The 115,343-nt window shown below is 71.0% G+C and carries 95 protein-coding genes and 2 pseudogenes (1 of these 97 running past the window's edge); 50 read left to right on the top strand and 47 right to left on the bottom strand.

The genetic code is table 11. The features are described from left to right. From EXU48_RS22465 to EXU48_RS22445, 5 genes are all read right to left on the bottom strand, one after another. On the bottom strand, positions 1-30 hold the 5' end (the start) of the coding sequence (locus EXU48_RS22465; RefSeq protein WP_207947867.1) for a sterol carrier family protein. Its footprint begins 330 nt before the window's first position; the window shows 30 of its 360 coding nt (coding positions 1-30); the start codon lies at positions 28-30; its stop codon lies off the left edge, out of view. Positions 31-264: 234 nt separating this feature from the next. Next, positions 265-5,139 carry an ExeM/NucH family extracellular endonuclease gene (locus EXU48_RS22460; RefSeq protein ID WP_133109928.1) on the bottom strand — a complete coding sequence of 1,625 codons (4,875 nt, stop codon included), beginning with the start codon at positions 5,137-5,139 and terminating at the stop codon, positions 265-267. A gap of 151 nt (positions 5,140-5,290) precedes the next feature. Beyond that, positions 5,291-6,337 carry a ribosome small subunit-dependent GTPase A gene (gene rsgA / locus EXU48_RS22455; RefSeq protein ID WP_235857214.1) on the bottom strand — a complete coding sequence of 349 codons (1,047 nt, stop codon included), beginning with the start codon at positions 6,335-6,337 and terminating at the stop codon, positions 5,291-5,293. A gap of 73 nt (positions 6,338-6,410) precedes the next feature. Continuing rightward, positions 6,411-7,817 (bottom strand): NAD-dependent malic enzyme, encoded by a 1,407-nt coding sequence (locus EXU48_RS22450; RefSeq protein ID WP_133109927.1) that lies wholly within the window; start codon positions 7,815-7,817, stop codon positions 6,411-6,413. Positions 7,818-8,085: 268 nt separating this feature from the next. Further along, positions 8,086-9,120 carry a LacI family DNA-binding transcriptional regulator gene (locus tag EXU48_RS22445; protein WP_133109926.1) on the bottom strand — a complete coding sequence of 345 codons (1,035 nt, stop codon included), beginning with the start codon at positions 9,118-9,120 and terminating at the stop codon, positions 8,086-8,088. Positions 9,121-9,332: 212 nt separating this feature from the next. Between EXU48_RS22445 and EXU48_RS22440 the strand changes: the two genes are divergently transcribed. The 6 genes from EXU48_RS22440 (at position 9,333) to EXU48_RS22415 (ending at position 18,308) form a co-directional block, all read left to right on the top strand. Continuing rightward, positions 9,333-11,744 (top strand): beta-xylosidase/alpha-l-arabinosidase, encoded by a 2,412-nt coding sequence (locus tag EXU48_RS22440; RefSeq protein WP_133109925.1) that lies wholly within the window; start codon positions 9,333-9,335, stop codon positions 11,742-11,744. Further along, positions 11,741-12,778, top strand: a complete 1,038-nt coding sequence (locus tag EXU48_RS22435) for an ABC transporter permease (RefSeq protein WP_407938769.1) — start codon at positions 11,741-11,743, stop codon at positions 12,776-12,778. Before EXU48_RS22440 ends, EXU48_RS22435 begins: the two co-directional genes overlap by 4 nt. Beyond that, the gene (locus tag EXU48_RS22430; RefSeq protein ID WP_133109924.1) at positions 12,772-13,698 is read left to right on the top strand and encodes a carbohydrate ABC transporter permease; all 927 of its coding nucleotides are present in this window, start codon (positions 12,772-12,774) and stop codon (positions 13,696-13,698) included. The genes EXU48_RS22435 and EXU48_RS22430 overlap by 7 nt, the downstream gene beginning before the upstream one ends. Positions 13,699-13,771: 73 nt before the next feature. Beyond that, a complete protein-coding gene (locus EXU48_RS22425) occupies positions 13,772-15,445 on the top strand; it encodes an ABC transporter substrate-binding protein (RefSeq protein WP_133109923.1) in 1,674 nt (557 codons plus the stop codon). A gap of 147 nt (positions 15,446-15,592) precedes the next feature. Further along, positions 15,593-16,279, top strand: a complete 687-nt coding sequence (locus EXU48_RS22420; RefSeq protein ID WP_165962950.1) for a DUF624 domain-containing protein — start codon at positions 15,593-15,595, stop codon at positions 16,277-16,279. Next, entirely contained in the window at positions 16,272-18,308 is a 2,037-nt protein-coding gene (locus tag EXU48_RS22415) for a beta-galactosidase (protein ID WP_133109921.1), read from the top strand. Before EXU48_RS22420 ends, EXU48_RS22415 begins: the two co-directional genes overlap by 8 nt. Before the next feature lie 10 nt (positions 18,309-18,318). Here the strand turns inward: EXU48_RS22415 and corA are convergent, their stop codons facing one another. Beyond that, positions 18,319-19,317: a magnesium/cobalt transporter CorA gene (corA, locus tag EXU48_RS22410; protein ID WP_133109920.1), complete on the bottom strand. Its 999-nt coding sequence runs from the start codon at positions 19,315-19,317 to the stop codon at positions 18,319-18,321. A gap of 102 nt (positions 19,318-19,419) precedes the next feature. Between corA and EXU48_RS22405 the strand changes: the two genes are divergently transcribed. After that, positions 19,420-20,841, top strand: coding sequence for an MFS transporter (locus EXU48_RS22405; RefSeq protein ID WP_133109919.1), 1,422 nt, complete (start codon positions 19,420-19,422; stop codon positions 20,839-20,841). 179 nt (positions 20,842-21,020) lie between these two features. Here the strand turns inward: EXU48_RS22405 and EXU48_RS25215 are convergent. Beyond that, positions 21,021-21,272, bottom strand: a pseudogene (locus EXU48_RS25215) (helix-turn-helix domain-containing protein); the annotation flags it as partial. 66 nt (positions 21,273-21,338) lie between these two features. Here EXU48_RS25215 and map point away from each other — a divergent pair. The 8 genes from map to EXU48_RS22360 all read left to right on the top strand — a co-directional run bounded on the left by map (position 21,339) and on the right by EXU48_RS22360 (position 29,692). Next, a complete protein-coding gene (gene map, locus EXU48_RS22395) occupies positions 21,339-22,130 on the top strand; it encodes a type I methionyl aminopeptidase (RefSeq protein WP_133109918.1) in 792 nt (263 codons plus the stop codon). 103 nt (positions 22,131-22,233) lie between these two features. Further along, positions 22,234-22,893: a Type 1 glutamine amidotransferase-like domain-containing protein gene (locus tag EXU48_RS22390; protein ID WP_133109917.1), complete on the top strand. Its 660-nt coding sequence runs from the start codon at positions 22,234-22,236 to the stop codon at positions 22,891-22,893. Positions 22,894-22,968: 75 nt separating this feature from the next. Then, positions 22,969-24,153, top strand: a complete 1,185-nt coding sequence (locus EXU48_RS22385; RefSeq protein WP_133109916.1) for an ROK family protein — start codon at positions 22,969-22,971, stop codon at positions 24,151-24,153. Beyond that, positions 24,150-25,178, top strand: coding sequence for a Gfo/Idh/MocA family protein (locus tag EXU48_RS22380; RefSeq protein WP_235857213.1), 1,029 nt, complete (start codon positions 24,150-24,152; stop codon positions 25,176-25,178). The genes EXU48_RS22385 and EXU48_RS22380 overlap by 4 nt, the downstream gene beginning before the upstream one ends. After that, on the top strand, positions 25,175-26,194 hold the full coding sequence (locus EXU48_RS22375; RefSeq protein WP_133109915.1) for a Gfo/Idh/MocA family protein: 1,020 nt from the start codon (positions 25,175-25,177) through the stop codon (positions 26,192-26,194). The genes EXU48_RS22380 and EXU48_RS22375 overlap by 4 nt, the downstream gene beginning before the upstream one ends. A gap of 221 nt (positions 26,195-26,415) precedes the next feature. Then, entirely contained in the window at positions 26,416-27,336 is a 921-nt protein-coding gene (locus EXU48_RS22370; RefSeq protein WP_235857212.1) for a carbohydrate ABC transporter permease, read from the top strand. Next, positions 27,333-28,250 (top strand): carbohydrate ABC transporter permease, encoded by a 918-nt coding sequence (locus EXU48_RS22365; RefSeq protein WP_235857211.1) that lies wholly within the window; start codon positions 27,333-27,335, stop codon positions 28,248-28,250. The genes EXU48_RS22370 and EXU48_RS22365 overlap by 4 nt, the downstream gene beginning before the upstream one ends. 59 nt (positions 28,251-28,309) lie before the next feature. Beyond that, the gene (locus EXU48_RS22360) at positions 28,310-29,692 is read left to right on the top strand and encodes an extracellular solute-binding protein (RefSeq protein ID WP_133109913.1); all 1,383 of its coding nucleotides are present in this window, start codon (positions 28,310-28,312) and stop codon (positions 29,690-29,692) included. Here EXU48_RS22360 and EXU48_RS22355 read toward each other — a convergent pair. The 5 genes from EXU48_RS22355 to EXU48_RS22335 all read right to left on the bottom strand — a co-directional run bounded on the left by EXU48_RS22355 (position 29,689) and on the right by EXU48_RS22335 (position 34,378). Then, positions 29,689-30,552: a glycerophosphodiester phosphodiesterase gene (locus tag EXU48_RS22355; RefSeq protein WP_165962949.1), complete on the bottom strand. Its 864-nt coding sequence runs from the start codon at positions 30,550-30,552 to the stop codon at positions 29,689-29,691. The genes EXU48_RS22360 and EXU48_RS22355 overlap by 4 nt on opposite strands. Positions 30,553-30,715: 163 nt before the next feature. Next, on the bottom strand, positions 30,716-31,732 hold the full coding sequence (locus tag EXU48_RS22350; protein ID WP_133109911.1) for a BadF/BadG/BcrA/BcrD ATPase family protein: 1,017 nt from the start codon (positions 31,730-31,732) through the stop codon (positions 30,716-30,718). Beyond that, positions 31,729-32,451, bottom strand: coding sequence for a copper homeostasis protein CutC (locus tag EXU48_RS22345; protein ID WP_235857210.1), 723 nt, complete (start codon positions 32,449-32,451; stop codon positions 31,729-31,731). The genes EXU48_RS22350 and EXU48_RS22345 overlap by 4 nt, the downstream gene beginning before the upstream one ends. Positions 32,452-32,456: 5 nt before the next feature. Beyond that, positions 32,457-33,794 carry an NADP-specific glutamate dehydrogenase gene (gene gdhA / locus EXU48_RS22340; protein ID WP_133109910.1) on the bottom strand — a complete coding sequence of 446 codons (1,338 nt, stop codon included), beginning with the start codon at positions 33,792-33,794 and terminating at the stop codon, positions 32,457-32,459. Positions 33,795-33,952: 158 nt separating this feature from the next. Continuing rightward, on the bottom strand, positions 33,953-34,378 hold the full coding sequence (locus tag EXU48_RS22335) for a hypothetical protein (RefSeq protein ID WP_235857209.1): 426 nt from the start codon (positions 34,376-34,378) through the stop codon (positions 33,953-33,955). A gap of 201 nt (positions 34,379-34,579) precedes the next feature. On the opposite strand from EXU48_RS22335, the gene EXU48_RS22330 reads away from it, so the two are divergent. Genes EXU48_RS22330 through EXU48_RS22315 form a run of 4 tightly spaced genes read left to right on the top strand, consistent with a single transcriptional unit; the run spans position 34,580 to position 40,555 of the window. Then, complete coding sequence (locus tag EXU48_RS22330; protein WP_133109909.1) at positions 34,580-38,572, top strand: golvesin C-terminal-like domain-containing protein; 3,993 nt, start codon at positions 34,580-34,582, stop codon at positions 38,570-38,572. Between the two features lie 27 nt (positions 38,573-38,599). After that, on the top strand, positions 38,600-39,142 hold the full coding sequence (locus EXU48_RS22325) for a tetratricopeptide repeat protein (RefSeq protein ID WP_133109908.1): 543 nt from the start codon (positions 38,600-38,602) through the stop codon (positions 39,140-39,142). Positions 39,143-39,180: 38 nt separating this feature from the next. Continuing rightward, positions 39,181-39,564: a VOC family protein gene (locus tag EXU48_RS22320; protein WP_133109907.1), complete on the top strand. Its 384-nt coding sequence runs from the start codon at positions 39,181-39,183 to the stop codon at positions 39,562-39,564. Positions 39,565-39,580: 16 nt separating this feature from the next. Further along, positions 39,581-40,555, top strand: a complete 975-nt coding sequence (locus EXU48_RS22315; RefSeq protein ID WP_133109906.1) for an ATP-grasp domain-containing protein — start codon at positions 39,581-39,583, stop codon at positions 40,553-40,555. On the opposite strand, the gene EXU48_RS22310 is transcribed toward EXU48_RS22315, so the two are convergent. Further along, positions 40,513-42,717, bottom strand: coding sequence for an MMPL family transporter (locus tag EXU48_RS22310; protein WP_133109905.1), 2,205 nt, complete (start codon positions 42,715-42,717; stop codon positions 40,513-40,515). The two genes, EXU48_RS22315 and EXU48_RS22310, sit on opposite strands and share 43 nt — an antisense overlap. Positions 42,718-42,802: 85 nt before the next feature. Here EXU48_RS22310 and EXU48_RS22305 point away from each other — a divergent pair, with 85 nt between their 5' ends. Then, entirely contained in the window at positions 42,803-43,372 is a 570-nt protein-coding gene (locus tag EXU48_RS22305) for a MarR family winged helix-turn-helix transcriptional regulator (RefSeq protein WP_235857208.1), read from the top strand. An 18-nt stretch (positions 43,373-43,390) separates the two neighbouring features. On the opposite strand, the gene EXU48_RS22300 is transcribed toward EXU48_RS22305, so the two are convergent. After that, complete coding sequence (locus tag EXU48_RS22300) at positions 43,391-43,840, bottom strand: pyrimidine dimer DNA glycosylase/endonuclease V (protein ID WP_133109904.1); 450 nt, start codon at positions 43,838-43,840, stop codon at positions 43,391-43,393. A gap of 4 nt (positions 43,841-43,844) precedes the next feature. Then, a complete protein-coding gene (locus tag EXU48_RS22295) occupies positions 43,845-44,684 on the bottom strand; it encodes a tryptophan-rich sensory protein (protein WP_235857207.1) in 840 nt (279 codons plus the stop codon). A gap of 326 nt (positions 44,685-45,010) precedes the next feature. Between EXU48_RS22295 and EXU48_RS22290 the strand changes: the two genes are divergently transcribed. Further along, positions 45,011-45,514: an FBP domain-containing protein gene (locus EXU48_RS22290; RefSeq protein WP_133109903.1), complete on the top strand. Its 504-nt coding sequence runs from the start codon at positions 45,011-45,013 to the stop codon at positions 45,512-45,514. Between the two features lie 5 nt (positions 45,515-45,519). Here the strand turns inward: EXU48_RS22290 and EXU48_RS22285 are convergent, their stop codons facing one another. The 4 genes from EXU48_RS22285 to EXU48_RS22270 all read right to left on the bottom strand — a co-directional run bounded on the left by EXU48_RS22285 (position 45,520) and on the right by EXU48_RS22270 (position 51,582). Further along, complete coding sequence (locus EXU48_RS22285) at positions 45,520-47,952, bottom strand: polysaccharide lyase family 8 super-sandwich domain-containing protein (RefSeq protein ID WP_133109902.1); 2,433 nt, start codon at positions 47,950-47,952, stop codon at positions 45,520-45,522. A 130-nt stretch (positions 47,953-48,082) separates the two neighbouring features. Beyond that, entirely contained in the window at positions 48,083-50,425 is a 2,343-nt protein-coding gene (purL, locus tag EXU48_RS22280; RefSeq protein WP_235857206.1) for a phosphoribosylformylglycinamidine synthase subunit PurL, read from the bottom strand. A gap of 40 nt (positions 50,426-50,465) precedes the next feature. Then, the gene (locus EXU48_RS22275) at positions 50,466-51,287 is read right to left on the bottom strand and encodes an HAD-IIA family hydrolase (protein ID WP_235857205.1); all 822 of its coding nucleotides are present in this window, start codon (positions 51,285-51,287) and stop codon (positions 50,466-50,468) included. 85 nt (positions 51,288-51,372) lie between these two features. Next, complete coding sequence (locus EXU48_RS22270; protein WP_133109901.1) at positions 51,373-51,582, bottom strand: hypothetical protein; 210 nt, start codon at positions 51,580-51,582, stop codon at positions 51,373-51,375. 151 nt (positions 51,583-51,733) lie between these two features. Between EXU48_RS22270 and EXU48_RS22265 the strand changes: the two genes are divergently transcribed. Genes EXU48_RS22265 through EXU48_RS22245 form a run of 5 tightly spaced genes read left to right on the top strand, consistent with a single transcriptional unit; the run spans position 51,734 to position 54,078 of the window. Further along, complete coding sequence (locus EXU48_RS22265; RefSeq protein WP_133109900.1) at positions 51,734-52,243, top strand: universal stress protein; 510 nt, start codon at positions 51,734-51,736, stop codon at positions 52,241-52,243. Next, on the top strand, positions 52,240-52,677 hold the full coding sequence (locus EXU48_RS22260) for a fluoride efflux transporter FluC (RefSeq protein WP_133109899.1): 438 nt from the start codon (positions 52,240-52,242) through the stop codon (positions 52,675-52,677). Before EXU48_RS22265 ends, EXU48_RS22260 begins: the two co-directional genes overlap by 4 nt. After that, positions 52,674-53,060: a fluoride efflux transporter FluC gene (locus EXU48_RS22255; protein WP_235857204.1), complete on the top strand. Its 387-nt coding sequence runs from the start codon at positions 52,674-52,676 to the stop codon at positions 53,058-53,060. The genes EXU48_RS22260 and EXU48_RS22255 overlap by 4 nt, the downstream gene beginning before the upstream one ends. A gap of 7 nt (positions 53,061-53,067) precedes the next feature. Then, a complete protein-coding gene (locus EXU48_RS22250) occupies positions 53,068-53,514 on the top strand; it encodes a spore germination protein GerW family protein (RefSeq protein WP_133109898.1) in 447 nt (148 codons plus the stop codon). 6 nt (positions 53,515-53,520) lie between these two features. Continuing rightward, entirely contained in the window at positions 53,521-54,078 is a 558-nt protein-coding gene (locus tag EXU48_RS22245; protein WP_133109897.1) for a pyridoxamine 5'-phosphate oxidase family protein, read from the top strand. 34 nt (positions 54,079-54,112) lie between these two features. On the opposite strand, the gene EXU48_RS22240 is transcribed toward EXU48_RS22245, so the two are convergent. The 8 genes from EXU48_RS22240 to EXU48_RS22205 form a co-directional block, all read right to left on the bottom strand. Further along, a complete protein-coding gene (locus EXU48_RS22240; protein WP_133109896.1) occupies positions 54,113-55,600 on the bottom strand; it encodes a gluconokinase in 1,488 nt (495 codons plus the stop codon). Positions 55,601-55,635: 35 nt separating this feature from the next. Next, positions 55,636-56,646: a GDSL-type esterase/lipase family protein gene (locus tag EXU48_RS22235; protein ID WP_133109895.1), complete on the bottom strand. Its 1,011-nt coding sequence runs from the start codon at positions 56,644-56,646 to the stop codon at positions 55,636-55,638. Between the two features lie 20 nt (positions 56,647-56,666). After that, positions 56,667-57,533, bottom strand: a complete 867-nt coding sequence (locus tag EXU48_RS22230) for an aminoglycoside phosphotransferase family protein (protein ID WP_133109894.1) — start codon at positions 57,531-57,533, stop codon at positions 56,667-56,669. Beyond that, a complete protein-coding gene (locus tag EXU48_RS22225) occupies positions 57,526-58,716 on the bottom strand; it encodes an aminotransferase class I/II-fold pyridoxal phosphate-dependent enzyme (RefSeq protein ID WP_133109893.1) in 1,191 nt (396 codons plus the stop codon). Before EXU48_RS22225 ends, EXU48_RS22230 begins: the two co-directional genes overlap by 8 nt. A gap of 310 nt (positions 58,717-59,026) precedes the next feature. Continuing rightward, positions 59,027-60,082 (bottom strand): Rv2578c family radical SAM protein, encoded by a 1,056-nt coding sequence (locus EXU48_RS22220; protein WP_133109892.1) that lies wholly within the window; start codon positions 60,080-60,082, stop codon positions 59,027-59,029. Positions 60,083-60,134: 52 nt separating this feature from the next. Further along, positions 60,135-60,965 carry an alpha/beta fold hydrolase gene (locus tag EXU48_RS22215; RefSeq protein ID WP_235857216.1) on the bottom strand — a complete coding sequence of 277 codons (831 nt, stop codon included), beginning with the start codon at positions 60,963-60,965 and terminating at the stop codon, positions 60,135-60,137. A 26-nt stretch (positions 60,966-60,991) separates the two neighbouring features. Further along, positions 60,992-61,288 carry a cupin domain-containing protein gene (locus EXU48_RS22210; RefSeq protein ID WP_133109890.1) on the bottom strand — a complete coding sequence of 99 codons (297 nt, stop codon included), beginning with the start codon at positions 61,286-61,288 and terminating at the stop codon, positions 60,992-60,994. A gap of 29 nt (positions 61,289-61,317) precedes the next feature. Further along, positions 61,318-62,247: a helix-turn-helix transcriptional regulator gene (locus EXU48_RS22205; RefSeq protein WP_133109889.1), complete on the bottom strand. Its 930-nt coding sequence runs from the start codon at positions 62,245-62,247 to the stop codon at positions 61,318-61,320. A gap of 174 nt (positions 62,248-62,421) precedes the next feature. Between EXU48_RS22205 and EXU48_RS22200 the strand changes: the two genes are divergently transcribed. The 4 genes from EXU48_RS22200 (at position 62,422) to EXU48_RS22190 (ending at position 65,497) form a co-directional block, all read left to right on the top strand. Beyond that, positions 62,422-63,459 (top strand): zinc-binding dehydrogenase, encoded by a 1,038-nt coding sequence (locus EXU48_RS22200; protein ID WP_207947865.1) that lies wholly within the window; start codon positions 62,422-62,424, stop codon positions 63,457-63,459. Continuing rightward, positions 63,456-64,190: a carboxymuconolactone decarboxylase family protein gene (locus EXU48_RS22195; protein WP_133109888.1), complete on the top strand. Its 735-nt coding sequence runs from the start codon at positions 63,456-63,458 to the stop codon at positions 64,188-64,190. The genes EXU48_RS22200 and EXU48_RS22195 overlap by 4 nt, the downstream gene beginning before the upstream one ends. A 121-nt stretch (positions 64,191-64,311) precedes the next feature. Next, positions 64,312-64,488, top strand: coding sequence for a hypothetical protein (locus EXU48_RS24655; RefSeq protein ID WP_165962948.1), 177 nt, complete (start codon positions 64,312-64,314; stop codon positions 64,486-64,488). A gap of 22 nt (positions 64,489-64,510) precedes the next feature. Further along, a complete protein-coding gene (locus tag EXU48_RS22190) occupies positions 64,511-65,497 on the top strand; it encodes an aldo/keto reductase (RefSeq protein WP_133109887.1) in 987 nt (328 codons plus the stop codon). An 18-nt stretch (positions 65,498-65,515) separates the two neighbouring features. Here EXU48_RS22190 and EXU48_RS22185 read toward each other — a convergent pair whose 3' ends face one another. Together EXU48_RS22185 and EXU48_RS22180 are read right to left on the bottom strand one after the other, a co-directional pair. After that, complete coding sequence (locus EXU48_RS22185; protein ID WP_133109886.1) at positions 65,516-66,544, bottom strand: LLM class flavin-dependent oxidoreductase; 1,029 nt, start codon at positions 66,542-66,544, stop codon at positions 65,516-65,518. 49 nt (positions 66,545-66,593) lie between these two features. Beyond that, on the bottom strand, positions 66,594-67,451 hold the full coding sequence (locus EXU48_RS22180) for a siderophore-interacting protein (RefSeq protein WP_133109885.1): 858 nt from the start codon (positions 67,449-67,451) through the stop codon (positions 66,594-66,596). Between the two features lie 81 nt (positions 67,452-67,532). Here EXU48_RS22180 and EXU48_RS22175 point away from each other — a divergent pair, with 81 nt between their 5' ends. Continuing rightward, positions 67,533-68,375: an MBL fold metallo-hydrolase gene (locus EXU48_RS22175; RefSeq protein WP_133109884.1), complete on the top strand. Its 843-nt coding sequence runs from the start codon at positions 67,533-67,535 to the stop codon at positions 68,373-68,375. A 148-nt stretch (positions 68,376-68,523) separates the two neighbouring features. Here the strand turns inward: EXU48_RS22175 and EXU48_RS22170 are convergent, their stop codons facing one another. Next, positions 68,524-70,611, bottom strand: a complete 2,088-nt coding sequence (locus EXU48_RS22170) for an acyl-CoA dehydrogenase family protein (RefSeq protein ID WP_133109883.1) — start codon at positions 70,609-70,611, stop codon at positions 68,524-68,526. Then, positions 70,608-71,309 (bottom strand): TetR/AcrR family transcriptional regulator, encoded by a 702-nt coding sequence (locus tag EXU48_RS22165; RefSeq protein WP_133109882.1) that lies wholly within the window; start codon positions 71,307-71,309, stop codon positions 70,608-70,610. Before EXU48_RS22165 ends, EXU48_RS22170 begins: the two co-directional genes overlap by 4 nt. A 125-nt stretch (positions 71,310-71,434) precedes the next feature. On the opposite strand from EXU48_RS22165, the gene EXU48_RS22160 reads away from it, so the two are divergent. From EXU48_RS22160 to EXU48_RS22135, 6 genes are all read left to right on the top strand, one after another. Next, positions 71,435-72,760 (top strand): acetyl-CoA C-acetyltransferase, encoded by a 1,326-nt coding sequence (locus tag EXU48_RS22160; protein WP_133109881.1) that lies wholly within the window; start codon positions 71,435-71,437, stop codon positions 72,758-72,760. Then, entirely contained in the window at positions 72,757-74,103 is a 1,347-nt protein-coding gene (locus EXU48_RS22155) for a 3-oxoacyl-ACP reductase (protein ID WP_133109880.1), read from the top strand. The genes EXU48_RS22160 and EXU48_RS22155 overlap by 4 nt, the downstream gene beginning before the upstream one ends. After that, positions 74,100-75,023, top strand: a complete 924-nt coding sequence (locus EXU48_RS22150; RefSeq protein WP_235857203.1) for a MaoC/PaaZ C-terminal domain-containing protein — start codon at positions 74,100-74,102, stop codon at positions 75,021-75,023. The genes EXU48_RS22155 and EXU48_RS22150 overlap by 4 nt, the downstream gene beginning before the upstream one ends. A 159-nt stretch (positions 75,024-75,182) precedes the next feature. Then, on the top strand, positions 75,183-76,496 hold the full coding sequence (locus tag EXU48_RS22145; RefSeq protein WP_133109879.1) for an ABC transporter substrate-binding protein: 1,314 nt from the start codon (positions 75,183-75,185) through the stop codon (positions 76,494-76,496). 3 nt (positions 76,497-76,499) lie between these two features. Beyond that, positions 76,500-77,456 carry a carbohydrate ABC transporter permease gene (locus EXU48_RS22140; RefSeq protein WP_133109878.1) on the top strand — a complete coding sequence of 319 codons (957 nt, stop codon included), beginning with the start codon at positions 76,500-76,502 and terminating at the stop codon, positions 77,454-77,456. Positions 77,457-77,466: 10 nt separating this feature from the next. Next, the gene (locus EXU48_RS22135; RefSeq protein WP_407938770.1) at positions 77,467-78,318 is read left to right on the top strand and encodes a carbohydrate ABC transporter permease; all 852 of its coding nucleotides are present in this window, start codon (positions 77,467-77,469) and stop codon (positions 78,316-78,318) included. A gap of 7 nt (positions 78,319-78,325) precedes the next feature. Here the strand turns inward: EXU48_RS22135 and EXU48_RS22130 are convergent, their stop codons facing one another. Beyond that, a complete protein-coding gene (locus tag EXU48_RS22130; RefSeq protein ID WP_133109876.1) occupies positions 78,326-79,138 on the bottom strand; it encodes a sugar phosphate isomerase/epimerase family protein in 813 nt (270 codons plus the stop codon). A gap of 87 nt (positions 79,139-79,225) precedes the next feature. Here EXU48_RS22130 and EXU48_RS22125 point away from each other — a divergent pair, with 87 nt between their 5' ends. After that, complete coding sequence (locus EXU48_RS22125; protein WP_133109875.1) at positions 79,226-79,822, top strand: HEAT repeat domain-containing protein; 597 nt, start codon at positions 79,226-79,228, stop codon at positions 79,820-79,822. A gap of 2 nt (positions 79,823-79,824) precedes the next feature. Here EXU48_RS22125 and EXU48_RS22120 read toward each other — a convergent pair whose 3' ends face one another. Beyond that, positions 79,825-80,823, bottom strand: a complete 999-nt coding sequence (locus EXU48_RS22120) for a LacI family DNA-binding transcriptional regulator (RefSeq protein WP_133109874.1) — start codon at positions 80,821-80,823, stop codon at positions 79,825-79,827. 126 nt (positions 80,824-80,949) lie between these two features. On the opposite strand from EXU48_RS22120, the gene EXU48_RS22115 reads away from it, so the two are divergent. The 7 genes and pseudogenes from EXU48_RS22115 to EXU48_RS22090 form a co-directional block, all read left to right on the top strand. Next, complete coding sequence (locus EXU48_RS22115) at positions 80,950-81,945, top strand: ABC transporter permease (RefSeq protein ID WP_133109873.1); 996 nt, start codon at positions 80,950-80,952, stop codon at positions 81,943-81,945. Next, on the top strand, positions 81,942-82,868 hold the full coding sequence (locus EXU48_RS22110; protein ID WP_133109872.1) for a carbohydrate ABC transporter permease: 927 nt from the start codon (positions 81,942-81,944) through the stop codon (positions 82,866-82,868). The genes EXU48_RS22115 and EXU48_RS22110 overlap by 4 nt, the downstream gene beginning before the upstream one ends. 63 nt (positions 82,869-82,931) lie before the next feature. Next, positions 82,932-84,560 carry an extracellular solute-binding protein gene (locus EXU48_RS22105; protein ID WP_133109871.1) on the top strand — a complete coding sequence of 543 codons (1,629 nt, stop codon included), beginning with the start codon at positions 82,932-82,934 and terminating at the stop codon, positions 84,558-84,560. 42 nt (positions 84,561-84,602) lie between these two features. Then, positions 84,603-85,316 carry a polysaccharide deacetylase family protein gene (locus EXU48_RS22100; protein ID WP_133109870.1) on the top strand — a complete coding sequence of 238 codons (714 nt, stop codon included), beginning with the start codon at positions 84,603-84,605 and terminating at the stop codon, positions 85,314-85,316. A 104-nt stretch (positions 85,317-85,420) separates the two neighbouring features. After that, positions 85,421-87,337 (top strand): heparinase II/III family protein, encoded by a 1,917-nt coding sequence (locus EXU48_RS22095; protein WP_133109869.1) that lies wholly within the window; start codon positions 85,421-85,423, stop codon positions 87,335-87,337. After that, positions 87,334-88,800, top strand: a complete 1,467-nt coding sequence (locus EXU48_RS24650) for a hypothetical protein (RefSeq protein WP_165962947.1) — start codon at positions 87,334-87,336, stop codon at positions 88,798-88,800. The genes EXU48_RS22095 and EXU48_RS24650 overlap by 4 nt, the downstream gene beginning before the upstream one ends. 38 nt (positions 88,801-88,838) lie before the next feature. Continuing rightward, a pseudogene (locus tag EXU48_RS22090) lies at positions 88,839-91,244 on the top strand (family 78 glycoside hydrolase catalytic domain); the annotation flags it as partial. A 72-nt stretch (positions 91,245-91,316) separates the two neighbouring features. Here the strand turns inward: EXU48_RS22090 and EXU48_RS25210 are convergent. From EXU48_RS25210 to EXU48_RS22065, 5 genes are all read right to left on the bottom strand, one after another. Then, on the bottom strand, positions 91,317-92,219 hold the full coding sequence (locus tag EXU48_RS25210) for an anchored repeat-type ABC transporter permease subunit (RefSeq protein ID WP_235857202.1): 903 nt from the start codon (positions 92,217-92,219) through the stop codon (positions 91,317-91,319). Further along, the gene (locus tag EXU48_RS22080; RefSeq protein ID WP_133109867.1) at positions 92,219-92,989 is read right to left on the bottom strand and encodes an anchored repeat-type ABC transporter ATP-binding subunit; all 771 of its coding nucleotides are present in this window, start codon (positions 92,987-92,989) and stop codon (positions 92,219-92,221) included. The genes EXU48_RS25210 and EXU48_RS22080 overlap by 1 nt, the downstream gene beginning before the upstream one ends. After that, entirely contained in the window at positions 92,986-93,966 is a 981-nt protein-coding gene (locus tag EXU48_RS22075; RefSeq protein ID WP_133109866.1) for a choice-of-anchor M domain-containing protein, read from the bottom strand. Before EXU48_RS22075 ends, EXU48_RS22080 begins: the two co-directional genes overlap by 4 nt. An 8-nt stretch (positions 93,967-93,974) precedes the next feature. Then, complete coding sequence (locus tag EXU48_RS22070; protein ID WP_235857201.1) at positions 93,975-95,420, bottom strand: anchored repeat ABC transporter, substrate-binding protein; 1,446 nt, start codon at positions 95,418-95,420, stop codon at positions 93,975-93,977. Between the two features lie 130 nt (positions 95,421-95,550). Continuing rightward, a complete protein-coding gene (locus EXU48_RS22065) occupies positions 95,551-99,294 on the bottom strand; it encodes a TIGR03773 family transporter-associated surface protein (RefSeq protein WP_133109864.1) in 3,744 nt (1,247 codons plus the stop codon). A gap of 215 nt (positions 99,295-99,509) precedes the next feature. Between EXU48_RS22065 and EXU48_RS22060 the strand changes: the two genes are divergently transcribed. The 3 genes from EXU48_RS22060 (at position 99,510) to EXU48_RS22050 (ending at position 104,404) form a co-directional block, all read left to right on the top strand. After that, positions 99,510-100,568 (top strand): GNAT family N-acetyltransferase, encoded by a 1,059-nt coding sequence (locus EXU48_RS22060; RefSeq protein ID WP_133109863.1) that lies wholly within the window; start codon positions 99,510-99,512, stop codon positions 100,566-100,568. After that, positions 100,565-103,606 carry a choice-of-anchor M domain-containing protein gene (locus EXU48_RS22055; RefSeq protein ID WP_165962945.1) on the top strand — a complete coding sequence of 1,014 codons (3,042 nt, stop codon included), beginning with the start codon at positions 100,565-100,567 and terminating at the stop codon, positions 103,604-103,606. The genes EXU48_RS22060 and EXU48_RS22055 overlap by 4 nt, the downstream gene beginning before the upstream one ends. Positions 103,607-103,714: 108 nt before the next feature. Continuing rightward, positions 103,715-104,404, top strand: coding sequence for a class I SAM-dependent methyltransferase (locus EXU48_RS22050; protein ID WP_133109861.1), 690 nt, complete (start codon positions 103,715-103,717; stop codon positions 104,402-104,404). Positions 104,405-104,431: 27 nt separating this feature from the next. On the opposite strand, the gene EXU48_RS22045 is transcribed toward EXU48_RS22050, so the two are convergent. From EXU48_RS22045 to EXU48_RS22005, 9 genes are all read right to left on the bottom strand, one after another. Beyond that, positions 104,432-105,712 carry an AI-2E family transporter gene (locus tag EXU48_RS22045; RefSeq protein ID WP_133109860.1) on the bottom strand — a complete coding sequence of 427 codons (1,281 nt, stop codon included), beginning with the start codon at positions 105,710-105,712 and terminating at the stop codon, positions 104,432-104,434. A gap of 87 nt (positions 105,713-105,799) precedes the next feature. Next, positions 105,800-106,258, bottom strand: a complete 459-nt coding sequence (gene rnhA, locus EXU48_RS22040; protein WP_133109859.1) for a ribonuclease HI — start codon at positions 106,256-106,258, stop codon at positions 105,800-105,802. A gap of 7 nt (positions 106,259-106,265) precedes the next feature. Continuing rightward, entirely contained in the window at positions 106,266-106,949 is a 684-nt protein-coding gene (gene purQ / locus EXU48_RS22035) for a phosphoribosylformylglycinamidine synthase subunit PurQ (RefSeq protein ID WP_133109858.1), read from the bottom strand. After that, positions 106,949-107,212, bottom strand: a complete 264-nt coding sequence (gene purS, locus EXU48_RS22030) for a phosphoribosylformylglycinamidine synthase subunit PurS (protein WP_133109857.1) — start codon at positions 107,210-107,212, stop codon at positions 106,949-106,951. The genes purQ and purS overlap by 1 nt, the downstream gene beginning before the upstream one ends. 66 nt (positions 107,213-107,278) lie before the next feature. Next, positions 107,279-107,830, bottom strand: a complete 552-nt coding sequence (locus tag EXU48_RS22025) for a TOPRIM nucleotidyl transferase/hydrolase domain-containing protein (protein ID WP_133109856.1) — start codon at positions 107,828-107,830, stop codon at positions 107,279-107,281. 7 nt (positions 107,831-107,837) lie between these two features. After that, complete coding sequence (locus EXU48_RS22020; protein ID WP_133109855.1) at positions 107,838-108,743, bottom strand: phosphoribosylaminoimidazolesuccinocarboxamide synthase; 906 nt, start codon at positions 108,741-108,743, stop codon at positions 107,838-107,840. Positions 108,744-108,791: 48 nt separating this feature from the next. After that, complete coding sequence (locus EXU48_RS22015) at positions 108,792-111,539, bottom strand: multicopper oxidase domain-containing protein (protein WP_133109854.1); 2,748 nt, start codon at positions 111,537-111,539, stop codon at positions 108,792-108,794. A 1-nt stretch (position 111,540) separates the two neighbouring features. Then, on the bottom strand, positions 111,541-112,671 hold the full coding sequence (locus EXU48_RS22010; RefSeq protein WP_207947864.1) for a hypothetical protein: 1,131 nt from the start codon (positions 112,669-112,671) through the stop codon (positions 111,541-111,543). A gap of 5 nt (positions 112,672-112,676) precedes the next feature. Beyond that, the gene (locus tag EXU48_RS22005; protein WP_133109853.1) at positions 112,677-113,336 is read right to left on the bottom strand and encodes a helix-turn-helix transcriptional regulator; all 660 of its coding nucleotides are present in this window, start codon (positions 113,334-113,336) and stop codon (positions 112,677-112,679) included. Positions 113,337-113,465: 129 nt separating this feature from the next. On the opposite strand from EXU48_RS22005, the gene EXU48_RS25460 reads away from it, so the two are divergent. After that, positions 113,466-114,383 carry a DUF2249 domain-containing protein gene (locus EXU48_RS25460; protein ID WP_133109852.1) on the top strand — a complete coding sequence of 306 codons (918 nt, stop codon included), beginning with the start codon at positions 113,466-113,468 and terminating at the stop codon, positions 114,381-114,383. A gap of 639 nt (positions 114,384-115,022) precedes the next feature. Further along, the coding region (locus EXU48_RS21995; protein ID WP_133109851.1) for a hypothetical protein at positions 115,023-115,343 on the top strand (321 nt) is incomplete at its 3' end.

Here is a 115,343-nt window from a genome sequence, read left to right as displayed (position 1 = left end):
CTGCTCGGTGCTGATCCGCCGTCGTGCCACGCTCCCGAACCTACCGGTCCCGGCGGTGTCAGTCGCCAAGCCCTCGAGTCAGTCGGCACGCCCCTCTGCGCCGACTGATTCGAGGGGCCGGTGACTGAGTCGAGCGGCTGTGACGGGCCAGGACGCAGGGGTACGGGGCGCACACGTGCGGACGCCCGGCCCCCGCTTGACGGGGACCGGGCGTCCGGGTCTGCCTACCGGGCTAGGAACTCCAGAAGGCCCAGCCCAGGCTCATCACGGCCACGGCCACCACGGGAACAGGAACTTCAGCAGCGCCCACAGGAAGCGGGCGAACGCCTCCCACGGGTTCGTCGGCTCCTCGGGCTCCTCGTCGGCCGCCACCGTGACGGGGGTGGTCACCGAGGTGCCGTTGTCATCGGTGATGACGAGGTCGACGGTGCCTTCCAGACCTTCGGGCACGGTCACCCGTACCTGGGCCCGGCCGACCTCGTCGGTGGTGTCCACGATGGCCGGATCCACCGCAGCGGTCCCGACCTGCTGACCGCCGAGGGTGATCGCGACCTCCGCCGGAACCGGCTCACCGGCAGAGAAGGCCAGCGAGGACAGGTCCAGGGCGATCTCGTCACCGGCCGCGTACTCGGCCGCCGGGTCCGAGACCCAACTGACGCCGACGGCGCGCTGGGCCAGGTCCGGCGAAGCCGAACCGAACTCGGCCATGTAGTCCACCATGGCGACCAGGTCGCTCTGACCGGAGTCGGCGGTGCTCGTGCCCTCGGCCAGGGTGGCGAAGTTGTCACCACCGGAGGCCAGGAACGAGTTCACCACGACCGTGTACTGCGCGGCCGGGTCGATCGGCTCGCCGTTCAGGGTCATCTCCAGGATCCGCTCGCCGGCTGCGGCGTTCGGGTCATAGGTGTAGGTGAAGCCCGCCGACACACCGAGCCGCAGGAACGGGCGGGAGGCCGCGGCGGGCTGCCACTGCTCCTCGAGCACCTGGGCGATCTGGTCACCGGTGAGCACGGTGGTGACCAGGGTGTTCGCGAACGGCTGGACGATCGCCGCCTCGCGGTAGGTGAGCACGCCGTCGCCCTCGTTGCCGGAGGCGGCGTACGTCATGTCCGCCCGCAGCCCGCCCGGGTTCATCATGGCGATCTGCGCGTTCGGGTTGGTCCGCTGCGCCGCCCAGAGCTGGACGTCCGCCACGAAGTTCCCCAGGGTGGACTCGCCGCCGCGGTTCTCCGAGCCGTTGCTCTGGCGGGCCCGGTTGAAGTCCGCCGTGATCTCGCCGAGCGGGACGGCGCCGAGTTCGTCGGCGACGGCCACCGCCTCGTCGATGATCGTCTGGACCTCGGGGTCACCCGCACAGAACGTCTCCCGCGGGATCGGCGGGGTCGCCGTCGGGTTGCCGGCAACGGGGACCAGGTCCACGTTCTCGGCGGTGGCGGCCGTGACCTCACCGGAGGCGCGGTCGACGGTCAACTCCAGGTGGCCCAGCCGCTCGCCGTACTGGCCGGTCTGGGTCACCCACAGGCCGTCGACGTCGTGGACGTAGGCCTGGTGGGTGTGCCCGGAGATGATCGCGTCGATGTTGGCGTCCGCGCCGGCGACCAGGTCGCCGTACGGGGTGCCGTCGGCGCTGGCCAGGTCCGGGGACGACGCGCCGTCGTGCACGAGCACCACGATCACGTCCGCCTCGCCGTTGGCGTCGTCGCCGTCGGAGAGCTGCGCCGAGTACGAGTTGACCGCCTCACCCATGTCGCTGAAGGTGAGGCCCTCGATGCCGGCCGGGGAGACCAGGGCCGGCATCTCCTCGGTGATCGCACCGATGAAGCCGACCGAGATGCCGTCGACGTCGAGGATCGTGTACGGGTCGTACACCGGGTCACCGTTGGCGTCCACGATGTTCGCGGCCACGTACGGCCAGTTCGACGCCGGGATCACCCGGTCGTTCACGTCGTCCTGACCCTGGTCGAACTCGTGGTTGCCGAACGCGGAGACGTCCAGGCCGATCGTGTTCAGCACGTCGATCGTCGGCTGGTCGCCGGCGATGAACGAGGTGAACGTCGACGCCCCGATGCTGTCCCCGGCGGAGACGAGCAGGGTGTTCGGATTCTGCGCGCGGAACGTGTCGACCGCGCAGGACAGCACGGCACCGCCCGCGGACTCGCCGCCCGCCTCGATCCGACCGTGGAAGTCGTTGATCGAGAGGAGGTTGATGTCCACCGTGGGCGTGACATCCTCCGGCACGTCGATCCCGACGATGATCGGGTCGTGGTCCGAGGCCCGGAACTGGGTCCCGGGCTGGAAGTGCTCGCTGGCGAAGTAGTTGTACCGCGAGTACTCCGCGAGCACGGACTCGACCGAGTTGATGCTCCACACGTCCACGCCGGTGACGGTCTCCAGGGCGGAGGCGTTGGCGAACACGTGGTCGAGCGAGCCGACCTTGCCGTCGAAGACGTACGTGGTCTCCTCGGTGTTGAGGTTGGTGTAGCCGGCCGCCTCGAGCGCGACGACCGGGTTCTCCGCTCCGTAGGAGTTGAAGTCACCGAGCAGGAAGATGTCCTCCACCCCGGCGGCGTCGGCCACGTCCTGCGCGAACGCCGTCAGCGCCTGCGCCTGGGCCACCCGGTCCGCGTCGAAGCAGCCCTCCGGCAGGTCGCCGCAGTCGCCACCCTTGGACTTGAAGTGGTTCGTGACGGCGATGAAGGTGTAGTCGCTGCCGACGGCGGTGAAGGCCTGGGCGAGCGGCTCGCGGGCGTTGTCGAACGCGGCCGAGCCGACGAGCACGACCGAGTCCCCGGCGAGCTCCACGCTCGCCGGCCGGTAGATGAACGCGTTCCGGATGACGTCCTGGTCGGCCAGGTCCGGCAGCACGGCCGGCGAGGGCGCGAACGCCCAGGTGCCGGCCCCGGCGTCGGCGTTCAGGGCGTCGACGAGGGCCGCGAGCGCGGCGTCCCGGTCCTGCCCGAACTGCGCCGAGTTCTCGATCTCCTCGAGGGAGACCACGTCCGCGCCGAGGCCGTTGATGGCCGCGACGATCTTGTCCTGCTGACGCTGCAGGTTCGCCTCGTCCCAGGCGCCACGGGCGTCACACCCGGTGTTGACCGTGATCGGGTTGCCGTCCCGGTCGGTGTAGGGCACGCAGCCGGGCAGGTCCGTGCCGAGGGTGGTGAAGTAGTTCAGCACGTTGAACGTCGCGATACTCAGGTCACCGCCCACGTCCTGCGGGGTGGCGTTCGCCTCCTGGGTGTTGCCCGTGTTGAACAGCACCACGTCGTCGGCGTTGCCGTCGACCGGGGCCGTCGGCTGGAAGTTCCACTGGAACCGGAAGTCGACGATGACCGGGGCGGAGAACGTGAGCCCGGCGCCGGTGCGCACGTTCGGCGCTCCGGTCAGGTAGGGCACGTTCGCGCTGGTCGCGGTACGGGCGGACTGCCCGTCGTCGAGGGTGATGGCGCGGGCCGCGTTGTCGGCGGCGACCGCGTCGAACTCGGGCGTGCCGGGCAGGGCGACATCCGTCTCCTGGACGAGCGGGCCACCGAGGCCGAGCCCGATGGACCCGAACGCGCTGGTACCCCACCCGCCGAGGGCGTAGGTGTCGGAGACCACGTAGTCGGCGACGGGGGCGACGAGCATCCCCTCGAAGACCTCCCGCTCGGCGTCCGTGCCGGGCAGGGCGAACGCCTCGATCGGCTTGACCGCCTCGGCCGGGGTGTCCAGCACCACGGCGCCACCGGCGCCGACGGTGATCTCGGTGAGGCCGTTGAACTCCACGACCGAGCCGGTCACCTGGACGTGGTCGCCGACCTGCACGGAACCGACCGTCGCCGCCGAGTACACGAACACGCCGTCGGAGGCGGTCCGGGTGCTCGGATCGGCATCGCCGCCGCTGCCCGCGGTCTGCAGGTAGTACCCGTCGAAGCCGCCGGTCGGGTAGGCCGCGGTGACCACACCGGTGGTGGTCACGGTCTGGCCGGCCACCGGGGAGGCGTCCCCGGTGCCCTGGATCTCGGCGATGGTGTGCGTGTCCTCACCGGGCTCGCCGGGCTCACCCGGGTCGTCGGCGGTGTTGATGGCACCGAACGACTCCGGGGCGGGGCCGGTCCAGACGCCGTCGATCAGTTGCAGGGACTCCCCGATCGGGTTCGAGGAGCCCTGCTCGACGCCGATGTCGGTGCCGGTCACGCCGTCCGCGGGGCCGCCGACGGCGGCGAAGCTGCCCTCGTAGGTGAGGAACTCGACGAGGTTGCCGTCCGCGTCGACGAGCGCGACGCCGTCGGGCGATCCGTTCTGGATGCCGTTCTCCGGGTACTCGACGACGAGCACCCCGGCGTCCGGAACCACGCCGCCGACCGCGTCGGTGTCGTAGGGGCCGCCGTTGTTGCCGTTGTAGAGGACCAGGGTCCAGCCGGTCAGGTCCGCCCCCACGGTGGCCTGGACCTCGATCGCCTCGCCGACGTCGGTGCCGACGTTGTCGTAGTGGATCTCGCTGATGAACGCCTCGACCTCGGGCTCCGGCTCCGGCTCGGGGTTCGGCGCGCCCTGCGTGCTGGCGACCGGGCCGGTCCACGCAGTGCCGATCCGCTGCAGTGTCAGGCCTCGCTCGGCCTCGGACTGCTGCACGCCGATGTCGGTGCTGGCCAGTCCGGCCGCCGGGCCGTCGGCCGCGGTGATCGCGCCGCCGTAGGAGATGAACTCGACGACGCCGCCGTCGGGGTTCACCAGGGCGACGCCACCGGTGCCGTTGACGATGGACTCGGATCCGTAGTTCAGCACAACGGTGCCGTTGCGAGCCGAGCCTCGGACGTTCGAGGTGTCGTACGCGACGCCGTCGGCGCCGTAGAGCACCACGCTCCAGCGGTTCAGGTTCGTCCCGGCCGGCGCTTGGATCTCGATGAACTCGCGGGCGTCGGTGCCCGCGTTGTCGTAGTGGATCTCGCTGATGAAGATCGAGCCGTCGGTCTGCGCGAATGCGGCACTCTCATCCCCCGAGGAGAGTGTCGCGGCGGCGCTGCCGGGGTCGCTGTCGGGTGGTTCGGTGGCGGCGAACGCGGGAGCCGCGGCGCCGAGACTCGCGAGCGCGAGCGTCGTGATCGTAGCTATGGGACGGAACGCATGCCTGCGACCGCCCCTGGAGGATGGTGACATGTGGGGGCATCCTTTGTGTGATCCAGACAACAGGGGGTACCCGGCACGGTAGCGCCCTCCGGTGACACCTGGAAGGGATTCGGGCACCTTCCGCGTCGGAGTTCACCGGAGGGTCATGGAACGTTCAACGGGGGGGCTGCGGCCTCGAGGGTCAGCGCCGCGCCCGCTGCCTGGCTGCCTCCCGGGACGAACGCTCCCGGGTGCGCCACTGGCGTCGCTGCTCGGCGGCGACCCGCTGGTCGGCCCGGGCGGCCTGCCGGCGCGCCTCCCGCTGGAGCTTGCGCCAGGAGGTGAACCGTCGCTCGCTGAGCTCGCCGGCGTCGAGTGCCGCGACGACGGCGCAGCCCGGCTCCTGCTCGTGCGCACAGTCGTTGAACCGGCACAGTGCGACGAGCGCCTCGATGTCCTCGAAGGTGGCGGCCACCGCCTCCTCGGTGGCGACGATCCCGACCGAGCGCAGGCCCGGGGTGTCGATCAGCAGCCGCCCGCCGGGCAGCGGCACGAGTTGACGGTGCGTGGTGGTGTGCATGCCGCGGCCGTCGCCGCGGACGGCACCGGTGATCATCACGTCCGACCCGGAGAGCGCATTGACCAGCGTCGACTTGCCCGCGCCGGAGGGCCCGATCAGCACCAGGGTCTGGGCGCCGGCGAGGGCGGTGTCGAGATCGTCCAGGCCGGCACCGGTGCTCGCGCTCACGGCGACCACGCCGACCCCTGGCGCAACCGCCTCCGCTTCACCGACCCAGTGCTCGGTGTCGGAGACGAGATCGGACTTGGTCAGCACCACGAGCGGGATCGCTCCGGAGCGCCACGCGATGGTCAGCATCCGTTCGAGGCGGCCGAGGGATGGCGTGGGCTCGAGGTGTTCAACGATGACGACCACGTCCACGTTCGCGGCGATCACCTGCTCGAGGGACGTGCGGTCGGAGCCGTCCCGGGACAACTCGCTGGTACGGGGCGCGACGAACACCCGGTCACCGTCGATGACCACCCGGTCTCCGACGGCCGGGTGCACCGGGTCGCCGACCACGGCCGGCAGGGTGCCGGCCCGGTCGGTCGGCACGGTCAGCTCGACCGGCTCCGCCCGTGGATCGAGCGTGCCGGGCTCGGTGCCGTCAGCAGGCAGCAGCACCTGGACCGATCCCCGGTCGACCCGGGAGATCCGCCCGTTGCCAGACTTCGTGCCGCCATCGTTCACACCACCGACGGTAGGCGGCCGGGCAAGGGAATATGCCGGCAGCAGGCCGGGCGGGCGGACCGTGCGGGCCAGGTCAGTCCGCCGCGACCGCCGTCGGGTCGGCCTCCGCCGCGGCCTTGACGGCGGCCGCGATGGCGGTGTGCAGGTGCGGGTGGAAGACACTGGGGACGATGTAGGTGGCGTTCAGTTCGTCCTCACCCACGACGCCCGCGAGCGCGTGGGCGGCCGCGAGCAGCATGTCGTCGGTGATCCGTGTGGAGCGGGCGTCCAGCAGCCCGCGGAACACCCCGGGGAACGCCAGCACGTTGTTGATCTGGTTCGCGAAGTCGCTGCGTCCGGTGGCGACCACGGCGGCGTGCCGGGTGGCGATCGCCGGGTCCACCTCGGGCACCGGGTTCGCCATCGCGAACACGATCGAGTTCGGGGCCATCGCGGCGACGTCCGCCTCGGTGAGCAGGTTCGGCGCGGAGACCCCGATGAACACGTCCGCGCCGACCATCGCCTCGGCCACGGTGGTGCCGTACCGGTCCCCCTGGGTGGCCTCCGCGATCCAGCTCAGGGTCGGCTCCAGGTTCGGCCGGTCGGACCGGATGATCCCCTCGACGTCCGCGACCACGACGTCCCGGGCACCGGCGGCGAGCATCAGGCGCAGGATCGCCGAACCCGCGGCACCGGCCCCGGACTGCACGATCCGGACGTCGCCGATGTCCTTGCCGACCACCTTGAGCGCGTTCGTGAGCGCACCGACCGCGACGATCGCGGTGCCGTGCTGGTCGTCGTGGAACACCGGGATGTCCAGTTCGGCGCGGAGCCGGTCCTCGACCTCGAAGCACCGTGGCGCGGAGATGTCCTCCAGATTGATGCCGGCGAACACCGGGGCCACGATCCTGACGGTCCGCACGATCTCGTCGACGTCTTGGGTGTCCAGGCAGAGCGGGAACGCGTCGATGCCGGAGAACCGCTTGAACAGGGCCGCCTTCCCCTCCATCACCGGCAGCGCCGCCGTCGGCCCGATGTTGCCGAGGCCGAGCACGGCCGACCCGTCCGTCACCACGGCCACCGTGTTGCGCTTGATCGTGAGCCGGACGGCGTCCTCGGGGTGTGCCGCAAGCTGCTGGGAGACCCGGCCGACGCCCGGTGTGTAGATGAGCGAGAGGTCGTCGCGGTGCCGGATCTGCATCTTCGGCTGGATCTCGATCTTGCCGCCGAGGTGGGCGAGGAAGGTCCGGTCCGAGACCCGTCCGATCGTCACGCCCTCGACGGTGCCGAGCGCGTCGACGATCCGGCTGGCATCCTCCTCGCCGCCGGTGGCGCAGGTGACGTCGACCTGGAGCCGGTCCAGGCCGGACGCGGACACGTCGACGGCCGTGACGACTCCCCCGGCCTCCTCGACCGCGGTGGTGATCGAACTGACCGCCGCCGGCCGGGCCGGCATCTCCAGTCGGACCGTGATCGAGTAGCTGACGCTGGGTGCACTCATCGCCTGTTGGACCACCTTCACCGCGCTCGGGGTTCGCCCCACGTCGTCGATCGGGGCGCCGCTGGCCATTGTGCCGCAGCCGGGTGGAGGTGGCACCACCGTCCCTCCCACCCGGCTCGGACGCGCGGACCCGCTCCCTCGACCGGCCGATCTGCCCGGGCCGCTGACCCTGACCGTCCCCGACGGTCGTAGCCGAGGTCAGCGGGTGCGTGGCGGCGCATCGGGCAGCGCGAGGGCAGCGCGTGGGGGCGCGTGGGGGGCGGAGCAGTCAGGCGAGCAGGGCTGTGGACCGGCGCACCACGAGTTCGGCGGCCAGGTCGAGGCGCCTGTTGATGGGCGCCTCACCCCTGGCGATGCCGAGCAGCATCCGGGTGGCCGTCGCGCCCATGTCGTAGAGCGGCTGGTTCACCGTGGTCAGCTGCGGCACCACCCACTCGGCCAGCGGCAGGTTGTCGTAGCCGACCACCGAAACGTCCTCGGGCACCCGCAGGCCCAGCTCGTCGGCGGCCCGCAGCACGCCGAGCGCCTGCATGTCCGAGCCCGCGAAGATCGCGGTCGGGCGGTCCGGCAGGCTCAGCAGTTCCAGGCCGTACCTGTGCCCACCGTCGACGCTGAAGTCGCCGTACCGGGTCAGGGCCGGGTCGAGCGGCACCCCGGACTCGTCGTGCGCGGTCCGGTAGCCGTCGACGCGGGCACGGCTGCACAGGACGTCGGCGGGACCGCTGATGACGGCGACCCGACGGTGGCCGAGCTCGATCAGATGCCGGGTGGCGCTCAGCCCGCCGCTCCAGTTGTTCGACCCGACCGTGGGCACGCCCGCCGGCGGCTCGCCGTCGGTGTCCACGACCAGGAACGGGATCGATCGGCTCTCCAGTTGGTGCCGCTGCTCGCGGTCCAGGCCGGACAGCACGAGCACCACCCCCAACGGGCGCCTGGCCAGAACCGCATCGAGAAGCTCCTGGGGCGGGCGGTGCTTGCCACCGAGCTCGGAGAGCACCACGCCCACGTGCTCGGACGCCGCGACCGCCTCGACGCCGCGGATGATCTCGATGGCCCACGGCGACCCCAACTGGTGGAACACCAGATCGATGAGCGCCGGTCCCGCGGGACCGTTCGACCGGCGGCGCCGGTAGTTGTTCCGGGCGAGCACCTCCTCGACCCGTTCGCGGGTCCTCTGCGAGACGTCGGGGCGTCCGTTCAGCACCTTCGAGACGGTCGGGACCGAGACCCCCGCCTCGGTGGCGATCGAGGCGATCGTCGCCTTGCGCGGAGCGTCCGGCCCGGTGTCCGAGAACTGCGTCATGACCGACCCCACCTCCTCCCGCAACTTTCGGGGCGACGCTACCACTCGCCGACACCCGCGCCGCAAGTGTTCTCGTTCCGTTACCGCGATGCGTTGACATCGCTCCCGGACGCACCTTAAAGTCACCACCACAAAGTATCGGAGATGTTCCGAAAGTTTCGTGTCGCGGCGGAGCAGCCGAGGCCCACAGAGCGGTGGACAGGAAGGTCTTGATGACCACGGAGATCACGAACGGCGCGGCCATGCCTGCCGTGGCGTCCGGCGCGGTCGGGCAACCGTGGCGCGACCCCAGCCGCACGAGCGGCGAGCGCGCCGACGCCCTCATCGACGAGATGACCCTCGAGGAGAAGGTCGGCCAGCTCGTCGGGCTCTGGGTCGGCGCCGACGCCTCCGGCGGCGGCGTCGCCCCCAACCAGGGCGACATGACCGGCGACGATCTCGGCTGGACCGAGGTCATCGACGGCGGACTCGGCCAGCTGACCCGCCCGTTCGGAACCGCCCCCGTGGACCCGGCCGCCGGGGCCCGCTCCCTGGCCAGCTCCCAGCGGGAGATCATGGCGGCCAACCGGTTCGGCATCCCCGCCCAGGTGCACGAGGAGTGCCTCGCCGGCTTCGCCGCCTGGCGGGCCACCGCATACCCGATCCCGCTCTCCTGGGGCGCCACCTTCGATCCGGACCTGGTCGCCGAGATGGCGACGCAGATCGGTGCGTCCATGCGCGCCGTCGGGGTGCATCAGGGCCTCGCCCCGGTCCTCGACGTGACCCGGGACTACCGTTGGGGCCGAACCGAGGAGACGATCGCCGAGGACCCCCAGCTGGTCGGCGAGATCGGTGCCGCGTACGTGCGCGGCCTGGAGTCCGCCGGCATCGTGGCCACCCTCAAGCACTTCGCCGGGTACTCCGCCTCGCGGGCCGGCCGCAACCTCGCCCCGGTCTCGATCGGCCCCCGCGAGTTCGCCGATGTGATCCTGCCGCCGTTCGAGGTGGCCCTGCGGGAGGGCGGCGCCCGGTCGGTCATGCACTCCTACACCGAGATCGACGGCGTCCCGTCCGCCGCCGACGGGCGCCTGCTCACCGGCCTGTTGCGCGAGGAGTGGGGATTCGAGGGCACCGTGGTCGCGGACTACTTCGGGGTGCGGTTCCTCGAGAAGCTGCACCGGGTCGCCGGTGGTCCGGGCGAGGCTGCCGGCCTCGCCCTGCGGGCCGGTGTGGACGTGGAACTGCCGAGCGTGGACGCGTTCGGTGCACCGCTGCTCGAGGCGGTGCGCGGCGGTCTGGTCGACGTCGCGCTCGTGGACCGGGCGCTGCACCGGGTGCTCCGCCAGAAGATCGACCTCGGCCTGCTCGATCCCGGCTACTCCCCCGAGCCGGTCGGCGTCAGGGCCGACGGGGTCGACGGGGGCATCCTCGACACCGCGGCCTCGAAGGAGGTCGCGCTGCGACTGGCCCGCGAGGCCGTCGTCCTGCTCAGCAACCCCGGCACCACCCTGCCGTTCGCGCCCGGGGCGCGGGTCGCCGTCGTCGGCCCGCTCGCCGACGAGGAAATGGCGATGCTCGGCTGCTACTCCTTCCCCGCGCACGTGGGGGTGCAGCACCCCGAGCACCCGATCGGTCTCGACATCCCGACCGTGCGCGCCGCACTGACCGACGCCGGGCTGGAGGTCACCCATGCCCGCGGCTGCGACGTCACCGACCCCGACCCGTCCGGCCTCGACGAGGCGGCCCGCGTCGCGGCCGCGGCGGACGTGGCCGTGGTGGCGGTCGGGGACCGGGCCGGACTGTTCGGACGGGGCACCTCCGGCGAGGGCTGCGACGCCGAGGACCTGCACCTGCCCGGTATCCAGGCCGACCTGGTCGAGGCCGTGCTCGCGACCGGGACCCCGGTGGTCCTGGTGCTGCTGAGCGGCCGCCCGTACGCGCTCGGCGCCTACGCCGGTCGCGCGGCCGCCATCGTGCAGACGTTCTTCCCGGGCCAACTCGGCGGGCGCGCGATCGCGGAGGTGCTGACCGGGACGGTGGCGCCCTCCGGCCGCCTGCCGGTGAGCGTGCCGCGCAACCCGACCGGCGGGCCGGGCACCTACCTGACAGCGCCGCTCGGCGGCCGGTCCGGGGTCTCGAACCTCGACCCGACGGCGTTGTTCGGCTTCGGCCATGGGCTCACCTACACCTCGTTCGAGTGGAGCGCGGCGCGGGTGGCCGGCACTGCCGGAGAGAGCGCCGACTGGGACGTTGCCGGCGAAGTGACCGTCGAGGTGACCGTGCGCAACACGGGCGACCGGGCCGGCACCGAGGTCGTCCAGCTCTACCTGCACGACCCCGTCGCCCAGGTCACCCGCCCGGTGCAGCGGCTGATCGGCTTCGCCCGGGTGCCGCTCGAGTCCGGGGAGGCCGCCCTGGTCCGCTTCACGGTCCCCGCGGACCTGACCTCCTTCACCGGCCTGACCGGCCGACGGATCGTCGAACCCGGGGCCGTCGAACTGCGGCTCGCGCGCTCGAGCACGGACATCGAGGCGGCTCTGCCGCTGCGCCTGACCGGAACCGAACGCGAGACCGGACCCGACCGTGCCCTTCGCTGCGCCGTCGTCATCGAAGCCGCCCACCAACCAGCGGAGGTGACCCAGTGACGATCCGGGACCCGCTCGCCCCCGAGAGCGCACCCGCAGAGTCCGCGGGCGCCGTCGCCGTCCAGAAGCCGCCAGGCCCAGGCGGCCCGCCCGCCCGGCCAGGTCGCTTGAGGGGCCGCTCGAAGGGCCACCAGGTCACCTGGCGGCAGGCGCTGCGCAAGGACTGGCGCCTGTACACGTTCCTCGTGCTGCCGGTGGTGTTCCTGATCATCTTCCGGTACGTGCCCATGCTCGGGAACGTCATCGCGTTCCGCCGGTTCCGGCCGGGTGGCTCGATGTTCGGCGACGAGTGGGTGGGCCTGTACTACGTCGAGATGTTCATCAACGACCCGACGTTCTGGCGGGTGTTCACGAACACCCTGATCCTCGGCGGGCTGACGCTGATCATCGTGTTCCCGCTGCCGGTGATCCTCGCCCTGCTGCTCAACGAGCTGCGGTCGCGCAAGTTCAAGCGGTTCGTGCAGACGGTGACCTACCTCCCGCACTTCATGTCGATCGTGATCGTCGCCGGCGTCGTCCTCCAGCTGACGTCGCTGAACGGCACCATCAACCAGATCCTCGCCGGTGTCGGGATGGATCAGATCTCCTTCATGCAGGACCCGTCCTGGTTCCGGCCCATCTACGTCTCCTCGGAGATCTGGCAGACCGTCGGCTGGGGCACGATCCTCTACCTGGCCGCGCTGACCACGATCGACGACCAGCTGTACGAGGCCGCCCGGATCGACGGCGCGAACCGGTGGAGCCAGACCTGGCACATCACCCTGCCCGGCATCCGGCCCACGATGGTGGTGCTCCTGATCCTGAACATCGGCCAGTTCATGGCCGTCGGGTTCGAGAAGATCCTGCTCCTGTACAACCCGCTGATCTACTCGACGGCGGACGTGATCTCCACGTACCTGTACCGGGTCGGCATCCAGTCCGGCAGCTACTCCTACTCCACGGCCATCGGCCTGTTCGAGGCACTCATCGGCCTCACCCTCGTCCTGTCCGCCAACGCGATCTCGCGTCGAGTCGTCGGGAGCTCCCTGTGGTGACCACCGATCCGATCCAGGCCTCACCGGACCTGGCCGCCGTCCGCCGGTCCTCGACCACGGTCAAGGACACCCGCGGCTACAAGGCGTTCAGCGCCGCGAACATCGTGGTGCTGACCATCATCTGCGGGCTCACCCTGTACCCGTTCGTCAACCTGGTCGCGAAGGCGTTCAGTTCCGAGGGTTTCATCGTCTCCGGGCAGGTGAACCTGATCCCGCGCGGGTTCAACACCACCACGTTCCTGGCGGTGATGAGCGACGACATGTTCTGGATCAACTACAAGAACACGGTCGTCTACACCGTGGTGGCGACCGCCATCGCGATCGCGCTGACCACCACGTTCGCGTACGCCATCTCCCGCACGTACCTCAAGGGCCGCCAGTTCTTCATCGGGCTCGCGGTGTTCACGATGTTCTTCAACGGCGGCCTGATCCCGAACTACCTGCTGATCAACGAGCTCGGGTTCAAGAACACCATCTGGGCGATCGTGGTCCCGAACGCGATCAGCGTCTTCAACCTGCTGATCATGAAGTCGTTCTTCGAGAACTTCCCCACCGAGCTGGAGGAGGCCGCCGCGATCGACGGGCTGTCCACGTACGGGGTGTTCTTCCGGATCGTGATCCCGCTGAGCAAGGCGGTGCTGGCCACCATGATCCTGTTCTACGCCGTCGCGTTCTGGAACTCCTGGTTCAGCGCCTTCCTCTATCTGGACCGGGCCGAGCTGTATCCGGTCACGGTCTACCTGCGGAATCTGCTCGCCGCGGCCACCGGCACCGAGGGCCTCGGCTCCGACGGCGCGCAGATCGCCGCGAACGTGCAGTCGGTGACCATGGTGCTGACCGTGCTGCCGATCATCTGCCTCTACCCGTTCATCCAGAAGTACTTCGTCTCGGGCGTGATGCTCGGCTCGGTCAAGGGCTGACCCGCGCTCACTCCCATCCGACCGCAAGTCCCCAAACCGTCGTGAACGACGACGTTCAACCCCGGAGGAAACAATGAGAAGGAATGGAAAGAAGGCGGCCGCGGGCCTGCTCGCCGCGGCCCTGGCGATCACCCTCGCGGCGTGCAGTTCCGACGGCGACGACTCCGGCGAGGGCAATGGCCCCGAGCCGGGCGCGCTCGACGACAACATGGTCGGCGCGATGGAGGACTACGACATCGGCACCACGTTCGTGGCCACCGAACCGGTCGAGTTCTCGCTGCTCTACCGGGACCACCCGAACTACCCCTTCAACGAGGACTGGTCGATCCTGCAGCACCTCGAGGCGGACAACAACGTCACCTTCGACTACGTGAACGTGCCGCTCTCGGACTGGAACGACCGCCGGTCCCTGCTGATCAGCGCCGGCGACGCCCCGATGCTGATCCCGTCCACCTACGCGGCGGACATCGAGCCGTTCACCGGCAGCGGAGCCATCCTCCCGATCTCGCAGTACCTGGAGTACCTGCCGAACTTCACCCAGAAGATGGAGGAGTGGGGCCTCACCGAGGACGTGGACCGGCTCCGCCAGGAGGACGGCAACTTCTATCTGCTGCCGGGCCTGCATGAGAACCCGAAGCCCGCCTACTCGATCGCGATCCGCGCGGACCTCTGGGAGGCCGCCGGCATCACCGAGGACCCGCAGACCTGGGACGAGTTCGCCGAGCAACTGGCGATCGTCCAGGAGGCGAACCCGGATCTCGCCTACCCCTACTCCGACCGCTGGTCGACGAACGGTCCCCTCGAGGCCACCCTGCAGGCGGCGTCCGGGAACTTCGGCACCGAGGCCGGCTGGGGCTTCGGCGACGGCGTGACCTGGGACCCCGAGGCCGAGGAGTACATCTACACCGGCGCCTCCGACGGCTACCGGGACCTGATCACCTACTTCTCCGGTCTCGTGGCGGACGGGCTGCTCGACCCGGAGTCGCTCACCCAGGACGATGACGCCGCGATCGCGAAGTTCACCTCCGGTCAGTCCGCCGCCATCGGGGTCAACGACCAGGAGATCCTGCGCTACCGACAGGCGTTCACGGACGCCGGGAACACCGAGGCAGAGGTGCGCTACCTGACCGTGCCCGCGGGCCCCGCCGGCAACATCATGGACGCCGGCACCGGCGGCCGGTTCGAGTCCGGGATCGCGTTCTCCGCGGACGCCGCCGACTCGCCGAACTTCGTGGCCATGCTGCAGTTCGTCGACTGGCTGTACTACTCCGACGAGGGCCTCGAGTTCGCCAAGTGGGGCGTCGAGGGCGAGACCTTCAACACCGCCGCGGACGGCACCCGGACCCTGGTCGAGACGATCGACATCAACGGCCTCAACCCGGGCGCACCGGAGGCCCTGAACACCGACTACGGGTACCACAACGGTGTCTGGATGCTCAACCACGGCGCGACCGCGGAGCTCGTCCAGTCGATGCTCCGCCCGGAGGTGGTGGACTTCCTGAACGCGATGAATGAGAAGGACGTCGCCCCCCAGGGCCCCGCGATCACGATGGACGAGATGCAGCGGGAGCAGGCCTCCCTGCTGCAGACCGCCCTGCAGGACAACGTCATGCAGAACACGGCGGCGTTCATCCTCGGCCAGCGCTCCCTCGACGAGTGGGACGCCTACGCCGCCGAGCTCGAGGCGGCTGGGATGTCCCGGTACGTCGACCTCGTCAACGAGGCGGCCGACGTCAGCGCCGGCTGAGTCGTCCCCGAGGCGGACCGAGGCGGATCAAGGCAGACCAAGGCAGACCAAGGCAGACCAAGGCACTGCCGCCCGGCACCATCCGGTGCCGGGCGGCGGCACGTCCGCCGTCACCTACGACCGGAGCCAACCGACACAATGACGACCATGACCCAGCCCGAGTTCTCCAGCCGCCCGATCTCACGAGCCGCCTCCGTGATCCACTGGCTCGTGGTCCTCGAGGTGTGCTGGGTCCTGGCGTCCCTGCCGGGCCTGCTCCTGCTGCTGCTCCTGCTGCCGGTCGCGAGCAACATCCCCCTGATGGCGCTCGCCCTGATCCCGCTGGGCCCGGCCACCGGCGCCGCCCTGTACGCGTGGCGGGCCTTCGGCGAGGACGCCGACCCCGAGCCGGCCCGGCACTTCCTGCGCGGCTACCGCCGCTGCGTGTGGGACGTGCTGCGCTGGTGGGTGCCGACCCTCGCCGCGTTGACACTGCTCGGCATCAACCTGACGAACCTGGACGCGGTCACCGGACCACCCGCGGTCCGCACCCTCCTCGGCGCGGTGAGCGCCGCCGTCGGGCTCGGCCTGCTCGTGGCCAGCGGCCACGCCGTGGTGATCTCGTCCCTGTACAACCTGCGCACCCGGGACGTCGCCCGGCTGAGCATCTACTACCTGACCGCGAAGCCCATGGCGAGCATCGGGGTGGCCGTACTGGTGGCGATCGTCGCGGGTGCCGCGCTCGGCGTCTCCGACTGGCTGCCCGTGCTCGCCGCCGCGCCACTGATCTGGCTGCTGCTGCGCGGCGAGCGTCCCGTCCGCGACCACCTCGAGGAGAACTTCATCAATGGCTGAGCAGATCGCCTACGGCGGCGACTACAACCCGGAGCAGTGGCCGCAGGAGGTCTGGGCGGCCGACCACGAGGCGTTCTCCCTGGCCCGCATCGACACCCTCACCGTCGGGGTGTTCGCGTGGGCTCACCTGCAGACCGGCGAGGACGCCTACGACTTCACGACGCTGGATGCGATCGTGGCCCGGATCGTCGCCGAGGGCCGCAAGATCGTGCTGGCCACCGCGACCGGGGCGTTGCCGCCATGGCTGGCCAAGGCTCACCCGGAGGTGAACCGCACGGACTTCGAGGGGCGCCGGCACCGGTACGGGCAACGGCACAACCACTGCCCCAGTTCGCCGGTGTTCCAGCGGCTCTCCGCGGCGCTCGCCGGGCGGATCGCGCAACGCTACGCCGGCACCCCCGGCCTGATCGCCTGGCACGTCGGCAACGAGTACGGCGGCGCCTGCTACTGCGACAACTGCGCGGCCGCGTTCCGCCTCTGGCTGCGTGCGCGGTACGGCAACCTGGACCGGCTCAACCACGCCTGGAACGCCACGTTCTGGTCACACACGTTCACGGACTGGGATGAGATCGAGCCGCCGAGCGCGCTCACCGAGCACTGGCGGGGACCGAACCACACCGCGTTCCAGGGCATCACCCTGGACTATCTCCGGTTCACCTCGGACGCGATGCTGCGCAACTTCACCGACGAGAAGGCCGCGATCCGCGAGCACGACCCCAGCACCCCGGTGACCACGAACTTCATGGGCATGTACCGCCCGATCGACTACCACCGCTGGGCCGAGCACCTGGACCTGGCGACCTGGGACAACTACCCGCCGAACGAACACGCCCAGGCCCGGATGGCGTTCACCCACGACCTGATGCGCGGGCTGAAGGACGGCGCGCCGTTCTGGGTGATGGAGCAGACCCCCACCACCACGGCCAGCCGGGACGTGAACCCGGTGAAGCGGCCCGGAGTGCTGCGGCTGTGGTCCTGGCAGGCCGTCGCGCACGGGGCGGACGCGGTGCTGTACTTCCAGATGCGCCAGTCCCGTGGGGCGTGCGAGAAGTACCACGGCGCGGTTCTCGACCACACCGGCCGCACCGACACCCGCGCGTTCACGGAGGCGGCCACGCTCGGCGGTGAGCTGGAGCGGCTCGGCGATGCCACGCTCGGTGCCCGGACCCCGGCGCGGGTGGCGCTGCTGTTCGACTGGGACAGTTGGTGGGCGGCGGAGATCTCCGACGGTCCGAACCGGCACGTCACCTATCCCGACGTGGTGCTCGGCTATCACCGAGCGCTGTGGGAGGCGAACGTGGACCTGGACGTGGTGCCCGTGACCGCGGACCTGGCCGGCTACGACGTCGTGCTCGCGCCGCTGCTGCACATGGTCAAGGGCGACCTGACCCAGCGGCTCGCGGCCGTGGTCGCCCGCGGCGGCACGGTGCTCACGTCATTCCTGTCCGGGCGGGTGGACGTCGACGACAACGCCTTCCTCGGCGACGACCCGGGCGGCTTCACGTCCCTGTTCGGGGTCCGGGTGGCCGAGACGGACGCGCAACCGCGTGACGTCGCGAACCCGGTCACCCTCACCGATCCGGACGGCGCCGACGGTGGCGCCGCGCTGACCGCGGACGGCCACCTCGTCATGGAGGTGCTCGTGCCCGAGGGCGCCGACGTGGTCGGCACCTACGGCGCCGACTTCTATGCCGGCGAGCCGGCCGTGACCCGGTACCGGCCGGGCGGGCGCGCCGGCGCGGCCTGGTACGTGGGTACGCAGCTGGCCGCCGACGGCGTCGCCTGGGTCGTGCGGACCGCCCTGGCCGGGCACGGGCTGCTCGGGCCCTACCCCGACGAACCCGAGCTCGAGGTGAGCGTGCGTGAGCGCGAAGGCGTGCGCCACTCGTTCGTGCTCTGGCATGGCGAGGAGCCGGTCGAGGTCGCCGCCCACACCAGCGGGACCGACGTGCTGACCGGTCGGGTCATCGCGGCGGGCGAGACGCTGCGGCTGGCCCCGAAGGACGTGCTGGTGATCCGCGAGGGATAGCGGTCCGCGGCTACATCCACTTGCGCCACTTGAAGATGCGCCACAGGGTCAGGCTCGTCGCCGCCATCAGTGCGAGCGCGAAGGGATAGCCGAGCGCCCAGTGCAGTTCGGGCATGTGGTCGAAGTTCATGCCGTAGATCGCGCCGACGAGCGACGGACCGAACAGGATGGCCGCCCAGCCCGAGATCTTCTTCACCTGGTCGTTCTGCTCCAGCGCGGTCTCGGTCTGGCGCTGCGTGACGATCGTCGCGTTGACGGTGAGCGCGTTGTCGAGGATGGCGCGGAACGAGGCGATCCGGTCGGTCACCTGGATGACGTGATCCGCGACGTCGCGGACCAGCCGCTGCAACTCGACGTCGATGCCGTACTTCTGCTCGCCACGCTGGAGCGCCTCGAGCATCCCGGCCAGCGGCTGGGTGCTGCGCTGGAAGGCGATCACCTCGCCGGAGAGCTCGTAGATCCGCCGTGACAGCGCCATCCGGGTGTCGCTGAACAGTGCGTCCTCGATCTCGTCGATGTCGTTCTCGACCCCGCGGATGACCGGCTCGTACTGGTCGACGACCTCGTCGAGGATCGCGTACAGGATGGCCTGTGCGCCCCGGGCGAGCAGGTCGGGCTCGGTCTCCATCCGGCTCCGCACGCGGGAGAGGTCCGGCGCGTCACCGTGGCGCACCGTGACCACGAAGTCGTGGCCGACGAAGACGTGCAGCTCACCGAACTCGACCGTCTCGGTCGCGTCCTCATACCAGGCTGGCCGCAGCACCACGAAGAGCGTGTCCTCGTAGCGTTCGAGCTTCGCGCGCTGGTGGCCGGTACGCGCGTCCTCGACGGCGAGTGGATGCAGCCCGAACTCCTCCGCCACGGTCGTCAGTTCGTCGTCCGTCGGCCGCAGCAGGCCGATCCAGCCGAGGCCACCGGTGGTGCGCAGGTACTCGAACGTCTGGTCGAGGCTCGCGGGATCGGCGATCCGCGCGCCGTCGACGTACACGGCGTTGTCGATGAGGGGCACCCCTGCATTGTCCGTGCCCGCGCGAGGGCACGGACGGGACACGCCGGTCACCCGCTGGGCACCGGGTTCGGGAGTCGGGACTGCGTGGTAGACCTAGCCCTGATGCCCACCACCCCACCCGCCGCCGTGAGCCGTCCCTGGCGTGCCTTCGCGGTCTGCCTGACCGCGGGCTTCATGACCCTGCTCGACGTCTCCATCGTCAACGTCGCCCTGCCCTCGATCGAAGGTGCCCTGACCGCCAGCCCGTCCCACCTGCAGTGGATCGTGGCCGGATACACGCTCGCGTTCGGCCTCGTCCTGGTACCCGCCGGCCGGCTCGGTGACCTGTTCGGGCGCCGGGTGATGTTCCTGATCGGCCTGACCCTGTTCGTGCTGACCAGTGCGCTGTGTGGGTTGGTCGCGTCCGCGCCGATGCTGGCGGTCGGCCGGCTCCTCCAGGGCGCGGCCGCGGGGCTGCTGAACCCGCAGGTCATCGCGATGATCCAGGAGCTCTTCAGCGGCCCGGACCGTGGCCGTGCGTTCGGCTGGTTCGGCGCGACCGTCGGTTTCTCCACTGCCGTGGGACCGCTGCTGGGCGGCGCGTTGATCGCCGCGTTCGGCCCCGAACAGGGCTGGCGGGCGGTGTTCCTGGTGAACGTCCCGGTCGGGCTGATCGCCCTGGCGCTCGCCTGGCGCCTGCTGCCCAGGGTGCGTCCCGCCCGCGCGCCGGGCGCCCGAGCGAGCCTGGACGTGCCCGGGCTGGCGCTGCTCGGGATCGCAGTGCTGAGTTTCCTGTTCCCGTTCGTGCAGGTCTCCGAGGGCTCGTTCACCGACGCACCCTGGTGGCTGCTCGTCGTGGCCGCGGTCGCCCTGGGAGCGTTCGGGTGGTGGGAGCGTCGGCTCGAGGCACGCGGCGGCCAACCGGTGATCACCACGGACCTGCTCCACACGCCGTCGTACACCCGTGGGGCGACTCTCGGGATGGCCTACTTCGGCGGGTTCACCGGGATCTTCCTGGTCTCGACCCTGTACCTGCAGAACGGACTGGGCCTCGAGCCGTGGCAGGCCGGCCTGGTGCTCACCCCGTTCGCGCTCGCCGGATCCCTCTCGGCCTGGCTCGGCGGCAAGTGGGTGAACCGGTTCGGGAGACGGCTGGTCGTGGCCGGCATCGTGCTGATGCTGATCGGCATCGCGGCCACCGACGTACTCGTGAGCCTGTTCGACGGCGAATCGATCATCTGGTGGATCGCGGCGGTTCTGATCGTGTCCGGGTTCGGCAACGGCATCGTGATCTCCCCGAACCAGGCCCTCACCCTCGCCGACGTGCCGGTGCATCACGCCGGCGTGGCCGCGGGTGCCCTGCAGACCGGCCAGCGGGTCGGCACCTCGGTGGGCGTGGCCGCCACGGCCGCGGTGTTCTTCTCCACTCTCGCCGCCTCGGGCGACTACGACCACGCGATGTCCCTGAGCCTGCGGGTGGTGCTGGCGATCGTGGCCGTGGCACTGGTGATCGCCGTCGTGGACGAACGGCGGCGCCTGGCCTGAACCCGGCGTGAGCGCAAGAGTCACAACGCCAGTGTCGAGATAGGCGATCAACGACGCTGGTCAGCGACCAGGTCACTCACGGCGCCCCGGGACTCCACCGGTGCTGGGAGCGCGTGCCGCTTGGTGCGCGCGGGAGTCACCCCGCCCTCGGCGATCAACTTTTCGAGGTTCGATGGCGCACCACGTTCAATCTCGTTGATCGCGGCCCAGACCATATCGAGCGAGAGCCCGAGGACATCGGCGATCGCGGCGATGGTCGAGAAGGCGGGGGTCGCGACGCGGCCCGACTCGATCTTCCGGAGCGTCTCGGGTGAGACGCCCGCGTCGAGCGCAACCTCGAGCATCGAGCGCGCTCCCCTGGCGCGCCGCAACAGCGCACCGAGTCGGCGGCCGCGCTCGACCTCTGCGGGGGTGAGTGGCAACCTGACCATGGCTCCAATAGTAATACCGGGATAATATGGCCGGGATAGTTATTGGAAGCGCTCGGAAGGCACCTCGTGATCGAGATCCTCAGACCCGCCGAGGTGGCCCAGGCACGACACACCGGCGGTCTGGTCGCCGACATCCTGCAGACACTGAAGAGCCGGAGTCTGGTCGGCACGAACCTCCTGGACATCGACGCCTGGACCGAGGCGATGATCGCCGAGGCCGGGGCGCAGTCCTGCTACGTCGAGTACGCGCCGTCGTTCGGACGCGGTCCCTTCGGCCACTACATCTGCACGGCGGTCAACGACGCCGTGCTGCACGGGATGCCGCACGACTACACCCTTGCCGACGGCGACCTGCTCACCCTCGACCTCGCGGTCACCCACGGAGGTGTCGCCGCGGACGCCGCCATCAGCTTCATCGTGGGCGACGCCCGACTCACCGATGGTGCCGAGAGCGCCGCGATGATCGAGGCGACCGAGCGCGCACTGACCGCGGGCATCGCCGCCGCCGGACCGGGCGCTCGTCTGGGCGACATCTCCCATGCCATCGGCTCGGTTCTGACCGCGGCCGGGTACTCCATCAACACCGACTTCGGGGGCCATGGCATCGGATCGACGATGCACCAGGATCCGCACATCCCGAACACCGGGCGACCGGGCCGCGGCTACCGACTGCGTCCCGGACTGCTGCTCGCACTGGAACCGTGGGTGATGGCCGACACCGATCAGCTGGTGACCGACGCCGATGGATGGACCCTCCGAAGCGCGACCGGCTGCCGGACCGCGCACAGCGAGCACACGATCGCCATCACCGAGGACGGGTCCGAGATCCTCACCGTGGAGCAGCGGGCCGTTCGATGAGCCCTGGCCTGCGGCGACAGGCGGGCCCGGACTTCGACGAGTTCCGGCGCAGGCCCGGGTCTGACCCTGCATCCATCCGTTGCGCTCAATCTCTGGAGGCACCGTGAGGCTCCTGCTCACCTCGGGCGGCGTCACGAACCCGAGCATCCACTCGGCACTAGTGCAGCTGCTCGGCAAACCGGTGGCCGAGTGTCACGCCCTCTGTGTCCCGACCGCGCAGTGGGGTCACCCGATGTGCGGTCCGCGATCGGTGCGGGGCCTCATCGCCGCCGACCCCGACTTCCAGCACTTCACCGGCCTCGGTTGGTGCTCGCTCGGCGTCCTCGAGCTCACCGCGCTGCCCACCATCGGCACCGAGCGATGGGTCCCCTGGGCCCGCGACGCCGAGGTGCTCCTCGTCGACGGCGGTGACGCGACGTACCTGGCCCACTGGATGCGGGAGTCGGGGCTTGCCGAGCGCCTGCCTGCGCTGGCCGACACGGTCTGGGTCGAAGTGAGCGCCGGGAGCATGGTGATGGCACCCCGGATCGGGGAGTACTTCGTCGAGTGGCCGTCCGCACCGGACGACCGCACCCTTGGCGTCGTCGACTTCTCGATCTTCCCGCACCTGAACGCCTTCCCGGGCAACTCCCTGGCCGATGCGCAGCGGTGGGCCACCGACATCGGCGGGCCCGCCTATGCCATCGACGAACAGAGCGCCTTCACGGTCGTCGACGGGGCCGTCGAGGTGGTCTCCGAAGGACAGTGGACGACGTTCGGGTAAACATCGGACGAACGCTTGACGGCGATCGTCACGTCATCCTTGCGCACTTCCGCTAATAGGCCTAGCGTATTAGCCATGACGCAAGACCTACAACGCCGGGCCAACACCGCCGCCGTTCTGCGCGTGCTGGCTACCGGCGGCCCGGCGAGCGTCACCGAGCTGCGGGGAACCGCCGGACTGTCGCGGCCGACGCTCGAGGTCATCCTCGCCGAACTCGTCGCGACCGGGATGATCCGGCCGCAGGAACCGGGCGGGGGCGAGAGCGACCGCACTCGCGGCGCGGGTCGACCGGCACGCCGCTACGCGATCGACCCCGACGCGGCGTTCGTGGCCGGTGTCGATGTCGGCAGGCACGAGATCCTGGTGATGATCGCGGATATCGACAGCACGATCCGTGTCACCCACCGGGCCGCGGTGCCGAGCGGAGCGGACGGCCCAGAGCTCCTCCAACTGGTCGAGCGCGCCGTCCAGGACGCCACCGACGAGCTCGGGATCAGGGTCGATCAGCTGCGGTCCCTCGCCGTCGGCGTCCCAGGTGTCGTGGACTCCGAGGGCCGCCTGTCACGGTCCGTGGTGGTGCCCCGCTGGAGTGGCTCCGACATCCGTGCTCAGCTCGCCGAGTGGGCCGGCGCCGATGTCGAACTCGTCAACGACGCCAACCTCGCTGCGCTGGCCGAGCAGTGGCGCGGCGCGGCTCGCAACCATCGGGACGTCCTGTACCTCCTCGCCGGCTGGCGCGCGCGAGCGTCGATCATGATCGACGGGCAGATCGTGACGGGTCGCCATGGCGAGGCAGGAGAGATCGGCTCCGTGCCCGAGTTGTTCTTCGACACCCCCGGTGTGCTGCTCGGCGACAGCTCGGCAACCAGCGCCCAGGTCGCCGCGGTCTTCGCGAAGGCCGCCGCCGGGGAGGCCGACAGCCAGGTCCGCGTCGACCGCTACTGCGCCGAGCTCGCCCGCACGATCCGGTTCATGACGGCGGTCCTGGACCCCGAGGTCGTCGTCATCGGTGGCGGCCTGTCCGGCGCCGGCGAACGGATCGTCGAGGGGTTGCGCGCCCATCTGGCATCCGCTGCCGACCCGCGCGGCTGGCGCACCCCGCTCACCGTGTCCGCACTCACCGACTCCGCCGTGGCGCTCGGCGGCGTTCGACGAGCCCAGCTCACGGCAGCGGCCGCCGACCCACTGGTCGACGCCGTGATCGCAGCCAGGACCTCGAACCACGAAGAGCCGGACCACCAAGGGAAGGAACGCCCGTGACTGTCCAGGTCACCCCTGCGCCACCCCCGCTACGTGTCGGCATGATCGGCGCCGGCGGCATCGCCGGTGCCCATCTGTCGGCCTGGCTGAGCATCGGCGCGGAGATCAGCCACTTCTCGACGGCCGGGGCGCAGGCTCTCGCGGCGAGCCATGGGGGCGTGGCCGTAGACTCGTTCGCGGAACTGCTCGACCTGGTCGACGTCGTCGACATCGTCACCCCGACGCCGTCGCATCTCGGCTATGTCCAGGCGGGCGCGGCGGCCGGTAAGCACGTGTTCTGCGAGAAGCCGTTGGCTCGCACCTCAACCGATGCCCGCCTGGCGATCGAGGCCTGCCGTGCCGCGGGCGTGCAGCTCTACCCCGGTCACGTGGTCCGCTACTTCAGCGAGTACGAGTCGATGCACCGCGAGGTGGCCGCCGGCACCATCGGCACGGTCGCGGTCCAACGCTTCACCCGCACGGGTTCCCGGCCCGACATGGACTGGTTCCACGACGAGGAGGCCTCCGGCGGTGTGATCCTCGACCAGATGATCCACGACCTCGACTTCGCATGCTGGAACGCGGGCCCGGTCGGCACGGTGTTCGCGCGGCAGGCCGGCACCGGAACGGGCAAGGACGGCGTGGTCAGCGCGCATGTGATCCTGCAGCACCACAGCGGTGCGATCACTCACGCAGCCGGTACCTGGGCGCGACCCGGCACGGCCTTCCGGACGACGTTCGAGATCGCCGGCACCGGCGGGATCCTTCGGCACGACTCCGCCGAGCACAAGCCCCTCGTCATCGACGGTGGCGCCGGCCACGACGGTAGGGCCGGGACCGGCCTGCTGCCCGAGGTCAGTGGTGTCGGTCCGTTCGAGCTGGAGTTGAGCGAGATCGCCCGCGCCTTCATGGGCGGCGACCCACCCCGGGTCAGCGCCGAGGACGGGCTGGCGGCGATCCTGGTCGCCGAGGCCGCCGTCACGTCGCTGCAGATTGGGCAACCGGTCGCCGTCGCACCGATCGGGAACGTCGAGGTGGCGGCATGAGGTCCCCACTGAAGATCGCCGTACTGTCCTTCGCGCACCCGCATGCGCTGTCCTATGTGCGGGCACTGAACGGGCGTCGGGACATCGAGCTCGTCGCCGCCGACCCCGACCACGGCGAGCGTCCGGTCGGCGAGAGCGGCGGGACTGTCCTGGCCGCACAACTCGGCGTCCGCTACCTCGAGACCTACGAGGCGGTCTGGGAGTGGGGACCGGACGCCGTCGTCATCTGCGCGGAGAACGTACGGCACCTCCCGCTGGTCGAGCAGGCAGCGGCGCAGGGCGCGCACGTGTTGTGCGAGAAGCCCCTGGCCACGTCGGTGCCCGATGCCGAAGCCATGGTCTCGGCCTGCGAGTCGGCGGGCGTCAACCTCATGGTCGCCCACCCCGTGCGGTTCTCGACGGCCTTCAAGGCGCTCAAGCGGGCCTACGACGCGGGCGCCGTCGGCGAGGTCCGCGCAGTGGTCGGGGCCAACAACGGCAAGCTGCCCAAGGGGGACCGATCCTGGTTCGTCGACCCGGAGCTCGCCGGCGGCGGGTCGATCACCGACCATACGGTGCACGTGGCCGACCTGCTGGACAGCCTCTTCGACGGCGTCGCCGCCCGGAGCGTCTACGCACTCAGCAACACGGTCCTGCACGGTGAGGTCGGGGTCGAGACCGGTGGCCTGATCTCGATCGAGCTCGACGGCGGCGTGGTCGTCACGATCGACTGCAGCTGGTCCAGGCCGGACAGCTACCCGACGTGGGGCGGGCTGACGCTCCAGTTGACCGGTGACCGTGGCATCGCCGACATGGATGCGTTCAACACCCGCGTCGACGGGCACTCGCAAACGCGTGGCAACGGTCTGTGGCTCTCCTACGGCACCGACCCGGACACCGCGATGATCGCCGAGTTCCTCGCTTCGATCGCCGCCGGCCGAGCCCCACAACCGGACGGGCGCTCCGGGCTGCGCACGGTGCGGATCGTGCAGGCGGCATACGACTCGGTCCGCACGGGAGCGACCGTATTGCTCTGAAAGGAGTCGAAATGTGGTGAGCCGGTTGTTGTGATGCGATTGCGCATCGGGACACCATGAGATGCGATTGTTTCGACGTGCGCATTGTTGGAGGTCGTCGGTCCGCCCATGCGTGCACCTTTTCTGGGGCACGTCCTTCGCGCCACGTGTTTCATTTATGAGGATCGTCCACACCTTGACACCCACCCGATCGGATCGCTTTCCATATGGGTTCTCCTACTTTGGGCATCGCCGTACCAGAGACACGGCGGGCGACGGCACGTAGAAAGAAGCTCCGGCGCAACATCGGGATCTTCCTGCTGCTGGCCGGCCCGAACTATCTCGTGCTGATGGTGTTCACCTATCGGCCAATGTTCCTGAGCTTCTACTACTCGCTGCTGAACTGGAACCTCGGCTCCCAGATGGCGCAGTTCGTCGGCCTGGGGAACTACGCCGAGTGGTTCAACGACCCCGAGACGCCGCGGGTGCTGCTGACCACGCTGCTCTACGCCCTGTGCACGGTCGCCGGCGGGATGGCGGGAGGCCTTGCCCTCGCACTCGCGCTCAACCGCAAGCTGGCGGGCCGCGGGATCGTCCGCACCGTGACGTTCGCACCGTACGTGCTGTCCGGAATCGCCGTCGGGTTCCTGTGGATCTACATCTTCAACCCGAACATCGGGCTGCTGGCGATCGTGCTGGGCTGGTTCGACGTCGCCTCGCCGGAGTGGTTCACGCAGCAACCGTGGCCTCTGTTGATGATCATCGTCGTCACCCTCTGGAAGCACGTCGGATATGTGGCGCTGATCTACCTGGCCGGCCTGCAGTCGGTACCGCAGGACCTGCGTGACGCGGCCGCTCTCGACGGCGCCGGAACCCTGCGGACGTTCTCCCGGATCACGCTGCCGCTGCTCGGCCCGATCACGTTCTTCCTGCTCATCACGCTGACCCTGAGCGCACTGCAGTCCTTCGACCTGATCCGTGCGATGACGAACGGCGGCCCGCTCGGCTCGACGAAGACTCTGATGTTCCAGGTCTATGTCGAGGGCTTCCAGATCGGCCGTGCCGGCTACGGATCTGCGGTCGCCACGGTGCTGTTCGTGCTGCTCCTCGTCATCACGGTCATCCAGATGAAGTTCGTCGAAAGGCGGGTGCATTACCAGTGACCAATGCACTGACCCAGCGGCGCGGGGCCACCCCGGCCCCCACCGCCACAGACCCCGCGATCGGCCGGCATCGTCGGCGCCGGCGCGGGCCGGGCTCGGTCCTGCTCGACGCCGGCCTGTACGTCATGTTGCTGCTCGGCACCCTGGTCATGGCGTTTCCGCTGATCTGGATGGTGCTGGCGAGCTTCAAGACCAACTCGGAGATCAGCACCCTGCCGTTGCAGCTGCTGCCCTCGTCGTGGGACCTCGACAACTTCGTCGCGGTCGCCAACTCGATCCCGCTGCCACGCATGATCGCCAACAGCGTCGCCATCACGGCGGTCAGCACCTTGTTCAAGGTGTTGCTGGGGCTGGGCTGCGCCTACGCCCTGGTGTTCGTGGAGGTGCCCTTCAAGAAGATCGCATTCACGGTGCTGCTGTTCACGCTACTGATCCCTGGCCAGATCACGATCATCCCGAACTACGTGCTGGTGGCGGGACTGGACTGGACCAACACCTATGCGGGGATCATCGTGCCCGGTCTCGCAAGCGCGTTCGGAACTTTCCTCTTCCGGCAGCAGTTCATGCAGCTTCCGCATTCGCTCACCGAGGCGGCAGAACTCGACGGCGCAAGTCACCTGCGCCGTCTGTTCCAGATCGTCGTCCCGATCTCCGCACCCACGATCGCCGCCGTCACCCTGGTCACGATCGTCAGTGAGTGGAACGAGTACCTCTGGCCGAGCCTGATCGCCAGAACCCCCGAACTGATGACCCTTCCGGTCGGCCTCACCCACCTGCAGGACCTCGAGGGGGTCCAGAACTGGGGCGTGCTGCTGGCCGCCACCACCGTCGTCACCGTCCCGATGCTCGTCATCTTCCTGTTCGTCCAGCGGCGCCTCGTAGCCGGCCTCACCACCGGCGCAGTCACCGGGTGAGCCATCCGGCTTCACCCTGTCCCATCCCCTGTCCCACCATCCTGAAGGAGCAGTCGCGCATGCGTACAAGCAACGAACTCATCGCCCTCGGCCGTCTCGGTCGGCCTTCGCGTCGGAACGTCCTGCAACTCGGCGGCCTCGGCCTCGGGGGTGGGCTGTTGGCAGCGTGCTCCGGCCCTACCGTCGGTGGCCCCGACGACGGCGCGAGCGAGACCTCCGCCGGCGTCGACTGGGCCTCGATCGAGCCCGCCGATGAGATCACGTTCATGGCACTGCCGTGGGGCGGCGACGTGGAGGTCGCACTCCTGGAGGAGTTCACCGAAGCGACCGGCATCGCCGTCAACGCCGTCTCTGGTGGCGGCTCGTACGAGGAGCTCGCACAGAACTTCCGCGCCTCGCTCGGCACCTCCGAGCAGCCCGACGTCGCCCAGGCGTCGGACGTGTTCTGGTTCCAGTACCTGTTGACCGGCAGCACGATGGCGGTCGACGATCTGCTCGCATACCTGGAGGTCGACGTCGACGACTTCCAGGGTGCGCTCTACGACGACTACGAGTTCGACGGCCATCACTGGGCCGTGCCATACGGCCGCTCGACGCCGATGTTCTACTACAACACCGACCTCTGGGAGGCGGCGGGCCTGCCGGACCGTGGCCCCGAGACCTGGACCGAGTTCCAGGAGTGGAGCCCCCAGCTGGCGTCGGTGGTCCCGGCCGGCGGCGCGCCGATGGGATGGGCCGCGCCCGGCCCGTCGGGCACCGCATGGATCGCCCAGAACGTGCTGTGGGCGCACGGGGCCCGCTACTCGAACGAGTGGGAGTGGACCCTCGACAGCGAGGAGGCGCTCTGGGTCGGGAACTTCTACCGCGATGCCTTCAACGGACCCGACGCCTGGTCGAAGGTGGGGGTCGACCTGGCCGCCGAGTTCACCTCCGGCCTGTACGGGTCGATCCTCGGCTCCACCGGCGGCATCACCAGCTACCGCGAACTGCTGCCGAGTCTCGGTGTGGCGTTCATGCCGGGCGGGACCGTGCCGGCCGACGCCCCACGTGTCCCGACCGGGGGGAATGGCCTGGCGATCTCAGCCACCACACCGGAGAAGCAGCTCGCCGGCGGGATGCTGCTCCAGCACCTCACAACGCCGGAGAACAGCGCACGGTTCTCCATCGGGACCGGCTACGTGCCCACCCGCGGCGCCGCTCTGGAGACGGACACGATGAAGGCCGGGATCGAGGAGGTCCCGGACCGCCAGATCCCGATCGACCAGCTCGCGATCACGCAGGTGCAGGACTACGCCCGGGCACTGCTCCCCGGCGGTGACCTGCTGATCACGGAGCACTTCGAACGGATCATCCTGTCCGGCGAGAACGCCGAGGACGTGTTCCCGTCGCTCACGAGCGAGTTCCAGCGGGCCTTCGAGCAGAACGTCGAGCCCTACCTCTAGGTGCTGGTCGGCATCCGCCACGGACGCTCTGCCCGGTCGAGCCGGGCAGGGCGTTCGTGCAGGTGTGCACGAGGTCGATCAGCCGGCGGCCCCCCTGGAGCGACCTCACGCGCTGCGATCAGTTCGGCGGGTGCGTCGGTGCAGACGGCGTCGACCCCCATCGCGGCGAGCTCGTCAGCGCGGGCCGGATCGTTGATCGTCCAGGCCCACACCTCGAGGCCGGCCTTGTGGATGGCGGCGACGATCCCGGGCGTGAGGCCAACCTCGTAGATCGACAGCCCGGCGGCACCGATCTCCTTCGCGAACCCGACCGCCTCCGGCCACTGGCGTGCCCACGCGCGCAGGTTCGTGACCTGCTCCTCGGTCATCTGGTCGTGCTGGCGCGACATCATCGCAGCGGCATTCTCCGCGGTGCCGATCGTCAGGGGGTAGACGTCGGCACCGGCACGCTCGCGGAGCTCGGCCAGGACCTCCCACTGCGCGGACGAGGCGAACCAATCGAGGCCGTCGATGCTGCCGGTGACCTCGATGACGCCCTCGACGGCAGTCGGGTCGTTGACCTCGACGTTGACCCGGATCTTGCCCGCGACCAACGTCAGCACCTCCTTGAGCGTGGGGACGTGCTCGCCATTGCCGGCATCGACGTCGCGGAGTTCTGCAGCGGTCCATTCTTTCACCGCTCCGGTCACGTTCGTGGTGCGGTCGAGAGTGTTGTCATGAATGACGACGACGGTGCCGTCCTTCGCCTTGTAACAGTCGAGCTCGATTCCTTCCGCACCCAGCTCAACGGCACGCGTGAACGCTGCGAGAGTATTCTCGGGATGCTCGAGCGATGCACCGCGATGGGCATAGACCTTCATGATTTCTCCAGTCGTGAGGGCTATATGTTCGCATGACATTCCGGAGCGCGGTCGCAGCGATCGAAGCGGTGAGACAAGCACCGGAGCACGGACACCACGAACGAGCCGGGCCGCAGTGAACGGCCCCGGCCGAATCACCTGAACGACGGGTGGTCCGACTCGGCTATCCGGAGAACGCCAGGGCCGTAGCCAGTCGCTCGCCGAGCTGGCGGCTCGCGTCGATCCCGGCGAGTTCGTAGGCGATCAGGGCGGCGCCACCCAGGGGATCCATGACCGAGGCAACGAGACGGGTCGGCACCCCTCGGGCGGCGCTCAGGGCGTCGCCGAGACGGCTGACGAACGCCGGATCGCCGGCCAGCGAGCCGGAGACGGCCACCGGCACCGGCCGTGTCCCGATCGACGGCGCCAGCACGGCAACGCCGTCGGCGGTCTTCGACGCGAGCGAGCGCAGCGCGGCGTCGGCCAGCGCAGACTCATCCGCGGCCGCGGTGACAGTGGGTGCGAGGTCGCCGTAGCGGCGCTTGCGGACGTTCCGGTCGACGTTGCCGAGTTCCAGGACGATCCGGCGCAGGTCGGACACGTCGGCGGCTCGCCAGTACTCCAGGACCTGCTGTACGAGCGGGTCGGCCGCGAGTGGGTCGGCCTCGAGCGGATCGGTCTCGCTGAGGAGTCGGTGCATCACGTCGTGGACCAGGTGCCGCGCACCGCCCGCGTAGTGCTCGAACTGTCCGCTCTCGATCTCGGTACCATCCTCGGTGATCGCCAGGATCATCGATCCGGTCCCGGCGACGACGACGATTCCCGGGCCGCCGGCCAGGGCTCCGCGGTGCGCGATCACGGCATCGTTGACGATGATCCGCGGGCAGGTCAGGCCCGGCAGGTCGTAGTACTCCCCAGCCCAGTCATTCACGCCGTCGCCCTGGTTGGAGCCGGCGCGGCTGATCCCCGAGGTCCCCACGGCGAGGGCGAGTGTGTCGCGGGGTTCGAGGCCGGCCGATCCCAGAGCCGCCGTCAGCGCCCGGGACACGTTCGCCGCGGCATCGTCGTTGTGCAGCGGGCTCCCTCCCGGCCCGACGGCGGTCGAGAGGACCGCGCCATCCGGGCCGAAACAGCCCACCCTCGTGTGGGTGCCGCCGGCGTCCACGGCGATGACGAACGCTCCGGGGCCTGCTGCCCTCATGTCAGAGCAGCCGCCGCGTGCGCGATCATCACCGGGTCCGCGACCGAGTAGGCGGCCGGGCCACCACCCGGCCCGGAGGCCCCGGCGTCCTCACGGGGCACTCGGGCGGACAGATGCACCGCGTCCACCCCGGACTCGAGCAGCAACGGGATGTGCTCGGGGTCCACGCGGCCGCCGGCCATCACCTCGATCCGGCCGAACGCCGCCCTGGCGAGGTCGGCCAGGACCGCGAGGCCGTCGACGGCCCGCGCGGTGCCGCCGGACGTGAGCACCCGACGGACGCCGAGATCGGCGAGCTCGCCGAGAGCACGGGGACGATCGGCGACCACGTCCAGGGCCCTGTGGAACGTGACGTCGCGCCCCTCGGCCGCGCGCACCAGCGACTTGACGGCGTGCCGGTCGAGACCGCCGTCGGGCGTGAGCGCCCCGATCACCACGCCGGCCACGCCCGCGTCCACGAGGTGCTCCAGGTCGCGGACCATGACCTCCACCTCGGTGGCGGTGAACACGAACCCACCCGGGCGGGGGCGAACCAGCACGTGCACGTCGATACCGGTGGCGACCACGGCGTCCACGAGGCCGAGGCTCGGCGTCAGCCCGCCCACCTCGAGTCCGCTGCACAGTTCGACCCGGTCCGCGCCCCCGTCGAGTGCGGCGCGGGCGCCCTGGACCCCGGTGATCGCGATCTCCAGGGCCACGGTGCGGGTGGTCGTGGCCACCGGGATCAGATCACCCCGAGTGCGATGACGGCGTCGGCCACCTTCGTGAAGCCGGCGATGTTCGCACCGACCACGTAGTTGCCGGGCTGTCCGTACTCCTCGGCCGTGGTGGCGCAGTTGTGGTGGATGGTGGCCATGATCTCGGCCAACCGCTCCTCCGTGTGCTCGAAGGACCAGGCGTCCCGGCTCGCGTTCTGCTGCATCTCCAGCGCGGACGTGGCCACACCACCGGCGTTCGCCGCCTTGCCGGGCGCGAACAGCACACCGGCCTCCTGGAGCAGCGCCACCGCGGAGGGGGTGGTCGGCATGTTCGCGCCCTCGGCCACGACGGACACACCGTTCTTGATCAGCGTGACGGCGTGGTCCTCGTGCAACTCGTTCTGGGTGGCGCACGGCAGGGCGACCTCCGCCGGCACGTCCCAGATCGAGCCCTCGGCCACGAACCTGGCACCGGGGCGCCGGCTCACGTAGTCGGTGACGCGGCCGCGCTCGATCTCCTTGATCTGGCGCAGCAGGCCGACGTCCACGCCGGCCTCGTCGACGACGTATCCGGAGGAGTCGGAGAACGCGACCACGTGGGCGCCGAACTGCTGCGCCTTGTCGATCGCGTAGATGGCCACATTCCCGGAGCCGGAGACCACGGTGCGCTTGCCGTCGAAGGACTCGCCACGGGTCTTCATCATCTCGTTCGCGAACAGCACGGTGCCGAACCCGGTGGCCTCGGTGCGCACCAGCGAGCCACCCCAGGTCAGGCCCTTGCCGGTGAGCACCCCGGACTCGTACCGGTTCGTGATCCGCTTGTACTGTCCGAACAGATAGCCGATCTCGCGGCCGCCCACGCCGATGTCGCCGGCCGGGACGTCCGTGTACTCCCCGATGTGCCGGTACAGCTCGGTCATGAACGACTGGCAGAACCGCATCACCTCACCGTCGCTGCGGCCGCGCGGGTCGAAGTCGGAGCCACCCTTGCCGCCGCCGATCGGCATCCCGGTGAGCGCGTTCTTGAACACCTGCTCGAACCCGAGGAACTTCACGATGCCCAGGTAGACCGACGGGTGGAAGCGAAGGCCGCCCTTGTACGGGCCGAGCGCGGAGTTGTACTCCACCCGGAATCCGCGGTTGATCCGGATCTTGCCCTCGTCATCGACCCACGGCACCCGGAAGATGATCTGCCGCTCGGGCTCGCAGATGCGCTGCAGCACGGCCTCGTCGGCGTAATGCGGGTTCTTCTTCAGCACCGGACCGAGGGAGTCGAACACCTCGCGGACGGCCTGGTGGAACTCGACCTCGCCGGGATTGCGGCGCAGCACGAGCTCGAAGACGGCATTCAGATCGGGTTCCACGAAGACTCCTCGGTTCTTCGCGTGCGTGACGCACGCGGTACAGATCTGGCGCTCGGGGGATGGATCCGGTGTCGGCCGAGTTAACGACGGCGTGACGCGCCCGGTACAGGATAGAAACATTGCGGCCCGTGCGCGAACACCGTCCGGCCGATGGACGGCTACCAGGACCAGCCGCGCGCGCTCAGCTCCAGCTCACGGCGCTCGCGCTCGGATTCGGCGACCGGCGTGGTCAGCGCCTGCCCGGGGAACGGCAGCCCGGCCAGGGCGCACGCCTGCGCCAGCATCGCGTCATACGCGGCCAGCGCGGCCCGCAGATGGTGCGCCTGCGCGTACATGCCCGGGGTGGACTCGACCAGCTGTACCTCGGCGGCGAGCTCGGCGAGCCGGATCTGCACCTCGAGAACCACAAGGGGGTCGACGGCGGGGGCTCGCTTGGCCCGGCGCGGCCAGATCGCGTGGGTCGGGACGGCAGCCTCGGCCCGCCTGCGGCGGGCGCGGGCGGCGCGCCGGGCCGCGAGGTACCCCCATGGCCACACCGCCACGGTGAGGGCCACGGTCCATAGCAGGAGCATCCAATAGATCACCGGCTCGCCACCTCGTCGAGGTGACCATTGTCCGCCGTCGCCCGCCCGGACGCCACCGTCGGGTCGGGACCCCGGGCGAGCAGTGCGTCCGACCCCTGGGATGACTCACGAAGAACCCTTGACACCGGGACTGATGGTTCGTTGAATCACTATATGAACTCGACGTCGAGTATGCAGATCATCAATGGCTCTTCTGATGGAATGAGCCGCAGGAACGCCGTGCGGCTGCTCCTGACCGCGGCTGTTCTTCCTCCGGTCGTCGGCGCCCTTGCCGATCCCGCCCAGGCTGCCTCCCGCGGGCCGCGTCCCCGCGACACGACGGCGCCGCCGCTGCCCGCAGACGCGCTGCGCCGGGTGGACAAGCCGAACCTGACCGTCACCCCGATCACCACGCTCACGGGGCCGCGGCACCGCGTCACCTTCTCGGACGCGGTCTGGGACGGCGGCCGCACCGTGGTCCGGGACCTGGAGATCGCCGTCGGCGGCGCCTGGGTGCCCGTGACCACCGAGGCGGGCCGTTTCGACGAGCAGTGGGTCGTCTTCACCGGCGCCACCGAGGGCGACTCCCTCTACATCTACGACGCCCTCGAGACGCACTGGGTGGCGTTCGACTCCTGCACCCAGGTCGGCGAGCGCACGGTGGAGCTGCACGCGGCCGCCGAGGGCGTGTTCGACCTCGTGCTGCGCTGGTCCCTCGATGGTGACAACCCCGAACTCCAGTACACGCTCGAGGCGCTGCGCGACGACGACTTCCTGGTCGGCTACCAGAGTTTCGACGTCACCGACCTGGCCGGCGTGGACGAGGTGCTCTGCGGAGCCCTGCAGCACGCGCGGGTGGTCCATAACGACTACGCACCCAAGTCCGCGTGGGAGATGTTCGCCCCGATGACCCTGACCCAGCGCACACTCGGCGCTCAGGTCGCCACGCTCGGCGTCTTTATCCCTGCCGAGGTCCTCGCGTTCGAGCACGAGCGGGCACTCGGCGCGGACCGGCAGCCGTTCGGCCTGAGCCTGCGCAACGACTCCCTCGACGTGGTGCCCTCCGCCTACGCCCCGCAGGTGGGCCGCCGGACCCCGATGGCGGCCGGCGAGAAGCGCGGCCATGCCCTCGGGGTGTGCGCGCTGCCCACCGCGCTCCATGACGCCTACACCGACCTCGCTCGCGGCGAGTACGCCTACTCCAGCTACCGGCAGAACGTCTACGACACCTCACTCACGGACGCCATCCACAACCTGGTCGAGCTGCTCGGCAACGGCCCCGATGCGGACGACTCGGTCGACTTCGTGCCCTCCCACTCGGGCTGGTGGAGCCGGGCGAAGGGTTTCATCGACGTCGAGAACGACGATGCGGTGCGCACCGCCGTCGCCGCGGTGCTGCTCTCGGCGCACTACCTGACCACGCCCGTCGGGTCCGAGGCGGGCACCGACCTCTACACCCGCCGCGCCCGGGACATGATCGAGTACCACCTGTCCCGGACCGGCACCGGGTTCACCCCGATCAAGGGCAGCGACGTCTACGGTGACGTGAACCTGTACCGCCTCGGCGGCATCCCGTTCGACGCGGTCACGCTCAACGCCATCGACCAGCTCACCCGCCGCCAGAACGGCGGCGTGCACGCCCGCGGTCTCGAGCTCGCGCTGGCGAACAAGCAGGGCGGGCACCGGAGCCCGTTCGCCGTCGCGCTCGCGGCTCACGAGCTGACCGGGGACCCGTCCTGGCTGCGGCAAGCCCGCCTGATCGCCGAGGCGTACGTGCACGACGACATCGAGACGCCGTACACGACGAACAACGGCGAGTCCTCCTTCGGCTACGGCTACAGCCGGTATTGGTCCGACCTGGTACTGCTCTACGAACTCACCGGCGAGGACGTCTTCCTCGCCGGCGCCCACCTGGAGGCACGGCGGTTCGTCACCCAGACCCAGCTGCGGCCGGTTCCGGGCGGCGACGTCACGGTCGGCGAGGGCCCGACGGTCCTGCAGCAGTACGACTGGGCCCCGTCCGCCCTGCCCGACTACCCCGCCACGGACGTGAGTCCCGAGGAGGTGCCGGCGTGGACCGTGTCCACGAACGGTCTGACCTTCGAGCAGCTCTCCACCCTGAAGGTCGGCGACTCCACCACCCCCAACCCCGGCGGCGGGTTCGTCCTGAACCCGTGCTGGGCCGGCTCGTTGCTGCGGCTGGCCCACTACACCGGGGACGAGCTGCTCGGCGACATCGCCGAGAACCTGGTGGTCGGCCGGTTCGGGAACTACCCGGGGTACTACAGCCGCCAGCACCAGGCCGCGCCGATGCGGCCGGACTTCCCGCTCACGGGTCCGGTCGGCGTGTCCGGGGTGTACTTCCATCACGCACCCGGTCAGCTCGCGCTCGCCCTCGACTACCTGTTCAGCGAGCATTTCGTGCGCTCGAACGGCGCGGTCGACTACCCGCGCGCCTTCGAGGCGAACTTCGTCTACTTCAAGTTCAGCACCTACGGGCACCGCCCGGGCACGTTCTACGGCGAGGACGGCGTCTGGCCGTACTTCCCGAAGGGTCTGATCGAGGTCGACAACCCGCTCGTGAACTGGCTCGCCGGCGTCGGGAACGACTCGCTGTACGTGAGCCTGACGAACTCGTCCGCGCAGGCCCAGACGGTGCGAATCGACGTGGCGAACGCCCTGACCGGGCTCGGCGCGAGCGGCGTCCGCCGCAACGCCGTCGAGATCGTCACGCCCGACGGCGCCCGCAGGTCGCGTACGGCCGTCGCCGGACAGGTGGTGCTCCAGGTGCCCCCGAAGGGGATCGCCTCCGTCGTGATCCGGGACGTCGCCATCGCCGCCCCCTGGCAGAGGGAGCCCGGCGGCGTGGACCGCGGCCTCGCCTCGCACCACAGCGAGGACACCGACCCGGACTCGGACTTCGGGCTCACCCGCGGCACCCTGCTGGTCCGGCCGGACGCGGCCGGCTACGACGCGTACGTCTACATCGACACCGAGGAGGCCGCCACGCTCCGGTACCGGATCGGCGACGGACCGAGCCAGGAAACACCGCCGAAGGCCTACCCGAACGAGTGGACGATCGGCGTCGACGATCTCGCGGCCACGTTCAGCTACCAGGTCCTCACCGCGAGCGTGACCACGGACGAGGTGACCCTGCACGTGCCGCCGGCCGTCGCCGGGGTCGCGACCGGCGCCGTCGGCGGGGAGATCGGTGGGCCGACGTCCGCGACGGCGGGCGACACCGTCGACCTGTCCGTGACCGTCCGCAACGGCCGGGACGCGGCACTGGCCGCTCTCGTGGTGACACCGACCGTCCCGGACGGGTGGACCCTGACGCCGGTCGACGCCCCGACCGACGTGCCCGCCGGCGGGACCGCGAGCGCCAGCTACACCCTGACCGTGTCCGCCGGGGCCTCACTCGGCGCCCACCCGCTCACCGCCGTCGCCTCCTGGACGGGCGGCACCGCGGACCTGGAGCCGGCCCAGCTGACCGTGCGCGACGGACGCGCCGTCCTGTCCCTGCGGGTCACCCCGGAGGTCCTGCAGGCACCGGGCGAGGCGGCGCAGTTCACCGCCACGATCATGAATGCCGGTGGCGCACCGGCGTCGGGGCCGCTCGATCTCGCCGGCCAGACCGGCTGGCAGATCACCGACCGTCAGGCCCAGGTGACCGTGGCGCCCGGCGAGGTGTACACCCACACCTGGGACGTGGTGTCCCCGACGAGCGCCAGCTACGGCTCCGCCTACCAGTTCCGGGTGCGCTGGGACACGGTCCACACCGCGATCGTGCGAGCCCGGATCCGGGACGCCGGCCTCGTGATCCACAACGAGCTGCAAGCTCCCGCGTACACCGAGACCGGCGCGTGGCTGCGCAGCTCGCTGACCGGCTGGAACGGCATCCGGTCCCGGTACAGCGCGCCGGAGACGGTCGGTGGCACGGCGACCTGGATGCCGGACCTCCCTGCGTCCGGCACCTACGAAGTGGCCGTGTGGTACCCGAGCAACGCCGAGACCACGGACTCCGCCGCCTATGTGGTCACGCACGCCGGCGGCGTCGACGAGGTCGTCATCAGCCAGCGGTCGGCGGCGAACAACTGGCGCCCGCTCGGCACCTACGACTTCGCGTCGGGCATCGCCGGGAACGTCACCCTGGAGGTTCGCAACACCGCGTTCCACCGCACCAGTGCGGTGCGGTTCCTGCCGATCGAGCCATGACCGGCCCCGGTACGCCATCATGGGCCCATGAACTCCGCCGAACCGAACTGGCACGAGAAGGTTGCCGAGATCTGGGCGACCGCGCAGGGCCGCGATCCCGATGAGGTCCTGGCGCAGATCGAGGCGCTGGTCGCCGGGCACGAGCGGGACCCGCTCGCCGCGTTCGAGCTGGCCGGCGCCTACGACTTCGCCGGCCAGGAGGACCGAGCCGAGGCACCCTACCGCCGGGCCCTCTCGGGTGGGCTCGACCCGGAGCACCACCAGCAGGCGGTGATCCAGCTCGCGTCGACGCTTCGCAACCTCGGCCGGGCGACCGAGGCCGCGGACCTGCTCTGGGCCGAGCTGGACTCCACGCTCGTGGCGCCCTACGCCGCGTCCGCTCGCGCGTTCCTGGCCCTCACTCTCCTGGACCTGGGCGATGACCGGCGTGCCGCCGTCGTGGCGCTCGAAGGCCTGCGGGACAGTCTGAGCGAGTACGCCGGTCCGGTTGGTCGCTACCTGGACGACGTCACCAGCACCGACGTCGACGACGAACCGGAGGACGAGCAGCCCCAGGTGTTCAACGGCTGAGGGGACGCGGCCCGGCGACGACCGATACCGTGTCCACCATGCACCGGAGTCGGATCGGCGTCGTCCTCATCGACCACCCCGCGGACCGCTACCCGGAGGCGGCCCGATTCTGGGCGGCCGCCACCGGCGGGTCGGCCACCGGCGATCCGGCCGCGGAGCAGCCCTACGAGCATCTGGCCGCGCTGGGTGGCGACGTCAGCCTGTACCTGCAGCGCACCGGTACCGGCACGCCGCCGGGCGTGCACCTGGACATCGAGACCGATGACGTCCCGGCCGAGACGGCGCGCCTGCTCGAACTCGGTGCGCGCGTGGTGGTGGAGCACGACGAGTACCGCGTCCTGACCGATCCCGGTGGGCTGGTGTTCTGCATCGTGCCCGTGCAGACGAAGGACTTCGCCGAGCGTGCGCGCGTCTGGCCCTGAGCCGAGGGGCACCAGCGTGACCGAACCCGTCGTGCACGTCATCCACGAGAACCCGGACTGGTTCGCGCCGTTCGCGGCCGCCTTCGGCGCCGAGGGGGTGCCGTACCGGGAGTGGCTGCTCACCGGCGGCGCCCTGGATCTCGGCGCCGAGCCCCCGCCGGGGGTGTACTGGTCCCGGTTCAGCGCCTCCGCGCACACCCGCGGCCACGCCGGCGCCAAGGAGCACACCCGCGCCGTGCTCGCCTGGGCCGAGGCCGCCGGCCGGCGGGTGGTGAACGGCCGCGGCGTGCTCGAGTTCGAGGTGTCCAAGGTGGTCCAGCTGACCGCCCTGCGCGCGGCGGGGATCGAGGTCCCGCTCACCCGGGTGGTCATCGGCACCGACGGCCTGCTCGCCGCGGCCGCCGGCTTCCCGACGCCGTTCGTCACCAAGCACAACCAGGGCGGCAAGGGCCTGGGGGTGCGCCGCTACGACGCCGTCGCCGACCTGGCCGGGGACCTCGCCGCCGGCGAGTACGAGGAGCCGGTCGACGGCGTCACGCTCCTGCAGGAGTACGTCGCCCCGGTCGACGGGTCGATCACCCGGGTGGAGCTCGTCGGCGGGGAGTTCGTGTACGCGATCCGCGCGGACACGGTGCACGGCGGGTTCCAGCTCTGCCCGGCGGACGCGTGCGCCCTGGACCCGGAGACCGGCCGCCCGATCCTGCCGCCCGGCGCCACCCTCGCCCCGATCCCGGGCCAGTCGTTGTTCTCGTTGCGCGAGCACGTCGATCCGACGCTCGTGGAGTCCTACCTCGCGTTCACCGCCGCGCACGGGATCGAGATCGCCGGCATCGAGTTCCTGGAGTCCGCGGACGGACGTGTGCTCACCTACGACGTGAACACGAACACGAACTACAACGCCGAGGTCGAGGCCGTCGCACCGCGCAGCGGGCCGGTGCAGATCGCCCGCTACCTGCGTTCGCTGCTCTCGGAGGCGCGTTCGGCCGCGTGAGCACCCTTCGCCAGGGCGGACGGCCACCAGATGCTTCGCCCGATCGAGTAGGACAGCGCGGGCACGAGCAGCGAGCGCACCACGATCGTGTCCAGGAGCACCCCGAACGCCACGATGAACGCGAGCTGGGCCAGGAACAGGATCGGGATGACGGCCAGCGCCGCGAACGTCGCGGCGAGCACCACGCCCGCCGACGTGATCACTCCCCCGGTCAGGGAGAGTCCGCGCAGGATGCCGCTGCGGGTGCCGTGCACGAGCGACTCCTCGCGGACCCGGCTCATCAGGAAGATGTTGTAGTCGATCCCGAGCGCCACCAGGAACACGAACCCGAACAGCGGCACGGCCGGGTCCGCCCCCGGGAAGCCGAGGACGTGGTTGAAGACCAGCGCCGAGACCCCCATCGACGCGCCGAAGGACAGCACGACGGTCGCGACCAGCAGCACCGGGGCCAGGATCGCTCGCAGCAGCACCATCAGGATCACCGCGATGACCGCCAGGATGAGCGGGATCAGCAGGGTCCGGTCCCGGGTCGAGGCGTCGTTGGAGTCCACCGCGGTCGCGGTCTCCCCACCGATCAGGGCGTCGTCGCCGAGGGCATCGCGCAACTCCCGGACCGTGTCCTCGGCCGCGTCGGAGTCCGGTGGGTCGGTGAGCGTGGCCTGGAGCAGGACCCGGCCGTCGACCTCGGTCGGCGCGGGCGCGGGCGCGCCCTCGCCGGGCGGCTGCACACCGTCGGCGGTCACCACCGCGGAGCCGCTCGGCGAGTCCGCGCTGACCACCGTGAGCGCATCGACGCCCGGGTTCTCCAGGATCGTGGTCGCGGCCACCTCGAGATCATCGGCGTCGACGACGACGAGTGCGGGCGTACCGGACCCGCCGGCGAAGTGTTCGCCGAGCGCCTCCTGCCCGTCCCGGGCGTCCGAGGCGGTGAGCACGAAGTCGCTGCTCGGGACGCCCGAGGCCTTGAGCTGGGGCACGAACGCGCAGGCGATCAGCAGGGCGACGGCGGTCACGATCCAGATCTGGTTCGGCCGGTTCGCGATGGCCCGGCTGAGGCGGGCCCACAGGCCCGTCGTGGGCACCTCGTCCTCGTCGCCGATGCTCTCGTCATACACCGGCCGGCGCGGCCAGAACACGCCGCGGCCGGTCAGCAGCAGCAGGGCGGGAAGCAACGTGAGTGCGGCGAGCAGGGCGAACACGATCCCGATCGCGGCGACCGGGCCGAGCGACTTGTTGGAGTTCAGGTCGGACAGCAGCAGGCACAGCAGGGCCGCGATCACCGTTCCGCCCGAGGCGACGATCGGTTCGACCGAACCCCGCAGCGCCACCTTCGTGGCACCCCACGCGGTCGGGACGCGGCGTAGCGCCTCGCGGTAGCGCGCCACGTACAGCAGCGCATAGTCGGTGGCCGCACCGATGACCAGGATGAACAGGATGCCCTGCGTCTGGCCGGTGAGCAGCACGATCCCGGCCTTCGCGAGCCACCAGACCGTGAGCAGGGCCGCGCAGAGCGCGCTCATGCTCGTGGTCAGCACCACGAGCGGCAGGAACGGGGAGCGGTAGACGATCACGAGGATCACGAACACGGCGCCCAGGGCCACCATGAGCAGGATCCCGTCGATGCCGCCGAACGCGTCGACCAGGTCCGCGGTGAACCCGGCCGGCCCGGTGACGTGCACCTCGACGCCGTCGGGCACACTCGCCCGGACCTCCTCCCGCAGCGCGTCGACCGTCTCGGGGACGTCCGCGTCCGGGTCGATGGACAGGAACACCTGCACGGCCAGGCCGTCCGTCGACGGCACCGGCGGTGAGACCTCCCCGGTGACGCCGGGGACCTCGGTGAGTTCCGCCGTCGAACCCGCGATCTCGGTGAGTTCCGCTTCGGTGAGCTCGGCCTCGGAGGTATAGACGACGATGGCCGGGATCGTCTCCGCCCCGGCGAACTCCGACCGGAGGTCGGCGACCTTCGTGGCGTCGGCGCTGGCCGGCAGGAACGAGGTCTGGTCGTTGGTGGAGACCTCGTCGACCCGGCCGAAGTACGGTCCACCGATCGCCGCTGCGGCCAGCCAGGCCCCGACCAGGAGCACCGGGATCAGGATCCGCAGCCACCGCGAGGACCGACCCGGCGAGTTCGGTTCGTTGGTCGTCGAGGTCCTCTGCATGGCCAAATCATCTTTCCTATCTAGATACTTGCTTAGCGCGTTGCCAACCTAGCACTATTCACCCTCCTCGGCTAGCATTGAGGCCGTGGCAGGGAAGCGTGACGAGGTCGCAGCAAGCATGCACGATCCACGCATCGGCGACTCGACCGGTGAGCTGGTCGATCGGCGGGGCCTGAGCGATGCCGACGTCGAACAGGTCGTCGAGGTCATGAATGCGCTGCGGAACTGGCATGAGGCCGCGGAGCGGATGAGCGAGTCGTCGCGCCGGTACATGCGCCTGAACGAGACGGACATGCGCGCCCTGCGCTACCTGATTGCCGCGCACCATCAAAAGCGTCTCGTGACGCCCGGTGCCCTGACGGACTATCTGGGCATCTCCACCGCGTCCACAACGAAGTTGCTCGACCGGCTCGAGAAGGGTGGGCATGTACGCCGCGGTCCACACCCCAGCGACAGGCGAGCCCTGACCGTCGCCGTGACCGACGCGACCCGCAAGGACGCCCGCGAGAGCGTGGGACGCCAGCACGCGCGGCGGTTCACCGTGGCCGCGGAACTCACCCCGGCCGATCGCGCCGTCGTGATCGGCTTCCTCGACGCACTCACCGCCACCGAGGTCGCCGAGGACGGCGAGGACGGCGCCACCGGCGACCGATGAGCACGGCCACGGAGGCCGTCAGGATCTGAGGTCAGGGACCGCGCGCTCCCACGGCGCGACCGGGCCGGGAACCACCACGAACGATGGGTGTGGCTGTGGCACCCGGACCGGCGCCCAACGCTCCGCCAGGTCGGGGGTTCGCGTGCCGAGCTTGGTCATCAGGTGGGCCCATTCCAGGCGCAGTTGGCCGTCGGTCACGATCATCGGCTCGGCCGCGGTCTCGGTCTCGACGATCCGAGCGACGTCGAAGCGGTATCCCCGCGCGTGCGCCTGCTCCGCCAGGCCCTCCAGGTAGGTGCCGACTGCCTGCATCGGCCGGCCGTGACCGCGGAACCGCTCCAACTGCGGGTGGCGGGTGTACCCACGGGTGCGCCCGGCCAGAACGGCCTGTGCGAGCAGCGCCTCGCGCCAGCACGCCGTGAGCCCCTGGCGATCGAGGTATCGGGGATGAACGGACCACAGTCGCACCGGCTCAGCGTACGGGCGTCCCGACAGAGGGCATGCCGCGCAGCCTGGTCACGACGGTGGCCACGGCGACCACGGCGGCCGCGACTCCCGCGGCGATCGCCACGGCCGTCGAGGAGGGCTCGGTCGCCGCCCGGGCAACGGCGATCCAGGCCAGTCCCCAGATCAGCGCGGCGGCGACCGCAAGGCGACCGGCCGCGAAGCGGGCCAGCGCCACGCCGACGAGCGCGGCGACGGCGAGCACACCGACCGCCCACCACTGCGGCGCCCCGAACCCGTCGAAGCCGGCGCCCACGAGCGCGGCGGCGACGTTCGCGCAGATCGCGACGCAGACCCAACCCAGGTACAGACCGAAGACGCCGTCGGTCAGGACCGCCTCGACCCGACCGGCCGGACGGTTCCTGTGACACCGCACGAAGAGCGCGGACAGCACGCCCAGCAACGCGGCGATCACGAGAACGCTCGCGAGCACCCAGCCCGCCTGCACCACCAGGATCCACGCCGCGTTCAGCACCATCGAGGCCGCGGCGAGCCACGCCAGGCCGCGCGAGTCGGCGTCCCACCACTGCCAGAGCGTGTAGAGACCGAGGCCCACATAGATCACGGTCCAGATCGAGAATGCCCCGCTGCCCGGCGCTATATAAGTGCCGTCCGCGGCGAGGAGGCCGCCGGCCGCCTCCGAGATCGGCGTACCCCCGAAAACGCCGACCCCGATCATCGAACCGATCACACAGACCACGAACGCGGCGCTGACCGCGATCCGCCGCGCCCACGGACGGTCGGACCGACGGGCGGGCAGGCGCAGCGAGGAGTCCCGCCCGCGGTCGGAGGTCTCCGGTGTTCCCATCGGCCCAGTCTCCGATGCCGGCTGCACATCCGCGACCGGGGCGGTGAGCGATCGCGTCGAGCTTGCACAATCCGGTGGACAACGGTCGTAGCCTGGACGAGGGTCCGCCACTGCGGGCCGTGTTGCCCGGAAGAGGAGCGAGTAGGTGCGGGATCTCACCGCAGGTTGCGGGGTGGCCGACGTGTTCGAACAGGCCTGCTCAGGCCCGGCCGGCGCCCGCCTCACCCGCAGCTGACCGAGCCGGTGACCGACCGGACCCGGACAGTGCTTGCGATGGGGTGGGCTTCATGCTGCCCTGACCCGGACCCTCCAGGAAGACCCGACCCATGAACCCCTTGACCGAGAAGCAGATCCGCAACTCCTTCATCAACGCCTCCCGAGGTGAGGCCAACCGGGCGGTCCTGCCCGAGCTCGCCACGATCGCCTGGGACCGACTCGACTACCTCGGCTGGCAGGACCCGAAGGCCCCGCTGTCCGCGTACGCCGTGCTCGAGATCGACGGCGAGCCCACCGGCATCCGCCTCCAGTCCGGCGATGCGCGTACCGGGCGCTCCCGCCGTCAGGCCATGTGCGCCTGGTGCGAGGACGTCGTCGAAACCGGCGATGTGGTGCTCTACGTAGCCCGGCGCGGAGGTGAGGCCGGCCGGCGCGGCAACACGGTCGGCACCCTGATCTGCCGCGCGTTCGCCTGCTCGGCCAACGTGCGCCGGACCCCGACGCCCGTCGAGGCCAGCGACCAGGCCGCGCGTGAGCAGATCGTGCAGCGCCGGATCGCCGGGCTGCGCGAGCGCTCGGAGCGGTTCGTCCGCGAGATCGCCAGCACCCGCTGAGCCCGTCATCGACGCCGGCGGCCGCCGAACGTGATCCGATGCTCGGCGCCGCGCGGCGTCGAGGCATCCACCCGCACACTCAGCGGCGTCTTGCCCAGCACGGTGACCGTGGCGTCGGCGTCGACCACGGCGCCCGGCGCGTCGAACGGGAACTCCACCGTCACCTGGCCTCCGGACTTCGTCGGCTGGGAGATGACGACCTCGGTCCGCACCTGCGCTGGCCCGCCCGACCCCGGAGCCGCCGGGACCTGGCGATGTCCCACCGCGCACGGGCCGCTGACCGTGTAGCCGGCCCAGGCGCCGGCGGCGAAGAAGTGTCCCATCCGGGCGCCGTCGAGGGTCTCGATGAGGTGCGCCAGGTCCTCGGCGAGCAGCACGCTGACCCGGGGCCGCCTCATCGTCTCCCCGAGGGTGGCCAGCGGGAGCACCTCGTAGGCGTACCACCCGGCCTCGCTCTCGTGGTGGTGCTCGATCCGCACGTAGTCGCGGGAGACCTCGTCGGCCGAGCCCGCCGTGTCGCCACCGGAGTTGATCGCCTGCCAGGTGCCCGTGCGGCGTTCCGCCCGGACCCCGAACCGCTGCTCGGCCCGGCCGGGAGCGGTCAGCGCGACGAACCCGGCATGGCCCGCCACGTGCACGTTCCGCGCCGGGGCGAGGTCCTCGGTCAGCATGGCCGGCCTACCGTCGATGCGCACCACGGGACGGGCGCCGACGGCGAACGCGCGGTTCTCGGCGATCGTGCGCACCCCCGTTCCCGAGGTGTCCGCGATGTTGGACCCCACACACACGACGGAGCCGGACAGGAAGTACCAGGACTTGTTCGCGGTGAGGGTGCCGGTGGCGTTGGTCAGGTCCATCGCCGTGGTGCCGATCTCGCCGCCGACGGTCAGCCCGCCGGCGTAGGTGTTGCCGGCCCGCGGGATCCCGGTGCCGTCCGCCTCCCCGCTCGCGCGGGACTCGCCGTTGACCGTGATGCCGGGCAACGCATAGGGGTCCACGGTCGGCCAGAAGTCCGCCGAGAACTGCGCCGGATCCTCCCGGTGGTACACGAACAGCACCCCGTCGCCCTGGTACCAGCCCAGGTTGTTCTCCCGGTTGCCCCACTCGTAGCGGCCGATCCGCCGCGAGGACGTGTTCACGACGGCGGCCCAGTCACCGCGGTGGTGAACGACCCGTTCCTGGTTGTAGGTGTTCGTGGTACCGGTACGCGCCGGACCTGCCGGCACCCCCGCATCCTCCAGCACGGCCAGGCTCCGCGCCGAGGCTGCGAGCGTCTGGTCGTTCGTGGCCACCGACTGGTCGGTGGTGCGCTCGAGCCAACCCTTCACCAGGGCCCGGTGCCGTGAGCGCTGCTCGGCGGGAGCCGACTCCGCGAGTACCAGGACCGCCGAGGCGATCGCGAAGCCGGAGTCGTAGTCCCGTTCCGCCTGCCGGGACACCGCCCGGCCACGGGTGGCATCCATGGTCCGCACGTCCCACTGGAACGGAGCGAACGTCGTGTCCACCGCGTCCAGCAGGTTGGCCAGGTTCGCGTCCGTCACGGCCCACCGACTTCCCGCGAGCATGGCCAGCACCTCCGCGACCCCGGTGATGGCGACGCCACCGTAGGTGCCCGAGTAGGGCAGGTAGCCGTGTTGCACGAACGAACCGTCGGCATAGAAGCCGTCGCCCGAGGTGACGACGTTGAACAGGCTGTTGCGCCCGCCGCCGGCCACGTCGGAGAGCGCATCGCGGCCGAGCGTGACGTCGGCGTCGGAGCCGGTGAGCAGCCCGCGCACGATGCAGGACAGCGCCTTGTCCACCCGGTTCGCGCCCGTCTCCTTCAGGGTGGAGCCGCGTCGCACGTTCGGATCCGGGGCATGGAAGCGCACCGCCGCCATCAGCGCCGCCAGGGTCTGGGCGGGGACGTTCGCACCGAGCAGGGTCAGGGTGTCCGCCAGTTGTCGGGGCAGCCCGATCTCCCAGAACCACCAGTTTCCGGGCCGGGAGCGGTCCGCTCGGTACTGCCCGGACAGGAACGCGAGCGCTCCCTGAAGATCCGCGAGCAGGTCGGGGTCGTCGTGGTAGCGACTGCCCGCCGAGGCCCAGGCGGTGGCCAGGACGGTGACCTGATTCGCGGTCACCCCCAGATTGCCCACCTCGGCCGTGTTGCCCGCACCGTTCACCGGCAGTTCCGGCCAGAGGTAGGTACGTCCCGGCGTCCGCTCGAAGGTGGCCAGCAGGCCCGACACGGTTTCGTCGATCGCGGCCCGCTTGGCGGCGAGCCCGACGTGCGAGGCGGCCAGCGACCCACCGGTGAGGAACTCGCGACGCCGGGCGAGCAGTTCCTGGTAGGGATCGGCCGCGGCGGCCGGTAGCGCCGGGCTCCCACTGGCGAAGAGTGCCGCGGCGGCCGAGGCGCCGAGCAGGAAGTGGCGACGTGACGGCGTGAAAGTCATGTTCAGATCTCCGTTGATGTGCTGAAAATTCCTATCAGGCACAATCAAGCCGTACCCGGTGGGCCGGTGTCAATACCGGCCCACTGACGGGCGCCTCACCCCGGTCGCAGCGCCGGTTCGCGGTCTGGTCTCAGCCGAAGACGCGCGGCAGCGTGCCCTCATGGGTCTCGCGGAGCTCGTCCAGCCCGATCTCGAAGGCGCCGTCGAGCACCAGGCCCGCTCCTCCGTCGAGGGTCTGCCCCAGGTGCAGCAGCGGCACGTTGTGCGTCGCGGCGAGCGCCTCGAACGCGGCCACGTTCGCCGGCTCGACGGCCACCAGGGCCCGGGCCCCGGACTCCGAGAAGAGCGCGGTCGCGGCGTCGATCTCGTCCCGGGGCATGAGCTCGGCCAGCGACACCCGGGCGCCGACGCCGTAGCGCAGCACTGCGTCCGTGAGCGCCTGGGCGAGGCCGCCCGCGGACAGGTCGTGCGCGGCGGCGGCCAGGGACTGCCGGGCGGCGTCGATGAGCACCTGGGCGAGGGCGCGCTCGGCGTCCAGGTCCACCACCGGCGGGTGGCCGCCCAGGTGGTCGTGGACCACCCCGGCCCAGACCGAACCGGAGAGTTCGGTGCGGGTGGTCCCGAGCAGGTAGACGAACTGGCCATGCGCTGACCAGCCGGACGGCGTGACCCGGGCGACGTCTTCGAGGACGCCGAGCACACCGACCACCGGGGTCGGGTTGATCGAGGCGTCGATGTGCCCCTGACCGACCTCGCCGGCGAGGGTGGAGTTGTACAGGGAGACATTGCCGCCGGTGACCGGCACCCCGAGCTCCACGCAGGCGTCGGCCAGCCCGGTGATGGCCTCGACGAGCTGCCACATCGCGTCGGGGTCCTCGGGCGAGCCGAAGTTCAGGCAGTCGGTGACCGCGAGCGGCGTGGCCCCCACGGTGGCGACGTTCCGGTAGGCCTCGGCGAGGGCCTGCTGGGCGCCGGTGTACGGGTCGAGCTTGGTGAAGCGGCCGTTCGCGTCGGTGCTCAGGGCGACGCCGAGCCCGCTCGCCTCGTCCACCCGGACCACGCCGGCGTCGTCGGGCTGGGCCAGGGCGGTGTTGCCCTGCACGTACCGGTCGTACTGGTCGGTGACCCACGCCTTGGAGGCGAGGTTCGGCGAGCCGATCAGCGCGAGCACCTGCGAGCGCAGGTCCTCGGGCGTGGTGGGCCGGGGCAGCGTCGCGGCGTCGTCGGCGTTCAGCGCGTCCTGCCAGACCGGCCGCTCGTAGGGCCGGTCGTAGACGGGGCCGTCGTGGGCGACCGTGCGGGGGTCGACGTCCACGATCCGGTGCCCGTCGTGGTCGATGGTCAGCCGCCCGGTGCCGGTGACCTCGCCGATGACCGACGTCTCCACGTCCCACTTCGCGGTGATCGCGAGGAACTCGTCCAGCTTCTCCGGGGAGACCACGGCCATCATGCGTTCCTGCGACTCGCTCATCAGGATCTCGCCCGCGGTCAGGGAGGGGTCGCGCAGCAGCACGTTCTCGAGGTCCACGTGCATGCCGCCGTCGCCGTTGGAGGCGAGCTCGGACGTGGCGCAGGAGATCCCCGCGGCGCCCAGGTCCTGGATGCCCTCGACCACGCGCGCCGCGTAGAGCTCGAGGCAGCACTCGATGAGCACCTTCTCCATGAACGGGTCGCCCACCTGCACGCTCGGCCGCTTCGAGGGCTTGTCCGCGTCGAAGGTCTCCGAGGCGAGGATCGAGGCCCCGCCGATACCATCGCCGCCGGTGCGGGCGCCGAACAGGACCACCTTGTTGCCGACACCCTCGGCGTTGGCGAGGTGGATGTCCTCGTGCCGCAGCACGCCGAGGCAGAGCGCGTTGACGAGAGGGTTGCGCTGGTAGGAGGCGTCGAACTCGACCTCGCCGCCGATGTTCGGCAGGCCGAGGCTGTTCCCGTAGCCACCGACCCCGGAGACCACCCCGTGCACCACCCGCTGGGTGTCCGGGTGGCCGATCGCCCCGAACCGGAGCTGGTCCATCACGGCGACCGGGCGGGCGCCCATCGAGATGATGTCCCGGACGATGCCGCCGACGCCGGTGGCGGCGCCCTGATATGGCTCCACGTAGCTCGGGTGGTTGTGGGACTCGACCTTGAACGTGACCGCCCAGCCGTCGCCGATGTCCACCACGCCGGCGTTCTGGCCGATGCCGACGAGCAGGTGCTTGCGCATCTCGTCGGTGGTCTTGTCCCCGAACTGGGACAGGTGCCGCTTGGAGGACTTGTAGGAGCAGTGCTCAGACCACATCACCGAATACATGGCCAGCTCCGCGGCCGTGGGGCGCCGGCCGAGGATGTCGCGGATGCGCGCGTACTCGTCGTCCTTCAGGCCGAGCTCGGCGTACGGGAGGTCGACGTCGGGGGTCGCGGCGGCGTTCTCGACGGTGTCGGTACCGACTGGGCTGTGGGTGCTGCCGGCGGCGGGCGCGTTGGTCACGATGGTCCTCACGGAAGGCGCAGGGGGATCTGGGCCAAATCTACCCGGGCACGAGCGCATCGATGCGGTCGAGGACATACGTCGGACGCTCCCGCGGCGGCAACGCCGCCGCCTCGGCCTCCGTGGAGTCCCCGGTGAGCACCAGGGCCGAGGCCATACCGCCGTCGACCGCCATCTTGATGTCCGTGGCGAGCCGGTCGCCGACCATCAGCGCCCGCTCGGGCGGCACGTCCAGGCCGGCGAGGGCGACCTCGACCATTGCCGGGTCCGGCTTGCCGAAGTGACGTTCGCAGGTCGCGCCCGTGGTCGCCTCGATCGCGGCCACGATGCCGGCCGCGTCGGGCTCGCCGCGCCCGCCGGGGAAAGGGCAGTACCGGTCCGGGTTCGTGGCCATCAGCCGGGCCCTCTTGTGGAACCAGAGGGCGTCGAACGCGATCTGCAGCTTGGCGTAGTCGAACGTGCGGTCGTAGCTGGCCAGCACGATGTCGATCCGGGCCGGGTCGTCGGAGGTGGGGATCCCGGCGGCGTGCAGCGCGTCCACGACCGGCCGTTCGGCGATCGGGAAGACGACGGCGCCCGGTGCGTTCGCGCGCAGCCACCGGGTGGTCGTGACGACCGTGTTCGCGATCTCCTCGACCGGGGTGGGCAGGCCGAGGCGCGCCAACTTCTCCGCGTAGGCGGCCGGGTCCTTCGTCGGGTTGTTGGACAGGAACCGCACCGGTCGTCCGAGCTCACGCAGGCGCTCGACGAGTTCCTTCGCACCCGGCAGGAGCTCGTCGCCGAGGTAGATGGTCCCGTCCATGTCGAAGACGTACGCGTCGAAGGTCTCGATCGGGCGGTCGTTGCGGTCGGCCTGCGGCACGGGCGCTCCTCGGTGGCATGCGGTCGGTGGCGGGGACCATCATGCCCGGCGCGCACCCCGGGCCGCGCAATCCGGGGCGGGGCGCTCAGACCTCCGGGTCGTCGGGGCTCGAGACCTGCACGTCCGCAGCGGTGTCATCGGCGCCGCCCGCAGCCGGGCCGGTCTGCGCGGGGTCGGCGACGTCCTCAGCGGCGTCGCTCGCCTCGGTGGCTTCATCGGCCGACTGTGCCTCGGGTGCCTCGGGTGCTTCGGGGACGGCGTCCACCTCGACGCCCTCGCGTACGTGACGTCCCATCGTGCCTACATCCCTCCCACATCCGGTCCACGGCGGACCTGTGGGAAACCATCATCCGCCGCGACGGGGTTTCCGCAACCAGACCGGGCCGAGTGTGATCGGCGCCACCATGGGTCGCGCGTAGAGTGGCGCCCGGCGGAGGGAGCAGCACGTGAGGACGTCACGCCCATGGTCGGGGGATGCGCCGGAGCATCCGCTCGTGGTCGGCGTCGAGCCGGATCAGACACCGCAGGTGCCGACCCGTGCCGCCGAGATCGCCGCCACGATGGGCACCGGACTGCTGTGCACGTGGGTCGACGGCACGCAGATCGCCGCCTCCGAGGGGCTCGTCGGCATCGACGGGACGCTGCCGACCGTGCCGCTGGACCCGGACCGCGCGGACGACGACGACACGGTCGAGCTCCTCGTGGCCCGTCTCACCGGCGTGCTCGCTCCGACCGGCGTGCCCTGGGCGCTGGAGTACCGGATCGGCGAGGTCACCCGGGGCCTGGCGGTCGCCGCCGCGGAGCACGGTGCGTCGATGATCGTGGTCGGCACCCGCCGCCCCGGCTTCGGCGGCTGGATGAACGAGCTGATCGGTGGGTCGGTCGCGGGTCACCTCGCGCACACCCAGGACGTTCCGGTGCTGGTGATCCCGGCGAAGCACGACGGCGCCCGGTGAGCCGCCCGGCACACCGCGACCCACGGTTCCTCGCGGTGGTCGCGCTCGGCGGCGCCGCCGGCACCCTGGCCCGTTACGGGCTCGGCCACCTCCTCCCCCACGACGACGGCCTGCCGGTCGCGACCGCCGTCGAGAACCTGCTCGGCGCGTTCGCGCTCGGCCTGCTCCTCGAAGCCCTCGTGCGCCGCGGCGCGGAGACCCGCACCCGGCGGCTGCTACGGCTCGGGCTCGGCACCGGGATGCTCGGCGGGTTCACCACGTTCTCCAGCCTCGCGCTCGAGGTGCAGCAGCTGCTCGCCGACGGGCAGGTCGCGCTCGGCCTCGGCTACGGGCTCGGGAGCGTGGTGCTCGGTCTCGCGGCGTGCCTGGCCGGGGTGGCCCTCGCCGGGGCCCGGCACCGGCGGCGCGCCGCCGGCTCGGGCGGACCAGGATGAGCCCCGTGCTGGTGGCCCTCCTCGTCGGGCTGCTCGGCGGCCTCGGCGCCGCGGCCCGGTTCGCCGTGGACGGGGCGATCCGGGGGCGGTGGTCACGGCTCCTGCCGGTCGCGACGATGATCATCAACGTCACCGGGTCCGTGGTCATCGGGGTGCTCGCCGGTGCCCTGAGCACGGGTGTGATCTCCGCCGACGTGTACACGGTCGCGGCCACCGGCTTCTGCGGCGGGTACACGACCTTCTCGACGGCGATGGTGGAGTCGGTCCGTCTGGTCGCCTCGGGCGATCTGCGCCGGGGTCTGGTGAGCGCGTTCGGGACGTTGCTGCTCACCGTGCTCGCGGCGACCCTGGGCCTCGCCGTCGGGCTCCTGCTGGGGTCATGATGGTGGGATGAATACGAGTGAGGGAACGCCTGATCACGACCAGCACCCGCCGAAGCCGCCCCGCCCACCCCACGGCGACCCGAGGCTGCCCATCGAGGCCGCCCGCGACGCACTCACCGTGAAGCGGGTGTTCGGCGAGGCCTACTCCTCCGACGGCGCCACGGTGATCCCGGTCGCGAAGGTGTACGGCGGCGCGGGCATGGGCTACGGGGACGGCGCCGGGATGGGCCCGTCCGGCGAGGGCGCCCCGCACGCCGAGGGCTCCGGCGGTGGCGGCGGGTTCGGGGTGCTCGCCCGCCCGGCCGGGGTCTACGTGGTCCGCGACGGCAAGGTGTCCTGGCAGCCCGCGCTGGACGTGAACCGGGCGATCCTCGGCGGTCAGATCCTCGGTGCGATCGTCGCGGTCTCGGTGGCGTGTGTGTTGCGCACCCGGCTGCGCCGGCGCCGGGGCTGACGGCGCATGGCCACCTTCTACGACAGCATCGAGCCGAAGCTGTGGCAGTTCATCGAGCGTCAGCAGATGTTCTTCGTCGCGACGGCGGCGGCGGACGGGCGGGTCAACGTCTCCCCGAAGGGTCTGGACACGTTCCGGATCCTCGGCCCGAACCGGGTCGCCTGGCTGAACGGCACCGGCTCCGGGAACGAGACCGCGGCGCACACGGCGCTGAACCCGCGGATCACGGTCATGTTCTGCGCGTTCGAGGGCAAGCCGTGGATCCTGCGCCTGTTCGGAACCACCCGGATGGTGCAGCCGGGCGATGCTGACTGGGACGAGCTGGTCGGCCTGTTCCCGCCGCTGCTCGGCGCCCGGCAGGTCTACGACATCCGGGTCGAGGAGGTGCAGACCTCGTGCGGCTTCGGCGTGCCGTTGTTCGACTTCGTCGGTCAGCGGGACCTGATGCACTCGTGGGCGGACCGACGCGGCGCGGAGGGCCTGGCCCGCTACCAGCGGGACAAGAACGCCAGGTCGATCGACGGTTTCGACGGGCACCTGCCCGCGAGCGTGCTCGAGGCCTGACGGTCTCCGGGGCTGCGGCGGCCGGTCGGCCGGCTCAGCGCACGAGCGCCGCGTACACGTCCTGGTACCGCCGGGCTCGTTCGTCGTAATATCCGCGTCGGGCCGGCACGGGCTCGAACGTCGCACCGATCGTGGGCTCGGAGCGCGGCACGTCCGGCGCGAGCGACTCCAGCGCGATCAGGGCGGTCCCGCGCAGGGTGGTGCGTTTGTTCGTCACGTGCCGCACGTCCGCGTCGAGGCCGTCGGCGACCACCTGCAGCCACGGCGTCAGGTCCGCGGCGACCCGGCCGGCCGCACGGATCTCGTGCGCGTGGGTCCCGGCCGCGCCGGCCAGTTCCTCGGCCACCCGTGCGTAGCTGAGCGCGACACCCTCCATCGCGCCCCGGTAGATCAGCTCGGCGGTGGCCGCGGCGCCCACGTCCGTGATCGTCGCCCGGGCCTGCGCGGCCCAGCCGGTGGAGCGTTCGCCGCTGAGGTACGGCAGCACGGTGGGCGTGGCCGGGTCGGGATCGGCGGCGAGGACGGCGCCGACGTCGTCCGGCACGCGCAGGGTCTGCTCCAGCCAGGTGACCACCCGGCCGACGTCGTTGAGCGCCCCACCGAGCAGGCTGCGGCGGGCGTCGACCCGGTAGCACCAGAGCCCGCTCGGGATGGTCTGCGGGATCTGGTGCAGGAGCACCCGCATCGCCCCGCTGGTGGCGGCCGCGAGCGCGACGGTTCCCTCCGCCGTCGCCCCGACGCCGACGTTCGAGGCGAGCCCGTCCGCGATCACCGGGTACCAGGCCGCCCCGGCCAGCGCGGGCCACCGCTCGGCGACCCGGGCGGACACCTCGCGCACCGGTAGGTCCGGGTCGTGGACCGGGGAGAGCTGGGCCACGTCGATGCCCGAGGTCTCGACCATCCGCTCGTCCCACGCGCCGGTGCGCCGGTCCAGCAGCCCGGTCCAGGCGGCCGCGGCGGTACCGACCACGGCGGTGCCGATGATCCGCAGGTGGACGTATTCGCCCAGGGACATCCAGCGGTCGACGGCGGAGAAGGCCGCCCGGTCGGTCGCGGCCAGCCAGCGCAGCCGGGCGGGCAGGTAGCTGCTGTGCAGCCGGGTGCCGGTGCGCTGCAGCACGTCCTGCTCATCCAGTTCGTCACGAAGCTCGCGGACCTGCGCGGCGCACCGGGAGTCGGCGTAGGTGTAGCAGGGGGTGACCGCCCGCCCCCGGGCGTCGACGCCCACGAGGGAGGCGGAGAACGTGTCGATCGCGACGCCACCGATCCGCCCCCGCAGGTCCGGTGTCGCGAGCAGGTCGAGGATCTGTTCGATCTCGTCGACGACGGCGTCCGGGTCGATCTCGCTGGTGCCGTCCGCGGCCGTGGTGAACGCGTGCGGTACCTTCGCCCTCGGTCCCTCGAGCGGCCGGGCGGCGGCGTCGTAGAGGCCACCGCGGGACGCGGTCGAGCCGACGTCGAGGCCGAGGATCAACGGGTCGATCGCCTCAGCCGGGTCGATCTTGTGGTGCGTCGACGCCATCGCGTGCTCCTTTGCCGTTGCGAGGGATGCCGACGCTAGCGCACGCCGACGAGCCGGGGCAGGTTGACCAGCGCCGGGGCGATCCGCTCCGCCATGAGCCGGTACCCCTCGCCGTCGGGATGCAGGTCGTCGGGGAGCAGGTGGACGTCCTCGGTGCCGATGATGGTCGTCCCGTCGAGCAGGTGCAGGTTCGGATCGTCGGTCGCAAGCATGGCGACCACCTCGGCGATGGCCGTGCGCATCAGCTCCAGGGTGAGCCCGACGGCGTTCGGCGTGCGTTCCCGGGGCGGGCTGACGATCGGGGTCATCACCAGGATCGGCACGTCGGGATGGGCCGCGCGGACCTGCTCCACGAAGCCGGAGATGTGCGCGGCGAACGAACGTGGGCCGAACGTGGCGCCGCCCATGATGTTGATGCCGAGACAGAGGGAGATCACGTCGGCGGGCACGGCGGCGATCGTGCGCGCCGCGATCGGGTCGAGGTGACACTGACCCGAGAACCCCAGGCAGGTCAGGTCCCAGCCGAGCCGGCGCGCCACGAGCGCGGGCCAGGTCTCGCTCGGCCCGAACGCGGCGCCGCACTGGCTGATCGAACTGCCGTAGGTGGTCCACCGGGGCCGTGGCGCCGTCGCCTCGGCGACGTTCGCGCCGACCAGGCCGAGGTCGCCCACCCGGGTGTTGCCGGACTGCGGCAACCAGAGCTCGACGTCGTGTACCCCGGCCGGCAGCGGGAGCCTCACCTCGGCGACCCCCTCGGCGACGTCGACACGGCGGGTGAGTTCGCCGTCGACGATCAGGTCGATCCGGCCCTCGCCGTCGGCATGTTCGAACGGCAGGACGAGTTCGCCCGCGTCGGTGCGCACCTGCGCGCGCACCCCGGCGGCCATCCGGGCGACCCGGATCAGATCGGGCGCGTGTGCGCGGTCGGCCTGCGCGGGCAGCAGCCGCCACGGCTGCCAGAGCCCATCCTCGGCGGCCCAGTCGACGGCGCCGCGCCAGATCGTGCTCTCCATGGACGGGGTCACCCTGACATCCTCAGCAGTCACGGCGCAGAGCCTAGCTGCACTCAGTCCCGTGGCCGCATGCCGCCCGGATCGTGGCTGGTGCCGTCGGCAACGCGGCGGGCGAAGTTACCGAGGGCGAAGTCGCGCAGTTCGGTGTCCCCGGCGAGTTGTGCCGCGGCCGCGACCTGGAGGGACAGCGTGGCCCGATGGTGCATCGCCCGACTCAGCACGGCAGGCTCGGCGATCTCGGCGACCTGAGCGGCTCCGAACTGCCCGATCAGGGGTGCCACGTCGATCGCCGGGTCCGCCCAGGCCGCGTGGTCGAGATCGATCATCCCCGTGACCGAGCGACCCGACCAGAGCAGGTTGTGCATGCCGAAGTCTCCGTGCACGAACGCCGGCGGCACGCCGGCCTCGACGGCGACCACCCGCTCGGTGAGCGCGACCGCCTCGGCCGCGACCGCCGTCGGGAGTTGAGGCGCGAGGTAGTCCGCGACGATCCGGGGCCAGCTCGACCCGCCGCACCAGGCGCGCGGTGGCGAGAGCCCGACGTCGGGGGGTGCGGTCGCGCGCAGCCGTTCGAGCAGGGCCGCGAGCGGCTCGCGCACCCGCGGCCAGGGCGCGTCTGAGGCGACGCCGGGAACGAAGGTGGTCAGGATCCCGGCCGCGCCGCCGGACGTGACGATCTCGCCGAGCGGGCGCGGGGTGGTCACCGGCAGCCCGAGGGCCGCGACCACGTGCAGCGTGCGCACCTCGCGGGCGGTGCGTTCGATGGCGTCGTCGCCGAAGGCGACCCGGGCCACCACGGTCTGCTCGAGAACGGCGATCCGGTGGAACGCGCCGTGCGCGAGGCGCGCGTGCGCCCAGTCATGGCTGGGCCAAGCCCGGGCGGCCCAGTCGCGGACGTCGGGCAGCGGCGGCTCAGCCACCCTGGAACCCGACGATCCGTTCGACCGCCTCGGCGACGGCGTCCGGCCCGGCCGCGAAGGACAGCCGCACGTAGTCGTGCCCGCGCGCCGGGTCGAAGTCGCTGCCCGGGACCGCGGCCACCCCGGCCTCCTCGAGCAGAGCCCGGCACCACGCCGTCGAGTCCGGGTACCGGCCTAGCCGCTCACCGAGCCCGGCGTAGAGGTAGAAGGCGCCGTCCGCGGGGGCGACCGGGCCCCAGCCGAGCCGCGGGACCTGCTCGAGCAGCACCGCGCGGGTGCGCGCGAACGAGGCGACGCGGGCGTCCGCCTGCGCGTAGGAGCTCTCGGTGAACGCCCCGACGGCGGCCCGTTGGGCGGGCGTGGGCGGGCACAGGGCGACGTTCCCGGCGAGGGCGTCGACGGCGGTGCGCAGGTCCGCGGGCACGAGCGCCCAGCCGAGCCGCCATCCGGTCATCCCCCAGTACTTGGAGAACGAGGAGATGACGACGCCGGAACGGTCCAGTTCCCAGGCGCAGACGCCGCGGGAGTCGGGCCCCGTCAACCCCGCCCGGTCGGCCGGGTAGGTGATGCCATGGTAGATCTCGTCGCTGACCAGGCGGACCCCGTTCCCGCGGCACCAGTCGGTCAGCGCGGTGAGCTCGGTGCGGCTGACCATCGTGCCGGTGGGGTTCGCGGGCGAGGCGAGGATCAACCCGTCGAGCGGTCCGGCCCCCTCGAGGAGTTCGGGGGTGGGCTGGAACCGGTGCTCGGGACCGCACTCGACCTGGACCACCTCGCAGCCGAGTGCGGTCAGGATGTTGCGATAGGCGGGATACCCGGGGCTGGCCAGGGCGACCCGGTCGCCGGCGTCGAACGCGGCCAGGAATGCGAGCACGAACGCCCCCGACGAGCCGGTGGTGATCGCGACCTCGTGCGGCTCGACGGCCAGCCCGTACCAGCGCCGGTAATGCCCGGCGACGGCGTCCCGCAGCTCCCGTAGCCCGAGCGCGCTCGTGTAGCCGAGGTCGTCGCCGTTCGCGAACGCGGCTGCGGCGCGGGCGTTCACGTCGATGGGGGCACCGCCGCTGGGCTCGCCGGCGCACAGGGAGATCACGTCCCGACCCTGGGCCCGGAGCCCGGCGACCCGGTCCAGGATGCTCATCACCTCGAACGGGGGGACTTGCGCGCGGTTCGAGACCCTCATCGGATCAGGGTGCCATAGGAGACAACGAGCCCGATGAGCCGACAGTTTGTGCGCTGGCCGGCGCCGGCGCGCCTCCTGGAGCTCACCTCGATGCCAACTGGTGCGCGCGCTGATACGAGACGCCGAGGACCTCCCCCACGTCGCGCAGCGGCACGTCGGCCGCGACCAGGTCACGGGCCAGTGCCCTGGCCAGATCGGAGGCCTCCCGCTCGAGCCGCCCGGCTTCAGCCCGACTCGCCTTGATCTGCGACGGCCAAGTCGAACGTTCGGGCTCACTGACCCGCCGAGATCAGCCGCCTCCAGGAGTCGACTAGAAGAGCGCCAACTGCTCCTGACCCACGCTCGAGACAACACTCGGGACCGAGGAGGCAACGCCGTCGGGCGTGCTCCCGCGCAGGGGGAACTGGCGGTTCTCCCGGCCGGGCCGGGAGACGAAACCGTGCCGGAGCCTGGCGCTCCGCAACCGGCCCGAGAGCCAGGCGCGGTACTCCTGCGAGACGTACGATCCACCCTCGTACAGGACCCGGTAGCGGGGCACCAGGTCCGGGTGGTCGCGGCCGAGCCAGGCCAGGAACCACTCGCGCGCGCCGGGGCGAAGGTGCAGGGCGCCGGCGGTGATCCAGGTGGCGCCGGCCTGCGCGACGGCTCCGAACAGGGCGTCGAGATGGGCGTCGGAGTCGGTCAGCCAGGGCAGGATCGGCATCGCCATCACGGTGCAGTCCAGGCCCGCGTCGGTGATCGCCCGGACCAGGTCGAGCCGGGCCTTCGGGGTGGGGGTGCCCGGCTCGACGCGCTGCTGCAGTTCCGGGTCGGCGAACGCGAGGGACACCCCGACGCCGACCTCGACCCGTTGCGCGGCGTCGACCAGCAGCGGCAGGTCGCGTTTGAGCAGCGGGCCCTTGGTCAGGATCGAGAACGGCGTGTCCGAGGCCGCGAGCGCCTGGATCACGCCGGGCATCAGCCGGTAGCGGCCCTCGGCGCGCATATACGGGTCGGAGTTCGTACCCAGGGCCACGTGCTCGCGCTTCCAGGACGGCCGGCCGAGTTCCTTGCGGAGCACCTCGACGAGGTTCGTCTTGACGATGATCTGGGTGTCGAAGTCGACGCCGGAGTCCAGGTCGAGGTACTCGTGGGTCTTCCGGGCGAAGCAGTAGGTGCACCGGTGCAGGCAGCCCCGGGTCGGGTTGATCGTCCACCCGAACGGCATCTCGGAGACGCCGGGCACCTTGTTCAGGGCGCTGCGGCAGAGCACCTCGTGGAACGTGACACCGGCGAACTCCGGGGTGCGGACGCTACGCACCAGACCCTTGAGCGGCAGCAGGGCCGCGTCGTCGGTCGCCGTGAGTTCCCGCGCTTCCCATCGCATCCACCCATTCGAACATACATTCGACAGCGTGTCGACGCTGCGACACCCGGGGTCACGGGTCGGCGGTCAGCACGATCTCTTCGAGGATCTCGCGCGTGCGCTCCGGCTGCTCCAGCCAGGGCAGGTGACCGGCGCCGTCGACCACGCGCCTACGCGGCCGGTGGGCGTAGGTGGCGAGGTCGCTGACGTTCGCCGCCGGCCGGGGGTCGGCGGTGCCGTGCACGAACGTGATCGGGCACGTCGCGGCGGTCGCCCAGCCGATCTGGTCGGCGTCGCCGAAGGCCATCAGGCTCCGGTTCGCGACGTGGTTGATCGGCATTGGAGCGCGTGCCATCTCCAGCGCGAGGTCGTAGCCGGCGCGCGGGTCGGCGTAGTCGGGTGCCCAGGAGATCCGGCGCCACTCGACCTCCTCGGCGTGGGTGCGGTCACGGCCGTCGAGGTCGGCGAACCGCGACGCCCACGGTGCCCGCCGCCGGTCCCGCTCGGCGCGGTAGGCGGTGCGCCAGTCACCGATGCCGGTGCCGTCGAGGTAGCCGAGCCCGGCCACCCTCTTCGGATGCGTGCCCGCGTAGGCCAGGGCGAGGGTGGCCCCGAACGAGTGCCCGACGACCACGACCCGCTCGTGCCCGAACCGGACCCGCAACTCCTCAAGGTCGGCGACGTAGCGCTGCATGGTCAGCTCCTCGGATGCCGAGGAGCGCCCGCACCCACGCTGGTCGTAGCGGTGCACGGTGCACAGCCCGCCGAGCAGGTGGCCGAGCGGCTCGAGGTAGTCCCACAGACCCGGGCCGCCGTGCACGAGGATCACGGGCGGGCGGCACGAACCCGGCCCGGGAGCCGACACGGTCCACGTGGCCAGGCGGGCGCCGTCGCCCATCGTCATGAACTCCACGACGGGCAGGCTACCGGTCAGCCCGCGGCGTACTGCTCGTCGGTGACGTGCTCGAGCCAGACCGTGGTCTGCTCCGGGTCGTCGGCGCCCTCGGTGATCGCCAGGTGCTCCATGAACCCCGTCGCGCCGGCTCCGTGCCAGTGCTCCTCATCCGGGGCGCAATAGGCCGTCTCGCCGGCCGACACCCGCAGTACCTCACCGTCGCGGGTCCCGGTCAGCGCGACGCCGGACACCACGTGCAGGTACTGCCCGCGGGCGTGGGAGTGCCAGGCGGTGCGCGCCCCGGGCGCGAACCTGACCAGGCCCACCGTCATCCGCTGGTCACCCTCCTGCGGCGTGACGATCAGGTCCAGCCAGACTCCTTCGTCGGGGCAGCGTCGGGGACCGCCTCGGCGGCGGTGAGCATGGTCGCCGCCCAGGAGGCGAGCAGCCTGAGCCCGTCCTCCGACGGCGAGCCCGGGGCCGCGGTGTAGACATTCATCTGCAGGCCGTGGTCCGCGGGCAGCGGCAGGGCCTCGTAGTCGAGTTCGAGGCGCCCGACGGCGGGGTGGTGGAACACCTTCGTCCCACTCAGGTGCAGGCGTACGTCGTGCGAGGCCCACAGGCGGACGAAGTCCTCACTGCGGGTGGACAGTTCCCCGACGAGTTGGGTCAGGTCCCGGTCGTAGGGGTTGCGTCCCGCTTCGGCACGCAGGATGGCGACGGCGTCATGTGCCGTCTTCTGCCACCGCTCGCCCCAGAACTTCTGGGCGCCGGCCGGGTCGAGGAAGTGGAACCGTGCGGTGTTGACCGGCTCGTTCGCCTCGCGCGCGGGCGAGTCGTACATCGGCGCGTACAGGGCTCGGCCGAGCAGGTTCATGCCGAGCACATCGAGCCGACCGTTACGCACGAACGCCGGCGTCGCCACCATCGAGTCCAGGACCCGCTGGACCGACGGCCGCAGCGTCGGCGCCGGGGTCCGGCGGGCACGTGAGCGAGCCGCGCCCGAAGCGCTCGCGGCCCGGGCCAGGTCGAACAGGTGCAGCCGTTCGGCATCGTCGAGCTGCAGAGCCTCGGCCAGGGCCTCGAGCACCTCCTCGGACACACCCCCGAGGTTCCCCCGCTCCAGCCGCGTGTAGTAGTCCACGCTCACGCCGGCGAGCATCGCGACCTCCTCGCGGCGCAACCCCGGCACTCGGCGGTTGCCACCGTAGGCGGGCAGCCCGGCACGGTCCGGCGTGATCCGGGCCCGCCGGGTCGCCAGGAACTCCCGGGTCTCGGCCTTCAGGTCCATGGGTATGACGGTACGACCGGGAGCGGCCGGAAGGGAGGTCCTGCCGGTACCTGGAACACCAGGAACTCCCACGGGCGGACGCCCGGGTGTGTCATGGATGCCATGACCCCAGCCCCCACCCCTCGCGCTCAACGACGCCGTGGCGATGCACGACCACGAGAGACACCCCCGCTGATGCGAGCAGCAGTCATGTTCGGCGCCGGCGACGTCCGCGTCGTCGACGTCCCCGAACCCAGCATCTTCGAACCGACCGACGCGATCGTCCGGGTCACCCTGGCCTGCGTCTGCGGCTCGGACCTCCATCCGTACCACTCGATGCCCGCGGACGAGACCGGAAAGCCGATGGGCCACGAGTTCATCGGCGTCGTCGATCAGGTCGGCGCCGACGTGCGCGACCTGGCGCCCGGCGACCTGGTGATCTCCCCGTTCGCCTGGGCCGACAACACCTGCCCGATCTGCCGGGACGGCTTCCACACCGCCTGCCCGCACGGCGGCTTCTACGGGAACTGGGACACCGGCGGCGCCCAGGCCGAGAAGATCCGTGTCCCCCAGGCCGCCGGCACCCTCGTGAAGCTGCCCCCCGCCGTCGACGAGGATCTCCTGCCCGCGCTGCTGACGCTCGCCGACGTCTACCTGACCGGTTACCACGCCGCGTTCATGGCCCGGGTGAGCCCGGGCCAGACCGTGACCGTGATCGGGGACGGCGCGGTCGGATTGTCCGCGGTCCTGGCCGCCAAGCAGATGGGCGCCGCGCGGATCATCCTGATGGGCCGACACACCGCGCGCACCGACCTCGGACGGGAATGGGGCGCGACCGACGTCGTCGCCGAGCGCGGCGAGGAGGGCATCGCGAGGGTCGTCGAACTGACCGGCGGCGAGGGCAGCCACGTCGTTCTCGAGGCCGTGGGACTGATGCCCGCCTACGAGCAGGCCTACGGCGTGCTCCGCCCCGGCGGGGTCATCTCCCGGGTCGGCGTGCCCCAGTACGAGGACGCCCCGGTCGGGTTCGGATCGCTGTTCGGCAAGAACGCGACCCTCAACGGTGGCCCCGCACCCGTGCGGGCCTACCTCGAGGACGCCCTGGTCCGGGTGCTCGACGGGCGCCTGGATCCCGGCGCCGTCTTCGACGCGGAGACCTCGCTCGAGGACATCGCCGAGGCCTACAGGCTGATGGACTCCCGCGAGGCGCTCAAGGTACTGGTGCGCCCATGACTCCCACCGACCTCCGCGACGAGCTCGCCGGCACCGACCCCGACCTGCTCGCGATCACCCAGCCGTTCGCGCTCGAGGTCCAGCGTGACGCGCCGCTGCCCACCACGACCAGGGCGATCGTGGAACTCGGTGCCCTGATCGCCGTCGGCGCCTGGCGTCACCTCCGGCTGCGGCTGGCGCAGGCGCTGCACGACGGCGTCCCCGCCGTCGTGATCAAGGAGGTCACCTACCAGGCCGTCCCCTACGTGGGCCTCGGTCGGGCTCACGAGGCGGTCGCCGTCGTCAACGAGGTCCTCCTCGCGCATGACGTCACCCTGCCGCTGCCCGGGCAGGCGACCACGACCGCCGCGGACCGCGCCGAGCTCGGTCTCCGGGTCCAGAAACGCCTCGTCGGTGACGACGCCGTGGACGCCATGTACGCCGGCGCACCGGCCGACACCGCCCACATCCAGCGGTACCTGTCCGCGCACTGCTTCGGCGACCACTACACCCGCGACGGCATCGGCCTGCCCGACCGGGAACTGCTCACCCTCGCGATCCTGGTCGCCCTCGGCGGCGCGGACCCGCAGGTCGCGGCACACGTGCGGGCGAACCTGCGGGTCGGCAACGATCGTGCGCTGATGATCGCCGTCCTCACCCAGTTGTTGCCCCTGGTGGGCTACCCGCGCGCGCTCAACGCGTTGCGCGCGCTCGACCAGGTCGCGCCCGCGACCGGTACGGAGGAGACATGACCGGTTGGAGCCCTGCCGACCTGGCCGCGGTCGAAGCGGCCGGAGAACGCCGTCGCCGCGACCACGAACGCCGTCGCCACGGCGACGACGCTGCGGGTCGAGCCCGCTTAGTCTCACCACCATGAGCCCCCACGACGACCTGACCCGGACCGCCCTGGCGGCACACCTGGGCGCCGACGCCGCCGAGGCCGCGGCCGACGTGCTCGTGGTCGAGACGAGCGGGCACGTCGGCCGCACCCACGACTCAGCCGACGTGGAAGCCATCCGCGCACACCTCTTCGCCAACCTCCTCCCCTAGCAATCCACCAGAAGGAGTCACCATGCACACCCGCACCCTCGGACAGGACCTGCAGGTCTCCGCCATCGGCCTCGGCGCCATGGGCATGTCGCAGAGCTACGGCCCCAACCCCGGCACCCGCGAGGACATGATCGCCGTGCTTCGCGGCGCCGTCGAACGTGGCGTCACGTTCATCGACACCGCCGAGGTCTACGGGCCCTACCTGAACGAGGAACTCGTCGGCGAGGCCCTCGAACCGGTCCGGGCCGACGTGATCATCGCGACCAAGTTCGGCTGGGACATCGTCGACGGGAAGATGTCCGGCACCGACAGCCGCCCGGAGCAGATCCGCCGGGTCGCCGACGCGTCGCTGCAGCGGCTGCGCACCGACGTCATCGACCTCTTCTACCAGCACCGGGTGGACCCGAACGTCCCGATCGAGGACGTCGCGGGCGCCGTCGGCGAGCTCGTGCAAGCCGGGAAGGTCCGCCACTTCGGCCTCTCCGAGGCCGGCGCGGGCACGATCCGGCGAGCCCACGCGGTGCACCCGGTCACGGCGGTGCAGAGCGAGTACTCGCTGTGGACCCGCGACCCGGAGCCGGAGGTGCTGCCGACCCTGGCCGAGCTCGGCATCGGGTTCGTGCCGTTCAGCCCGCTCGGCAAGGGCTTCCTCACCGGGACCGTCGACACGACCACCACGTTCACCGAGGGCGACATCCGCAACCGTGTGCCCCGGTTCGAGGCGGACAACCTCGCCGCGAACGCCGCCCTCGTGGAGCAGATCCGCACCCTGGCGGCCACGAAGGGCGTGAGCCCCGGACAGCTCGCGCTGGCCTGGCTGCTCGCCCAGCAGCCGTGGATCGTGCCGATCCCGGGCACCCGGCGGATCGAGCGGGTCGAGGAGAACGCCGGGGCGACGGCGGTGGCCCTGTCCGCGGACGAGGTCGCCGCCCTGAACTCCCTCACCGTGCGGATCCCGGTGGCCGGGAACCGCTACAACGACGCCGGGATGGCCATGGTCGGGCTCTGACGCGCCGGCCAGGGGTCGTCAGCGCCAGCCGAGTGCGGGGGCGACGTCCGTGAGGACCGACTCCAGGACGTGTGCGTTGTAGTCGACCCCGAGCTGGTTCGGCACCGTCAGCAGCAGCGTGTCTGCCTCGGCGATCGCCTCGTCCCCGCGCAGCTGGTCGACCAGGGCGTCCGGCTCGTCGGCATAGGTGCGGCCGAACACGGCGCGGCCACCGTCGAGCTGGGCGAACTGGTCGGCGCGTTCGCCGGTGCCGAGGAAGTACCGGCGGTCGCGGTCGTCGACGATCGGGAAGATCGACCGGGACACCGACACCCGTGGTTCGAACCCGTGGTCGTGGCGGGCCCATTCACCGCGGTACGCCTCGATCTGCTTGCGCTGCTGGACGTGGAACGGCTCGCCGGACTCGTCGAACTTGAGGGTCGAGGACATCAGGTTCATGCCCTGCTCGGCACTCCAACGGGCAGTGGCGTCCGAGCCGGCACCCCACCAGATCCGTTGCCGCAGACCTTGCGAGTACGGCTCGATCCGCAGCAGGCCGGGCGGGTTCGGGAACATCGGCCGGGGATTCGGCTCGGCGAACTGCTCACCGGCGAGCGCCCGGAGCGCCGCCTCGGTGTGCCGCCGGGCCAGGTCCGCGTCCGTCTCGCCGTCGGCCGGGACGAACCCGAAATGGCGCCAACCGTCGATGACCTGTTCCGGTGACCCGCGGGAGATCCCGAGTCGGAGCCGGCCCCCGGCGATCAGGTCGGCGGCCCCGGCGTCCTCGGCGAACGCCAGCGGGTTCGCGTAGCGCATGTCGATCACGCCGGTGCCGATCTCGATGCGGCTGGTCCGGGCGCCGACGGCGGCCAGCAGCGGGAACGGCGAACCGAGCTGCCGGGCGAAATGGTGCACCCGGAAGTAGGCGCCGTCCGCGCCGACCTCCTCGGCGGCGACGGCGAGGTCGATGCTCTGCAGCAGGGCGTCGGAGGCGGTCCGGACCTCGGAGGTGGGGTGCGGGGTCCAGTGCCCGAAGGAGAGGAAGCCGATGTTCTTGCGTGTGCTCACGCCCGGCTCAACCGTCCGGCACCCGGGCCCTATTCCACTCGCGTGCTTGTCAGGCGTGCGCGGTCTCCTCGGCGTCCACGGCGGCGTTCCACTCCCGCTTGGCGGCCCGCCAGCCCTCGTCGTCGAGGCCGCGGCGCCAGTAGCCGGAGATCGACAGGTCCGCCGTCGGGATCTCGCGCTCGAAGCGCAGGTGGGAGCGGATCTCCCGGACCACGTCCGCGTCGCCGTGCACGAACGCCTGCACCCGCCCGGGCAGGAACTCCAGTTCCCGCACGGCCTCGACCAGCTCCACCCCCGGCGGACGCGGCGAGGTGTCCCGATGGATCCACCGCACCTGCGCCTGCGCGGCGGTCAGCAGCGGCTGCTCCTCGGCCGGGTCGGACACCTCGATGAATGCGCGCACCGGAGCGTCGGTCGGCATCGCCTCGAGGGCGGCCGCGATCGCGGGCAGCGCGCTCTCGTCCCCCATCAACAGGTGCCAGTCCGCTGCGGGATCGGGCGCGTACCCACCGCCGGGCCCACGGAACTGGACCTGGTCGCCCGGCTCGACCGCCACGGACCACGGCCCGGCGATCCCTTCATCGCCGTGGACCACGAAGTCGAGGGTCATCCGTCCGGTCTGGGCGTCCCAGGCGCGGATCGTGTACGTGCGCAGGACCGGCCACTGCTCGGCGGACAGCGTCTCCTTGAGTTCGTCGACGTCGAACGGCTCACGGACGCCGGAGCCGGGTCGCGGCAGCACCAGCTTCACGTAGGCGTCGGTCAGGCCGCTGAACTCGATCGGCAACGGCTCGCCGCCGGGGCCGGAGAGCACCACCCGGCGCATGTGTGGGGTGACGTTCTCGGCGGAGACCACCTCCGCACGGACCGCGGGGCCTCCGCGACGACGCGGCTCTGGCTGGGACATGACCTACTCCTCGACTCGACTAAGGCCACCCTAACCCGGTCTCGGAGTGTGACCGGCCGCGCCTCACGCCACACTGCTGCGATGGACCACGCCGCCGACCCCCTCGAGGTCGCCGAGGGCATCCTCGTGCTCACCTCGCGCACCATGCACACGACCACCACGGTGCTGCACGACGGCCGCGACGCCGTCCTCGTCGACCCCACCTGGCACCCCGACGAGCTCGCGGCCATCGCCGACCTGCTCGAGTCCCGATCGCTGCGGGTGGTGCTCGGCTGGGCGACCCACGCCCACCACGACCACGTGCTCTGGCACGAGCGGTTCGGAACCGGCCCGAGACTGGCCACGACCGCGGCGGCGACCTCCGCCGTCGAGCATCTCGACGAACTGCGTGCCGCCGTCGAGCCGAACCTGCGACCGCTCGCGGGGCTCGTCGAGGGGTACGACGGCGCAGGGTTGCCCTGGGCGGGTCCGGTCGTCGAGGTGGTCGCGCACGACGCGCACGCGCCCGGACACGGGGCGCTCTGGGTACCCGCAGTGGGCGCGCTCGTCGCCGCGGACATGCTCTCGGACGTCGAGATCCCGCTCGCCGGCGAGACCGGGATCACGGCGTACGCGGCGGGCCTGGAGCGGCTTGCGCCCTACGTCGAACAGGCGGCGGTGCTCATCCCCGGGCACGGGCGCGTGGCACTCTCCGGCCCTGCCGGCACGGCCGACTCACCCGCTGCCCGGCTGCGTGCCGACCGGGCCTACCTTGCCTACCTTGCCTACCTTGCCGCGTTGGCGGAGCCGATCGGACCGGCCGAGGGCGCGCGGGACGAGGACCCGCGCCTCGCGACCGGTCCCGCCTGGCTGCGCGAGGAGCACGAGGCCAACGTGCGTGCCGCCCGGGCCGCACCCGCCTCCGACGGGGCGCCGCCGAGGTAGTCGGGTAGCCCTTGAGTCAGTGATCGCGCCGCAACGATTGACTCGGGGCGTCGGCGACAGCCTCGAGGAGCGGGGGCTTGGAGCGAGGGCCGGGAGTGGAGGCGGCACGCCGGGAGGCGCGGGCCGAACCGCCGCGCCGGCCGAGTCGTCAGGCGCTGACCTTGGCCTTCCGCTCGGCCTTCTCCCGGGCCCGGAGTGTCTTCTCGGTGACCGGCTCGTCGCCGCTGGCGCGCTGCTGGCGCTTGTACTCGCGCGCCTGCGCCTGGCGCTCGGCCTCCACGCCGGTGCCGATGGTGGCGCCGATGTGCTTGTCGGTGTAGCCGAACGCCTCCACGAGCTCGGCGGCGTGCACCCGCAGCCGGGGCAGCAGCCGGTTGATGTAGGAGGTCACCGTCTCGGCCCGCTGCGCGGAGATCCGCCCGTGGATCAGGTACCAGGACAGGTTCTTCTCGATCGTCACCAGCCCGAACAGGTCCCGCAGCCAGGTCATCACGCGGAGGGTGTCCTGGTCCTCGATCCGACCCAGCGCCTCGGTGAACGCCTCCCACTGGAGCAGTTCCCCGTGGGCGCGGGCCGCCTCGATGAGCTCGTGCTGGTTGTCGTTGAACAGGTCGGCGCCGACCTCGGGCGAGGCCCCCTTGGCCCCGCGGAGGGCGAGTGCGACGCCCTCGACCATGGTCTCCACGCGGTCCTCGAGAAGTTCCCGCTGGGCCTCGGGGTCGCGCAACTCGCCCGCCGAGCGGGCCTTGGAGCCCCAGTCCTGGATGGACTGGGCGGCCCGGCGCAGCGGGGTCCGGTGCAGCGTCATGTCCACGGCCCGGTCGGCCACGTACCGCACCGCCCCGGCCACGTCCATCTTCGCCATGGACCGGCCGTAGTCGGTGAGCAGCCGCTTGCCGACGAGCTGCAGGAGCACCGTGTTGTCGCCCTCGAACGTGGTGTACACGTCCATGTCCTGGTGCAGCCCGACGAGCTTGTTCTCGGCCATGTAGCCCGCCCCGCCGCACGCCTCGCGGGCGGTCTGGATGGTCTCCATCGCGAGCCAGGTGCTCAGTGGCTTCGACGCCGCGGCGAGGGTCTCGAGGTCCTGACGGTCGGAGTCGGTGTCGAACTCGCCGGAGAACACCTCGTGGAAGCGCTGCAGCAGCTGGTTGTGGGTGAACTGAGCCGCGTAGGTGCGGGCAAGCAGCGGCAGCAGCCGCCGCTGGTGCTGCTGGTAGTCCATGATCACGGTCTCGACCGTGTCGTCAGCGCCGGTGAACTGGCGGCGTTCGTTGCCGTAGCGGATGGCCGTGGCCAGCGCCATCTTCGAGACCGCCACCGAGGCGCCACCGAGCGAGACCCGGCCCTGGACCAGGGTGCCGAGCATGGTGAAGAACCGGCGGCCGGGGCTGTCGATCGGTGAGGAGTACTCACCCTCGGGGGTCACATCGCCGTACCGGTTCAGCAGGTTCGTCCGCGGCACCCGCACGTGGTCGAACGCGAGCCGACCATTGTCCACACCGTTCAGGCCACCCTTGAGGCCGTCGTCCTCACCCTGGACACCGGGCAGGAAGTCCCCGGCGCTGCCGTCGGGGCTCGTCGCCCGGATCGGGGTGTAGAAGGCGTGCACGCCGTGGTTCACGCCACGGGTGATCAGCTGCGCGAACACCACGGCGGCCGTGCCGTGCTCACCGGCGTTGCCGATGTAGTCCTTCCAGGCCCCGCGGAACGGGGTGTTGATGACGAACTCCTGCGTCTGCGGGTCGTAGGTGGCGGTGGTGGCGAGTTCGGCGACGTCCGAGCCGTGCCCGATCTCGGTCATCGCGAAGCAACCCGGGACGGTCAGGTCCATGGCGCCCGGCAGGAACGCGTCGTGGTGGTGGTCGGTGCCCAGGTGCAGGATCGCCGCCGCGAACAGGCCCCACTGCACGCCGCCCTTGATCTGCAGCGACGGGTCCCCGACCACGAGCTCCTCGAACCCGGCGATGTTGCCGCCCGGGTCGTCCGACCCGCCGAGCCGCGCCGGGAACGCACGCTGGATGAGCCCGAGCTCCACCAGGAGCTTGGCCTGCTCGAGGACCCGGGCGCGGTGCTCGGAGTACGGCAGCCCCTCGACCTTGCGGAGGCGCTCGTCCAGCATCCACTCGCGCATCTCGCGGCGGATCTGGGCCCAGCGGCCGTCCACCAGGTCGGCGACCGCCGCCGTGTCGAACTGCAGGCGCTCGGGGGCGGTGGGCTTGGCAGTACTGCTCATGCTTCCTCCGATGGAACTGTCGAGATCCGGGTGATGCCGGGCAGCGGGGCACTCGCCCCGGCCCAGAGCCAGTTGCTGATCAGGACCACGAGACGCTCGGGGTCCAGGCGGTCCGCAGGATCGAGGGCGAGCCAGGACTCGGCCGCTCCCCGCACGAACCCGACCACGCCGGCCGCCCAGGCGTCGGCCAGGCGCGGGTCGGACGTGGATCCGGTCAGGACGTCGCGCAGGGGCGCCGCGACGTAGTCGGTCAGGGTGGTCAGGAAGTCGGACACGTCCGCGTCCGCCCCGGGGGCGCCGTCGCCCGACCGGGTCACGAAGCGGTACACGCTCGTCGACTGCGCGAGGGTGCCGACGTAGATCCCGACCATGGCCCGCAGCCGGTCCCGCGGGCTGCCCGCACCGTGTGCGGCCTCCTCGAAGGCCCCGGACATCTCCGCCAGCACCATCGCCCCGACGGCCGCCTGGAGGCCGGCCTTGTCCGTGAAGTACCGGTACACGATCGACTTCGAGGTGCCCATCTGGGCCGCCAGCTCGTCCATGGACAGCTCCGCGCCGCCGTGGTGCACGGCCCGGCGGGCAGCATGGCACAGTTCGGCCCGGCGCTCGGCCCGGTGGGCGTCCCATCGGCGCGAGCGGCCGTCCGCGTCGGAACCCTCGGGTTCGGCGGGTGTCGTGGCGACTGTGACCCTACTCACGGACTGAGAGTATCAGGTACTGTTGGTAGTAGGCACGCGTCGGGGTCCGGCTTCCGGCCGGGCCACGATCAGAGCACGACCACGACCATCAGTTCCGAGTCGCAACGATCCGAACGAGGAGTTCCATGCCGAACAGGCCGAGCAGTCCCACCCCCCGCCGCGCCGCGGTGATCGGGTCCAACCGCATCCCGTTCGGCAAGGCCGGCGGCGCGTACGCCAACGCCTCCAACCTGGACATGCTCGGCGCCGCGCTCTCCGGACTGGTGGCCCGGTTCCAGTTGCAGGGCGAGCGCCTCGGGGACGTGGCCGGCGGCGCCGTGCTCAAGCACTCCCGTGACTTCAACATGACCCGCGAGGCCGTCCTGGGGTCCGCGCTGTCCCCGCAGACCCCCGCGTTCGACGTCCAGCGCGCCTGCGGCACCAGCCTGGAGACGGTCACGGCCGTCGCGAACAAGATCGCCCTCGGCCAGATCGACTCCGGGATCGCCGCCGGGGTGGACTCGACCTCGGACGCCCCGATCGTGGTCAGCGACCGGCTCCGCGGGACCCTGATCAAGCTGTCCCGCGCGAAGACCATCCCGGACAAGCTGAGGCTGGTCGCCAGCATCCGCCCCGGCGACCTGGCCCCCGTGGCGCCGGACGTCGCCGAGCCCCGCACCGGGCTGTCGATGGGCGAGCACCAGGCGCTGACCACGCTGAAGTGGAAGATCACCCGTGAGGCCCAGGACGAGATCGCGCTGGCCTCCCACCAGAACCTCGCGCAGGCCTACTCCGACGGTCTCTTCGACGACCTGATCACGCCCTACCGCGGTCTGACCCGGGACGAGTCGCTACGCCCGGACACCTCGGCGGAGAAGCTCGCCAAGCTCAAGCCGGTGTTCGGCAAGGGACTCGGTGAGGGCGTTGCGACGATGACGGCGGGCAACTCGACGCCGCTGTCCGACGGCGCCGCGACGGTCCTGCTCGGAACCGACGAGTGGGCCGCCGAGCGGGGCCTGCCGGTGCTCGCGCATGTGGTCGACGCCGAGGCCGCCGCCGTGGACTTCGTGCGTGGCGAGGAGGGCCTGCTGATGGGCGGCGCGTACGCCGTGCCGCGCCTGCTGCACCGCAACAAGCTGGTGCTCGCGGACTTCGACTTCATCGAGATCCATGAGGCGTTCGCCTCCACCGTGCTGACCACGACGGCCGCCTGGGCCGATGAGAAGTTCATGGTGGAGAAGGTCGGCCTGCCCCCGCTCGGCCGGATCAACCCGGCCGTCCTCAACGTGGCCGGCTCCTCCCTGGCGGCCGGCCACCCGTTCGGTGCCACCGGCGCCCGGATCGTCGGCACGCTGGCCACCCTGTTGGCAAGAGCGAAGAAGGACCGCCCCGACGGCGGAGCCGTCCGTGGGCTCATCTCCGTGTGTGCCGCCGGTGGCCAGGCCGTCGCGATGATCCTGGAAGCGGCATGAGCGACGCCTACCTCGAACTCGTGAACTCGGGCATCACCAAGACGCTCGCCACCAAGCTCGGCCTGCCGCGTCCGGCGCACCTGCGCCGCACGGACCCGTCGGCCGTCGACACCCCGCTGGTCCCGGGCCGGACGCTGGTCATCGGCGAGGGGCCGGACACGGACGCGATCGCCCGGGTCCTGCTGGGCTGGGACCTTGACGTGCACCGGAATGCGCCCGAGGGCAAGGTCGGCGCCGTGGTGGTCGTGCTGACCGACCTGACCAGCCCCGAGCAGGCCTCCCAGCGGGTTCGCGCCCTCGGGTCCGTGCTGCGCTCACTGGCTCCGGGCGGCCGCGTCGTCACCGTCTCGCGGGCCGCGGGTCCGGAGGACGAGCCGGCCGTCGCGGCGGTCCGCCACGGCGTGGACGGCTTGCTGCGCTCGGTCGCGAAGGAACTGCGCGCCGGTGCGACCGGCAACGGCGTCGTGCTCGGCGAGACGGTCAGCCCCGACGCGCCCTCCGCCGTCGGGGCCCTGCGGTTCCTGCTGTCCGCCCGCTCGGCCTTCGTGGACGGCCAGTTCGTGCGGGTGAGCACGCCCGACGGCGCCGCACCGGCCGACTGGACGCGTCCGCTCGAGGGCCGGGTCGCCGTCGTGACGGGTGCCGCACGCGGCATCGGCGCGGAGATCGCACGCGTGCTGCACCGCGACGGCGCGCAGGTGCTCGGCGTGGACGTGCCGGCGGCCGGAGAGTCGTTGGCCACCGTGATGAACGAGGTGGGTGGCATCGCGCTGCAGCTGGACATCACGGCCGACGATGCGGCCGAGCGCATCATCGAGCGGGCCCGGGCCCGCTACGGCAGGATCGACGTCGTGGTGCACAACGCCGGGATCACCAGGGACAAGCTGCTCGCGAACATGAAGCCCGAGCAGTGGGACGCGGTCGTCGCCGTGAACATCGAGGCACAACTACGCATGAACGACGTGTTCCTGGCGGCCGACGGGCTGGCACCGGACGGGTTGCGCCTGGTCTCGCTCGCCTCGACGTCGGGGATCGCCGGCAACCGCGGTCAGACGAACTACGGGTTCTCCAAGGCCGCCGTGATCGGGATGACCCGCTCGCTGGCCGGCCGGGTCGCCGGGGCGGGCACCGCGAACGCCGTGGCTCCGGGCTTCATCGAGACCGAGATGACGGCGCGGATCCCCACGCTCACCCGTCAGGTTGCCCGTCGGCTGAACTCGTTGCAGCAGGGTGGGCAGCCGGTCGACGTGGCCGAGGCCATCGCCTTCCTGGCGTCCCCGCAGGCCGGTGGCATCAACGGTGAGGTGCTGCGGGTGTGCGGACAGAACATGGTGGGCCAGTGAGCGGGCGCGAGCACCTCCTCCCGGAGGTCCCGTCCCTGACCTCGCTGTACGGGCAGGCCGTGGCCAGGTCCGCGCGCCTGATGGTGCGCCGACCCGGTCCGCTCGCGGCTCGGCTCCCGGAGGTCGCCTACCGGGTCGACAACGTGCGCGTCGACCAGGCCCAGCTCGCCGCCTACCAGCACCTGCTCGGGGAAGCGGGCACGGACACTCTGCCCGCCGGGTACGTGCATGTGATCGGGTTCCCGGTCGCGGTGGCTGTGATGGCCCGGGAGGACTTCCCGCTACCTCTGATGGGCATGGTGCACGTGGCCAACCGGGTCGAGCAACGCCACCCGGTCCATGCCCAGGACGTGCTGACGGTGCGGGCGTGGGCGCAGAACCTGCGCGCGCACCGCTCCGGCACCCAGGTGGATCTCGTCACCGAGGTCGGCCAGGCCGACGGGCTTGACGTGCTCTGGCGTGGCGTGTCGACGTACCTGGCCAAGGGCAAGCCGATGAAGGGCCTCGCCCTGGTCGAGTCCGCCGAGGGGTCGAAGCCCACCGGAGCGGGCGGGCGCGACCCGGACGCGCCACTACCGCCGATCACGGCGAACTGGAGACTCGGGGCGTCCACCGGCCGCCGCTATGCCGACGTCTCCGGGGACCGGAACCCGATCCACCTGTCCGGGCTGAGCGCGAAGCTGTTCGGGTTCCCCAAGGCGATCGCCCACGGGATGTACACGGCGTCGCGGGCCCTCGCCACCGTGGGGCCGGCCCGCGGGGACGCGTTCGTGTGGGACGTCGAGTTCGCCAAGCCGGTCCTCCTGCCGGGCCAGGTTGCCCTGAACCTGACCCCCACCGAGGGCGGTACCAATTACCTCGGGTGGGACCCGCGCAGCGGCCGCGTGCACTTCTCCGGTTCGGTCCACCCGCTCCCGTGACGCGCCGGCGCCTCGCTCGGAGGCCGTCCGGCTGAAGCGTCCCGGCGAGAGATCGGTTTCCGATCATCGCGCCCGCTCGCTTGTTGTCTCTCGATCCAACGTTGTAACGTGACCGCGCGCACTCGGCCCCTTTCAACGACGAAGACGAGAGACACCCCGATGAGAACAACACGACGTCAGTTCCTCACCATGGCCTCGATGGGGGCCGCCGGCCTCGGTCTGGCCAGCTGTAGCCGCGGCGACACCGGCGACGGAGGCGGGGGTGACGCCTCCGGCGACGGCACCTCCCTGACGTTCACCTGGTGGGGCAACCCGGTCCGCAACGAGAACACCACGAACGCCATCGCGGCCTACCTGGATGAGAACCCCGACGTCTCGATCGAGGCGCAGCCGGGCGAGTGGGCGAGCTACTGGGACCGGCTCGCCACCCAGACGGCCGGCAACACCGCGCCTGACGTGATCCAGATGGACATGGCCTACATCAGCGAGTACGGCGGCCGCGGAGCGCTGCTCGACCTCGACGAGTACGGCCTCGACACCAGCGACTTCCTCGAGGGCACGGCGGACTCCGGCGTGATCGACGGCACCAACTACGGGGTCAACGCCGGAATCAACACCCCGCTCGTGATGGTGAACACCGCCCTCCTCGACCAGTACGGCATCTCGCTTCCGGACGACACGACGTGGACCTGGGACGACTGGCTCGCAATGGCGACCTCGATCACGGACGCCTCGGCCGGCGCGGTGATCGGCACGTCGGCGATCATCTCCAACGACGCGATGTTCAGCGCCTGGCTGCGTCAGCAGGGCAAGGAACTCTTCCTCGAGGGCGCCCAGCTGGGCTTCGAGGTGGATGACGTCACGGCGTGGTTGGAGTTCCAACAGAAGTTCGCCGACGCGGGCGCCATGCCGTCCGCCTCCCAGATCACGGAGGAGTCCTCGGTCGCGTTCGACCAGAGCATGTTCCTGACCGGCAAGACCGGCATGGCCATGTATTGGTCCAACCAGCTGGAGGCGGCCGAGACCGCGAGCGGAGCCGAGCTCACGATCCTGCGCTTCCCGAGCCTCGACGGGGACGCCACGACCCGCAAGGCCTGGTACAAGGCCTCCATGCTCTGGTCCGCCTCGGCCCGTACCGAGAACCCCGAGGCCGCCGTCGCGTTCATCAACTGGCTGATCAACAGCACGGCGTCCGGCGAGGCCAACCTCGCCGAGCGAGGCATCCCGGCCAACCAGGAGGTGCAGGCCCACATCTCGGACCTGCTCTCGGACCCGCAGCAGCGGGTCGCAGCGTTCATCTCGGAGATCGAGCCCGAGCTCGGCGACACCCCGATCGCACCCCCGCCGGGCGGTGGCCAGTTCGGTGCCCTCCTGCTCCGTTACGCCACCGAGATGTTGTTCGGGAACTCCACGGCGGCGGAAGCCGCCAGCGGCTTCTACGACGAGCTGACCGCCGCGGTCTCCGGGTCCTAACCCGTGAGCGCGCTCGGGGAACTCTCAAAGCTCAAGACGGGCGGGCACCAGACACCGGAGCAACGTGCGGCCCGTCGCAAGGAGGCGTCGCGGGACAACCGGGCCGGCTATGCCTTCCTGGCGCCCTGGCTGGTGGGCCTGTTCGCGTTCACGATCGGCCCGATGCTCGCGTCCCTCTATCTCTCGTTCACCGACTACAACCTGATCCAGTCCCCGAACTTCACCGGTTTCGACAATCTCGTGCGGATGCTCGGGGACGAGCGGCTGCACACCTCGCTTCGGGTGACCTTCACCTACGTGCTCGTCGGGGTGCCCCTGCAGCTCATCGTGGCCCTCGGGATCGCGCTCCTGCTGAACAAGGGGATGCGGGGACTGCCGTTCTACCGGTCGGTGTTCTACCTGCCCTCGATGCTCGGCGGTTCGGTCGCCATCGCCCTGCTCTGGCGGCAGATCTTCGGCACCGACGGCCTGATCAACCAAATGCTTCGCGCGTTCGGCGTGGACGCCACCATCGGGTACGTCTCGCATCCCGACTACGCGCTCTGGGCGCTGATCCTGCTGCACGTGTGGACGTTCGGATCCCCCATGGTGATCTTCCTCGCCGGGCTCCGGCAGATCCCGACGATGTACTACGAAGCCGCCGCGCTGGACGGTGCCAACAAGCGCAACCTCTTCCTGAGGGTCACCCTGCCGCTGCTCTCGCCGATCATCTTCTTCAACCTCGTGCTGCAGATCATCGGCGCGTTCCAGTCCTTCACGCAGGCCTACATCGTCTCCGGTGGGTCCGGCGGCCCGTCGGACTCGACACTCTTCTACACGCTCTACCTGTACGAGCGCGGGTTCACGAACTTCCAGATGGGCTACGCCTCCGCCATGGCGTGGCTGCTCCTCGTCATCATCGCCGCCTTCACCGCGATCAACTTCTTCGCCGCCAAGTATTGGGTGTTCTACGATGACTGACGTCGATTCCATGGCCGGGCCACGGCCCGATGCGGCCAGCCGTCTGCGCTCGGCGGGCAAGCACGCCCTGCTGATCGCCGCCAGCCTGGTGATGATCTATCCGCTCGTCTGGATGCTCGTCAGTTCCCTACGACCCACCGAGGTCATCTTCCGGACCCCGGGCCTGTGGCTCAACGAGCTCTACCTGGACAACTACATCGAGGGCTGGACGGCGCTGGCCCGCCCGTTCGACTGGTACATCGTCAACTCGGGCATCGTGGTCGCCGGGGCGGTCATCGGGAACCTGCTGTCCTGCTCGCTCGCGGCCTACGCATTCGCCCGGCTGAAGTTCCGGCTCCGTACGCTCTGGTTCGCGATCATGCTGATGACGATCATGCTGCCGTTCCACGTCGTGATCGTGCCCCAGTACATCGTGTTCAACACGTTCGGCATGGTGAACACGTTCCTCCCGCTGGTGCTGCCGAAGTTCCTCGCGACCGACGCCTTCTTCGTGTTCCTCATGGTCCAGTTCATCCGGGGCATCCCCCGCGAGCTGGACGAGGCGGCCCGGATCGACGGCTGCGGGCACTTCCGCATCTTCTTCCGGATCATCATCCCGTTGATGGTGCCGGCCCTGGCGACGGCCGCGATCTTCACGTTCATCTGGACCTGGAGCGACTTCTTCACGTCGCTGATCTACCTGACCGCCCCGGACATGTACACGGTGCCGCTGGCCCTGCGGTCCTTCCTGGACGCGACCTCGGGCAGCAATTGGGGAGCGATGTTCGCCATGTCCATCGTCTCGCTGGTACCGCTGTTCCTGGTGTTCCTGTTCGGTCAGAAGTACCTGCTCCAGGGCATCGCCACCACCGGCGGCAAGTAGCCGGACCTCAGTTCGCCGGGACCGCCCTCGCCGCATCGAGCTCACGCAGGTGGGCGAGGGCCCCGGCGAGTTCCGGCCCGAGATCGGTGAAGTGGCACTCCACGCTCACCGGGCCGGTGTAGCCGCCCGCCCGCAGCGCGTTCAGGAACGCCGGCAGCGGCCAGTCCCCCTGCCCGGGTGGGGTGCGGCCGGAGTCGGCGATGTGGGCGTGCCCGATCCGCGCGCCCTGCTCCCGGACGACGGCCAGGTCCTCGCCCGCGGTCATGATGTGGAACAGGTCCGCCACCACCTGGACGTCGGTGATGGCGAACTCGTCCAGGAACGCCACCGCCTCGGCGATCGAGTTGATCATGTTCGTCTCACCGGTGTGCAGGGGCTCGAGCAGCACTCGCAGCTGATGCCGGGCGGCGACGTCCCGCGCACGGGTCAGCACGCGGGCCAGCAGCGCCCTCGCCACGGCGACGTCGACGCCGTCGGGCCGGTTGCGGGCGGCGCCGCTGCCGAACACGATCTTCGCGCCGGGCCGGGCCGCCGACGCCACGACGGCCATCGCCGCCTCCAGATAGGCGTCGATCTCCTCGACCGGGAAGTCCGGATCCGCGAGGCGCAGGTCGCGCGGGAACAGGATCGCGAAGGACGGGCTGGGGTCGCCGTCGTAGTGCGGCGAGCGCATCCAGCCACCGGAGGGCGCCGGCACCACCAGGTTGCCCACGATCGTGGGCTCCACGTAGTCCGCGCCCGCGGCCCGGGCGGCTGCGACGCCGTCGGTCCCCACGATGACTCCGAACTCGGTCGCTGTGTCCGTTCCAGGGTTTGCCATGCCCCGATCCTTCCCGAAACCGCGGGCCCACGCACCGCCGACGCGCGCACGGGCACCGGAACGGGCAGCGGCTGGCAGGCTTGGCGCATGGCCGACGACGGTCCGGACGACCCCACCGCCCACCGGAGTGTCTGGGTGGCCCAGGCCGAGCGTGAGCTCGGCACGGACGAGGTGCTCGGCTGGTGTGCCGACCTCCTCGCCGGCGCCGACCCGCTGGCCAGCCCCCACCCGCTCGCCTGGATCGGCGGTCGGCCCGGCGCGGCCCTGCCGACCGATCTCACCGGTCCCCGCGGGCCGATGTTCGGGCACTGGTCGCGGGTGTGGGCTGCTCGCGCGATGCGGTACTGCTGGGCGGAGGGCACCGAGGCCGCCGACGGCGCAGCGGCGGCGCTGGTGGGCGCCCTCACCGATGCGCACTGGCGGGTCCGGGAGATGGCCGCGAAGGTGGCCGGGTCACGCGAGATCGGCGCCGCGGCGGACCGGCTCGCCGCCCTTCTGGAGGACGACGTCCCCCGGGTACGCGCGGCCGCCGCCAAGGCGCTGGGCGCGGTCGGCGAACGCGAGCATCTCGCACCGCTCGCCGACGTCGCCCTCGACGACCCGGACGGTTCGGCACGCTCGGCGGCGCAACAGGCGCGGCGGACGATCGCCGCGCGGGTGGACCTACCCGCCGACGAGTACTGACGTCACCGCCGCGGCGGCGGTCCGGAGCTCCCACGCAGCGTGACCCGCGTGAGCGTGGTCTCCGGCGCCGGCGGCTCCGCCTCGCCACGGACCGCGGCGATCAGCCGCCGCATGGCGTGACGCCCGGCAGTCTCGCGGTCGACCACGACCGTGGACAACGGCGGAGTCGCGTACCGCATCAGCAGCATGTCGTCCCAGCCCGTCACGCTGATCCGGTCCGGCACGGCCCAACCGCGATCCGCCGCCGCGGACAGCACGCCGGCCGCGATCCGATCGCTGGCCGCGACCACGGCGGTGACCGGGGAGTCGTCATCGAGCGTCGCCATCGCCTTGATCCCGGTCTCGGGGTGCCAGTCCCCGGCCGGCTCGCCGTGCGACGTCAGGCCCAGCTCCTCGATCGCCCGCAGGTAACCGCGCAACCGCAGCTGGGCCGAGTTCCAGCCCTGTGGGCCGGCGGCATGCAGGAGGTGGCGGTGCCCAAGATCGGCCAGTGCCCGCACGAGTGAGGCCATCGTCTCGACGTCACCGGCGACAGCCTCCACCGCTCGCATCCGCTGGTCATACTCGCCGGTGTCGATCACGGCGCCGGCGCGATCCGTCGCGGCCACGATCGGCGCCACGGAGAGCACTCCCTCGACCTGCCCGCTGTCCAACAGGTCGCGAGCACGCGCGCTCAGCGCGGCGGCGCTCTCGTCGACGCCGATGATGACCTCGACGCGGAAGCCGCTGGATCGGGCCTCCTCGACGGCGGCCGCGACCGTCCGCTCCGGTCCGGTCATCGTGGGCAGGACGATCGCGACCGCTCCGGACCGTCTGGTGCGCATCGAACGGGCCGCGAGATTGGGCCGGTAGCCGAGCGCGCCGACGGCGTCCTCGACGGCCTTGCGGGTCTGCGGGCGCAGCGTCGGGTCGTCCCGCAGGAAGCGGGACACCGTCTGATGAGACACGCCGGCGTGCTTGGCGACCTCTCGGATCGTCGGACGTCGTGTCGGTTGGCTCATCCGCACACTGTAGTTGACGATGAGTGAACGATCACTTAAGGTCCCGAGTGAACGATCACTCAGGCCCGAAGGAGCGCCAGTGTTGGCACACGCACCAGGCTCACGCACCCTCCCGTGGTGCGCCTCATGACGGCGACGCGCGAAGCGCGAGCGTCGACCCCCACACCCACCCCCGACCCCACTGGAACCGGCAGACCTGCGCGCCGGGAGAGCCAGGGCTTCTGGGCGAGGCTGCGCCGCGACCATCCGGTGCTGCTCCTGGCCCTGCCCGGCATCGCGGTCGTGATCGTCTTCCAGTACGTGGCGCTGGGCGGCAATGTCATCGCCTTCCAGGACTACCAGCCGTACCTCGGCATCGGGCGGAGCCTGTGGGTCGGGTTCGAGAACTTCTCGATCCTGTTCTCCGGCGATCCGGAGTTCCTGAACGCCCTGCGGAACACGCTCTACATCACGCTGCTGCAGACGGTCTTCGTGTTCCCGGCCCCGATCATCCTGGCGCTGCTGCTCAACAGCCTGGTCTCGAACAAGGTCAAGCAGGCCGTTCAGTCCGTGCTCTACCTGCCGCACTTCCTGTCCTGGGTCATCGTCGTGGCCGTGTTCCAGCAGATGCTCGGCGGCGCCGGCATGATCAACAACTTCCTGCGCAGCCACGGCTGGGCGGGTGTCGACATCATCGGCAACCCGGACGCCTTCTACGCGCTCATCACCTCGCAGGTGATCTGGAAGGACACCGGCTGGGCCACGATCCTGTTCCTCGCGGTCCTCTCGCAGATCGACCGGTCGTTGTACGAGGCCTCGGCGATGGACGGCGCCACCAGATGGCGCCAGATCTGGCACGTCACGTTGCCCGGGATGAAGCCGATCATCGTGCTGCTGCTGATCCTCAAGCTCGGCGACTCGCTGTCGGTCGGCTTCGAGCAGCTGCTCCTGCAGCAACAGGCCGTCGGCCGGGACGTCTCCGAGGTCCTCGATACCTACGTCTACAACAACGGCGTGATCGGAGGCGCCTGGGGTGTCTCGGCCGCCGTCGGGCTCGTCAAGGGGCTGGTCGGTCTCGTGCTGGTCCTGGTGGCCAACAAGATCGCCCACCTCCTCGGCGAGGAAGGGGTGTACCGCGCATGAGCACCATCACCACACCACGTCGGCGCAAGACCGGCCGCGGCACCCTGATCGACGGCGTCCCGCGCCCCAGCCGGGTCGAGAGCGTCATCAAGGCGATCGTGCTGACGATCGCCTGCGGCCTGGTGATCCTGCCGTTCGTCGGCATCATCTCGACGAGTCTGGCTCCCGCGGAGCAGGTCAACAGGGCCGGCGGCTTCGTGCTCCTGCCCGAAGGCATCGACCTGACCGCCTACGCCTCGATCCTGACCGGTGGTGTCGTCACGCGCGCGCTGCTCGTCAGCGTCGGCGTCACCGCCGTCGGGACCGTGCTGAGTCTGACCCTGACCGCGATGCTCGGCTGGGCACTGTCGCGCCGCCAGACGATGGGCAACCGGCAGCTGCTGCTGCTCGTCCTGGTCAGCCTGCTCTTCAACCCGGGCATCATCCCCAGCTACCTGGTGGTCCAGCAGCTCGGCATGCTCGACACCCTCTCGGCCATCATCGTGCCGACGGCGGTGTCCGCCTTCAACGTCATCGTGGTGCGCGCCTTCTTCGTGGGGCTGCCCCAGGAGGTCATGGACAGCGCACGCATCGACGGCGCGGGCGAGTGGAAGCTGTTCTGGTACATGGGCCTGCCACTGGCGCGCCCGGTCCTTGCGGTGGTCGGGTTGTTCTACGGGGTCGGCTACTGGAACGCGTTCTTCAACGCGATGCTCTACCTCAGCGACTCCTCCCTGTGGCCGCTGCAACTGGTGCTGCGGACCTACGTCGTCGACGGCACCCAGCTCGGGGCTCAGGACCTCGGCGCCGAGGCGTCGCTACCGCCGCAGACGACGATCCAGATGGCGATCCTCGTCATCTCGATCATCCCGATCCTCATCGTCTATCCCTTCCTGCAACGGCACTTCGCCAAGGGCATGCTCACCGGCGCCGTCAAGGGCTGAGCCGGCCTCGCACCACCGCGTCCCGCAGAGCTGCGGACGTGACCATCCACAAAGGAGTCACCCATGTCAGAGATCCGTATCGCACGCCGGCAACTGCTGCAGAGCACGCTCGCCATCGGAGGCCTCGCCACTCTCGGCGGACTCGCCGGCTGCAGCAACGAGGGCCGCGGTGACGCCGGCTCGCAGGCCGAGAACAGCAGTGTCACGCTGCCCACCTACATCCCCAATCCCGACTTCGTCGCGGACCTGCCCGGCGAGAACGGCGTCAGCGACACGATGCTGGCGTACCCGGCCAACCCGCAGCCGGCCACCGACGGCCCTCCGGGCGACGGTCAGGACGTCTCCGCCTTCGCCCTCACCAACAATCCGGTGCCGCCGGCGATGGACCAGAACGCCTTCTGGCAGGAACTGAACGAGCGGCTCGGGTTCACGCTCTCGGTCTCCCTGGTCCCCAGCGGCGACTACACCGACCGGTTCCAGACCACGGTGGCCGGCGACCGGCTCCCCGACCTGTTCACGTTCTGGCCGAAGGGCATCCCCGGCCTGCCCTCGCTCCTGCACGAGCGCGCCGCGGACCTGACCGAACTGCTCAGCGGCGACGCGATCGAGAAGTACCCGTTCCTCGCCAGCATCCCCACGGAGAGCTGGAGGTCGAGCGTCTACGGTGGCCGCATCTACGGCGTGCCGATCGCGCGCGGGGCGCAGAGCAGCACCGTGCTCTACGGCCGCTATGACCTGCTCGAGGAGCAGGGAATCGACCCGGCCGCCCAGTCCTGGGACGACCTCTACGCCATGTTCGCCGAGCTGACCTCCTCGACCACCTGGGCTCTCGCGAACGTCCCCCTCCAGGTCATCCGGCAGTCCTTCGGCATCGCCAACGGCTGGTCGGTGGACGGTGGCACCTGGGTGAGCGCGAACGAGGACGAACGCCAGCTCGATGCCCTCGAGGCCGGTCGCAAGCTCGTCGCCGACGGTCTGGTGCACCCCGACACCACGTCCTCGGACAACCAGCAGCGGCAGGCCTGGACGATCGCGGGCACCACGCGGTTCGTCGAGGACACCTTCAGCGCCTGGCCGGCGTTCGCGAACCTCTCCGGCGACCAGAGTCTCGACCTCGACGTGATCCTGCCTCCGCTCGCCGAGGGCGGCGGCATGGCACCGATCTGGCTCGCCGGTCCGACGCACAACCTCACCGGGATCAGCCTGAAGTCGGCGGACCGTGCCGAGGCGCTGTTGGACGTGCTCAACTACTTCGCCGCTCCGTTCGGCAGTGCCGAACACCTCTTCAAGAGCTACGGCCTGGAGGGCGTACACCACGAGCTCGTCGACGGTGACCCGGTCCTCAACGACAAGGGCAAGAGCGAGACCCAGCTGGGGCTGCGGTACCTCGGCGAGGGGCCGTGGGTGACCTACATGCCCGGGCGGCCCGACGTCGCCCAGACGCTGTTCGACGTACAGACCGAGGCGGTCCCGACGGCGATCCCGAACCCGTCGGCCACCCTGTTCAGCGAGACCGAGTCCCGCAAGGGCACCCAGATCGGCACCGCACTGCGCGACCTCGAGGTCGACATCCTGCAGGGCCGCAAGCCGGTCTCGGCGTGGACCGACGCCGTGCAGACCTGGAAGGACGGCGGCGGCGACGCCATGCGTGACGAGTTCGCGGAGGCCTTCGCCGAGAACGGGGACGCCTGAGGCCTCGTTCGAGAACAGGTGCGGACGCCCGGGCGCCCACCGATGACGGAACCGAGCCTGCTGATGTCGTTCGACGACCGCACCGTCGATCACTGGTTCGCGCATCGGGGAGTGCTCGACGACGCCGGGGCCCGCGTGACGTTCTTCGTCTCGCACGCGGACCGGCTCACCGACGAGGAGACCGAGCGGCTGCAGGTGCTGCAGCGCGAGGGCCACACGATCGCGAGCCACGGCTCGCGTCATGCCGATGGACCCGGGTTCGTGGCCGACCACGGACTCGCGGCCTACCTGGAGGAGGAGATCGAGCCGTCGATCGCCGCCCTGGCGGAGCGCAGCCTGGGTCATCGCGACTTCGCCCACCCCTTCGGCCGGCACACCCGGGCGATCGACGACGTTCTGACGGGGCGCTTCTCCTGGTTGCGATCGACGACTCCGAGGCACCTCGACGAGCGGGCCCTGGCCGTGCTCGCCGATCTTGACGAGCCATCGATGCCGCGGGTCCTTCCGGCCCGCGGCATCGACGTCGGACGTCGAGGCGTCGCGAACCCCGACGACGGCGGCGTGCTGCTCCACGTCCTCGACGAGGCAGAGCGCACGGGAGCGAGCGTGTGCCTGTACGCGCACGACATCGCCGAGTGGGACCGGGGCCTGGCCCAGGGCCGCAACTTCATCACGCCCGGACGGTTGGGCGCGGTCCTGGGCGCAGCGCGGGACCGTGGGCTGGCCGCCGTCGGATTTGGGGTGTTGCCCGACTGAACGCGGACCGAACCAGCAGACGACCAGCAGACGGACCAGATCCCTTCCTCGACGGGCGAACACCTCGCTCGAGAGAACTCCACGACCACCGACCAAGGACCTCGATGCCTCACCCCACTCCGGCCGAAGCACCATCGATCGCACCGAGCACCATCCCGAACTGGGCGGACGTACGCAGCCGGGTCGCGCGGACCGGCTGGGCCGCCGACACCCTCGACGCGGTCCGTGCGGACTTCGAGCACTGGCAGACCCGTCTGCGCCTGCCCGGCCCGGACCAGGTCAGCGCCTGGACGCACCACTACTTCTGCGACGACGACGGCGAGCCGCTGCGCTTCGACTCCGCCCGCCCAAACGAGCACGTCTGCCCCGGTTGCGGGCGCACCTACCGCGGGGACCCCTGGGACGGCGCCTGGCGCACGCGGATGCACAACATGGCGGCCGCCCAGTCGCAGCGAGCCGCCCTGCTCGCCCGGCTCGGCGACGACGAGGACTCACGCGCGGCCGCCGGCGAAGCCCTCACCCGGATCGTGACCCACTACGCCTCCCACTACCGTTCCTACGAGCTGCACGGCGTCAACGTCGGGAAGGCGCGCGTGACGCCGCAGAACCTCGACGAGTCGGTGTGGATCATCGGGCTGCTGCGATCGGTCCGATGGGCAGGGCCGCACCTGGCCGAGTCCACCCGGGCCGCCGCGCGAGCGCTCGCCGCTGACGTCGCCGACGTGCTCGCGCCCCAGCTCGGGATGATCCACAACATCCACTGCTGGATCGTCGCCGCGCTCGCCGAGTGCGCGGTCGCCACCGGCGACGCCGAACTGCTGGCGACCGCGACCGACGGGCCGTTCGGGGCACGAGCCCAGCTCCTCGAGGGCATGCACCCCGAGGGCCTGTGGTTCGAGGTCAATCCCCACTACCACTTCTACGCGGTCAACGCGCTCCTGTCGTTCGTCGAGGTCGCCGGGCCGGAAGCGCTGGCGGGCGAGCCGGCCCAGCGCCTGCTCCGGGCCGTGCAGGCACCGGCCGAGCTGGCGTACACCGACGGCCGGGTCCCGGCCTACGGGGACGGCTGGCCGGACAGCTTCCTCGGCACGTTCGCCCAGACGGCCGAGGTCGCCTCGGCGCTGCTTCCCGGGGCGAGCACGGCGCTCGTCCCGCCGTACCTCGACGACCGGCCGGCTCCGGTCCAGGTGTGGTTCGGCGCCGGTCACGTCGCCGGCCCGTCGGGCGAGCGCGTCGGCCGCTACAGCGTCGGGGCGCTGGTCTTCGGCGCGGAGACACTCCCGGACGGCAGCGACGGCGCACAGCCCGGTTCGTTCGTGTGGCGCGGCCCCGGCATCGGGCTGCTGCGGAGCCGGCTGGCCCGCGTGGCGATACGGTTCGGCCCCGACGCGGGTTGGCACGACCACCACGACAAGCTGGCCGTCGACGTCGAGTGTGGGCAGTGGCGCAGCCTGGACCTCGGGACCAGCGGTTACGGAGCCGACATCACGGTGTGGATGCGTTCGCAGGTCGCGCACAACGTGATCGTCGTCGGGGACCGACCGCAACCACCGCACGACGGCGAGCTGGTGCACGCCGACGACCGCAGCCTGACGGCGCGCAGCTCCTGGAACGGTGCCGAGGTGAGCCGGAGCCTGGCCCTGACCGGATCGGGCTGGACCGATGAGCTGCAGGTCGTGTGCGACCCGGGAACCCCACTGGAGTGGCTGTTCCATGGTGACGGCACGATCGTGGCCGCGACCGGCGCCGCGGTCGAACCGCCCACCGACGACCTCGGGCACGCGTGGCTCACGGACGTCCGGGCCCTGTCGGCGCACGATGGTGCCGTGGACGTGACCTGGGACCACCCGGACGCGCCACGACTGAGCCTCACGATGCCGGCGGGCTGGACGGCGCTGCGCGCCGATGCCCCCGCGAACCCGTCCGGGCTCCCGCTCGGGGTCGTGGCCGTGCGCGGCCCCGCACTCGTCGGCACGACGACCCTGCGGGCGACCTTCGTCGTCGAGGCGGTAACGGCATGAGCACGCCGACGAGCGACCACTCGCTGGCGGCCGCCTCGATGGCGGTCCTGGACCAGTGGTGGGACCCGAACACCCACCTCATCACCGATCCCGCGTGGGGTCAGGCACCGCGGCGCGCGCGGGTACGGGAGACGGGCTGGTACGCCCTGGGGCTGCTCGCGCGCGGTCGGGCCGGGGACACCGAGCGGGCCGTGGTCGCGCTCGAAGCCGTGCTGGACCGGCAGCTGGACCGACCGGGGACACCCTGGCACGGCACCTGGCTCCGCTGGCCGGACGAGCCGTCGCCGGGCCCGGAGGCCCGGGCGTTCCGGGACTACGACCCCAACTGGCGTGAGTTCGTCGGCTGCACCCTGTTCATGGTGCTCAGCGAGTGGGAGCGGGTGCTCCCGGGCGAGCTCGTCGGGCGGATCGAGCATGCGCTCGAGCTGGCGGTCGCCGGGACCCGCGCGCGGGGGGTGAGTCCTCGCTACTCGAACATCGCGCTGATGGCCGGCTTCCTCATGCACGCCGTCGGGCGACGGCGGGGCGATCATGGCGACGACGCTCGCGGGCTCGACCTGATGGGGCAGGTCCTCGACCTCTTCGATTCCGGCGGGGTGTTCGAGGAGTACAACTCGCCCACCTACTACGGCATCGACCTCTATGCGCTCGCCCTGTGGCGCCGCTACGGCAACGGGACGCCCATCGCCGAGCGAGCCTGCGCCGTCGAGATCGCGCTCTGGCGCGACATCGCGGACCACTACCACGCGGGTCTGCGCAACCTCGCCGGTCCCTACGACCGTTCCTACGGCATGGACCTGAGCGCCTACGCGAGCGGGGTCGGCCTGTGGCTGTGGCAGGCGTTGGGGGAGCGATCGGCGTTCCCGGACGTCGGCGCGCCGTTCGAGCACCAGTGGGACCTCGCACTCGCTCCATCGGTTGCCGAGCTCGGCGTTCCTGACCTTCCGGCCGAGGTGCACGCCGCGCTCCGGACCTTCCCGGGCCGGCACACCCTCGAACAGCCGATCGTCGGCCGACGCGTCGCGTCCGCCGTGCTCGAGGAGCACCTCATGGTCGGCGCCGAGCACGTCGGTGGTGACCGGGGGAACCTGAACGACCAGTTCCACCCGTTGACCGCCCACTGGCGCGTGGGGGACGGCGTGGGCTGGCTCCGGCTGGTCAGCGAGCTCACGATCGACGTCGCCGTGTCGCCGTCCGGTGGCGACGGCGCCGAGGTCCGGTTGGGATGGCCGGCGGGTGGCCTGTTCGCGTTCCAGGTCCGAGCGGACGGGCTCGACGGCGGATCGGTGACGTCGCAGCGGTGGCGGCTGCCCGGGCTGGAGGTCGCCGTCGATGGTCCCGCCGTTCTGGAACAGGTCGAGCCCGCCCCCGACGGGACGTGGTGGCTGCACTATCGGACGCCACCGGGGGCCGACGGCGCCGGGATGACGCTGCGGTCGGCTCGACGGCCGCCGGCTCGTTGACCCGTCCGCGGGTGCCGGACGTCCGACCGTCCGGCCTGATGGTCGACCTGCAGTCCGAACCGGTCGGTGTGGACGTGGCCGGGGCCCGGTTCTCCTGGCTGGTCCCGCCGCTCGGCGACGGCATGCAGGTGCGGTTCCGGGTCCAGGTCGCCGCGGCGCCGACGTCGTTCGGAGCGCCGGTCTGGGACAGCGGGACGGTCGAGTCGAGGTCGTCGACCGCCGTCCCGTACGCGGGCCCGCGGCTGGAGCCCTCGAGGCCGTACTGGTGGCGGGTGCGTGTCGACACGTCGGTGGCCGGGGACTGGGCGGCGCCGTCCCGGTTCGTCACCGCGGCCGGGACCTGGGGTGGCACGCCGATCTGGGGGCCCGTCGTCGTCGAGGACTCCGGCGTCGAGAACTCCTGGGTGCTCCTACGCACCGAGTTCGACCTTCCGGAGGTGCCGGTGCTGGCGGCGTTCGTCGAGGCCGCGGGGTGCTCGCCCGAGGGTGGGCCGACGGCGGGGGCCGGGCCGCGGGGTGGGCGGCAGTACGTCTACAAGTTGTGGGCCAACGGGCACGTCGCCGGGCGTGGCAGCGTGCGCGCCTCGGACGCGCGCGCCAGGTATCACACCCACGATCTCTCGAGGGTCCTGCGGCCGGGCGGGAACGCGCTGGCGGCGTTGTGCTGGGCCGAGCACGGTCGGCAGTTCGTCGCACGACTTGTCGTGGTGCTCGCCGACGGTCGCCGCATCGAAGTACCCACCTCCACCCGGTGGCGGGCCGCGAGCGGGGCGACGATGCTCCCCGGGACGACGGACGTCGGCGGCGGGTGGTACCGCGCCCCCCGCGAGGACTGGGACCTCAGGCACGAACCCGTGGGTTGGACCGAGCCCGGGTTCGACGACGGCGACTGGGCACCGGCCCTCGCGCGCGGGGCGCCGCCCGGTCCGGCCCCGGCGATCGTGAGCATCGAGCAGAGCGTCGGCGAGGTCGCCGAGGCGGCCCGCCGGCCGGACGGCCGCTGGTTCGTCGACCTCGGCCGCGAGATCGTCGGCGGGATCCGCCTCGACATCGACGGCACCGCCGGCACTGCGGGGGTGCGCGTGCAGGTGCGCCTCGGCGAGGAGCAGGAGGACGGACGCGTCCGGTTCCGGATGCGGACGGGCAACGTCTACGAGGACGTCTGGACGTTGCGTGAGGGTCCGCAGTCGGTGGAGCACTGGGGGTACCGGGCGTTCCGCTACGTCGAGCTCGCCGCGGACCCGGCGCTCGACCTGACCCACGCGGTCAGGCCCGTCGTGCTCCACTCCCCCTATGTGGGCGGTGCTGCGTTCTCCTCCTCCGACCCGGATCTGGACCGCGTGTGGGAGCTCTGCCGGTACTCGATCGAGGCCACCTCGCTCGACGTGTACCTCGACACCCCGGCCCGAGAGCGCGGCCCGTACGAGGGAGACGCGTACGTGAACCAGCTCTCCCAGTACGCGGTCGAGCGCAGCTACGCGCTGGCACGCTACTCCGGCGAATACCTCACCCGGCGCTCCACCTGGCCGTCCGAGTACCACCTGATGCCGGTCCTGATGGCCTGGGAGGACTACGTCGCCACCGGGGACGACCGGCAGCTGCGCACCGACTTCGACCTCTGGCAAGGACTCAACTACGACGACCACCTCGGTGGGAACGGCCTGCTGCGCAAGGAACCGGGACCGACCAGCGGATGGGACTCCGACCTCGTCGACTGGCCGGCCACCTACCGGGACGGGTACGAGTTCACCGAGGTGAACACGGTCCTGAACGCCTTCCAGGCCGCCGCCTACGCTGCCCTCGCCCGGATCGCCGAGGTCATCGACCGTGCGGACGAGGCCGCCCACTACAGTGCCCTGGCCGACCGGATGGCCACCGCCGTCAACTCGCTGCTGCTCGACGCGTCCGCCTACCGTGACGGGCTGGGTTCGACCCATCACAGCCAACATGCCACGGCGTTCCCGGTCGCTCTCGGCCTCGCTCCTGCCGACCGGCTCGCGGGGCTCGGTGACTTGCTCTGCCGCGGCGGCATGAGGATGAGCGTCTACGGTGCCCAGTTCCTCCTGGAAGCCCTCTGCCGGGCGAGCCGGAGCGACCAGGCACTCGCGCTCATGTCCGCGTCCGGGCCGAACAGTTGGCTGCACCTGATCGACGACCTCGCGGCCACGATCGTCCCCGAGGCCTGGGATCCGTCCTTGAAGCCCAACATGACCTACTCCCACGCCTGGGGGTCCGCTCCGGTCAACGTGATCGCTCGATGGATCCTCGGGGTGCGTCCGGAGGCGCCCGGGGCTGCACGCCTCGTGATCGAACCGCGTCCCGGTCCTCTCGGCCGCATGTCCGGGACGGTCCCGACCATCCGGGGCCCGGTCACGGTCGACTACGACCGCAGCCGTGGCCACCTTCGCGTCACCACGCCGCCGAACACGACCGCCCGCGTCATCCTCCACCGCGGCGACCTCGTCCCGGCCGAGCCGATCACCGTCGAGGCACCGGCGGAGTCCATGATCACCCGGTCATCCGACCGGATCGAGATCACGAACGTCCGCGCGGGCGTGGTGGACGTGCGCTGGGAGGATCCTGCCGAGCATCCCGTGCTTGGGGGCGATCGCCCAGGTGATCAGGAACAACACGGTCGAGGTCAGCACGATCGTGCCTCCGGTCGGCAGGTCGAGTGACCAGGACAGGTAGACGCCGATGAGCGCGGCCGCAGCCCCGAGGACCGGGGCAAGCACCATCATGAGGCCGAGGCGATCGGTCAGCAGCCGGGCCGTAGCCGCCGGTGTGATGAGCAGCGCGAGCACGAGGATGTTCCCGATGGTCTGCACGGAGACGACGACGGCGATGGTCACCATGACGTACAACGTCAGGTCGATCGCGAACACGGGTAGGCCCATCGACCGGGCCATCTCACGATCAAGACTCGCCGCCACGATCTCCTTGTGGATCGCGAGCGCGGCCAGAAGCAGGACCGCACCGGCGCCCGCGACCGTGTAGACGTCCTCGTCGGGGATGCCCGTGATCGACCCGAACAGGAAGCTCTGCAGCGATCCCGCGTATCCCGGCGACCGGGAGATGATCACGATGCCCAAGGCGAACGCGGCGGCAAAGAAGATGCCGATGACACTGTCCTCCTTGAGCCGACGGTTCTGTGAGAACACGGCCACCAGCACGGCGGTCAGCACACCCGCGACCATCCCCCCGAGCACCAGGGACCCCTGCAGCACGAACGCGACGGCCAGGCCCGGAAACACGGCGTGGGCAACGGCGTCGCCGATGAACGCCATGCCCCGCAACACCACGTAGCACCCGATGACCCCGCAGACCACAGAGGACATGACGGCGATCAAGAGCGCCTTGGGCAGGAACGTCAGCAGCGGGTTGGACAGGTCCGCGAGGAACTCGGTGAAGGACAACATCACGACACCCCCAGCTGGGTCAGCAGGGGCGATCCCGTACGGAAGCCGAAGGTACGGATCCATACGTCGGGGTCGGTCAACTCCTGTGGTGGGCCGTCCGCGATCACGGTTCGGTTGATCAGGCACAGCCGCGAGCACGCGTGCCGGGCCCCGGTGAGGTCATGGGTGGTCATCAGCAGGGCCCGGCCCTCGGAACTGAGATCGAGGAACAGATCGGTCAGGAGTTCCTGCGTCGGAATGTCCAGGCCGGTGAAGGGCTCGTCGAGCAACAACAGCCTCGGGCGCAGCGCCAGCGCCCTGGCCACGAGCACCCGCTGGCGCTGCCCACCGGACAGTTCCCCGACGGTCCGATGACGAAGGTCGGTCATCCGCACCTTGTCGAGTGCTTCGCGCACGGCCCGATAGTCATCCACGCCAGGCCGACGCAGCCACCCGATCGAGCCGACTCGTCCGGTCAGCACCACACCCTCGACGCTGATCGGGAAGTCCCAGGAGAACTCGTGCCGCTGTGGCACGTAGCCGACCTGGGTCCGTGCACGGCGGGAGGTGTCGCCGTCGATGCGAACGGCGCCGGCTCGGGTGCGCACGAGCGCCAGCACGGCGCGCAGCAGCGTGGTCTTGCCCGCCCCGTTCGGACCGACCAGCCCGACGAGCTCGCCGGCGTCCACGTCGAGGCTGACGTTGTGCAGGACCGGTCGGCCGCCAAGATCCACCGCCAGGTCCTGCACCCGCAGTGCGGGCGTCGCGCCGGGCCTGGGCCGCGTGCTCACTCCGACTCCGACTCGGCCTGGCGCCGCGCTCGCCGCGAGCGCAGTCCCCCGACGATGGCTGCGGCGGCCACGACCATCAGTGCCCCGCCCCCGGCAACGACGGCGATCGGTGGTCCGCCCGTGTCGCCGGCGGCATTCGTGCCTGAAGATCCAGAGTCGCTCGGGTCCGAGTCATCCGAACTGTCGAGGCCCACCGAACCGTCGGGGTCGGCCACGGCTCCCGCCGCGTCCCACTCCGATCCGAAGAGTGCCTCGGGATCAGCGGCGGTACCGACGGCGAATCGGAGCAGGCTACGGTCACTGACCGAGGTGCCGTCGGTCAGTTCCGCGAGCACCTCGACGTCCATGAGATAGGCGCCGGGCTCGGTGAAGACCCAGTTGCCGTGCACGTGGGTGTTGGCGTCGGCCCAGATGTCCTGGGGTTCCGGATCGTCGGACGTCCACAGCAGCTGAGGGGGGTCGAAGTTCCCGCTCTGCAGGAACAGCGTGAACTGGCCCGGTCCCTGCGCGCCGTGGAACCGCAGGGTCATCCCACCGGCCAGTTGTGAGACCACCTCGGGGTCCTGGCTGTTCCAGCCGACCCACACGACCTCGGTCAGTTGGGTCTGTGGGATGACGTAGACCTCGGACCCCGGCTCCGCGTCGATGAAGTCGAACTCCTCCTCCGCGGGAGCCGGCAGGATCGAGTCGTCGAGCAGGTGGAACACCACGTCCTGTGGATACCGCCACACCGGGGGTGCCTGGGAGTCGTCGCGGATCTGCAGCTGCCATGTGCCGCCCGGCAGCCGTGGCCCGATGTCGAGATGGCCGGAATCGACCACGACCTGCCCCTGTCCGAGAGCTTCATCGGGATCCACGGTCTGGTCGAGGTCATCCGCGGTGTCGGCCACCGCGCTGGGAACGGCGGTGGTTCCTATCAGTGCCACGGCGGTCAGGGCAAGGGCAAGCCGCCTGCGGCGGACGTTCGGGGGAATCACGGAACTCCTCAGGTCAGGCAGTCGCGGAGAGAGTCAGCGTTGAAGCGCATCATCTCGATGTAGGTGGTCACGTCGGTGTCGAAGGCGTCGCCGTAGATCCGGCAGACCTCGATGTCGAGTTCCCGGGCAACCTCCCGCAACGTGCTCGAACGCGAGATCAGGTTCGGTTCCAGGAACACCGCTGGCACCCTCAGGTTTCGAATGGTCTCGACGAGTCGCCTGCGTTCGGCGATGCTCGGCTCGGTCGCCGGGTTCGGCGTCACGAAGCCGGCGATGTCGACGCCGTAGGCCGCGCCGAGGTAGCCGAACGCGTCGTGGGTCGTGACCAGGTGCCGGCGAGAGAGGGGAATCGATTCGATCGTCTGCTCGACATAGGTGTCCAGCACTTCGAGTTCACGAAGGTACGCGGCCGTGTTCGCCCGGTACTGCGCGGCACCGGCCGGATCCACCTCGATGACGGTGTCCCGGATGATCTCCACGTAAGCCTGCGCGTTGCGCACGTTCTGCCACAGGTGCGGGTCGATCTCCCCGTGCACGTGGGCGCCGAGGACCGCCTGCGGCAGTTGGTAGACCAGCTCGCCGGCCCGGCCGAGGAAGCGGAACCGCGGGTCCCCCGGAATCTCGTGGAGTGCCCGGGTCGGCACCGACACCACAACCTCCCGCGCCGAATGGACCTCCTGCGTCTGGTCGCCACCCCCATGCGGGTCCACGTACAGGTAGATGTCGCCACCGGGTGCATCCAGGTCGACCGTGACGTCCGCGTGGCCGGAGTCGAGCACCGTCGCGCCCTCCATCCCGGGCACCGAGTGGGGATCGACCCCGACGGCGAAGGTCACCGTCGTCGGAGCGCCGAGTTCGACCCGCTCGTCCTCGGTGACGTCCAGGTGCGCGGCGAAGGTCACCTCATACACGCCAACCTCTGTGAACGCCCAGCTCATATGGGTGTGCGCGTCCGGTGGCAGGACGGTCACGTCGGCATCGCTGAGGCCGTCGCTGGAGTTCACCGAGAAGTCCGGGTCCCCGAACGTCTCGGTCAGGTAGGCGAACATCTCACCGGGACCACGCACTTCGGTGGCCGTCAGCTCCACCGATGACGCACGGTCAGCGCCGTTGTGCGCACCGGTGCCGCGTACCCGCATGCCGAGCCAGACCGTGTCGAGCGAGATGTTCTCGACCAGCGGGATGATCTCGGCGGCGTACCGGACGCCTGCCTCCGCGAGCGCCACATTGGGAACACCCTCGGCGAGGTTGGCGTCGAGCGTGCGGATGATGGAGTGCGCCTCGAGCAGCACGTAGTTGGAGAACGCCGCATCCGCATACGCGACGGCTCGCACGTCCCGCAACGACGGCTCGTAGGAGTGCGGGTCCCCACCCTCCGGGACCAGCGAGTGCACATCCATGCGGTCCCCGACCACATTGCGGGCGAGATCCGCAATGATGCCCGTCGTCGTCACGATCGACGGACGGTCCGCTTCCGCCGCGCTGTCCCGTACGAGCGAGCAGCCAGCCACCAGCATTGCGACCGCCGCGACGGTGCCGACGCCGGCGACACGGCGGGGCCGGCATGGCCCCGCCGTTCGATGGTCAGCGTCCGACATAGGACCTGCGCCGCGAGGCCCGCACGAGGACTCCACCCGCCAGCATCACGAGTGCACCGGCCAGCGCCAGAAGCCCCATCTCGGTGTCCGCTCCGGTGGAGGCAAGGACGCACGGCTCGCCGTCCGCGGTGACTCCGGAGCCTGCCGTGGCCTGGGTGCCGGTCGTGGCCGAAGTGGTTCCGGTCGCTGCCGCCGCTGGGTCGCTCTGCCCCACGGAGAACTGCAGGGTCGAGGTGGCACTCTCGCCGTCGGCACTGATCGTGATCGTGACCGCATACACTCCGGCCTCGGTGAACACCCAATTGCCGTGCTGGTGGGTATTGCCAGGAATCGTGTAGCTCGTCGGACCACCGACGGTGTCCACGACCCGGTGGCCGACCAATTGGCCGAAGTTGCCGTTCAGGAAGACGGCCAGTTCACCGGGGCCCTCCACATCGTCGAGCGTCATCTCCACGCCACGCGCGCCGGGGCCGTTCACTACGGTTTCGTGCTGGGTGTTCCAGCCCAGCCACGGCACCCCGGACTCCTGGATCTGCTGGATCATGTAGACGTCCTGGCCGGCCGGGGCGATGAAGGACAACTCGTCCGGGATCTCCTCGGCCGAACGGAGCGCGGCGTCGCCGAGGTCGAAGACGACGGTCGCCGGATCGCGCCACACCGGCGGCGCGGTGCGGTCATCTTTCACCAGGACGGTGAACCATCCGTCGAGGATCGCGGGGCCGAAGTCGAAGTGTCCCTCGGCGCCGACCACCACCTCGCCGGTGGGCGTCGCCGCGGCACCGTTGACGGAAGGGTTCGCACCAGTTCCTGACGTGGGTGTCGCCGAGGCGGCTACCGGCCGGCACAACTGCGGGGTTCCGCCGGGATTCGTGCCCCCCGGAGCGGATCCGCCCGGCGGCGTCACGCCCCGGGGTGGCGTCGTACCCGGGGGCGGCGTCGGGTCAGGGTCCGCGGCCTCGGTGACCAGCACATCCGCCCAGCCGACAAGTTCGCTGTCGCGATCGACGACCGCGACCCGGTGATCACCCGGCGCGGTATCCCGGGGGATACTCACCTGGAAAGCCCCCGTTGCATTGGTCCGGTTCCAGCCGCCGTCGACGGTGGGATTCAGCAGGTGAGGCTCCGAGAAGATGAACGCGGCCGCAAAGTCCCCGGCCACGGCATCTCCGACCTCCACCGTGACCTGCTCACCTGCGTCGACCTCAGCCGGGCTGACCGTGACACCCCCGCGCGTGGCGTCGGTCAGCTCGTCCTCGGCCGGTGCCGCCGGCGCCAGAGTCGGAACCGCCGGCCCGTCGGAGGGGCAGGCATGATCGCCGGGGGCGGCCACGAAGTCGCCAACCGAGAACAGGTAGTCGCCCGTGTTCGTCGTGACGCGAGCCCCGGTGGTGGAGTTGATCGCGGTCGCCTCCACCGTGACGTGGTAGGTACCAGGTTGCGTGAACGCCCAGTTGGCGTGAACGTGCGCGAGGTAGGACTGATGGATGGTGCCCGGCAACGTGTAGCCGTCCCCTACCAACAGCGAGTCGAGTTCTCCGAAGGAGCCGGTGCTCCACAGGTACACCTCGCCGGGTCCGTGGACCTCGAGGATCCTGATGTCGACCTGGTCGAAACCGCTGCCGGCGAGGCCCTGGCTGTCCCAGCCCGGCCAGAGCAGGTTCGGATCCTGGTTCAGTGGAAGGTAGTACGCCGGGACGCCACGTAGGCCCTCCGGGACCGACGCCACATCGGGGAGGGTCTCCAGCGCTGCTGCCTTGACTACGAGGTTCACCTCTTCGGGGGCGTGCTGGACGTGCGAACCGGTGACGTCCTCCTTGAGCGTCAACACCGGGTCGCCACCGATGAGTGCGACGTTGAAGGCGTCCACGTGGCCGTGATCGAGGTCGAGCGCCCAGCAGAGGCCGGGCGAGTCGGAACGGAGCACGATCGTGACGGGCTGGGACGTCACGACGTCAGCACCGTCCAGCACCAGGACCGCCCGGATCCGCTCACCGTCGGCCTCGGCGGTGGACGAGTAGGAGTTCGTGGTCTGGCCCGTGACGGCTCGCCACGCGGTCCCGTCGAGCGAGGACTCCCACCGGTAGGACGCCCCGGGCACCACGACATCCGGCTCCGCCGTGAGCGCGACGGCAGCCCCTGCGACGTAGGAGTCCGCCAGACCGCCGATCGTCAAGCGTGTCGGCGCGGTGATCGGTTCCTCGAGGGTGCGGACCGTGACCGGCGTGGCGACGGCGAGCTCGTCACCCGCGAAGCGGATGGCCACCCTGACCCACTGGCCGTCGCTGGCGGGAATCGTCAGCACAGGCCCCGCGTCCGCCTCGATGGTGTGCCAGGTCACGCCGTCGGCCGATGTCGACCATTGGTGCACGAGACCGTCGGCGGGAATATCGGGGACGGCGGTGAGGGTGACCGAGGTACCCGGTGCGTACGGGTTCGCCAGCCCTTCGAGGGAGACGCTCGTAGGCAGGACGGGCGCGGCCGCTTCGACGACCAGGACCACCGGTGCCGACGTCACGACATCGGCGCCGCCGATGATGATCGTCACGCGCAGACGCTGCCCGTCGGACTGCGCGATCCCGGTGTGGACCGAGCCCGTGGTCGCAGGGCTGGTCGTCCATGTCTCGCCGTCTACCGAGGTCTCCCAGCGATACGTGGCGCCCTCGACCAGGATGTCTGGCTTGGCCTCGAGCCGGACGTCGGCACCCTGCACGTAGGATGCTTCGAGCCCGTCGATGATCAAGGCCCGCGGAAGTTGCGGCGCGGCGTTGACCTCGATGGTGACAGGCTCAGAGGTCAACGTGGCCTCACCCAGGCGAAGCCACGCACGCACCTGCTGGCCGTCGGATGCTGCGATGCCCGCGAGGGTCGCGGTGTCCTGACCTTCGATCTGCAGCCAGGTCCCGTCAGCGCCCAGCGTTTCCCAGCCGTGGGCGGCACCCTCTGCCTCGACGTCCGGGACGGCCCGCAGGCTCACCGCGGCTCCTGGCTCGTACGGGTTCGCCAGGCCTTCGATAGTCAGCATGGTTGGCGCCGGTTCGGGCACGTCGCCGACGATCCAGTGGTACTCCCCTGTGTTCGTGGGTATCCGCTCGCCGGTTGTCGAGTTGATCGCGAACGCCTGGACCGTGAAGTGGTACTCGCCGGCCTGTGTGAACGCCCAGTTGGCGTGCACGTGCGCCAGGTAGGACTGGTGAATGGTGTTGGGCAGCGCGTAGCCGCCGTCGGTCAGCAGCGAGGTCAGACCACCGAACGCGCCCGAGGACCACACATAGACCTCGCCCGGACCGGTCACATCCTGGATCTCGATGTCCACCTGGTCATAGCCGGTCCCGGCCAGACTCTGGCTGTCCCAGCCCGGCCAGACGAGGTTGGCGTCCTGTGAGAGCGGCAGGTAGTAGACGTCGGTTCCACGCACCTGCGCCGGAACGTTCGGGATGTCGGGCAGCGAGGTCAGCGCCGCTTCCTTCACCCGCAGCGATACGTCCTCGGGAGCATGCGAGACATGCGACCCCGTGACGTCCTCCTTGAGCGTCAGTACCGGCGAACCGGAGTCGTCGAGCATCACGTTGAAGGCGTCGATGTGCCCGTGGTCAAGGACGAGCGGCCGTTCGGACGCTGCACTCGGAGCGAGCGGAGCGAGTACTGAGCCGACGAGCGCGACGAGCCCCGCGGTGACCGCGAGGAGCGAGCAGCGTGAACGCGAACCGACACGCGGAGCTGAGGGAGGCATGGGACGTGCACCTGGGTTTCAGATCTGGCGCTGACGCGCGGCGAGGCAGACACCCGCAGAGAGGGGCGTCAGGGACGGATCGACCGTACATTATAATGAGAGTCGTTCGCAACAACACGTGAAGATCGCTGCGAGAGCAGTTCAGCGCCCTCCTGGTCCTGAACGCGGCGCCCTCCTGGTTGCTATTTGCGACTGGTTCTCATTACGGTGAGCGCGTGCGTTACCTTCCGCTGAGCCCCGGCCATCTCGAGGCCACCATCGACCTTGCCGCCACCGCGCTGAGACTCCGGGCCTCACTCGCCGGCCCCGGCTCCTCCCCGCCACGCGATCCCGCCGGCATCGCTCGCGCCGCGCTCGATCCTCATCTGACCGACGGCGACCGGTTCGCCTACATCGCGCTCGACGACGGCGGGACCGTGACGGCCCTGCTCGCCGGGGCCATCGCACGACTGTCCCCACGGGACGAGGCCTACACCTACATGGCGCCACGGCACGCACACGTGCCGCTGTCGACGTGGTGCGCGCACGACCCGAGGTCCGCCGTCGAGTCTCTCCCGCCGCTACTCGCCGCCGCCCGGGAACACCTGGACGCGGCCTCGATCGGTCGCCTGAACATCCAGGTCCTGGACGGCGACTGGTGGTCGGCCGGACTGTGGCGCTCGCTCGGTTTCCGCCCGGACACCGTGTTCGCACTGCGACCGCTGGACGCACCGATCCACGCACCTGCCACCGGCCCGCGCGTGCGGGCAGCGACGGCGTCCGACCTCGGCGCGGTAGTCCCGCTGTGCCTGGAGGAGCATGCCTTCCACGCGGCGAACACCGGGTCCGGGGTAGCCCCCGACCAGGACCGGCGCACGGTCGAGCGGATCGCCGGGAACTGGCTCGACCACGGCGCGGGAGAGGACCGTGAGCGCGCGTTCGTCGCCGTCGACGAATGGGACCACCCGGTCGGCGTCACCACCGCGCAGGTGCTCACGGCACCCGCCGGATCCTCCTCCGCCGCCCTACTCCCGGCCCGGTATGCCTACCTCGGACTCACCTCGGTGACCGCGTCCGCCCGCGGGACCGGCGCCGGAACGGCGCTGATGGCTCACGCCCTGGAGTGGGCGCGCCACCTCCCGGACCCGCCGGACGCCGTCGGGCTCCACTACGTGGCCGACAACGCACTCTCGGCGCCGTTCTGGCAGCGGCGCGGCTTCGCCCCGGCGTTGACGCTGTTCACCGATGCGCCCACCAACCTCCGCAGCACGACCGAAAGGAAGAACTCACCGTGACGGCACGATCACCGGGTCGGCGGGAGGCTGCCCTGGCCACTACCCTCGCCGTGGGCTTCAGCGCGCTACTGCTCCCGGCGCCGTCGGCCGCCGCTGCCGAAGGCCCCGCACCTGAGCCCAGCGAGTACCAGGTCGTCTCCGGCGTCCACACCGACGTCGCCGCCACGTTCCTCGACGAGGGCAGGCTCACCCTGGCGGCCAAGGCTGATCTGCCCGGCGCGACCGGCACCCGCCTGGACCCGGACGAGGTCTGGTTCCACCTCGAGGACGATGCCAGGGTCGTCCTGCCCGGCGACTACGGCTTCATCGCGCCCGCGGGTACGGACGTGTGGCTGGCTCCGGAGAGCAACCCGGGCGCCGACAGGCTCTGGCCGGGCTTCAACACCGAGTCGATCGACCGCGGCACGATCGATGCGGACGTGACCACCTTCACGCTCACCTCCATCGAGGGCCCCGGCGAGTTGGAGGTGTTCGCCGGCGGCGGCATCGGCACGATCGAGCGACTGTGGTCGTCCCAGGACGCAGCGATCCGTAGCTTCGACATCGGTTGGACCCACAAGCACGCGAACTGGGCATTCACGCAGGCCGGCACCTACACGCTCGGGGTCGAGGCCACGGCCTCGATCAACGGCGTCGCACAGTCATCCTCGGCCTCGTACACCTTCGTGGTCGGCGACGCCCCCCGCGCCGTCGCGACGACGACGACGCTCACCGCCTCGACTATCGACCTCACCACCGGCGACCCGCTGACCCTCACGGCCACCATCGAACCGGCTGACACCGAAGGCCATGTCGAGTTCCATAGCGGCACCACAGTGCTCGGCCACGAAAGTGTCGTCGAGGGCTCCGCCGTCTTCGCGACGAGCGCGCCGGCGGTGGGCAGACATTCCCTGACCGCCGTCTTCGTTCCCGCGGTCGCGAACAACGCCGGGACCTCGAGGTCGCAACCCTTGACCGTCACGGTCACGGACGACTCGGGAGTCGGGTTCGGCATCGCCGGGATCCAGGAGACCTACCGGGTGGGCGATCACCTCGAGGCTCGCGTGGTCGGGCACACGCTTGGCGAGGGTCAGGTCTACCAGTGGCACTGGCGCCCGGTCGGTGCCGAGTCGGCCTACGTCATCACCGGCGGCGGACAGGAAGCCGCCGGTCGCCTCAGGGTTGCGCTCGATGCTTCCTACGACGACTACGAAGTCAGCGTGGTGATCCGCGAGAACTCGGCGGTGGTGACCCGGTCCGCCTGGGTCCCGCTGGTCGTCGGTTCCGACGACGACCCGATCGGTGGCTCGTTCCTCGAAGGGGACTCCTACCTCGGGGACCCGATCGCCTTCACGCTCGATCGCCCAGCGACTGCCGGCGAGACGGTGCGGTTGGCCTACCGCTTCGAGACAGGGCCCTGGAACTCGGCGGCCGACATCAGCACGCAGATCGACGCGACCACGCTCCACGTGCATCCGACGAACGCTCTCAACGGCCCGTCGTGGGTCGTGCAGACCCTGCGCGACGGCGTCGTCGTGGCGCAGAGCGAGTCCGTCACCAAGAGCATCCTGGCCCGCGAGGTCAACGTCCAAGGGTTCCAGCCGGTCTACCGTGTCGGTCAGACGATGTCCCTGAGTGCCGAGGTCTACCCGGCGCTCGAGGGTGCGTCCTACCTGTGGCAGCTCATCAAGTGGAACAGTGAAACCTCCACCCTGGATCGTGTCACCCTCAAGGAAGGCCCCGGCCCGGACAACCTCAGGGTGGAGCTGCCGTTGGAGGCGAGCCACGACGGGTGGCAGTTGGCGTTCGAGGTCAGCCCTGCTGCCGGCAGCTCCTACGACTCGATCGTCGGGTGGCACTACGCGACGCTGGCGGTCTCGGACATCGACCCCGACACGCAGCTGTTCTACCTCGAGGGTCTCGCCGGTCACTATCACCAGGGCGGCGACGTCAACCTGACCCTGGTGGCCGACCCCGCCCTGGCCCGGGGCGACACCATCGCTTGGGAGTGGTTGTGGCCGGGCTCGCAGGCGTGGAGCGCACTGCCCGACGCGTCAGGTCTGAGCCACGTCCTCGTGGCCGAACAGGCGCTCGACGGGGTGCAGATCCGGGCGACACTGACGTTCAGCGGTGGCACTGAGACGCTCGTCGCCGAGCCGGTCGCCATCGAGGTCGACGATCACGGTGCGGCGCCGATCCAGGTGGTCACCGTGACCGGGGACGTGGTAGCCGATGGGAGCGCGACCGTCTCAGAGGGGGATGCGGTCAGCCTGACCGCTGCCGTCGCGAACGGCACGGTGCTCGACGCCTTCCAGTGGTTCGTGAAGGAGCCGGGAGCGACGGCGCCTGCGCCGATCAACGGTGCAACGTCGGCGACGTACGAGTTCACCGCGACCCTCGCCCATGGTGGCGCCGAGCTCAGCGTCGCCCTGGTCAAGCCCGACGGGACCCCGGCCTACGGCCCGTCGGCGCCCGTCACGCTCCAGGTCGAGGAGTCAGGCGAGGAGCCGCCGCCGTCGGGCAAGCCGTCCGAGGCACCGAGCGACCGGAGCCCCGCCGATCTCGGCGAGACGCCGGCAGGGGGCATCGCGCTCGACGCCACCTCCGTGGCTCCCGGCGACTTCCTTCGGCTCGGTCTTGGCGACGCACACGCCGAGGCGTGGGTCGCCGCGTGGCTGTTCTCCGGCCCGACGTTGCTCGGTGGGGACTGGCTGCGGGCCACCGCGGCCGGATCCGTCACCGTGCAGGTCCCGAGTGACGCCACGGCCGGGGAGCACCGGTTGGCAGTGTTCACGTCCGACGGCGCGTTGATCGGGTGGGCTGAACTGACCGTCACCGGTGGTGGTGACGGCACGGGTGGCAGCACCGGCGACGACACCGACAGTGGCACCGGCGCCGACACGGGCGACAGGGACGCAGGGACGGACGACGGGACGCCCGTACTCGCAACGACCGGCTCCTCGGTGCACGCCGCAGCGCTCACTGTGGCGCTCGTGCTGGCACTCGCCGGTGCGGCGCTGCTGGCGGTCGGCCGGAGGCGATGGTCCTCGACCCGATAGCCCTCAGAGCGACACTGATGCTGCGCCGTCGGCCCTTGCCGTTCCGGCAACGAAAGTTTGTCGATCGGTCGGCTCCGGCGCAGTCTGGGGACGACGAAAGGAGCCCGGATGGACCAGGCGATGTGGGACGGGATCTACGCCGAGCGGATCTGGAGCGGCGCGGTCAACGGCGCCCTGGCGATCGAGGTCTCCGACCTCGAGCCGGGTCGCGCCCTGGATGTGGGCTCGGGTGAGGGCGGCGATGCGCTCTGGCTCGCCGCCCGCGGGTGGCGGGTGACGGCGACGGACATCTCCCCCGTCGCGCTCGAGCGTGCCGCTGCTGCGGTGACCACCGAGCACGGCGACCGGATCGAGTGGGTCCACGGCGACCTGACCGTCGCGCCGCCCGAGCCGGGTGGGTACGACCTGGTCTCGCTCATGTACTTCCCGATGCTGCGCAGCCAGGGCCCGACGGCGGTACGCGGCTTGACCGACGCCGTCGCCCCAGGTGGGTTGTTCCTCATGGTCGCGCACGACCTGACGGCACCGGCGGACCGGGCGGCCGCGGGCCACGGCCAGGGTCACGGCCACGACCACCAGCACCGCCAACACCCGGAGGCCGGTCCGGAGGGCGACCTCCCCGCCGGATGGCGCGGACCGGACCCGAGCGAGTTCCTCCGCCCGGAGGAGGTCGCGGCGACGCTCGGGGACGGCTGGCAGGTGGAGACCCTGGAGATCCGCCCCCGCCTGGTGCCGACGAGCGGGGCCGGCGCCGGCCATGTGGACGACGTGGTGTTACGGGCACGTCGGACCGCCTGACGTCGGCCGGACCCGACGAACCCTGGCTCACGCCGTCGGGCGCGCCCCGTCTCCGGGCTCGTCGGACTCGCCGGACTCGCCGGCCCCTGCTGCGTCATCCGCCCCGGCCGCGCCCTGCGGGGTCGCGGGCCCAGCGGCTACCGGCACGGGATCACTCTCGGCCCGATCCGGCCCCGCCGCGGCCTCCTCGTCGGCCGCCGGAACGTCGTCGGTGCTGGACACCCGGAACCGGGCGAGCTGTTTTCGCGCCTCGGCGTCGGTGACCAGATACGCGCTGATCCAGCGGGACTCGGGGTGGGCGTCCACGAGGATCGCCTTGGCGAACAGGGTCAGTGGGACCGCGAGGATGGCGCCGAGCGGGCCGACCACCAGGGTCCAGAACGTCAGGCTGAGGAAGCTGACCACCGGACTCAGGCCGACCGCGTCGCCGGTGACCTTCGGCTGAATGATCGTCTGCACGGTGAAGTTGAGCACCGAGTAGGTGACGATCACCCAGATCATCTGACTCACCCCGCCGTCGACCAGGGCGATCAGTGCCGGCGGGATCAGGCCGAGGACGAACCCCACGTTCGGTATGTAGTTGGTCACGAACGCGAGCACGCCCCACACCAGGACCATCGGTACGCCGATGATCGACAGCGCGATCACGTCCAGCACGGCCACGATGAGGCCGAACACCGTGGCCACGATCCAGTACTTGCGGACGCCGGTGACGAAGTCGGTCAGGGCGGCAGTGAGGTTGGGCCGCCTGGACGCGGACAGTTCGAACCTGCGCCCGACGTTGGTCGAGTCGATGGCCAGGAAGAACATCACGACCAGCAGCAGGGCGGCCTGGCCGCCCGCGGAGGACATCCCCTCGAGCACGGTGCCGAGTAGCCCGACGATCCGGTTCAGGTCGAAGTCGCCGAGCACCCCCTCGAGCGTCTGCTCGTCGACCCCGAACTGGCTCAGCCACTCGATGAGGTCGGCGTAGATCGCCTGGAACCGATAGGAGTAGGCCGGCAGTTCGGTGACGAGGCGGGCGACCGACATGGCCAGCATGATCACCAACGCGACCAGGATCACGTACAGGAACAGCAACACCAGGATCGCTGCCACCATCGGGTGGACCCGGTGCCTGGTCAGCCACATCTGCATGGGCCGGGCGGACACGATGAGCGTGAGCGCGAAGAACGTGGGCGCGATGATGCTGGACGCGAAGTGCAGGCCGACAGCAGCGATCGTCAGCCCCCCGAGCACGAGCGCCGTGGTCTGCAGGGAGGGCCGAGAGCTGACCTCGAGTACGTCCGTTCCGGACTGGTGGGACATGCTGCTCCTGTGCTGTGACCGGGTGACCAGGCGGGACGGCCCGCGCCGCTCAGTCTCGCACGCTGGAGGGACGTTGGTGCGGGGCAGTCAGCCCGCGGCGCGCACCGCGTCCACCCCACGGTTGGCGAGGGCGTCGGCCCGCTCGTTGCCCGGATCGCCGGAGTGGCCCTTGACCCACACCCAGTGCACCGTGTGCCGGGCCACCTGCTCGTCGAGGGACTTCCACAGTTCCACGTTCTTGACGGGCTTCTTGTCCGCGGTGCGCCAGCCGTTCCTCTTCCAGCCTGCCAACCAGGACTTCATCCCGTTCATCACGTAGGAGGAGTCCACGTGCAGGGTCACCTCGCACGGCTGGTTCAGGGCCCGCAGCCCCTCGATGACGGCGGTGAGTTCCATCTTGTTGTTCGTGGTGAGTTCCTCACCACCGAACAGTTCGCGTTCATGCTCGCCGAAGCGCATCCAGGCACCCCATCCGCCCACGCCAGGATTGCCCTTGCAGGCCCCGTCGGTCCACATCTGCACGGCCGGGATTTCGGGAGCGGTCATCGGGGGGTCAGTTGCTCGCGAGCAGCGAGCCGAGCGCGGAACTGAAGAACCGCAGGCCGTCGGTCCCGGCACCCTCGGGCCCGAACCCGGCCTCGACGGCGTGCTCGGGGTGCGGCATCAGGCCCACCACGTTCCCGCGGGCGTTCGTGATGCCGGCGATGTCCCGGCGTGAGCCGTTCGGGTTGCCGACGTACCGGAACACGACCCGGCCCTCCCCCTCGAGCTCGTCGAGGGTGGCGTCGTCGGCGATGAACTGCCCGTCCTGGTTCTTCAGCGGGACGACGATCTCCTCGCCGGCTGCGAACTCGTTCGTCCAGGCCGTCGAGTTGTTGTCCACCCGCAGGGTCTGGTCCTTGCACACGAACGTGAGCCGCTCGTTCTTGATCATGGCGCCGGCGAGCAGGTGGGACTCGCACAGGATCTGGAACCCGTTGCAGATCCCGAGGACCGGCAGCCCGCCGTTCGCGGCGTCCACGAGGGCCCCCATGACGGGCGCGAACCGGGAGATCGCGCCGGCCCGCAGGTAGTCGCCGTAGGAGAAGCCGCCGGGCAGGATGACGGCGTCAACCTCGGCGAGGGAGTCGTCCGCGTGCCACAGCCGCACGGGCTCGGCTCCGACCAGGCGCACCGCCCGGGCCGCGTCTCCGTCGTCGAGGCTGCCGGGGAACGTGATCACACCGATGCGGGCCATCAGTCCTCCTGTGCGACCGGTGCGACGTGCACCGAGACGACGTCCTCGATGACCGGGTTGGAGAGCACCTCGGCGGCGGCCTTGCGGGCCGCGGCGAGAACCTCCTCGGTCGCCTCACCCTCCACCTCGAGCTCGAACCGCTTGCCCTGGCGCACGGACGCGAAGCCGGTGAACCCGAGCCGCGGCAGGGCGCCGGCGACCGCCTTGCCCTGGGGGTCCAGGATCTCCGGCTTCGGCATGATCTCCACGACGACACGTGCCATCTGAGCGGGACTCCCTGGACTTGAGAAGGTGGGTGGACCTCCCGATCCTACCGGCCGCCGTCGCCCTCAGACCGCGGCGAGCACCCCGTCGAGCGGGGCGGGCACGCGGGCCAGGTCCAGTGCGTCGACGAGCGCCGGTGCGTAGGCGATCTTGCGCCCGCCGCGGGTGCCGAGGAACCGGCGAAGCTGAGCCTCCAGCGGGCGGTCACGCTGTGCGGGCTGGCGCTGCATGGTCCGGAACGAGTTCAGTTCGCCGCGGTCGGCGATGACGGCCTCGACGGCGTCGGTGCCGAGCGCGCGGATCAGCTCGTCCTCGAGGTCGGCCACGCAGACGTGGAACCCGCGCGCCCGCATCTGGGCGAGGCTCAGGTCCGAGCCGAGCCCGACGGCGGCCAGTCCCCTCCGGAAGTAGCCCACCTCGGCCGCGTCGCACAGCCCGGCGAGGGCGAGGCCCTGCCCGCGGGGACCGAGGAGCTCGAGGTACCGGCGGATGTTCGTGGCGCCGCCCATCCCGACGATGGCCACACCCTCGGCGGCCAGATCCCGCCCGCGGCGGGCGGCGAGGCGTTCGAGCGCGGCACTGTCGCTGCGCCCCTCGACCAGCACCGCGGCGCGCATGGCTCGCTCAGGCGCCGAACGTCAGTCCGGTGATCCGCTCGTACGCCTCGACGTACCGGGCCCGGGTGCGGGCCACGAGGTCCGCGGGCAGGGGCGGCGGCGGAGTGTCCGAGGCGCGGTCCCAGCCGGACTCCGGCGCGGACAGCCAGTCCCGCACGAACTGCTTGTCGAAGCTGGGCTGGGCCCGACCCGGCTGCCACTGGTCGGCCGGCCAGTACCGCGAGGAGTCCGGGGTGAGCACCTCGTCACCGAGGACCAGGTCCCCGGTGACCGGGTCGGTGCCGAACTCCAGCTTGGTGTCCGCCAGGATCACGCCGCGATCGGCCGCGACCCGTTCGGCGTGGGCGTAGACGGCGAGGGTGGTGTCCCGCAGCCGGGTGGCGACGTCCTCGCCCACCTGGGCCGCGATCACCTCGAACGAGACGTTCTCGTCGTGCTCCCCGACGGCGGCCTTGGTGGCCGGCGTGAAGATCGGTTCGGGCAGCCGGGAGCCGTCCACGAGCCCTGCCGGCAGCGGCACCCCGCACACCTCGCCGGTCTCCCGGTACTCGAGCAGCCCGGAGCCGGTGAGGTAGCCGCGGGCCACGCACTCCACCGGGTACATCTGCAGCCTCCGGCAGACCATGGCCCGGCCCGCGACCTGGTCGGGCACGTCGAGGGAGACCACGTGGTTGGCCACGATCGGGCCGAGCTCCTCGAACCACCACAGGCTCAGCGCGGTGAGCACCGCGCCCTTGTCGTCGATCGTGGTCGGCAGCACGTGGTCGTAGGCACTGATCCGGTCGCTGGCCACCACCAGTACGACGTCGACGTCGGTGGCACCGCCGTCGGGCACGTACAGGTCACGGACCTTGCCGGAGTAGGTGTGCCGCCAGCCGGGCAGCGCTGCGGGGGTGGTCGCGGTGTCGGTCACGGGACCAGTCTGGCACCCTCGCGGCCGTCGTCGGCGCCGCCGATCCGGTCACGGGTCCCTCACCTCGAGGATGCCGTGCGCACCCCGCTCGGCATCGCTCATCACGTGGTTGACCATCGGGTAGTGCCCGGCCTGTGGCATCACGAGCTCCACGAACCCGCCCTGGGCGGCGCCGAGCGCGAGCGTCTGGGCGCCGCCGCCGGTGGGCTCGTCCGGGGTGAGCAGGTAGGCCCCCTCGGCGAACACGGTGTCGAACTGGCCGCCGACGACGTGGAACGACGTGCCCCGGTTCGGCCCGGCCGCGAGCACCCAGATCCGGACCCGCTCGCCGGTGACCGCCGCCAGCGGCGCATGGTCGTAGGCGTTCGCGTACCCGTTGAAGACCACCAGGTCCGCCTGCCCTGCGGCCACCTTCGCGGTGTCCACCTCGCCGCCCTGCTCCCCGAGGTAGTACTCCGACTGGACCAGGATGTACTCCCGGTCCACCGGCGCCAGGCCCGGCGGGTCGATGATCACGGCCCCGAACATGCCGTTCGCGATGTGCGCGCTCATCGGCATCGTCGCGCAGTGGTACAGCCAGATCCCGGACCGGGTGGCCGTGAACGTGTAGGTGAGGGACTCACCGGGCGCGATCGTGCGCATCGGTTCGTCCGGCGCGAGGGCCCCGGCATGGAAGTCGATCGAGTGCCCGACCGTGCCGTCGTTGACGAGCGTGATCACGAACGTGTCGCCGATCCGCCCGTGCAGCGTGGGCCCGGGCGCAGTCCCGTTGAACGTCCACAGGTTCTGGGTCACACCGGGCGCGACCTCGGCCGGTGCCTCGCCGACCGTGAACGTGTGGGAGTGCGTGGTGCCCGGCCCGATCGGGGGCACGACGGCGTCCGGTGCCTCCCAGCCCGACGCGGGGGTCGCGTTCGGGTCGGGGTGGGCGGCGGCGCCGCCGTGCCCTTCGTGCCCTTCGTGCCCGGCGCCGCCGTCCGGCTCGGTGCCGGTCCCGCCTGCGTCCGGGGCGGTGGATCCCGCCGCCGGTGGTGCTCCACCGATCACCTGGATGGCCAGCACCATGCCCATCTGTCGGTGCCCGACGACCGAGCACCAGGCATCGAGGGGCCGGCCCACCACGCCGACGTCGATCGTGGCGGACTCCCCGGGCGCCAGGCGCCCCGAGCTCATCCCGTTGTCCAGGACCAGGTCGTGCACCTGGGTGGCGTCGGTGTTGCGGACCTCGATGATGAGCTCGTCGCCGGCGGGCACCTCGATGACGTCGGGCGAGAAGCGCATGTCCGCGGCCTCGACCACCACGGTGGTGATCCGCCCACTGGCGTTCGCGCCGGCCCCGGCGCTGGTCCCGGCACCGACGGCCGCCGGGTCCGCGGCGACCGCGACGGCGACGGCGAGGGCCACCACCGCCACGGCGGCCACAGCCTGGCCGCGGTACCGGCGCGGCTCGGGCACGCGAGGACCGTTCCCGGGCGCGCCCGCGAGCGCGGCCGCCGGCGCGGCGGACCCGGCCGAGCGCGCTCGGCGGTTCGTCACGACCGCTGCGACCAGGAGCGGCAGGAACGATCCGAGGCCGATCAGCACCGCGAACGACGCCGCCACCAACACCAGCGAGGGCACCGGTGCCACGCCGAGCACCAAGCCCGCATTGACCAGTGCCACCCGCCACCCGGCACCCCGCTCGATCGTGGTCACCGTCACGCGGACCACGGCCGGGCCGCCACCGAGGACCACCGGCACCAGATAGGTCATCGCGCCGATGAGGACCTGGGCGGCGAACCCGGCCGCGAACGGGACCGTCACCGCCCCGACGGCGTCGGACAGTTCGGGCCAACCCGGGGTCCGAGCCACCAGGACGACCAACTGCACCAGTCCGACGAGCAGCCAGCACATCCCGGCGAGCACGGACATGGTGGGCATCGCCGTCGGCGGCTTCGCCCGCACGACCCGCACCATCGGTGTCCCGATCCAGACGATCCCAGCGAGATAGCCGACCAGCCCGCCCAGCACGGCGACCCGTAGACCTCCCACCGCACCGGCCCCGACCATCGCGACGGAACCGGCCAGGAGCCACAGCGCCCGTCGAGAGGCGGCCTCGCCGTCGGGATCGATGCGGGTGCGCAGCATGGTCGGCCAGAGCGTCACGAGCGTCCCGAGCACCGTGAGTCCGACGAAGCCGAGGAGGTTCACGGCGACGTGCGCCACCTGCAGCCGCGCCTGCCACGGCGCGGTCAGGCCGAGGGCCATCACCGCACCAAGGCCGGCGCCGACCGGCAGCAGCCAGGCCGCGACCACGTAGTAGTGGACCGTCGAGGCGAACCGCGACGACAGTGCCCGCCGGGCCCGCCGGGCCCGCCACGCGAGCGCGGTCCCGTGGGCGGCCACGGCAGCGCCGATCACGATCGCGCCGGCGAGCACGAGCGGCCAGATCGCGCCGACCACCCCGGCCACGGTCGCCAGCACACCGGCGTTCAGCGCGACCGCGCGGATGGCCTGACCGCGGCGTGAGGTCGGCCGGCGTCGCAGCAACGCGTCGGTGAAGTGGGAACTCCAGACGAGGATCGCGTTCATCACCGCGCCGAGCAGCAGCAGGTGCACGAGCAGCCAACGCTGCTCGGGGACCCACCGGTGCGCGACCGCGACGACCACCACGGCGAGCATCCAGAACGCGACCGGCGCGTTCGCGCGCAGATGATGACGGGAGCGGTCCGGCATCGGCGGCAACGGCGGACGGGCGCCGCGGCCACCGTCCGACGCTGCGGGGCCGACCGTCGTGGGTGAGCCCGGTTCGGGCATGTCAGGGGGTTCCTTCCAGGGCGGGGGCGGGCTGATCGGCGCTCGGGTCGGGGCCGGCACGATCCGTCCGGCCCGCGCGTCCGCTTCCGGTCCTGACCACGATGCCCACCGTGACCAGCACGAACACGAGCACCGCGGCGATGTTGCCGAGCCCGCCGACCTCGCGCAGCACCTCGGACCCACGGGCATCGCCGAGGATCCGCACGAGCAGCGAGGCGTGCAGCAGGGACGGCGCCACCACCATCACGGGGTGGTACGGCATCCGGACGCCGAGCACCGCAGGCAGGATCACCGGCGCGTGCGCCATGATCATCGACATCGTGAAGCCGAGGAAGACGGCGTGGATCACTGCGTCGTAGGCCCCGTCGGCGAGCGGCGTCGGGGCGACCAGCCAGATCCCGCCGGCGAGCGCCAACCAGGCGTAGCCGGCGAGCAGGCAGGCGGCGATGAACCGCACCAGTCCGGTCGCTCGGATGGTCCGCCGGGCCACGTCGTGCACGACCAACCATCCGACCAGGGCGAGGAGCGCGACCCCGAGCAGGGCACCGCCGACCGCGGGCCAGAGCAGGGTCGCCGGCAGGACCGCGAAGACCGCGAGGGCCAGCAGCCCGGCCCGCGTCCCGGCGGCTTCATCGATCGAGACCCGGGACAGCTCCAACCGCTCACCGGCGATGGTCAGGACCACGAACCCCGTCAGCCAGGGCAGCACCTGCCCCATGCCCACGCCCGCGGCCCAGAGGATCGCGCCGCCGGCGCCGGCCACCGCGCCGAGCGCCTGGATCGCGACCGCGTCCTCCCGACGGCGGCGCCAGAGCGGCACGCAGATCCCGCCGAGCGCGAGCATCCCCGCGACCAGGAGCGCACGGCCGAGCGCCGGCGGGGCCGGGACGATCAGCGCGAGCGCCCCCAGACCGGTCAGCGCCGGCGCCGCGAGGGCGAGCGGGCGGCGCAGCGCCACGGCTCGCTCCAGCGCGACCACGGTGCCGACGAAGCCGAGCGCGAGGAGGATCCCGTGACCGTCGCCGAGCCGCCCGGACGTCACCGGTGCGGGCACCCCGAGGAGCAGCAGCGCGCCGTTCAGGCCGGCGAGGAGCGCGAGACCGGCCGGGAGCAGGAGGACGAGGCGTCGCACCACGGTCAGCGCGCCGTCGCCGGCGGGTCCTCGGGCACGTGGAGCAGGCAGGCCCCGCGCTCGGCGAACGGCTCGAGGCGGACCCCCGCCGCCGTCGCACCGGACTCCTCCAAGAGGCCCTGGACCATGCCCAGATGCACGCCGCAGACGACGCGCTCGTGGCGGTGGGCGGCCTCGAGGAGCGGGCAGCGGCGCAGCCGGACCACGTCGGAGCCATCCTCCGGCTCCGGGTCGAACCCGAGCCCGTCGAGGGTGTCGATCACCTCGTCGTAAGCCGTCCCGGGCGGGAGGCTGCCGCCTGCCGCCTGCCGGGCCGCCGCCTGACGGGCCAGTTCCTGACCCCAGTGCCGCCCGGCGGTAACCCCGTCCCGGTGCGGGTCGGTGCTGGTCCGAGCGATCTGCGCCGCGAGCGCGGTGGCCAGGCCGACGTACTCCTGGGTCGCCATCGGCGGCTCCGGCTCGGAGGCCTCGTACAGCCAGGCGGGCCGACCCCGACCCTCGGCGGGGGCCCGGGTGCGCGTGACCAGCCCGGCGTCGATGAGCGCGTCGAGGTGCTCGCGCACGGTGTTGGGGTGCTGGTGCAGTGCCTGCGCGAGCGAGCCGACGGTACACGGGGCGGACTGCTGCGCCAGGAGGTCCAGGACCGCGCCGCGGGCCGTACTCATCGGTGCGCGCACGGGCGTCGGCCGCGGCATCGGCCGGGGTCCCAGGTCCGTCGGCCGACCTCGATTAATTATCACGGAATACAGTGTAATAAAGTTTCGAGCGATCGCACACCACGTCCGGAGGAAGCCATGACCACGCTCGTAGTCGCCACCACCCAGGCGGACGCCAACGCCGTCGAGGAGATCCGTGCCCGGCACGCCGAACTCGGGTCCGCGCTGCGGGCGCGCACGGATGCCCTGTTCGCGGCGGCCGGTGGCGACCCCGCCGCGGCCCAGTCGGCGCGGCGTGAGGTGCAGGAGTTCACGGCGACGGTCGTGCTACCACACCTGACCCGTCTGGCCGCGGGCGCCCTCGCCCGGGCCGGCGAGCACGACCGGACCCGGCTGCTCGCGCAGACCCTGACGGCGCAGCAGGGTGGCATCGTCGGCGCGGCCCAGTCCCTCGCGCACGCCCCGGACCCGATCGCCGGCGTCGCCGCGGCCGGCGCGCTGACGGCGCTGACCACCGCCCATCTCGCCGATGTCGACGACCACCTGCTGCCCGCGCTCGCCGCGCTGCCGGGGGTCTCCCTGGCGGAGGTCGCCCATGCCCTCACCACGCCCACGACCCACGTAACGCACGCTCCCGACCTGGGCTCCGCCGTCGGAACCGGCGCGGCCGACCCGGGCCCCGCCCTCGCAACCGACACACCCGACCCGGGCCCCGCCCTCGCAACCGACACACCCGACCCGGGCCCCGCCCTCGGAACCGACACACCCGACCCGACCCCCGCCGTCGAGCACGGGGCCCGCCACGCCTGCGCCTGCGGCGGCACCGAGGCCCCCGAGCCGGAGTTGGACGCTCGAGCGGTGCCCCATGCGATCCGGCACGCGACGATCTTCGGCGCCCTGGACGCGGTGCGCCCGGGCGGTTCGATGATCCTCGTCGCGCCCCACGACCCGCTGCCGCTGCTGGCCCAGCTGGAGCAGCGGCAGCCGGGCGCGTTCGCGGTGACCTACGTCGAGCAGGGCCCCCAGGCCTGGCGTCTCCGATTCATGCGGAACTGACCAGGCCGCTTCATGCGGAACTGACCGGGCCGCGCTGGGCTTGCAGCGCCCGGTCAGGCGCCGCTGAGAGGCCGGGCACAGTGTTCCTTCCCGCGCGATCAGTCCCCTGCGCGGCGACGCGCGACCCTGCTCGGTGTCGATCGGCCCGAGTGCGCCGCTAAGGGCGTCGGCGAGCCGCTCGAAGGGATCGAGGACCGGCAGCCCGGCGACTCGTGGCCGAGGCGCTCGACGGTCCACGGTCGCTCGCCCGCGCAGAGGCTCGGCCCCGAGGGCCCCGCGCGGACCGCCGGACGCGTTGCCCAGCCGCACGGGAGCACCGCGGTCCCGCCGCGCAGCTCGTCACCTGGCCGGCCAGGGACAGTCCTCGGCGCCCAGGAAGGCCGCGACCGGGGCGATCACCCCGGGGCGGTTCGGGTACCACAAGCATGCGACTTGAACGGAGCGAACCGGTCCCAGCCTGTGGACGGGATGTCATCGGGGCTGCGTTTCTGGCGCCCGGGTGGGGTGGTTTGAGGGCCCGATTGCCCTGTATCCACAAGGGAAATCCGGGATCTGGCGTTGTCGGTGGGGTGTTCTAGGGTGGGACCAGATCGAACATCCGTCCGAGCTTGATCGGCACTCGCGGGGAGGTGAGCATCCATGGACGACACCACAACCACCGGCACCGGCACCGGGGCCGGTGGTGTGTCGGGTGTGGGTGTGGCGCTCGCGTCCCGTGCGCATCTGCCCCTGAGTGAGCTGCTGACCGGTTCCCTGGAGGACCAGCTTGTCGCGTTGGAGGCGTTGACCGCGACGATCAATCTTGTCGATCCGGTCGAGGAGTCCGATCGGTACGGGTCCCGGTTCCTGGGTGGGGCTGCGGCCCGCGCTCACAGGGTCACCGAGGCCCTGACCGGTGCGGTGCTGGACTGGATGGGCGCCGAGCAGGAGGCCGGGACCTGGGACACCTCCGGCCGGTTC

Origin of the sequence: Occultella glacieicola, from assembly GCF_004353825.1 — a bacterium.
Lineage (GTDB): Bacteria > Actinomycetota > Actinomycetes > Actinomycetales > Beutenbergiaceae > Occultella > Occultella glacieicola.
Note: the sequence above shows the minus strand (reverse complement) of the source record. Positions and strands in the feature narration are given on the sequence as shown.

What these genes read in the sequence shown, in the direction of transcription:
- EXU48_RS22415 (WP_133109921.1), top strand. Translation starts at nt 16,272, where the DNA reads ATGGCTGAGCAGATCGCCTACGGCGGCGACTACAACCCGGAGCAGTGG.
- EXU48_RS22170 (WP_133109883.1), bottom strand. Translation starts at nt 70,611, where the DNA reads ATGAGCAGTACTGCCAAGCCCACCGCCCCCGAGCGCCTGCAGTTCGAC.
- EXU48_RS22385 (WP_133109916.1), top strand. Translation starts at nt 22,969, where the DNA reads ATGACGCAAGACCTACAACGCCGGGCCAACACCGCCGCCGTTCTGCGC.
- EXU48_RS22350 (WP_133109911.1), bottom strand. Translation starts at nt 31,732, where the DNA reads ATGAGGGCAGCAGGCCCCGGAGCGTTCGTCATCGCCGTGGACGCCGGC.
- EXU48_RS22160 (WP_133109881.1), top strand. Translation starts at nt 71,435, where the DNA reads ATGCCGAACAGGCCGAGCAGTCCCACCCCCCGCCGCGCCGCGGTGATC.
- EXU48_RS22450 (WP_133109927.1), bottom strand. Translation starts at nt 7,817, where the DNA reads ATGAGTGCACCCAGCGTCAGCTACTCGATCACGGTCCGACTGGAGATG.
- EXU48_RS22320 (WP_133109907.1), top strand. Translation starts at nt 39,181, where the DNA reads ATGCACCGGAGTCGGATCGGCGTCGTCCTCATCGACCACCCCGCGGAC.
- EXU48_RS22195 (WP_133109888.1), top strand. Translation starts at nt 63,456, where the DNA reads ATGACTCCCACCGACCTCCGCGACGAGCTCGCCGGCACCGACCCCGAC.
- EXU48_RS22110 (WP_133109872.1), top strand. Translation starts at nt 81,942, where the DNA reads ATGAGCACCATCACCACACCACGTCGGCGCAAGACCGGCCGCGGCACC.
- EXU48_RS22360 (WP_133109913.1), top strand. Translation starts at nt 28,310, where the DNA reads ATGCGTACAAGCAACGAACTCATCGCCCTCGGCCGTCTCGGTCGGCCT.
- EXU48_RS22405 (WP_133109919.1), top strand. Translation starts at nt 19,420, where the DNA reads ATGCCCACCACCCCACCCGCCGCCGTGAGCCGTCCCTGGCGTGCCTTC.
- EXU48_RS22115 (WP_133109873.1), top strand. Translation starts at nt 80,950, where the DNA reads ATGACGGCGACGCGCGAAGCGCGAGCGTCGACCCCCACACCCACCCCC.
- EXU48_RS22290 (WP_133109903.1), top strand. Translation starts at nt 45,011, where the DNA reads ATGAACCCCTTGACCGAGAAGCAGATCCGCAACTCCTTCATCAACGCC.
- EXU48_RS22025 (WP_133109856.1), bottom strand. Translation starts at nt 107,830, where the DNA reads ATGCGCGCCGCGGTGCTGGTCGAGGGGCGCAGCGACAGTGCCGCGCTC.
- EXU48_RS22310 (WP_133109905.1), bottom strand. Translation starts at nt 42,717, where the DNA reads ATGCAGAGGACCTCGACGACCAACGAACCGAACTCGCCGGGTCGGTCC.
- EXU48_RS22220 (WP_133109892.1), bottom strand. Translation starts at nt 60,082, where the DNA reads ATGCGATGGGAAGCGCGGGAACTCACGGCGACCGACGACGCGGCCCTG.
- EXU48_RS22270 (WP_133109901.1), bottom strand. Translation starts at nt 51,582, where the DNA reads ATGGGACGTCACGTACGCGAGGGCGTCGAGGTGGACGCCGTCCCCGAA.
- EXU48_RS22425 (WP_133109923.1), top strand. Translation starts at nt 13,772, where the DNA reads ATGAGAAGGAATGGAAAGAAGGCGGCCGCGGGCCTGCTCGCCGCGGCC.
- EXU48_RS22120 (WP_133109874.1), bottom strand. Translation starts at nt 80,823, where the DNA reads ATGAGCCAACCGACACGACGTCCGACGATCCGAGAGGTCGCCAAGCAC.
- EXU48_RS22255 (WP_235857204.1), top strand. Translation starts at nt 52,674, where the DNA reads ATGAGCCCCGTGCTGGTGGCCCTCCTCGTCGGGCTGCTCGGCGGCCTC.
- EXU48_RS22190 (WP_133109887.1), top strand. Translation starts at nt 64,511, where the DNA reads ATGCACACCCGCACCCTCGGACAGGACCTGCAGGTCTCCGCCATCGGC.
- EXU48_RS22180 (WP_133109885.1), bottom strand. Translation starts at nt 67,451, where the DNA reads ATGTCCCAGCCAGAGCCGCGTCGTCGCGGAGGCCCCGCGGTCCGTGCG.
- EXU48_RS22420 (WP_165962950.1), top strand. Translation starts at nt 15,593, where the DNA reads ATGACCCAGCCCGAGTTCTCCAGCCGCCCGATCTCACGAGCCGCCTCC.
- EXU48_RS22210 (WP_133109890.1), bottom strand. Translation starts at nt 61,288, where the DNA reads ATGACGGTGGGCCTGGTCAGGTTCGCGCCCGGGGCGCGCACCGCCTGG.
- EXU48_RS25460 (WP_133109852.1), top strand. Translation starts at nt 113,466, where the DNA reads ATGACCACGCTCGTAGTCGCCACCACCCAGGCGGACGCCAACGCCGTC.
- EXU48_RS22130 (WP_133109876.1), bottom strand. Translation starts at nt 79,138, where the DNA reads ATGGCAAACCCTGGAACGGACACAGCGACCGAGTTCGGAGTCATCGTG.
- rnhA (WP_133109859.1), bottom strand. Translation starts at nt 106,258, where the DNA reads ATGACCGCTCCCGAAATCCCGGCCGTGCAGATGTGGACCGACGGGGCC.
- EXU48_RS22440 (WP_133109925.1), top strand. Translation starts at nt 9,333, where the DNA reads ATGACCACGGAGATCACGAACGGCGCGGCCATGCCTGCCGTGGCGTCC.
- EXU48_RS22285 (WP_133109902.1), bottom strand. Translation starts at nt 47,952, where the DNA reads ATGACTTTCACGCCGTCACGTCGCCACTTCCTGCTCGGCGCCTCGGCC.
- EXU48_RS22125 (WP_133109875.1), top strand. Translation starts at nt 79,226, where the DNA reads ATGGCCGACGACGGTCCGGACGACCCCACCGCCCACCGGAGTGTCTGG.
- EXU48_RS22375 (WP_133109915.1), top strand. Translation starts at nt 25,175, where the DNA reads ATGAGGTCCCCACTGAAGATCGCCGTACTGTCCTTCGCGCACCCGCAT.
- EXU48_RS22225 (WP_133109893.1), bottom strand. Translation starts at nt 58,716, where the DNA reads ATGAGGGTCTCGAACCGCGCGCAAGTCCCCCCGTTCGAGGTGATGAGC.
- EXU48_RS22175 (WP_133109884.1), top strand. Translation starts at nt 67,533, where the DNA reads ATGGACCACGCCGCCGACCCCCTCGAGGTCGCCGAGGGCATCCTCGTG.
- EXU48_RS22355 (WP_165962949.1), bottom strand. Translation starts at nt 30,552, where the DNA reads ATGAAGGTCTATGCCCATCGCGGTGCATCGCTCGAGCATCCCGAGAAT.
- EXU48_RS22325 (WP_133109908.1), top strand. Translation starts at nt 38,600, where the DNA reads ATGAACTCCGCCGAACCGAACTGGCACGAGAAGGTTGCCGAGATCTGG.
- EXU48_RS22105 (WP_133109871.1), top strand. Translation starts at nt 82,932, where the DNA reads ATGTCAGAGATCCGTATCGCACGCCGGCAACTGCTGCAGAGCACGCTC.
- EXU48_RS22330 (WP_133109909.1), top strand. Translation starts at nt 34,580, where the DNA reads ATGAGCCGCAGGAACGCCGTGCGGCTGCTCCTGACCGCGGCTGTTCTT.
- EXU48_RS22295 (WP_235857207.1), bottom strand. Translation starts at nt 44,684, where the DNA reads ATGGGAACACCGGAGACCTCCGACCGCGGGCGGGACTCCTCGCTGCGC.
- EXU48_RS22065 (WP_133109864.1), bottom strand. Translation starts at nt 99,294, where the DNA reads ATGCCTCCCTCAGCTCCGCGTGTCGGTTCGCGTTCACGCTGCTCGCTC.
- purQ (WP_133109858.1), bottom strand. Translation starts at nt 106,949, where the DNA reads ATGGCCCGCATCGGTGTGATCACGTTCCCCGGCAGCCTCGACGACGGA.
- EXU48_RS22245 (WP_133109897.1), top strand. Translation starts at nt 53,521, where the DNA reads ATGGCCACCTTCTACGACAGCATCGAGCCGAAGCTGTGGCAGTTCATC.
- EXU48_RS22135 (WP_407938770.1), top strand. Translation starts at nt 77,467, where the DNA reads ATGGCCGGGCCACGGCCCGATGCGGCCAGCCGTCTGCGCTCGGCGGGC.
- EXU48_RS22155 (WP_133109880.1), top strand. Translation starts at nt 72,757, where the DNA reads ATGAGCGACGCCTACCTCGAACTCGTGAACTCGGGCATCACCAAGACG.
- EXU48_RS22095 (WP_133109869.1), top strand. Translation starts at nt 85,421, where the DNA reads ATGCCTCACCCCACTCCGGCCGAAGCACCATCGATCGCACCGAGCACC.
- EXU48_RS24655 (WP_165962948.1), top strand. Translation starts at nt 64,312, where the DNA reads ATGAGCCCCCACGACGACCTGACCCGGACCGCCCTGGCGGCACACCTG.
- EXU48_RS22205 (WP_133109889.1), bottom strand. Translation starts at nt 62,247, where the DNA reads ATGGACCTGAAGGCCGAGACCCGGGAGTTCCTGGCGACCCGGCGGGCC.
- EXU48_RS22005 (WP_133109853.1), bottom strand. Translation starts at nt 113,336, where the DNA reads ATGAGTACGGCCCGCGGCGCGGTCCTGGACCTCCTGGCGCAGCAGTCC.
- EXU48_RS22250 (WP_133109898.1), top strand. Translation starts at nt 53,068, where the DNA reads ATGAATACGAGTGAGGGAACGCCTGATCACGACCAGCACCCGCCGAAG.
- EXU48_RS22100 (WP_133109870.1), top strand. Translation starts at nt 84,603, where the DNA reads ATGACGGAACCGAGCCTGCTGATGTCGTTCGACGACCGCACCGTCGAT.
- EXU48_RS22045 (WP_133109860.1), bottom strand. Translation starts at nt 105,712, where the DNA reads ATGTCCCACCAGTCCGGAACGGACGTACTCGAGGTCAGCTCTCGGCCC.
- EXU48_RS24650 (WP_165962947.1), top strand. Translation starts at nt 87,334, where the DNA reads ATGAGCACGCCGACGAGCGACCACTCGCTGGCGGCCGCCTCGATGGCG.
- EXU48_RS22200 (WP_207947865.1), top strand. Translation starts at nt 62,422, where the DNA reads ATGCGAGCAGCAGTCATGTTCGGCGCCGGCGACGTCCGCGTCGTCGAC.
- purS (WP_133109857.1), bottom strand. Translation starts at nt 107,212, where the DNA reads ATGGCACGTGTCGTCGTGGAGATCATGCCGAAGCCGGAGATCCTGGAC.
- EXU48_RS22460 (WP_133109928.1), bottom strand. Translation starts at nt 5,139, where the DNA reads ATGTCACCATCCTCCAGGGGCGGTCGCAGGCATGCGTTCCGTCCCATA.
- EXU48_RS22050 (WP_133109861.1), top strand. Translation starts at nt 103,715, where the DNA reads ATGGACCAGGCGATGTGGGACGGGATCTACGCCGAGCGGATCTGGAGC.
- EXU48_RS22145 (WP_133109879.1), top strand. Translation starts at nt 75,183, where the DNA reads ATGAGAACAACACGACGTCAGTTCCTCACCATGGCCTCGATGGGGGCC.
- EXU48_RS22015 (WP_133109854.1), bottom strand. Translation starts at nt 111,539, where the DNA reads ATGCCCGAACCGGGCTCACCCACGACGGTCGGCCCCGCAGCGTCGGAC.
- EXU48_RS22240 (WP_133109896.1), bottom strand. Translation starts at nt 55,600, where the DNA reads ATGGCGTCGACGCACCACAAGATCGACCCGGCTGAGGCGATCGACCCG.
- EXU48_RS22445 (WP_133109926.1), bottom strand. Translation starts at nt 9,120, where the DNA reads ATGACGCAGTTCTCGGACACCGGGCCGGACGCTCCGCGCAAGGCGACG.
- EXU48_RS25210 (WP_235857202.1), bottom strand. Translation starts at nt 92,219, where the DNA reads ATGTTGTCCTTCACCGAGTTCCTCGCGGACCTGTCCAACCCGCTGCTG.
- EXU48_RS22215 (WP_235857216.1), bottom strand. Translation starts at nt 60,965, where the DNA reads ATGACGATGGGCGACGGCGCCCGCCTGGCCACGTGGACCGTGTCGGCT.